This window comes from Micromonospora sp. NPDC005298 (assembly GCF_040607375.1).
Taxonomy (GTDB): Bacteria; Actinomycetota; Actinomycetes; order Mycobacteriales; family Micromonosporaceae; genus Micromonospora.
Genome location: NZ_JBEXGP010000012.1, coordinates 56,630 through 150,035, shown reverse-complemented (window position 1 = coordinate 150,035; position 93,406 = coordinate 56,630). Strand labels below are relative to the sequence as shown.

Annotated in this window: 84 protein-coding genes and 1 pseudogene (1 of these 85 only partly in view); 36 read left to right on the top strand and 49 right to left on the bottom strand. The window is 72.2% G+C overall.

Annotated elements, in window-relative coordinates; genetic code table 11:
• The first annotated feature begins 141 nt into the window (after nt 1–141).
• From ABZS77_RS18810 to ABZS77_RS18795, 4 genes are read left to right on the top strand one after another with little or no spacing between them, the layout of a single operon-like run.
• The gene (locus ABZS77_RS18810) at nt 142–1,080 is read left to right on the top strand and encodes an ABC transporter permease (RefSeq protein WP_354824094.1); all 939 of its coding nucleotides are present in this window, start codon (nt 142–144) and stop codon (nt 1,078–1,080) included.
• The gene (locus tag ABZS77_RS18805) at nt 1,073–2,029 is read left to right on the top strand and encodes an ABC transporter permease (RefSeq protein WP_354824092.1); all 957 of its coding nucleotides are present in this window, start codon (nt 1,073–1,075) and stop codon (nt 2,027–2,029) included. The genes ABZS77_RS18810 and ABZS77_RS18805 overlap by 8 nt, the downstream gene beginning before the upstream one ends.
• 7 nt (nt 2,030–2,036) lie before the next feature.
• Nucleotides 2,037–3,065 (top strand): ABC transporter ATP-binding protein, encoded by a 1,029-nt coding sequence (locus ABZS77_RS18800; RefSeq protein WP_354824090.1) that lies wholly within the window; start codon nt 2,037–2,039, stop codon nt 3,063–3,065.
• The gene (locus tag ABZS77_RS18795) at nt 3,049–4,083 is read left to right on the top strand and encodes a dipeptide ABC transporter ATP-binding protein (RefSeq protein WP_354824088.1); all 1,035 of its coding nucleotides are present in this window, start codon (nt 3,049–3,051) and stop codon (nt 4,081–4,083) included. Before ABZS77_RS18800 ends, ABZS77_RS18795 begins: the two co-directional genes overlap by 17 nt.
• Nucleotides 4,084–4,220: 137 nt before the next feature.
• Here ABZS77_RS18795 and purH read toward each other — a convergent pair whose 3' ends face one another.
• Nucleotides 4,221–5,792 carry a bifunctional phosphoribosylaminoimidazolecarboxamide formyltransferase/IMP cyclohydrolase gene (purH, locus tag ABZS77_RS18790; protein WP_354824086.1) on the bottom strand — a complete coding sequence of 524 codons (1,572 nt, stop codon included), beginning with the start codon at nt 5,790–5,792 and terminating at the stop codon, nt 4,221–4,223.
• Nucleotides 5,789–6,409: a phosphoribosylglycinamide formyltransferase gene (purN, locus tag ABZS77_RS18785; protein ID WP_354824084.1), complete on the bottom strand. Its 621-nt coding sequence runs from the start codon at nt 6,407–6,409 to the stop codon at nt 5,789–5,791. The genes purH and purN overlap by 4 nt, the downstream gene beginning before the upstream one ends.
• A 182-nt stretch (nt 6,410–6,591) precedes the next feature.
• On the opposite strand from purN, the gene ABZS77_RS18780 reads away from it, so the two are divergent.
• Both ABZS77_RS18780 and ABZS77_RS18775 read left to right on the top strand, forming a co-directional pair.
• Nucleotides 6,592–6,888: a CD225/dispanin family protein gene (locus ABZS77_RS18780; RefSeq protein WP_354824082.1), complete on the top strand. Its 297-nt coding sequence runs from the start codon at nt 6,592–6,594 to the stop codon at nt 6,886–6,888.
• A gap of 27 nt (nt 6,889–6,915) precedes the next feature.
• The gene (locus ABZS77_RS18775; protein ID WP_354824081.1) at nt 6,916–7,479 is read left to right on the top strand and encodes a hypothetical protein; all 564 of its coding nucleotides are present in this window, start codon (nt 6,916–6,918) and stop codon (nt 7,477–7,479) included.
• A 58-nt stretch (nt 7,480–7,537) separates the two neighbouring features.
• Here ABZS77_RS18775 and ABZS77_RS18770 read toward each other — a convergent pair whose 3' ends face one another.
• Entirely contained in the window at nt 7,538–8,827 is a 1,290-nt protein-coding gene (locus ABZS77_RS18770) for a DUF6350 family protein (protein WP_354824079.1), read from the bottom strand.
• A gap of 201 nt (nt 8,828–9,028) precedes the next feature.
• On the opposite strand from ABZS77_RS18770, the gene ABZS77_RS18765 reads away from it, so the two are divergent.
• The gene (locus ABZS77_RS18765) at nt 9,029–9,295 is read left to right on the top strand and encodes a DUF4190 domain-containing protein (protein WP_139584109.1); all 267 of its coding nucleotides are present in this window, start codon (nt 9,029–9,031) and stop codon (nt 9,293–9,295) included.
• A 63-nt stretch (nt 9,296–9,358) separates the two neighbouring features.
• Here ABZS77_RS18765 and sucD read toward each other — a convergent pair whose 3' ends face one another.
• The 3 genes from sucD to ABZS77_RS18750 form a co-directional block, all read right to left on the bottom strand.
• Nucleotides 9,359–10,246, bottom strand: a complete 888-nt coding sequence (gene sucD, locus ABZS77_RS18760) for a succinate--CoA ligase subunit alpha (protein ID WP_121654418.1) — start codon at nt 10,244–10,246, stop codon at nt 9,359–9,361.
• Nucleotides 10,247–10,248: 2 nt separating this feature from the next.
• Nucleotides 10,249–11,427: an ADP-forming succinate--CoA ligase subunit beta gene (sucC, locus tag ABZS77_RS18755; RefSeq protein ID WP_354824077.1), complete on the bottom strand. Its 1,179-nt coding sequence runs from the start codon at nt 11,425–11,427 to the stop codon at nt 10,249–10,251.
• Nucleotides 11,428–11,857: 430 nt separating this feature from the next.
• On the bottom strand, nt 11,858–12,262 hold the full coding sequence (locus ABZS77_RS18750; protein ID WP_139584684.1) for a cobalamin B12-binding domain-containing protein: 405 nt from the start codon (nt 12,260–12,262) through the stop codon (nt 11,858–11,860).
• Nucleotides 12,263–12,673: 411 nt separating this feature from the next.
• Between ABZS77_RS18750 and ABZS77_RS18745 the strand changes: the two genes are divergently transcribed.
• Together ABZS77_RS18745 and ABZS77_RS18740 are read left to right on the top strand one after the other, a co-directional pair.
• Nucleotides 12,674–13,381 carry a M23 family metallopeptidase gene (locus tag ABZS77_RS18745; protein WP_354824075.1) on the top strand — a complete coding sequence of 236 codons (708 nt, stop codon included), beginning with the start codon at nt 12,674–12,676 and terminating at the stop codon, nt 13,379–13,381.
• Between the two features lie 264 nt (nt 13,382–13,645).
• Nucleotides 13,646–14,416, top strand: a complete 771-nt coding sequence (locus ABZS77_RS18740) for a peptidoglycan DD-metalloendopeptidase family protein (RefSeq protein ID WP_354824073.1) — start codon at nt 13,646–13,648, stop codon at nt 14,414–14,416.
• Between the two features lie 109 nt (nt 14,417–14,525).
• Here ABZS77_RS18740 and pcrA read toward each other — a convergent pair whose 3' ends face one another.
• The gene (gene pcrA / locus ABZS77_RS18735; protein ID WP_354824071.1) at nt 14,526–16,931 is read right to left on the bottom strand and encodes a DNA helicase PcrA; all 2,406 of its coding nucleotides are present in this window, start codon (nt 16,929–16,931) and stop codon (nt 14,526–14,528) included.
• A gap of 279 nt (nt 16,932–17,210) precedes the next feature.
• Here pcrA and ABZS77_RS18730 point away from each other — a divergent pair, with 279 nt between their 5' ends.
• A complete protein-coding gene (locus ABZS77_RS18730) occupies nt 17,211–17,600 on the top strand; it encodes a chorismate mutase (RefSeq protein WP_354824069.1) in 390 nt (129 codons plus the stop codon).
• Nucleotides 17,601–17,731: 131 nt separating this feature from the next.
• Here the strand turns inward: ABZS77_RS18730 and ABZS77_RS18725 are convergent, their stop codons facing one another.
• From ABZS77_RS18725 to ABZS77_RS18690, 8 genes are all read right to left on the bottom strand, one after another.
• Nucleotides 17,732–18,745, bottom strand: a complete 1,014-nt coding sequence (locus ABZS77_RS18725; RefSeq protein ID WP_354824067.1) for a dipeptide ABC transporter ATP-binding protein — start codon at nt 18,743–18,745, stop codon at nt 17,732–17,734.
• Nucleotides 18,738–19,766 carry an ABC transporter ATP-binding protein gene (locus ABZS77_RS18720; protein ID WP_354824103.1) on the bottom strand — a complete coding sequence of 343 codons (1,029 nt, stop codon included), beginning with the start codon at nt 19,764–19,766 and terminating at the stop codon, nt 18,738–18,740. Before ABZS77_RS18720 ends, ABZS77_RS18725 begins: the two co-directional genes overlap by 8 nt.
• Nucleotides 19,767–19,792: 26 nt before the next feature.
• Entirely contained in the window at nt 19,793–20,758 is a 966-nt protein-coding gene (locus ABZS77_RS18715; protein ID WP_354824065.1) for an ABC transporter permease, read from the bottom strand.
• Nucleotides 20,751–21,677, bottom strand: a complete 927-nt coding sequence (locus ABZS77_RS18710) for an ABC transporter permease (RefSeq protein WP_354824063.1) — start codon at nt 21,675–21,677, stop codon at nt 20,751–20,753. The genes ABZS77_RS18715 and ABZS77_RS18710 overlap by 8 nt, the downstream gene beginning before the upstream one ends.
• Nucleotides 21,678–21,826: 149 nt before the next feature.
• The gene (locus tag ABZS77_RS18705) at nt 21,827–23,467 is read right to left on the bottom strand and encodes an ABC transporter substrate-binding protein (protein ID WP_354824061.1); all 1,641 of its coding nucleotides are present in this window, start codon (nt 23,465–23,467) and stop codon (nt 21,827–21,829) included.
• 668 nt (nt 23,468–24,135) lie between these two features.
• Nucleotides 24,136–25,290 (bottom strand): thioester domain-containing protein, encoded by a 1,155-nt coding sequence (locus ABZS77_RS18700; RefSeq protein ID WP_354824059.1) that lies wholly within the window; start codon nt 25,288–25,290, stop codon nt 24,136–24,138.
• Between the two features lie 191 nt (nt 25,291–25,481).
• The gene (locus tag ABZS77_RS18695) at nt 25,482–26,168 is read right to left on the bottom strand and encodes a response regulator transcription factor (RefSeq protein WP_354824101.1); all 687 of its coding nucleotides are present in this window, start codon (nt 26,166–26,168) and stop codon (nt 25,482–25,484) included.
• A gap of 2 nt (nt 26,169–26,170) precedes the next feature.
• The gene (locus ABZS77_RS18690; RefSeq protein WP_354824057.1) at nt 26,171–27,433 is read right to left on the bottom strand and encodes a PspC domain-containing protein; all 1,263 of its coding nucleotides are present in this window, start codon (nt 27,431–27,433) and stop codon (nt 26,171–26,173) included.
• A gap of 157 nt (nt 27,434–27,590) precedes the next feature.
• Between ABZS77_RS18690 and ABZS77_RS18685 the strand changes: the two genes are divergently transcribed.
• From ABZS77_RS18685 to ABZS77_RS18675, 3 genes and pseudogenes are all read left to right on the top strand, one after another.
• Complete coding sequence (locus ABZS77_RS18685; RefSeq protein ID WP_354824055.1) at nt 27,591–29,342, top strand: PspC domain-containing protein; 1,752 nt, start codon at nt 27,591–27,593, stop codon at nt 29,340–29,342.
• Nucleotides 29,339–29,521, top strand: a pseudogene (locus ABZS77_RS18680) (hypothetical protein); the annotation flags it as partial. The gene ABZS77_RS18685 and the pseudogene ABZS77_RS18680, both read left to right, overlap by 4 nt.
• 574 nt (nt 29,522–30,095) lie before the next feature.
• Nucleotides 30,096–31,349, top strand: coding sequence for a phosphatidylserine decarboxylase (locus tag ABZS77_RS18675; protein WP_354824053.1), 1,254 nt, complete (start codon nt 30,096–30,098; stop codon nt 31,347–31,349).
• 60 nt (nt 31,350–31,409) lie between these two features.
• Here the strand turns inward: ABZS77_RS18675 and ABZS77_RS18670 are convergent, their stop codons facing one another.
• The 3 genes from ABZS77_RS18670 to ABZS77_RS18660 all read right to left on the bottom strand — a co-directional run bounded on the left by ABZS77_RS18670 (nt 31,410) and on the right by ABZS77_RS18660 (nt 34,687).
• A complete protein-coding gene (locus tag ABZS77_RS18670; protein WP_354824051.1) occupies nt 31,410–32,345 on the bottom strand; it encodes a CDP-alcohol phosphatidyltransferase family protein in 936 nt (311 codons plus the stop codon).
• A gap of 345 nt (nt 32,346–32,690) precedes the next feature.
• A complete protein-coding gene (locus ABZS77_RS18665; protein ID WP_354824100.1) occupies nt 32,691–33,599 on the bottom strand; it encodes an NUDIX domain-containing protein in 909 nt (302 codons plus the stop codon).
• 137 nt (nt 33,600–33,736) lie between these two features.
• Nucleotides 33,737–34,687, bottom strand: coding sequence for an NUDIX hydrolase (locus ABZS77_RS18660; protein WP_354824049.1), 951 nt, complete (start codon nt 34,685–34,687; stop codon nt 33,737–33,739).
• Between the two features lie 143 nt (nt 34,688–34,830).
• Here ABZS77_RS18660 and ABZS77_RS18655 point away from each other — a divergent pair, with 143 nt between their 5' ends.
• Nucleotides 34,831–35,175, top strand: a complete 345-nt coding sequence (locus ABZS77_RS18655) for a PspC domain-containing protein (protein WP_354824047.1) — start codon at nt 34,831–34,833, stop codon at nt 35,173–35,175.
• Nucleotides 35,176–35,182: 7 nt separating this feature from the next.
• Here ABZS77_RS18655 and guaA read toward each other — a convergent pair whose 3' ends face one another.
• On the bottom strand, nt 35,183–36,739 hold the full coding sequence (gene guaA / locus ABZS77_RS18650; protein WP_354824045.1) for a glutamine-hydrolyzing GMP synthase: 1,557 nt from the start codon (nt 36,737–36,739) through the stop codon (nt 35,183–35,185).
• A gap of 161 nt (nt 36,740–36,900) precedes the next feature.
• Nucleotides 36,901–38,598 (bottom strand): GMC family oxidoreductase, encoded by a 1,698-nt coding sequence (locus tag ABZS77_RS18645; RefSeq protein WP_354824043.1) that lies wholly within the window; start codon nt 38,596–38,598, stop codon nt 36,901–36,903.
• Between the two features lie 144 nt (nt 38,599–38,742).
• Here ABZS77_RS18645 and ABZS77_RS18640 point away from each other — a divergent pair, with 144 nt between their 5' ends.
• Nucleotides 38,743–39,867 (top strand): LCP family protein, encoded by a 1,125-nt coding sequence (locus ABZS77_RS18640; protein ID WP_354824041.1) that lies wholly within the window; start codon nt 38,743–38,745, stop codon nt 39,865–39,867.
• Between the two features lie 5 nt (nt 39,868–39,872).
• On the opposite strand, the gene ABZS77_RS18635 is transcribed toward ABZS77_RS18640, so the two are convergent.
• Nucleotides 39,873–41,330 carry a M1 family metallopeptidase gene (locus ABZS77_RS18635; protein WP_354824040.1) on the bottom strand — a complete coding sequence of 486 codons (1,458 nt, stop codon included), beginning with the start codon at nt 41,328–41,330 and terminating at the stop codon, nt 39,873–39,875.
• A gap of 105 nt (nt 41,331–41,435) precedes the next feature.
• A complete protein-coding gene (locus ABZS77_RS18630) occupies nt 41,436–42,860 on the bottom strand; it encodes a M1 family metallopeptidase (protein WP_354824038.1) in 1,425 nt (474 codons plus the stop codon).
• Between the two features lie 285 nt (nt 42,861–43,145).
• On the opposite strand from ABZS77_RS18630, the gene ABZS77_RS18625 reads away from it, so the two are divergent.
• Nucleotides 43,146–44,267 (top strand): sugar phosphate isomerase/epimerase, encoded by a 1,122-nt coding sequence (locus ABZS77_RS18625; protein WP_354824036.1) that lies wholly within the window; start codon nt 43,146–43,148, stop codon nt 44,265–44,267.
• Nucleotides 44,268–44,324: 57 nt separating this feature from the next.
• Here the strand turns inward: ABZS77_RS18625 and ABZS77_RS18620 are convergent, their stop codons facing one another.
• Together ABZS77_RS18620 and guaB are read right to left on the bottom strand one after the other, a co-directional pair.
• Nucleotides 44,325–45,443, bottom strand: coding sequence for a GuaB3 family IMP dehydrogenase-related protein (locus ABZS77_RS18620; protein WP_354824034.1), 1,119 nt, complete (start codon nt 45,441–45,443; stop codon nt 44,325–44,327).
• A gap of 30 nt (nt 45,444–45,473) precedes the next feature.
• Nucleotides 45,474–47,036: an IMP dehydrogenase gene (gene guaB, locus ABZS77_RS18615; protein WP_354824032.1), complete on the bottom strand. Its 1,563-nt coding sequence runs from the start codon at nt 47,034–47,036 to the stop codon at nt 45,474–45,476.
• A gap of 185 nt (nt 47,037–47,221) precedes the next feature.
• Between guaB and ABZS77_RS18610 the strand changes: the two genes are divergently transcribed.
• Complete coding sequence (locus ABZS77_RS18610; protein ID WP_354824030.1) at nt 47,222–47,641, top strand: DUF5319 domain-containing protein; 420 nt, start codon at nt 47,222–47,224, stop codon at nt 47,639–47,641.
• 46 nt (nt 47,642–47,687) lie between these two features.
• On the opposite strand, the gene ABZS77_RS18605 is transcribed toward ABZS77_RS18610, so the two are convergent.
• Nucleotides 47,688–48,494, bottom strand: coding sequence for a response regulator transcription factor (locus ABZS77_RS18605; protein ID WP_354824028.1), 807 nt, complete (start codon nt 48,492–48,494; stop codon nt 47,688–47,690).
• A 250-nt stretch (nt 48,495–48,744) separates the two neighbouring features.
• Here ABZS77_RS18605 and ABZS77_RS18600 point away from each other — a divergent pair, with 250 nt between their 5' ends.
• Nucleotides 48,745–49,128: a WhiB family transcriptional regulator gene (locus tag ABZS77_RS18600; protein ID WP_139583648.1), complete on the top strand. Its 384-nt coding sequence runs from the start codon at nt 48,745–48,747 to the stop codon at nt 49,126–49,128.
• Nucleotides 49,129–49,193: 65 nt separating this feature from the next.
• Here ABZS77_RS18600 and ABZS77_RS18595 read toward each other — a convergent pair whose 3' ends face one another.
• The 3 genes from ABZS77_RS18595 to groES form a co-directional block, all read right to left on the bottom strand.
• Nucleotides 49,194–50,840, bottom strand: a complete 1,647-nt coding sequence (locus tag ABZS77_RS18595) for a molybdopterin-dependent oxidoreductase (RefSeq protein WP_354824026.1) — start codon at nt 50,838–50,840, stop codon at nt 49,194–49,196.
• Nucleotides 50,841–50,965: 125 nt separating this feature from the next.
• Nucleotides 50,966–52,606: a chaperonin GroEL gene (gene groL / locus ABZS77_RS18590; protein ID WP_354824024.1), complete on the bottom strand. Its 1,641-nt coding sequence runs from the start codon at nt 52,604–52,606 to the stop codon at nt 50,966–50,968.
• Nucleotides 52,607–52,676: 70 nt separating this feature from the next.
• A complete protein-coding gene (gene groES / locus ABZS77_RS18585) occupies nt 52,677–52,991 on the bottom strand; it encodes a co-chaperone GroES (protein WP_030330046.1) in 315 nt (104 codons plus the stop codon).
• Nucleotides 52,992–53,250: 259 nt separating this feature from the next.
• On the opposite strand from groES, the gene ABZS77_RS18580 reads away from it, so the two are divergent.
• From ABZS77_RS18580 to ABZS77_RS18545, 8 genes are all read left to right on the top strand, one after another.
• On the top strand, nt 53,251–54,447 hold the full coding sequence (locus ABZS77_RS18580; protein WP_354824022.1) for a methyltransferase domain-containing protein: 1,197 nt from the start codon (nt 53,251–53,253) through the stop codon (nt 54,445–54,447).
• 10 nt (nt 54,448–54,457) lie between these two features.
• Nucleotides 54,458–54,937, top strand: coding sequence for a Cys-tRNA(Pro) deacylase (gene ybaK / locus ABZS77_RS18575; RefSeq protein ID WP_354824020.1), 480 nt, complete (start codon nt 54,458–54,460; stop codon nt 54,935–54,937).
• 179 nt (nt 54,938–55,116) lie between these two features.
• The gene (locus ABZS77_RS18570; RefSeq protein WP_354824018.1) at nt 55,117–56,205 is read left to right on the top strand and encodes a substrate-binding domain-containing protein; all 1,089 of its coding nucleotides are present in this window, start codon (nt 55,117–55,119) and stop codon (nt 56,203–56,205) included.
• A 113-nt stretch (nt 56,206–56,318) separates the two neighbouring features.
• Entirely contained in the window at nt 56,319–57,137 is an 819-nt protein-coding gene (locus tag ABZS77_RS18565) for an ATP-binding cassette domain-containing protein (RefSeq protein ID WP_354824016.1), read from the top strand.
• Nucleotides 57,134–58,396, top strand: a complete 1,263-nt coding sequence (locus tag ABZS77_RS18560; RefSeq protein WP_354824014.1) for an ABC transporter permease — start codon at nt 57,134–57,136, stop codon at nt 58,394–58,396. The genes ABZS77_RS18565 and ABZS77_RS18560 overlap by 4 nt, the downstream gene beginning before the upstream one ends.
• 22 nt (nt 58,397–58,418) lie before the next feature.
• A complete protein-coding gene (locus tag ABZS77_RS18555; protein ID WP_354824012.1) occupies nt 58,419–59,600 on the top strand; it encodes an ROK family protein in 1,182 nt (393 codons plus the stop codon).
• 19 nt (nt 59,601–59,619) lie between these two features.
• On the top strand, nt 59,620–59,919 hold the full coding sequence (locus tag ABZS77_RS18550) for a DUF1707 domain-containing protein (protein ID WP_354824010.1): 300 nt from the start codon (nt 59,620–59,622) through the stop codon (nt 59,917–59,919).
• 123 nt (nt 59,920–60,042) lie between these two features.
• The gene (locus tag ABZS77_RS18545) at nt 60,043–60,780 is read left to right on the top strand and encodes a DUF4142 domain-containing protein (protein ID WP_354824008.1); all 738 of its coding nucleotides are present in this window, start codon (nt 60,043–60,045) and stop codon (nt 60,778–60,780) included.
• 25 nt (nt 60,781–60,805) lie between these two features.
• Here ABZS77_RS18545 and ABZS77_RS18540 read toward each other — a convergent pair whose 3' ends face one another.
• From ABZS77_RS18540 to tsaB, 4 genes are read right to left on the bottom strand one after another with little or no spacing between them, the layout of a single operon-like run.
• Nucleotides 60,806–61,060 carry a hypothetical protein gene (locus tag ABZS77_RS18540; RefSeq protein ID WP_030330028.1) on the bottom strand — a complete coding sequence of 85 codons (255 nt, stop codon included), beginning with the start codon at nt 61,058–61,060 and terminating at the stop codon, nt 60,806–60,808.
• Nucleotides 61,061–61,074: 14 nt separating this feature from the next.
• A complete protein-coding gene (tsaD, locus tag ABZS77_RS18535; RefSeq protein ID WP_354824006.1) occupies nt 61,075–62,121 on the bottom strand; it encodes a tRNA (adenosine(37)-N6)-threonylcarbamoyltransferase complex transferase subunit TsaD in 1,047 nt (348 codons plus the stop codon).
• Nucleotides 62,114–62,596, bottom strand: coding sequence for a ribosomal protein S18-alanine N-acetyltransferase (rimI, locus tag ABZS77_RS18530; protein ID WP_354824004.1), 483 nt, complete (start codon nt 62,594–62,596; stop codon nt 62,114–62,116). Before rimI ends, tsaD begins: the two co-directional genes overlap by 8 nt.
• Complete coding sequence (tsaB, locus tag ABZS77_RS18525) at nt 62,593–63,270, bottom strand: tRNA (adenosine(37)-N6)-threonylcarbamoyltransferase complex dimerization subunit type 1 TsaB (RefSeq protein WP_354824002.1); 678 nt, start codon at nt 63,268–63,270, stop codon at nt 62,593–62,595. Before tsaB ends, rimI begins: the two co-directional genes overlap by 4 nt.
• A 357-nt stretch (nt 63,271–63,627) precedes the next feature.
• Here tsaB and ABZS77_RS18520 point away from each other — a divergent pair, with 357 nt between their 5' ends.
• Nucleotides 63,628–64,143 carry a helix-turn-helix transcriptional regulator gene (locus ABZS77_RS18520; protein WP_354824000.1) on the top strand — a complete coding sequence of 172 codons (516 nt, stop codon included), beginning with the start codon at nt 63,628–63,630 and terminating at the stop codon, nt 64,141–64,143.
• A 96-nt stretch (nt 64,144–64,239) separates the two neighbouring features.
• On the opposite strand, the gene ung is transcribed toward ABZS77_RS18520, so the two are convergent.
• The 5 genes from ung to ABZS77_RS18495 form a co-directional block, all read right to left on the bottom strand.
• Entirely contained in the window at nt 64,240–64,941 is a 702-nt protein-coding gene (gene ung, locus ABZS77_RS18515) for a uracil-DNA glycosylase (protein WP_354823998.1), read from the bottom strand.
• Nucleotides 64,941–65,429 (bottom strand): tRNA (adenosine(37)-N6)-threonylcarbamoyltransferase complex ATPase subunit type 1 TsaE, encoded by a 489-nt coding sequence (gene tsaE, locus ABZS77_RS18510; protein ID WP_354823996.1) that lies wholly within the window; start codon nt 65,427–65,429, stop codon nt 64,941–64,943. Before tsaE ends, ung begins: the two co-directional genes overlap by 1 nt.
• On the bottom strand, nt 65,426–66,532 hold the full coding sequence (locus ABZS77_RS18505) for an alpha/beta hydrolase (protein ID WP_354823994.1): 1,107 nt from the start codon (nt 66,530–66,532) through the stop codon (nt 65,426–65,428). The genes tsaE and ABZS77_RS18505 overlap by 4 nt, the downstream gene beginning before the upstream one ends.
• Nucleotides 66,529–67,647 (bottom strand): alanine racemase, encoded by a 1,119-nt coding sequence (gene alr / locus ABZS77_RS18500; protein WP_354823992.1) that lies wholly within the window; start codon nt 67,645–67,647, stop codon nt 66,529–66,531. The genes ABZS77_RS18505 and alr overlap by 4 nt, the downstream gene beginning before the upstream one ends.
• Nucleotides 67,648–67,727: 80 nt before the next feature.
• Nucleotides 67,728–69,197: an NAD(P)H-hydrate dehydratase gene (locus ABZS77_RS18495; RefSeq protein WP_354823990.1), complete on the bottom strand. Its 1,470-nt coding sequence runs from the start codon at nt 69,195–69,197 to the stop codon at nt 67,728–67,730.
• A gap of 244 nt (nt 69,198–69,441) precedes the next feature.
• Here ABZS77_RS18495 and ABZS77_RS18490 point away from each other — a divergent pair, with 244 nt between their 5' ends.
• Together ABZS77_RS18490 and ABZS77_RS18485 are read left to right on the top strand one after the other, a co-directional pair.
• Nucleotides 69,442–69,738, top strand: coding sequence for a type VII secretion target (locus tag ABZS77_RS18490; protein WP_354823988.1), 297 nt, complete (start codon nt 69,442–69,444; stop codon nt 69,736–69,738).
• Nucleotides 69,735–71,312: an alpha/beta hydrolase gene (locus tag ABZS77_RS18485; RefSeq protein ID WP_354823986.1), complete on the top strand. Its 1,578-nt coding sequence runs from the start codon at nt 69,735–69,737 to the stop codon at nt 71,310–71,312. Before ABZS77_RS18490 ends, ABZS77_RS18485 begins: the two co-directional genes overlap by 4 nt.
• 58 nt (nt 71,313–71,370) lie before the next feature.
• Here the strand turns inward: ABZS77_RS18485 and glmS are convergent, their stop codons facing one another.
• Complete coding sequence (glmS, locus tag ABZS77_RS18480; protein ID WP_354823984.1) at nt 71,371–73,284, bottom strand: glutamine--fructose-6-phosphate transaminase (isomerizing); 1,914 nt, start codon at nt 73,282–73,284, stop codon at nt 71,371–71,373.
• A gap of 234 nt (nt 73,285–73,518) precedes the next feature.
• On the opposite strand from glmS, the gene ABZS77_RS18475 reads away from it, so the two are divergent.
• Nucleotides 73,519–74,715, top strand: a complete 1,197-nt coding sequence (locus ABZS77_RS18475; RefSeq protein ID WP_354823982.1) for a pyridoxal phosphate-dependent aminotransferase — start codon at nt 73,519–73,521, stop codon at nt 74,713–74,715.
• A gap of 124 nt (nt 74,716–74,839) precedes the next feature.
• Here the strand turns inward: ABZS77_RS18475 and glmM are convergent, their stop codons facing one another.
• The 7 genes from glmM to ABZS77_RS18440 all read right to left on the bottom strand — a co-directional run bounded on the left by glmM (nt 74,840) and on the right by ABZS77_RS18440 (nt 80,301).
• A complete protein-coding gene (gene glmM / locus ABZS77_RS18470) occupies nt 74,840–76,198 on the bottom strand; it encodes a phosphoglucosamine mutase (protein ID WP_354823980.1) in 1,359 nt (452 codons plus the stop codon).
• A 117-nt stretch (nt 76,199–76,315) separates the two neighbouring features.
• Nucleotides 76,316–76,789 (bottom strand): 30S ribosomal protein S9, encoded by a 474-nt coding sequence (gene rpsI / locus ABZS77_RS18465; protein WP_354823978.1) that lies wholly within the window; start codon nt 76,787–76,789, stop codon nt 76,316–76,318.
• A gap of 20 nt (nt 76,790–76,809) precedes the next feature.
• The gene (gene rplM / locus ABZS77_RS18460) at nt 76,810–77,253 is read right to left on the bottom strand and encodes a 50S ribosomal protein L13 (protein ID WP_053653864.1); all 444 of its coding nucleotides are present in this window, start codon (nt 77,251–77,253) and stop codon (nt 76,810–76,812) included.
• Between the two features lie 209 nt (nt 77,254–77,462).
• A complete protein-coding gene (locus ABZS77_RS18455; RefSeq protein ID WP_354823976.1) occupies nt 77,463–78,845 on the bottom strand; it encodes a nitrate/nitrite transporter in 1,383 nt (460 codons plus the stop codon).
• Nucleotides 78,846–78,974: 129 nt separating this feature from the next.
• Nucleotides 78,975–79,268, bottom strand: coding sequence for a hypothetical protein (locus ABZS77_RS18450; RefSeq protein WP_354823974.1), 294 nt, complete (start codon nt 79,266–79,268; stop codon nt 78,975–78,977).
• Nucleotides 79,258–79,515 (bottom strand): DUF6364 family protein, encoded by a 258-nt coding sequence (locus ABZS77_RS18445; RefSeq protein WP_141911149.1) that lies wholly within the window; start codon nt 79,513–79,515, stop codon nt 79,258–79,260. Before ABZS77_RS18445 ends, ABZS77_RS18450 begins: the two co-directional genes overlap by 11 nt.
• Before the next feature lie 90 nt (nt 79,516–79,605).
• A complete protein-coding gene (locus ABZS77_RS18440; RefSeq protein ID WP_354823972.1) occupies nt 79,606–80,301 on the bottom strand; it encodes a class I SAM-dependent methyltransferase in 696 nt (231 codons plus the stop codon).
• Nucleotides 80,302–80,540: 239 nt separating this feature from the next.
• Between ABZS77_RS18440 and ABZS77_RS18435 the strand changes: the two genes are divergently transcribed.
• Genes ABZS77_RS18435 through ABZS77_RS18415 form a run of 5 tightly spaced genes read left to right on the top strand, consistent with a single transcriptional unit; the run spans nt 80,541 to nt 88,045 of the window.
• Nucleotides 80,541–82,661 (top strand): molybdopterin oxidoreductase family protein, encoded by a 2,121-nt coding sequence (locus ABZS77_RS18435; protein ID WP_354823970.1) that lies wholly within the window; start codon nt 80,541–80,543, stop codon nt 82,659–82,661.
• Entirely contained in the window at nt 82,658–84,097 is a 1,440-nt protein-coding gene (locus ABZS77_RS18430; RefSeq protein WP_354823968.1) for an FAD-dependent oxidoreductase, read from the top strand. The genes ABZS77_RS18435 and ABZS77_RS18430 overlap by 4 nt, the downstream gene beginning before the upstream one ends.
• The gene (gene nirB, locus ABZS77_RS18425; protein WP_354823966.1) at nt 84,094–86,613 is read left to right on the top strand and encodes a nitrite reductase large subunit NirB; all 2,520 of its coding nucleotides are present in this window, start codon (nt 84,094–84,096) and stop codon (nt 86,611–86,613) included. The genes ABZS77_RS18430 and nirB overlap by 4 nt, the downstream gene beginning before the upstream one ends.
• Nucleotides 86,610–86,957, top strand: coding sequence for a nitrite reductase small subunit NirD (nirD, locus tag ABZS77_RS18420; protein WP_354823964.1), 348 nt, complete (start codon nt 86,610–86,612; stop codon nt 86,955–86,957). The genes nirB and nirD overlap by 4 nt, the downstream gene beginning before the upstream one ends.
• Nucleotides 86,957–88,045, top strand: a complete 1,089-nt coding sequence (locus ABZS77_RS18415) for a uroporphyrinogen-III synthase (protein WP_354823962.1) — start codon at nt 86,957–86,959, stop codon at nt 88,043–88,045. The genes nirD and ABZS77_RS18415 overlap by 1 nt, the downstream gene beginning before the upstream one ends.
• A gap of 44 nt (nt 88,046–88,089) precedes the next feature.
• Here ABZS77_RS18415 and ABZS77_RS18410 read toward each other — a convergent pair whose 3' ends face one another.
• The 4 genes from ABZS77_RS18410 to ABZS77_RS18395 form a co-directional block, all read right to left on the bottom strand.
• Nucleotides 88,090–88,713, bottom strand: a complete 624-nt coding sequence (locus ABZS77_RS18410) for an ATP/GTP-binding protein (RefSeq protein ID WP_354823960.1) — start codon at nt 88,711–88,713, stop codon at nt 88,090–88,092.
• Complete coding sequence (locus ABZS77_RS18405) at nt 88,694–89,059, bottom strand: DUF742 domain-containing protein (protein ID WP_088950207.1); 366 nt, start codon at nt 89,057–89,059, stop codon at nt 88,694–88,696. The genes ABZS77_RS18410 and ABZS77_RS18405 overlap by 20 nt, the downstream gene beginning before the upstream one ends.
• A gap of 89 nt (nt 89,060–89,148) precedes the next feature.
• Nucleotides 89,149–89,556: a roadblock/LC7 domain-containing protein gene (locus ABZS77_RS18400; protein WP_007465177.1), complete on the bottom strand. Its 408-nt coding sequence runs from the start codon at nt 89,554–89,556 to the stop codon at nt 89,149–89,151.
• Nucleotides 89,553–92,726, bottom strand: a complete 3,174-nt coding sequence (locus tag ABZS77_RS18395) for a sensor histidine kinase (RefSeq protein WP_354823958.1) — start codon at nt 92,724–92,726, stop codon at nt 89,553–89,555. Before ABZS77_RS18395 ends, ABZS77_RS18400 begins: the two co-directional genes overlap by 4 nt.
• Nucleotides 92,727–93,170: 444 nt before the next feature.
• Between ABZS77_RS18395 and ABZS77_RS18390 the strand changes: the two genes are divergently transcribed.
• A protein-coding gene (locus ABZS77_RS18390; protein WP_354823956.1) for an ABC transporter substrate-binding protein crosses the window boundary here: on the top strand, nt 93,171–93,406 show its 5' portion. The gene runs 946 nt beyond the window's last position; only the first 236 of its 1,182 coding nucleotides appear in the window; the start codon lies at nt 93,171–93,173; its stop codon lies off the right edge, out of view.

The window sequence follows — 93,406 nt, the reverse complement described above, 5'->3', positions numbered from 1 at the left end:
CGCCGCCGGGCTCCGCCAGCGCGGACCCGGCGGCGGTGGCGCCGGCTCCCCCGGGCCGGACGGCATGTCTCCGACATTTCGGGTACGACCAGAGATGCCGTCCTGCGACCCTTTCGCACATTTCCGGAGAGACTGCTAAGCATGTTCCGCTACATCTTGCGGCGCCTACTCCAGATGGTCCTGGCGTTCTTCGGGACCACCCTGATCGTCTACGCGCTGATGTTCGCCGGCCAGGGCGATCCCATCCAGGCCCTCGCGGGCGAACGACCGGTGACGGAGGCCCAGCGGGCCTACCTGACGGAGAAGTACCACCTCGACGCGACAGGCGTCGGTGGCTTCTTCTACCGCTACTTCGACTACGTCAGGAGCCTGCTCCAGGGCGACCTCGGCCAGTCCCTGACCGGCCGGCAGATCGGCGACATCCTCCAGGCCGCATGGCCGGTCACCCTCAAACTCGCGATCATCGCGCTCGCCGTGGCGATCATCTTCGGAGTCACCGCCGGCGTGGTCGCCGGCATCCGCCGGGCCAGCATCTTCGACAACTCGACGCTGGTACTGACCCTGCTGGTACTGGGCATCCCGACGATCGTGCTGGCGCCGCTCGCGCAGTACCTCCTGGGCGTCAAGTGGCAGCTCTTCCCACCCACCGCCGGCTCCCAGCCCACGTTCTACGCGCTCCTGCTGCCCGGCATCGTGCTCGGCTCGCTGTCGCTGGCCACCGCGCTGCGGCTGACCCGTACCTCGGTGGCGGAGAACCTGCGCGCCGACTACGTCCGGACCGCCCGGTCCAAGGGCCTGGTCAAGCGCCGCATCGTCACCGTCCACGTGCTGCGCAACTCGCTCATCCCGGTGGTCACCTTCCTCGGTGTGGAACTCGGCAACCTGATGAGCGGCGCGATCATCACCGAGGGCGTCTTCAACATCCCCGGCGTGGGCTTCAACCTCTTCCGCGGCATCCGCACCGAGGACGGCCCCCTGGTGGTGGGCATCGTCAGCGTGCTGGTCGTGGTCTACCTGGTCTCGAACCTGGTGGTGGACGTCCTGTACGCCGTACTCGACCCGAGGATCCGCTATGAGTGACTTCGAAACTGTGGCGGCCACCGAGAACCAGGCCGCGCGGCGCGGCCCCTCGGGCGAGCCGGGCACCCCGAACCAGATCGGCGCTCCGCAGAAGCCGCGCAGCCTGGCCGGAGACGCCTGGCGCGACCTGCGCCGCAACCCGATCTTCTGGATCTCGCTGACGCTCGTCGTCATCTTCACGCTGATGGCGCTGGCCCCCGGTGTCTTCACCGCCAACAGCCCGAACGACTGCCTGCTCTCCCGGCAGCACGCCGGGCCGTCCGGCGGGGCCATCTTCGGGTACGACTTCCAGGGCTGCGACACGTACTCCCGGGCGGTCTACGGCACGCGCGCGTCGCTGCTGGTCGGCGCGCTCGCGGCGCTGGGCACCGGCATCATCGCGCTTGTCGTCGGCATGCTCGCCGGGTACTTCGGCCGCTGGGTCGACGCCGTGCTCTCCCGGGTGATCGACGTGGTGCTCGGCATCCCGCTGCTGCTGGCCGCGATCGTGCTGCTCAAGCGGGTGTCGAGCGACAGCGAGAACGCCCGGATCGCCGCGGTGATCTTCGCGCTGGCCATCCTGGGCTGGACCACCGCCGCCCGGGTGGTGCGCTCCTCGGTGATCACCGCCAAGGAGCAGGACTACGTGGCGGCGGCCCGGATGCTCGGTGCCGGCAACGGCCGGATCATGTGGCGGCACATCCTGCCGAACTCGCTCGCCCCGGCAATCGTCGTGCTGACCATCGCGCTCGGCTCGTTCATCGCCGCCGAGGCGACGCTCTCCTTCCTGGGCATCGGCCTCAAGGCGCCGACCATCTCGTGGGGCCAGGACATCGACACCGGGCGCATCCACATGCGGGAGGCGGCGACACCGCTGATCGTCCCGTCGGCCTTCCTCGCGCTGACCGTGCTGGCGTTCATCATGCTCGGCGACGCGATCCGTGACGCCTTCGACCCGAAGCTGCGGTGATCAACTCATGACCGTCGAACCCACCCCCGCGTCCGCCACACCCGACGGCGGCCACCTGCTCGAGCTGCGGGACCTGCACGTCGAGTTCCGGACCAACGAGGGCGTCGCCCGGGTCATCAACGGGGTGTCGTACCACCTGGACGCCGGGGAGACCCTCGCGGTGCTCGGTGAATCCGGCTCGGGCAAGTCGGTCACCGCACAGGCGATCATGGGCATCCTGGACACGCCGCCCGCGTTCGTCCGCTCCGGCCAGATCCTCTACCGGGGTCAGGACCTGCTCACCAGCTCCGAGGAACAGCGCCGGCAGGTCCGCGGCAAGGAGATCGCCATGATCTTCCAGGATGCGCTCTCCGCGCTGAACCCGGTCTTCCCGGTGGGCTGGCAGATCGGCGAGACGCTGCGCCAACGCTCCGGCATGTCCCGGGGCGACGCCCGCCGCCGGGCGATCGAACTGATGGACCTCGTCAAGATCCCCGGTGCCGCGAAGCGGATCGGCGACTACCCGCACCAGTTCTCCGGTGGCATGCGGCAACGCGTCATGATCGCCATGGCGCTGGCGCTGGACCCGAACGTGCTGATCGCCGACGAGCCCACCACCGCGCTCGACGTCACCGTGCAGGCCCAGATCATGGACCTGCTCGCCGACCTGCGCCGCGACCTCAACATGGCGATGATCCTGATCACCCACGACCTGGGCGTGGTCGCCGGCGTCGCGGACCGGATCGCCGTCATGTACGCGGGCCGCATCGTCGAGCACGCCGACGTCCGCTCGCTGTACAAGGCGCCGGCCCACCCGTACACCAAGGGTCTGCTGGAGTCGATCCCGCGGATGGACGTGCGCGGCCAGGAACTGGCGACGATCAAGGGTCTGCCGCCGAACCTGATGCGCATCCCCTCCGGCTGCCCGTTCCACCCCCGGTGCCCGTACGTGCAGCAGGTCTGCGTCGACGTGGTGCCGCACGACCTGGTCCTCGGCGACGGCCGGACCAGCGCTTGCCACTTCGCGCAGGAGGTCCGTGATGACAGCGCCCGCTAGCCCCACCAAGGTCCGCGGCGAGACCATCCTCTCCGTCGACAACCTGGTGAAGCACTTCCCGATCAGTCAGGGCGTGCTGTTCCAGCGGCAGACCGGAGCGGTCAAGGCCGTCGACGGGGTGAGCTTCGAGCTGCGCCGGGGCGAGACGCTGGGCGTGGTCGGCGAGTCCGGCTGCGGCAAGTCCACCCTCGCCCGGCTGCTGATGCGCCTGGAGACGCCCACCTCCGGAAATGCCACCCTGGAGGGCAGGGACCTGTTCAAGGCCTCCGGCGGCGAACTGCGCCGGCTGCGCCGCAACATGCAGATGGTCATGCAGGACCCGTACACCTCGCTGAACCCGCGGATGACCGTCGGCGACATCATCGGCGAACCGTTCGAGATCCACCCCGACGCGGCGCCCAAGGGCAGCAAGCAGAAGCGGGTCCAGGAGTTGCTGGACGTGGTCGGGCTCAACCCGGAGCACATCAACAGGTACCCGCACCAGTTCTCCGGCGGTCAGCGCCAGCGCATCGGCATCGCCCGCGCCCTCGCGCTCCGCCCGGAGATCATCGTCTGCGACGAGCCGGTCTCGGCGCTCGACGTCTCCATCCAGGCCCAGGTGATCAACCTGCTGGAGCAGTTGCAGGACGAGTTCGGGCTGTCGTACATCTTCATCGCCCACGACCTGTCGGTGGTCCGGCACATCGCCGACCGGGTCGCCGTCATGTACCTCGGTCGGATCGTCGAGATCGGCACCGAGGACCAGATCTACGAGCGGCCCACGCACCCGTACACCCAGGCGCTGCTCTCGGCGGTCCCGGTGCCGGACCCGGAGGTACGCGACCAGCGCACCATGATCCGGCTGGTCGGCGACGTGCCGAGCCCGGCCGACCCGCCGTCCGGCTGCCACTTCCGCACCCGCTGCTGGAAGGCCCAGGACATCTGCGCCACACAGGATCCGCAGCTCGTCGAGCGGGCCGCCGACCCCCACCCGTCCGCCTGCCACTTCGCCGAACTCCGCCCCACAACCCCAGCCTGACCCCACCCCACCCCACCCACCCCCCGGTCGGCACCGGTGATCATGAGGTTGGCGAGGGACACAGCGGACAAAGCGCCTCGCCAACCTCATGATCACGCGGGTGCGGCAGGGGGTGGGGTGGGGTGGGGTGGGGTGGGTTAGTGGAAGAAGTGGCGGGTGGCGGTCAGGTACATCGTCACATTGGCCTTCTTTGCCGCTTCGATGACCTCTTCGTCGCGGATCGAGCCGCCAGGCTGCACGATGGCGCGGACACCGGCGTCGATGAGGATCTGCGGGCCGTCGGCGAACGGGAAGAACGCGTCCGAGGCCGCCACCGAACCCCGCGCCCGGTCGGCGCCGGCGCGGTCGACCGCCAGCCGCGCCGAGTCGACCCGGTTGACCTGACCCATGCCGACCCCGACGGTCGCGCCGCCCTTGGCGAGCAGGATCGCGTTGCTCTTCACCGCGCGGACCGCCCGCCACGCGAACGCGAGGTCACGCAGCAGGTCCTCGTCCGCGGCCTCGCCGGTCGCCAGCCGCCAGTTGGCCGGATCGTCACCGGGGGCGTCCACCCGGTCGGCGACCTGGGTCAGCACGCCACCGGTCACCTGCCGCCACTCGGCAGTCGCCGGGGTCCACACCGGGGCACGCAGCAGCCGGATGTTCTTCTTGCCCTGCAACACCTCCACCGCGCCCTCGTCGAAGCCGGGGGCGACCACCACCTCGGTGAAGATGTCGGCGACCTGCCGGGCCAGCTCGACCGAGACCGGCCGGTTGACCGCGATCACGCCGCCGAACGCCGACACCGGGTCACAGGCGTGCGCCAGACGGTGCGCCTCGGCCACGTCCGCGCCCACCGCGATGCCACACGGGTTGGCGTGCTTGATGATCGCCACGGCCGGCTGGTCGGCGAAGTCGTTCGCGGCCCGCCAGGCGGCGTCCGCGTCGACGTAGTTGTTGTACGACATCTCCTTGCCGTGCAACTGCTCGGCCTGCGCCAGCCCGGCGGGGGCGTCCGGGTCGACGTAGAGCGCGGCGGGCTGGTGCGGATTCTCCCCGTACCGCAGCACTGCCGACTTGCGCAGCGCCGTCCCGGTGAACGCCGGCCACGAGTCGTTGACCGGGGCCAGTTCCCTGGCGCACCACTGGGCGACAGCCACGTCGTACTCGGCGATGTCGGCGAACGCCCGCGCGGCCAACGCGCGACGCTGGGCCAGGGTGAAGCCACCTTCGCCGAGCGCGCCGAGCAACGCCGGGTAGCTGGACGGGTCGGTCAGCACGGCCACCGAGGCGTGGTTCTTGGCGGCGGCCCGCACCATGGCCGGACCGCCGATGTCGATCTGCTCCACGCACTCCTCGACGTCCGCGCCGGAGGCGACGGTCGCCTGGAACGGGTAGAGGTTGGACACCAGCAGGTCGAACGCGGCCACGCCCAGCTCGTCCAGCTGCGTGACGTGCGAGTCCTTACGCAGGTCGGCGAGGAGACCGGCGTGCACCTTGGGGTGCAGGGTCTTCACCCGGCCGTCGAGCACCTCGGGGAAGCCGGTCACCGTCTCCACGGGCGTCACCGGCACGCCGGCGGCGGCGATGGTGCCCGCCGTGCTGCCGGTGGAGACGATCTCCACGCCGGCCGCGTGCAGGGCCCGGGCCAGCTCGACCAGCCCGGTCTTGTCGTAGACGCTGACCAGCGCCCGCCTGATGGGGCGACGCCCGTCCTGAGTGGGACTCACGGAACCGTGACCTTCCTTCCGGTGATGGTCCAGCCTTCGCGGACCAGACGGCCGACCTGCTCGACGAGCTGGCGCCGCTCGGCTTCCTTGATGCGTTCGGTGAGCGTGTCCACGTCGTCGTCGTCGAGCACCGGCACCGCGACCTGCGCCACGATCGGCCCGGTGTCCATACCGGCGTCGACGAAGAAGAGCGTGGCCCCGGTGAGCTTCACGCCGTAGGCGAGTGCGTCGCGCGGGCCGTGGATGCCGGGAAACGCCGGCAGCAACGTGTTGTGGGTGTTCAGGTAGCGGTCGCCGAAGGCGGCGAGGAAGTGCGGGCCGACCAGCTTGAGGAACCCGGCGGAGATGACCAGGTCGGGCTGGTGCTTCGCGACGTGCGCGGTGAGCGCCCGGTCCCAGTCCTCCCGGGTGTCGTGGTCGCGGACCCGCTCGACGAACGTCGGCACGCCGGCCGCGGCTGCCCGGTCCAGGCCCGCGATGCCGTCACGGTCCGCGCCGACCGCGACGACCTGCGCGCCGTACGCGGGGTCGGCGGCGGCGTCCAGCAGAGCTTGCAGGTTGCTCCCGGAGCCGGAGACGAGGACGACGATGCGGGCGGCGGACGCGGGCTCGGTCACCGGGCCACCCTATCGGGCAGGTCAGGGACACGCTCCGGCCGGGCGGCGCGCCGATCTTTGACAGTACGGACGGGCATCGACCCGGTACGCTGCCGGTCGCTCGGGCCGGACGTCGCGCCGGCCCGCACCCCCCACCACAGATCCGGCACGCCAGCCGTGTCGTTCGAATGAGGAGCACCCCCATGCAGCCCGGTACCCACCCCCACCAGCAGCCGCCGGTCAACAACAACATGACGATGTCGATCGTCGCCATCTTCCTCTTCTGGCCGCTGGCCATCCCGGCGATCATCAACGCCTCGAAGGTCAACCCGCTTCTCCAGCAGGGCGACTACGCGGGCGCCCAGGCCGCCGCCGCGGAATCACGGAAGTGGTCGAAGTGGGCCCTCATCGTGGGCATCGCTTGGTATGTCGTCGCCCTCCTGTGCTGTGCGTTGGGCGGCCTGGGCGCGATCATGAGTGGGAACAGCAGCACCAACTGACGGAACCAGTCCCAAGGAGCTTCTCGAATGCAGCCCGGTAACCCCGGTCAGGACCCGTACGGCCAGCAGCCCAACCAGGACCCGACCGCCCCCCAGCCGCCGCACGACCCGTACGCCCCGCCGCCGGCCGCCCCGTACGGCCAGCAGCCCACCTCCGGCCAGCCGTACGGCCAGCAGCCGCACGACCCGTACGCCGCGCCGCAGGCCCCGTACGGGCAGCAGCAGCCGCAGTACGGGCAGCAGCCGCACGACCCGTACGGGCAGCAGCAGCCGCAGTACGGCGCACCGACGTACCCGAACGCCGGGTACCCGCAGCAGGCGCAGGGGCAGAACAACACCCTCGGCCTGGTGGCGCTGATCCTCGGTATCGCGTCGATCCCACTGGCCTGCTGCCCCCTGCTGGGCATCCCGGTCGGCATCGGTGGTGCGGTGACCGGCTACCTGGGCCGGCAGAAGGCGGCGCAGGGGCAGGCGAGCAACGCTGGTCAGGCCAAGGCCGGCCTGATCTGTGGCGCGGTCGGCGTCGCGCTCGGCATCATCTCGGTCATCCTGAGCGTCGCGCTGAACGTCGGACTGCCGACCCAGCCCTGACGGACCCGAGTGGCTACGGGGCGTTCCGGATCTCGTCCGGGGCGCCCCGCGCTCGTTCCTACTGCGCGGGCCCGCGGGTCAGCACCCGGGTGGCCGCGGCGCCGAGGAGCGCGCCGACCCCGATGACCCCGGCCGCCACCGCCCCGACCTGCCACCCCACCGGCCCGACCTGGGCCAGCCGGCCGGCGCCGAGCGGGCCGCCGGAGATCGCGGCGGCCGCACCGAGCACCACCCCGGCCACCGGCCCGGCCAGCACCGCCGGCGCCAACAGTTCGGCCCAGCGCCGCGCGGGCCGCTCCGGCCCGGCGAGTCGGGCCACCCGGCGGGCCAGCAGCCACCCGGCGACCATCCCGGCCAGCACCGGCACCGCGAGCAGCAGGGCACCGAGGCCGTCCACCGGGCCGCGCGGCAGGCCGGCGAGCAGTGGTACGGCCGGCAGCGCGCCGACCGACACCTCGCTGGTCCGGACCGCGGTGTCGGTGCCGACGGCGAAGCCCGGCCCGAGCAGGTAGCTCGCCGACCAGACCGCGGCGTTCGGCGCGTACGCCACGCTGACCAGGGTGACGCCGGCCTGCCCGGACACCCCGGTGCGGTACGCCCCGATCATGTCGGCGGCGTCCCCGCCGCCGGTGGCCACGGCCAGCCCGGCCGCGCCGGCCCCCGCGCCGAGCAGCAGCAGCCCGGCCACCAGGCCGGTGCGTACGCCGTCGCGCAGCCGGGCCGGCATCCGGTCGACGAGCAGCCGGGTGACGGCGGTGATCCGGGTCGCGCCGACCAGCGCGGCGAGTGTGCCGACCGCCGCGAAGGTGGCCGCCGCCCGGATCGGGGACGCGTCCGGGCCGCCGGCGCCGACAAGCAGCGCCGCGAGTGCGCCGAGCAGCGCGTACGCGATGCCGACCGCGCCCGCGGCGAGCAGCGCCCGGCGCGGTGAGCGGGTGTCGCGGGCACCGATCGCGCGGCTGACGTGCACACCGGCGCGGGTGAGCCGCCAGATCGCGAGCACGGTGAGCGCCAGTGGGGCGAGCCCGAACGGGCCGGCCTCGGTGTGCAGCGGAACCCCGTGCCCGACCAGCCAGCCGGCCAGCGCGGTGCGCAGGGCGCCGCCCAGGGTGGCGCCGTCGGCGCCGAGCTGGACCAGGGCGAGGACGATGGCGACCGGCAGGTACGACGTGAGGGCGGCCCAGCCGGCGGCGACCCCGGCGGCGACGGGCAGTGGCGCCCGCCCACGCGGCGACCCACCGGCGCGGGGCGCGGGCACCCGTCGGGCCGGCGTGGCGCGGTCGACCGGCCGGTCGTCGGCGCGCACACCGCCGGGACGGCTGGGTCGGTCAGGGGTGACGGGGGACATCCGCTCTACTCTGGCACGTCGCGCGGGCGGGAGCAGTCCGTTAACCCGCCCCGAAGGGCGGCGAGTTGACCGAACCTCGGCTTGCGACGGCCGGTCCGGTCTAGCCTCGGCCCAGAGGGGGCGTGCGTCGCCGGCACCCCGGGTCGGGTCCACCGGTCACGGTCCGGGACGGCTGCCGCCCACGACCGCCCGGAGGTAGTTGTGACGACCGCATATCCCCCGCCCCCGCCGCCACCGGCCCGGGGACGGGACCGGACGACGCTCTGGGGTGTGCTGGGCATCGTGCTGGGCCTGATCTGCTGCGGCATCCTCGGCATCGTCTTCGGCTATCTGTCCATCCGGGATGCCCGGCGCTACGGGCAGTCGCCGGTGCTCGGGTACCTCGCCATCGTGTTCGGCGTGATCAACATCATCGGCGGCTCGATCCTGCGTCTCACCGGCAACTACCCGTTCTGGAACAACGACTGAGCGGGCGGTACGAGGAAGGGGCCGACCGGAACCGGTCGACCCCTTCGCCGCTGCCCTGCCGGCTCAGTTGCCGGACATGATCTCCCGCATCAGCTTCGCGGTCTCGGTCGGCGTCTTGCCGACCTTGACGCCGACGGCTTCGAGCGCCGCCTGCTTCGCCTCGGCGGTGCCGGCCGAGCCGGAGATGATCGCCCCGGCGTGGCCCATGGTCTTGCCGGGGGGCGCGGTGAAGCCGGCGATGTAGCCGACCACCGGCTTGGTGACGTTGGCCTTGATGAACTCGGCGGCCCGCTCCTCGGCGTCGCCACCGATCTCACCGATCATGACGATGGCGTCGGTCTCCGGGTCCGCCTCGAACGCCTTGAGCGCGTCGATGTGGGTGGTGCCGATGATCGGGTCACCGCCGATGCCGACGCAGGTGGAGAAGCCGATGTCCCGCAGCTCGTACATCATCTGGTAGGTCAGCGTGCCGCTCTTGCTGACCAGGCCGATCCGGCCGGAGCCGGTGATGTCGGCCGGGATGATGCCGGCGTTGGACGCGCCCGGCGAGGCGATGCCCGGGCAGTTCGGCCCGATGATGCGGGTCCGCTCGCCCTGCGCCAGGTTGTACGCCCAGAACGCGGCGGTGTCGTGCACCGGCACGCCCTCGGTGATCACCACGGCCAGCGGGATCGCGGCGTCGATCGCCTCGACGACGGCGGCCTTGGTGAACTGCGGCGGCACGAAGATGACCGTGACGTCGGCCCCGGTCTCGGCCATGGCGTCCGCCACGGACGCGAAGACCGGCAGCTCGGTGCCGTCGAAGTCGACCTTCTGACCCGCCTTGCGCGGGTTGACGCCGCCCACCACGTTGGTGCCGGCGGCGAGCATCCGCCGGGTGTGCTTGGAACCCTCGGAACCGGTCATCCCCTGGACGATGACCTTCGAGTCCTTGGTCAGCCAGATAGCCATGATCAGACCCCCGCAGCTGCCAGCTCGGCGGCCCGCTCGGCCGCGCCGTCCATGGTGTCCACCCGCTGTACGAGCGGGTTGTTGGCGCCGTCCAGGATCGCCCGGCCGGCTTCGGCGTTGTTGCCGTCGAGGCGGACGACGAGCGGCTTGGTGACCTGCTCGCCGCGCTGCTCCAACAGGGCCAGCGCCTGGATGATGCCGTTGGCGACCTCGTCGCAGGCGGTGATGCCGCCGAAGACGTTGACGAAGACGCTCTTCACGGCCGGGTCGGAGAGCACGATCTCCAGCCCGTTCGCCATCACCGCGGCGCTCGCGCCGCCGCCGATGTCGAGGAAGTTGGCCGGCTTGACGTTGCCGTGCCGCTCACCGGCGTACGCGACCACGTCGAGGGTCGACATGACCAGACCCGCGCCGTTGCCGATGATGCCGACCTCGCCGTCGAGCTTGACGTAGTTGAGGTCCTTCTCCTTGGCGGCCTGCTCCAGCGGGTCCACGGCGGCCTGGTCGACCAGGGCCTCGTGGTCCGGGTGCCGGAACGCGGCGTTCTCGTCCAAGGTGATCTTGGCGTCGAGCAGCAGCATCCGCCCGTCGCCGTTCTTCGCGAGGGGGTTCACCTCGACCAGCGTGGCGTCCTCGGCGACGAACGCCTGCCACAGGCCGACGGCCACCTCGACGACCTGGTCGGCGACCTCGGCCGGGAAGCCGGCGGCGGAAACGATCTCCCGCGCCTTGGCCTCGTCGACGCCGGTGTTCGCGTCGATCGGCGCCTTGACCACGCGATCCGGGGTGTCGGCGGCGACCTGCTCGATGTCCATACCGCCGGCCACACTGGCGATGCAGAGGAAGGTGCGGTTCGCCCGGTCGAGCAGGTACGAGAAGTAATACTCCTCGGCCACGTCCGCCGTCACGGTGATCATTACCTTGTGGACGGTGTGACCCTTGATGTCCATGCCGAGGATGTCGGTGGCCCTGGCCACCGCCTCATCCGGGCCCTCGGCCAGCTTGACGCCGCCGGCCTTGCCTCGGCCGCCGACCTTCACCTGCGCCTTGACGACCACACGACCGCCGAGGCGTTCGGCGATCGCGCGGGCCTCCTGAGGGGTAGTGGCGACGCCGCCGGCCAGCACGGGCAAGCCGTGCCGCTCGAACAGGTCCCGCCCCTGGTACTCGTACAGGTCCACGATTGCGCGTCCCGTCCCGTCTCCGCGGCGCGCCGTCGCGCCGCCACCAGCGTTGAAAACAGTTTGACGCCTGTCATCACTTGACACAGGCCATTGGCCGCAGCCTAGCGAGGTGGGCACGGCCGGCAACCGAGCGGGTGCACGGTGTGCGGTAATGCACAACCAGGCGGCGCGCGGGGCAGGTTCCGGTCCCCGACACGCGGGGAGTCAGTCGTCCGGGCGATGTTGCCGGGGGTGCGTAACCCGCCCGACGGGGCGTCGTTGAGTCAGGTGTCGGAGCGCTGCACAGCGCGATGACGGGAGACGGCCGATGCCCTGTCGGTCGAGGGGTGGCGGCGGGGCATCGTGCATAGAGGGGCCGGACGTGTGAGGGGTGCGTCCGGCCCCTCCCCCGTGCCCGGACCCGCCCGACGACCCGCGCCGGTACGTGTCAGGCGACCGGCTGCGCCACGTTCTCCCGCACCCACTCGACGATCGCCTGGGTGGTGGCCCCCGGCGTGAAGATCTTCGCGACGCCCAGCTTCTCCAGCTCGGGAATGTCGCCGTTGGGGATGATGCCGCCGCCGAACACGACGATGTCCCGGGCGTCCCGCTCGCCGAGCAGTTCCAGGACGCGGCGGAAGAGCGTCATGTGCGCGCCGGACAGAACGGAGAGGCCGACCGCGTCGGCGTCCTCCTGGATGGCGGTCTCCACGATCTGCTCCGGCGTCTGGTGCAGGCCGGTGTAGACGACCTCCATCCCGGCGTCACGCAGGGCGCGCGCAACGACCTTGGCGCCCCGGTCGTGGCCGTCCAGGCCTGGCTTGGCGACGACGACCCGAATACGAGAGCTCATCAGCGCACACCTTTCACCGGCTCCACGGCCTTCACCTGAACGAACGGTAACCCGGCCGACCGGGGCCGGGAAATCGGGGCCGGGAAACCCGTCGGCCGCGGTCGAGCCCGAGCGGGGTCCGCCGGGCCGCGTCGTCAAGCCGGACGACTCCGCCGGACCGGTCACGCTCGGCGACGAACGGGCAGTAACGAGGGCACCGTTCGACGGGGCGATGCGTGACAATCATGGACGCAAACGGACAGATCGACACGCCAATTCTGCGCTCTGGCTTGTGACTCGCCTGGTGGTTGGCTAACGTGTCCACGGTTGTCATCAGGTCCATGGACGGGTGACGACGCGGTCAGCGGACGTTCAACGAAGCTTCACGAACGTCCACCGGCCGCTTCGGAACCCCGACAACGGAGGGTGTGCGTGCGCCAGCGCCTGTCGTCTGAGCCCGATCGATATCGCGGTCGCCGCCGCGTACCCACCCCACCCCGCAGCCGCTACGCGGCGGTCGTCACCACGGCGTTCGTCGGAGCCGGCATCGTCGCGCTCGGCGCGAGCGCCCTGCCGGACGCCAAGGACGTCAGCCCGTCGGTCCTCGACGAGCTCAAGCAGGCGTCGGTCACCAGTCAGGACGCCGCGGCCCGCGCCGACAACGCCGACCGCGCCTCCCGGGACAGCCGGGGCAAGGAGGCGGCCGAGCGCGAGGTCTGGCTGCTGCCGCTGCAGGGCTACGACTTCAACTCCCCCTACGGGCTGCGCTGGGGCAAGATGCACACCGGCGTCGACCTGGTCGTCCCGGAGGGCACGCCGTACGTGGCGGTGCACGACGGCCTGGTCACCAAGGCCGGCTGGTTCGGCGGGTACGGCAACGCGGTGATCGTCCAGCACGCCGACGGCACCGAAGCGATCTACGGCCACTCCTCGGCGGTCACCGTCAAGGAGGGGCAGCAGGTCAAGGCGGGCGACCAGCTCGGTCTGGTGGGTCAGACGGGCCACGCCTACGGCGTCCACCTGCACCTCGAGCTTCATGTCAAGGGCCAGCCGATCGACCCGGTGCCGTTCCTGCAGGAGCGCGGAGTGGACATCAAGCTGCAAGTCGAGGCAATCTACAGCGAGGTAGCCGCGTCCTGACGCTGCGTATCGACCGTTGACCGCCCGGATCTGTCGATCCGGGCGGTTTTTCGTGGGCCGATGTCTGCTGGGTCACAGCACCGACTGTGACCGACGGCACCCCACCCCATGATCACAAATACGGACGGACCGCAGCGATGCGGGACGTATCCGGGCAGTGCCCCGCCGACCCGTCGGGCGGCGGTCCGGTCCCGGCACCCGGCCCGACCCGGCCCGACACCAGTATTTCGAGGTCAAGTGCCCCCTCGACTGTGAAGGTCCGCCGTGCAGGAAGACAGCCCCGTCCAGAACGAGAACACCCCCGACACCACGGGCGAGCAGCCGCAGCGACGCCCCGCCCGGCGGAACCGCCTCGTCGTACTCGGTGCGGCAGCCCTGGTCGCGCTCGGCATCGGCGGAGTCGCCGTCGCCACCACCGGGCCGGAGCGCCCGGCGCCCACCGCTGTCTCCGCCGACGCGCAGTCCCGCGCCGAGGCCGCCGACCGGGCGGACCGCTCGGCCCGCGAGTCGAGCGCGCCGGCCACCCCGTCGGCCAGCCCCAGCGCGAGCCCGTCAACGGCCAGCGCCAGCCCGACCCCGACGAAGACGGTCACCGCCAAGCCGAAGCCGAAGCCGAAGAAGACCACCAAGCCGACGCCCGCGTGGGTCGACCCGATGCCGGGCGCGTCGGTCACGTCCTGCTACGGACAGCGCTGGGGCACCCTGCACGCCGGCATCGACCTGGCGCTGCCCTCCGGCACGCCGATCCGCGCCGCCGCCGCCGGCACGGTCACCCAGGCCGGCGACGCCTCCGACGGTTACGGCAACTCCGTCTTCGTCGACCACGGCAACGGCTACCTCACCCACTACGCCCACCAGAGCCGGATCGCGGTCACCGTCGGCCAGAAGGTCAAGGCCGGCCAGGTCATCGGCTACGAGGGCGCCACCGGCGACGCGACCGGCCCGCACCTGCACTTCGAGGTGCACCAGGGAATGTGGAACCAGATCGACCCGGCGCCCTTCATGCGCACCCGAGGCGTGAACCTGGGCTGCTGACCCGCTCCACTCCCCTGCGCGCCGATCTTGCACTTTCTGCCGCGACACAAAGGGCGTACCCGCCCCTATCGCTGACCGAAAGTGCGAGATCGGCGCGGTTCTGCGGGGGTTAGAGCTTGTCGATCGGCGCGTGGCGCAACACCAGCCACATGGTCTGGTCGCCGAAGTCGATCTGCGCGCGGGCACCCGGGCCATGGCCCTCGACGGCGAGCACGCGCCCCAACCCGTACCGCTGGTGGTTGACCCGGTCACCGGCGGACACCTTCGGGCCCTGCGGCAGCTCACTGGCCGTGGTCAGCCGGCTGGCGTCCACGCCGAGCCGCTGGGCCAGCTGCGCCGCCTTCGGCGTACCCCCGGTGAATGTGCCACGCACGCCGGGCGCGCGGTCCGCGCGCCCGCCGACGCCGCCGCCCCCGCCGGCCCACGAGGTGTACGACCCCTCGGTGCGCTCCCAGTGCACCAGCTCCGTCGGCAACTCCTCCAGGAACCGCGACGGCGGGTTGTACGACGGCTGCCCCCACGCCGAGCGGGTCACCGCCCGGGACAGGTAGAGCCGCTGCCGGGCGCGGGTGATGCCCACGTACGCCAGACGGCGCTCCTCCTCCAGCTCGCGGGTGTCGCCGAGCGAGCGCAGGTGCGGGAAGACGCCGTCCTCCAGCCCGGTCAGGAACACCACCGGGAACTCCAGGCCCTTGGCGGTGTGCAGCGTCATCAGGGTGACCACGCCCTGGTGGTCGGGGTCGTCCGACGGGATCTGGTCGGCGTCCGCGACCAACGCGACCTGCTCCAGGAAGCCGGCCAGGGTGGCCCGCTCACCGTCCTCGCCGGTCGCCTCGATGCGCTCGGTGTACTCCCGGGCGACGCTGACCAGCTCCTGGAGGTTGTCCACCCGACCGGCGTCCTGCGGGTCAAGGCTCTCCTCCAGCTCGGTGAGGTAGCCGGAGCGGGTCAGCAGCGCCTCCAGGACCTCCTCCGGGGTGCCGGTCTCGGCCAACTCGCGGGCGCCGTCGAGCAGCGCCACGAAGTCGGCGATGCCGTTGGCCGCCCGGCTGGAGATGCCCGGCGCCTCCCGGGCCCGGCGCAGCGCCGCGCCGAACGAGATCCGGTCGCGGCTGGAGAGCGCCTCCACGCACGCCTCGGCGCGGTCGCCGATGCCCCGGCGCGGGGTGTTGAGCACCCGCCGCAGGCTCACCGTGTCGTCGTCGTTGACCACCGACCGCAGGTACGCCAGGGCGTCGCGGACCTCCTTGCGCTCGTAGAAGCGCACCCCGCCGACCACCTTGTACGGCAGGCCGACGCGGATGAACACCTCCTCGAAGACGCGGGACTGGGCGTTGGTGCGGTAGAAGACCGCGACGTCGCCGGGGCGGGTCTCGTCGGCGTCGACCAGCCGGTCGATCTCGCGGGCCACCCAGTCGGCCTCGGCGTGCTCGGTGTCGGCCACGTACCCGACGATCCGCTCACCGGCGCCGGCCTCGCTCCACAGCCGCTTCGGCTTGCGGGAGGTGTTCCGGTCGATCACCGCGTTGGCGGCGTTGAGGATGGTCTGGGTGGAGCGGTAGTTCTGCTCCAGCAGGATCGTCCGCGCGTCGGTGAAGTCCCGTTCGAACTCCAGGATGTTGCGGATCGTCGCGCCCCGGAACGCGTAGATCGACTGGTCGGCGTCACCGACCACGCACAGCTCGGCCGGCTCCAGGCCGTCGGTGCCGGAGACCAGCTCCTTGATCAGGACGTACTGGGCGTGGTTGGTGTCCTGGTACTCGTCGACCAGCACGTGCCGGAACCGCCGCCGGTAGCTCTCCGCGACGTGCGGGTGGGACTGGAGCAGGTGCACCGTCGTCATGATCAGGTCGTCGAAGTCGAGGGCGTGGGCCTCGCGCAGTCGACGCTGGTACAGCGTGTACGCCTCGGCGAGCGCCCGCTCGTTGGGCCCGCTGGCCCGCGCGGCGAACTGCTCCGGGTCGACCAGCTCGTTCTTGAGGTTGGAGACCTGGGCGGCCAGCCCGCGTGCCGGGTAGCGCTTCGGGTCGAGATCCAGCTCGCGGGCGACCAGCTGCATGAGTCGGCGGGAGTCGTCCGCGTCGTAGATCGAGAAGGTCGACTTGAGGCCGGCGTGCTCGTGCTCGGCGCGCAGGATCCGGACGCAGGCGGAGTGGAACGTCGACACCCACATCAGGCGGGCCCGCGGGCCGACGAGCGCGGCGACACGCTCCTTCATCTCGCCGGCCGCCTTGTTGGTGAAGGTGATCGCGATGATCTCCCCGGGGTGGACGTCCCGGGCGGCGAGCAGGTAGGCGATCCGGTGGGCGAGCACCCGGGTCTTGCCGGACCCGGCACCCGCGACGATCAGCAGCGGCGAACCGGCGTGACTGACCGCGTCACGCTGCGGCCCGTTCAGCCCGGCGAGCAACTGCTGCGGGTCGAGGCGGACGGCGGACGGCCGGGGCCGGTCCGGGCGGGCCGGCGCGGACTCCGGCGCAGGCGGGGACGCGGGAATGTCGAAGAGAGGATGCATCGCGCGGCAAGTCTATGCCGCCAGTCGGACACTTCACGCCCGCCGGTCCCGCGCCCGATGACCCCTGTTGGCGCCGAATCCTTGCGCACCGACCACCGTCGTGGGCATACTCGACGGCGTGATCGCTGCGCGCTACTACTTTTACTACGGCACCGGGAGTCCGGCTGCCGTAGGTCGCGCCTGATCGATCAGACCTGCGAAAAGCCCCGGGCTCCTGGAGTCCGGGGCTTTTTCGTCCCGGGATCCGGGCACCGGGCACCACAGTGCGAGAGGTACCCGATGATGACAGACGTGGTGGAGCAGAGCGGCAACCCGAGCCGACCGGTGGCCGAGCAGCCCCCGGCGAGCGGGAACGAGCCGGCGGTGGCGCCTCCGAGCGGGGACGCCGGGCCGGGCGAGGCACGCACCGGCACCGCGGAACCCACGGCCGCCGCCCGGATCGTGCAGATCAGGGAACGGATCGACGAGATCGACCACGCGCTCATCTCGCTCTGGCAGGAGCGGGCGACGCTGTCCCAGGAGGTCGGGGTCACCCGGATGGCCTCCGGTGGGACGCGGCTCGTGCTCTCCCGGGAACGGGAGATCCTGGAACGCTTCCGGACCGCGCTCGGCGCGGACGGCACCCAACTGGCACTGCTACTGCTGCGGGCGGGTCGCGGCCCGCTGTGAGCGACCCGGGCGGCCCACGGGTGTGCGACCCGACCTCCGGGACCACCCCGGCGGCCCGGTCGCCCACGGCGCCATACAGACGGAACCGCCTGCCGTCGTCGTAGTGACGTCGGCAGGCGGTTCCGGGGACCTCACACCTGGTGCGTGGCGACGATCTCGCGCTTCTCGGCGAAGTGGCAGGCGCTCGGGTGGTCCGAGCCCTGCCGGACCTCAAGCAGCGGGACCTTCTCGGCGCAGACGTCCTGCGCCTTCCAGCAGCGGGTCCGGAACCGGCAGCCCGACGGCGGGCTGATCGGCGACGGCACGTCACCCGTGAGCCGGATGATCGTCTTGTTGTTCCGCTGCGTCGGGTCCGGCACCGGCACCGCGGAGAGCAGTGCCTGGGTGTACGGGTGGGTCGGCCGCTCGTAGATCTCGTCCTCGGTGCCGATCTCGACGATCTTGCCGAGATACATGACCGCGACCCGGTCCGACAGGTGCCGGACCACCGACAGGTCGTGGGCGATGAAGACGTAGGACAGCCCGAACTCGTTCTGCAACTGCTCCAGCAGGTTCATGACCTGCGCCTGGATGGAGACGTCGAGCGCCGAGACCGGCTCGTCGCAGACGATGATCTCCGGGCGGAGCGCGAGGGCGCGGGCGATGCCGATGCGCTGGCGCTGACCGCCGGAGAACTGGTGCGGGTACCTGTTGATGTGCTCCGGGTTGAGCCCCACCAGGTCGAGCAGTTCCTTGACCTTGCCGCGCCGGCTGCGCTTCGGTGCCACCTCCGGGTGGATCTCGAAGGGCTCACCGATCAGGTCGCCGACCGTCATCCGCGGGTTCAGCGAGGTGTACGGATCCTGCATGACCAGCTGGATCTGTCGACGCAGACGCCGCAGTGCGCCACCGGACAGCTTGGAGATGTCCTGGCCCTTGTAGACCACGCTGCCGGCGGTCGGCTTCTCCAGGTTCATCAGAACCCGGGCCAGCGTCGACTTGCCGCAACCGGACTCGCCGACCACGCCGAGCGTCTCACCGGCGCGCAGGCCGAACGAGACCCCGTCCACGGCCTTGACCTGACCGACGGTCTTCTTGAACACCACACCCTGGGTGACGGGGTAGTGCTTGACCAGGTCACGGACCTCGATGATGTTCTCAGTCACGGTTCACCAGCTCCTCGGCGAAGTGGCAGGCGCTGGCCCGGGCGTGACCCACCTGCAGCAGCGGCGGGATCTTCTCCCGACACACCGGCTGGGCCATGGGGCAGCGCGGGTTGAACGGGCAGCCCGGCGGGATGTTCATCAGGTTCGGCGGGAGGCCCTTGATCGTCCGGAGCTGCTGCCCCTTCTCGTCCATGCGCGGGATCGAGTCGATCAGACCCATCGTGTACGGGTGCGCCGGCTTGGCGTACAGGTCGTACACGTCGGCTTCCTCGACGATCCGGCCCGCGTACATGACCGCGATCCGGTCCGCGACGTCGGCGACCACGCCGAGGTCGTGGGTGATCAGGATCATGCCCATGTGCCGCTCACGCTGGACCTCGGCGAGCAGGTCCATGATCTGGGCCTGCACGGTCACGTCGAGCGCGGTGGTCGGCTCGTCCGCGATCAGCACCTCCGGGTCGAGCGCCAGCGACATCGCGATCATCGCGCGCTGCCGCATACCGCCGGAGAACTGGTGCGGGTAGTTGTTGAACCGGCCCTTGGCGTTCGGGATCTTGACCTGGTCGAGCATCTCGATCGCGCGCTTCTTGGCCTCGGCGCGGCCCAGGCCCCGCCGGACGCGGAACTGCTCGGCGATCTGGAACCCGACGGTGAAGACGGGGTTCAGCGCGGAGAGCGCGTCCTGGAAGATCATCGCGATGCCCTCGCCGCGGATGCGGCGGCGTTCCTCGCTGGACATGCGGAGCATGTCCTTGCCGTGGAAGCGGACCTGGCCGCCGGTGACGAACCCCGGGGGCGTGTCGAGGATGCCCATGATGGTCTGCGCCGTGACGCTCTTGCCGGAGCCGGACTCGCCGAGCACGGCGAGGGTCTCCCCCGCGTCGACGTGGTACGTGACCCCGTTGATGACCTTTGCGACGCCGTCCCGGGTGCGGAACTCCACCCGCAGGTCGTCGACCTCGAGCAGCCGGCCGGAGGGACGTCCGGACCCGCCGGGTCCCGGCGCGGACTGCTCGGACACGAGAATGTCGGACAACTGGATCTCCCCTAGCGGAGTTTCGGATCGAGGGCCTCGCGGACCGCCTCACCGAGCATCACGAAGCTCAGCACTGCGGTGACGAGGAACGCGGCGGGGAAGAACACCAGCCCCGGCGCGACCCGGATGAACTGCTGCCCGTCACTGATCATGATGCCCCAGGACACCACCGGCGACTTCAGGCCGACACCGAGGAACGACAGCGTCGCCTCCGCGCCGATGAACGAGCCGACCATGATCGTGCCGTAGACCAGCAGCGGAGCCAGGCAGTTCGGCAGCAGGTGCTTGAGGATGATCCGGCCGGTGCCGGCACCCAGCGCCCGAGCCGCGACGATGTAGTCGGCCTCCTTGGTGGCGAGCACCGAGGAGCGCATCAGCCGCATCACGACCGGCCAGCTCAGCACGATCAGGGAGACGATGACGAGGCCCATGATCTCGGCCTTGCTGTTGCTCGTGCCCGAACCGTTGAACGTGGTCAGGATGACGATCGCGCCGAGCACGAACGGCAGACCGAAGAACACGTCGGCGATCCGGCTGAGCAGGCCGTCCACCCAGCCACCGCGGTAGCCGGCGATGATGCCCATGGTGCCACCGACCAGCAGGGTGCCCAGCACGGAGAGCACGGCCACCACGATGGAGGCCCGCGCGCCGTAGATGACCCGGGCGTAGACGTCCCGGCCCTGCACGTCGTAGCCGAACCAGCCGTTGGCCGACGGCTTGTCGAGGCTGCGGGACAGAGCGCCGTTGACGGCGTCCCCGGGGGCGAACAGCGCCGGGAAGGCCGCCATCAGCAGGAAGACGACGATCAGCGTGGCCGAGATCCAGAACAGCGGCTTGCGCCGGAGGTCCCGCCAGGCGTCACCGAGCAGTCCGCGCGGCTTCTCGTTGCCCTGCTGACCCGCGGTGGCGGGGGCGGGGGTGTCGGTCGGTTGCGCGGCGGGCGTGCTGACGATCGATGCGGTACTCGGGTCACTCATAGCGGATCCTCGGGTCCAGGGCGGCGTAGAGCAGGTCAACCAGCAGGTTCATCACGAGATAGACCAGCACCAGGACGACCACGATCCCTACCACGGTAGCGCTCTCCTTGGTGACGATCGCACGGAAGACCTGGCGGCCAATTCCGTTGATCCCGAAGATGCCTTCGGTGACGATCGCGCCGCCCATCAGGGCACCGAGGTCGGTGCCGAGCAGGGTGACCACCGGGATGAGCGAGTTGCGCAGCAGGTGCACACCCACCACCCGGCGCATCGGGAGGCCCTTGGCGATGGCGGTACGCACGTAGTCGGCACGGCGGTTCTCCGCGATGCTCGTTCGTGCGACCCGGGCTATGTACGCCACTGACGCGCTACCGAGCACGAAGCCCGGCACGATCAGCTCGGACCACCGCATCTCCGAGGAGACGGTCGGCTTGATGATGCCCCACTGAACGCCCAGCAGCCACTGGAGCAGGAAGCCGACAACGAAGACCGGCAGCGCGATCAGGAAGAGGGTGGAGACCAGGACGAGGTTGTCCAGGAAGCCGTTGCGCCGAAGACCGGTCAGCACACCGGCGCCGAGGCCGATGACGGCCTCGATGGCGAGCGCCACCAGGGCCAGCTTCAGGGTGTTCGGGTACGACGTCAGGATGATGTCGCTGATCTCGCGCTGCGAGAACGTCTGACCGAAGTCGCCCTGGACCAGGTTCTTCATGTAGTTCGCGTACTGCACGAAGACGTTCTGGTCGAGGTGGTACTTCTCGGTCATGAACGCGATGTACTGGTCCGGGCAGCGACGCTCACCGCACTTGCCGGCGAACGGATCGCCCGGGACGGCCCAGACGAGGGCGTAGATCAGGAACGTCGTACCGATGAAGACCGGCACGAGTTGGAGCAGCCGTCTCAACAGATAACGGCCCATGGGGTGGTCCTCCAGACAGGGGGCGCGTCGGACGGCCGACACGGTGGTGACAGCGTGGCGAGTGGAGTGTTGTAACACCCACTCGCGGAACGGCCCCGGGTCGGGCTCACCGGATGTGGCGAGCCCGACCCGGGGTCAGACCGTTCGGATCAGAGCTCGACCGAGGTGATGTCGAGTTCGCCGACGTTGTTCAGCTCGAGCTTCTTGATCTTCTCCGAGTGGCCGGACTGCTGGCCGTAGAAGTAGATCGGGATGGTCGGAACGTCCTTGTCGACCAGCTCGACAGCCTTGGCGAACGCCTCGTGCGAGGCCTCCAGGCTCGGCGCGGCGCTGGCCTGCTTGGCGAGCGCGTCGACCTCCTTGTTGCTGTAGAGGCCGTCGTTCGAGGAACCACCGGTGACGAAGAGCGGGTTGACCCAGTTCTCCACGTCCGGGTAGTCCTGCTGCCAGGCAGCGCGGTACAGACCGGTCATCTTGTGGGCGTTGATGTTCTGGCGGAAGACCGCGAAGGTCGGCACGCCCTCGGCCCGAGCCTCGATACCGAGGTTGGTCTTGATCTGCTGAGCAACGGCGTCCATCCAGTCCTTGTGGCTGGAGTCGGCGTTGTAGTAGAGGACCATCTCGCCGGTGAAGCCGCCCGCCTCGGTGAGCAGCTGCTTGGCGGTCGTCGGGTCGAACTTGCAGGCGGTGCAGTTACCCGGCTTGGCGCCCGGGGTCAGCGGGTTCGCCCAGCTGTCGGCCGGCTTGCGGGTACCGAAGAAGATCTTGTCCGAGATCTCCTGCCGGTTGATCGACAGCGACACGGCGCGACGCAGCTTGGGGTCCTGGAAGCGCTTGTCGTAGATCGGGAACGCGATGAACGCGGTCGACGGCGTGGTGGTCGACAGGCCCCGGTCACCGAGGTCGGTCTTCCACTTGTCACCGGCGAGAGCCGAGGTCGGGATGGTCTCGAGGAAGTCGAGGTTGTTGGCGAGCACGTCGTTGTACGCGGCGTTCTCGTCCTGGTACAGCTTGACGTCGACGTCCTTGATCTTCATCTTGTCGCGCAGGTTGTAGTCATCGAAGCGCGTCAGCTTGATGAGGACGTTGTCCTCCCACGACACGAACTTGACCGGACCGTTGCCGATCGGCTTCTTGCCGAACTCCTCGGGCTTCATGGTGAAGAAGGCGTCCGGAAGCGGCATGAAGGCGCTGTAGCCGAGCTTGGTCGGGAAGACCGCGGTCGGGGCCGCCAGGGTGACCTCGAAGGTCTGGTCGTCGACGACCTTCAGGCCGGACATCGCCTTGGCCGACGGCTCCGGGGCCTTCTTCGGGCCGTCCGGGCCGTCCGGGTCCTCGGTGTAGGTCTGGTCGAAGCCCGCGATGTCCGAGAAGAAGGTGCCGTTCTGCGCACCGTTCGGCGAGTAGGCGGCCCAGTTCCAGGCGTCGACGAAGTTCTTCGCCTTCACCTCGGTACCGTCGTGGAACTTGGTACCCTTCTTGATCTTGATCGTGAAGACCTTGGAGTCCTTGGTGTCGATGGACTCGGCCAGCGCGTTGCGCGGGGCCCCACCGTCGTTCGGGTACTCGACCAGGCCGGTCCACAGCCAGTCAACGATCTTGCCGCCGCCGGTCTCCGTCGTGTTCGACGGAACCATCGGGTTCTCCGGCTGGACGCCGTGGATAACGATCGAGCCGTCCTTGCTGGCGGCGGCGTCGCCGTCGCCGTCACCGCTCGAGCAACCGCTCGCGACAAGCGCGGCAGCCGCGCTGAGCGCGATCGCGCTCGTCGCCCGCTTCGAGACTCTCATTCCGAGGGGCCTCCTCTTTCTAACCTGTTTCGTCGTGGGTTTCACGCACGTTTTGGGGGGTGACACCGCCCGACCACCCCGGGGGCGCGGGTCGTCGGGATCACAGGGAAGTTGGAGACACCCCTGATGTTCCGATCCGCCGGGCTGCCCACCGCCGACGCGTGACCTACGCAGGCGACACGGCCACGAACCGCCGTGAAAACAGCGAAGGTCGTGGTCGTGGGCCGTACGGGGTGCCACACACCGAGGGTGAGGTGCTGCCACTGTGACACCCACTGGCCTCTTCCGTGAAGGTGCCGTTATCAAGCCGTTAGTTGCTCGCCACGTTGCCGATACTTGAAAAATGATCATAAAGGGGTCGGGTCGGACGTCTCTGAGCAGGAAATACGTAGCCGAGGCGGCGCCGGCGCGGGTAAGGGTGCCCCGTCGTGTGAGGTTTCCCGCGCCCGGCAACGCCTGAGAAGCGTTCTCGTTATCTGTCCGTCCGGCTGACCTCGGCTTCGTCTGCACGGCCAAGATCGTCAGCTGGGTGGCCGAGGGCATCGCGGCCGGTCGTCTGATCCTCGGGGGCGGTGCGCGAGCAAGCCGTCGACCGGCACCGGGCACGAACGGCACCGGCCCCGGACACCGCGCGAAGCGGAGCCGGGGCCGGATGGAGCCGGGGTGGATCAGGCGGTGAAGCGGACCTTACGACGGCGGACCATCAGCACGGTCACCGCGCCCGCGGCGAGCAGCAGAACGCCCGCGCTGGCGGCCGCCGCGATCGGCGAACCGGTCAACGGCAGGGCGCCGCCGCCGCTCGCCGGCGAGGTGGACGGCGCCGGGCTGGCCGGCGACGGGGTGGTCGACGAGCTGGCGGTCGGGGTCGGGGTCGGCGACGCCGACACGCTCGGGGTGGGGGTCGGGGACGACGGGACGGCGGTGAACGACGCCGCCGCCTTGGCGGTGACCGTCGCACCGGTGCTGCCGCCGAGGATCAGCTTCTGCGCCTTCTTGGTGCCGGTGAACAGGAACACCCGGCCGAAGGACACCGAGTCCTGCGCGGTCAGCGTCACATTGACCGTTCCGGCGCCCTCGGCGGTCAGCCAGAACTGACCACCGTTGGTGATCGTGGTGACCGGCTTGCCCTCGGCGTCGACGGCAGCGCCGCCGGTCGCGGCGACGGTGATGGCGCCCGCCGGGCCCTTCACCGTGAACGGGCCGGCCTTGGCGCCGACCGTCGCGGTGGCGTTGGCCGGGTCGACGGACAGCTCGGCGCGCGGCTCCGGCTGGTCGGTGGCGTTCTTGACCAGGTAGTCACGGACCTTCGTGATCACCTCGTACTGGTCGCGGGCGAGCAGGCCCTTCTCCCAGGCGCCCAGCTCGATGCCGTCGCTGAAGTGCCAGACGGCGGTCTGGGTGCCGAAGTAGAGCAGCGTCTCCAGCCGCTTCTTGTTGATCTTCGTGTCGACGCCCGCGGCGGCGAGCAACTTGGTGGAGTCGGCGTTCGGGTAGCCGTGGGTGAGCACCCACTGCACCTTGCCGAGGTTCTTCACCTGGGACTCGTCCCAGGTGCCCTCCTCGTACTTGCCGTCCAGCTTCACCGCGGTGCGGTAGTCGATGCAGAACGCCGGCACCAGCTTGCCGTCGATCCTGAGCGCGAGCGCCGACGTGGTGCGCTGCTTACCGTCGAGCTTCAGGGTGACCTCGGAGCCCTCGACCGCCTTGGCCACACCGGTGGCCGGGGCCGCGGAGGCGGCACCCGCCACACCGAACGCCAGCGCGCCACCGGCCACGGCCGCCAACGCGACCCGAGCCCAACGTCGTCCTCGTTGTCCGAACATCAAGATTCGCGTACCTCTCCCCCAGGGGTGACCGCTCGCGCGGACACACGTGAGCCGCAGCCTCCGCGGGATGCTGAGCACCCGCGCGCGGAGACGGGACCGGGGCAGTATGGAGTCACGCCTGATCGTTTGTCAGCCCCGGGCAGCGGTATCCGTGGCATCTGCCCTAAATGTCGAGGAAGAGGAATGGGTCACACGAGCCGACGGTCCGCCGCCCAGCGGGAAAGTTCGTAGCGGTTGGACATCTGAAGCTTGCGCAGCACGTTCGACACGTGCGTCTCCACCGTCTTGATCGAGATGAAGAGCTCCTTCGCGATCTCCTTGTACGCGTACCCCCGGGCGAGCAGCCGCAGCACCTCCCGCTCACGGTTGGTGAGCTGGTCCAGCTCCGGATCGGCGACCGGGGCGTCCGGTCGGGCCGCGAAGGCGTCCAGCACGAACCCGGCCAGCCGCGGACTGAACACCGCGTCACCGTCGGCGACCCGGCGGATCGCCGCCGCCAGCTCGTCCGGCGAGATCGTCTTGGTCACGTACCCCCGCGCGCCGGCCCGGATCAACCCGATCACGTCCTCCGCCGCGTCGGAGACGCTCAACGCCAGGAACTTGACCTGCGGGTGACCGCGACGCATCGCCTCCAGCACCGCACGGCCACCGCCGTCGGGCATGTGCACGTCGAGCAGCACCACGTCCGGGACGGTGGCGGCGATCCGGGTGACCGCCTCGGCCACCGTGCTCGCCTCACCCACCACCTCGACGTGGGCGCCCAACTCCGCGCGTACTCCGGCTCGGAACATGGCGTGGTCGTCCACCAGGAACACCCGCAGCCGCTCGGGGCGGGCCTCCGCCGGGTCGAGGTGCTCGGTCGGCTGCTCGGCCATGGTCATCTGTTCCTCTCCGCTGCGGACGAGTCCCGGGAGATCGGCAGGATCAACCGGACCTCGGTCCCCTCCCCCGGTCCGGACCGGATCTCGGCCCGTCCGCCGTGCCGCTTCATCCGCCCGATGATCGAGCCGCGCACGCCGTGCCGGTGGTCCTCAACGGTATCCGGATCGAAGCCCTTCCCCCGGTCCCGGACGAAGACACTGACCTGATCCGGCTCCACCTCGGCGTAGAGCGACACGGTCTGCACCCCGGCGTGCCGGGCCGCGTTGACCAGGGCCTCGCGCGCGGCCGCGACCAGCGCCCCGACCTTCTCCTCGGTCTCCCGGTCCCCCACCACCACCGCCTCCACGGTGATCGCGAACGTGTCCTCCACCTCGGCGGCGGCCTGCTCCAGGGCGGCGGCGAACCGCTCGTGCGGCGACGCGGTGGGCTTGTAGAGCCAGTTGCGCAGCGACCGTTCCTGGCCCCGCGCCAACCGTTGGACGGTCTTGACGTCCCCGGCGTTGCGCTGGATCAGGGCCAACGTGTGCAGCACCTGGTCGTGCACCATCGCGGCCAGTTCGGCGCGCTCCTGCTCGCGGATCCGCCCCTCCCGCTCCGAGCGGAGCTGGCTGTACGTCCGCCAGAGCACCGGCGCGGCGACCACGCCGACCCCGGCCAGCCCCACCAGCGCGAAGATCACGCCGTTGATCACCGCGTCGAAGTTCTGTGCCGGCGAGTAGACGGCCGCCACACCGATGATGCCGACCGCGACGAGGATCCCCCCGCCGATGAACCGGAGCACGAAGGCCCGCCGGTCGCTCTCCTCGACGACCGCGCCGAGCCAGGGCACCGGCGTGTCGCCCCACCGCCGGCGCCGCTCGGGCGCGGACTGGTGCCAGATGACGCCGGCGCCGACCGCGATGATCGCCACCAGCCAGCCGGCGGTGCCCGCCGCCCCGACCGAGTCGAACACCATCACCTGGATCAGCAGGACGCCGAGCCCGATCCCCACGAACGGCAGGAGCTGGGCGACGTCCCGCCGGGGCGGGACGGCGGTGTCTCCGGGACGCAGCGGCACCACCGCCCAGAAGGCCGCGTACAGCAGCAGGCCCAGCCCACTCAGGCCGAGCAGCACCATGAACGCGACCCGGACGCGCAGCACCGAGATACCGAGGTGGTCGGCGATGCCGGCGGCGACACCGGCGGCCATCCGATGCTCGGGGGCGCGGTAGAGGCGCGGGGGCGGGATGACGGTGCTGATCGCGGGCTCCCTGGTCACGGTGGTGGGTCGGTCGGGATCGGTGATTCCGATCGTCACACGCTGCGGCGCCCGGGACCACGGGGACGTCCCCGACATTCCGGCCGCCCATATCTCAGGGTGGGGTCAGGGTCGGCTCCTGAGGTCGTTCGGGCGGGCCGGGCAGCAGGATCGAGGCATGACCGAGGAAGCTGCCCAGCCGGCCCGCCCGGGGTCGGCACAGCCGGGTGGTTCATCACCGCCCCCACCAGCCGCCACACCGCCCGGCTGGGCCGAGCCCACCACGTTCGGCCCGTCCGGCACCGACCCGACGGCGGCCTTCGCCGGCAGCGGGGGCACGGGCTACCCGCCCGGCACCGGCTACGGGCCGGACGCCAGCTACGGCGCGGCCGGGGGCACTCCGCCCGGTCCGGGTGGTCCCGGTGCGTCCGCGCCACCGCCGCCGCTCGGCGGCGCCGGCTTCACCTCGCGGTACGGGCTGGTCCGGCCGCGTGAGGGGCGCTACCTGGCCGGGGTCTGCGCGGCGATCGGCCGGGCCACCAACACCGATCCGGTGCTCTGGCGGGTGCTGCTCGCCGTGCTCGGGTTCTTCGGCGGCATCGGCATCCTGGTGTACGTCGCCGCGTGGCTGATCATCCCGAACGAGGGCGACACGGCATCCCCGGTCGAGTCCATGCTCGGTCGCGGCCGGTCCAGCATGTCGCCGGTGACCGTGATCATCCTGGGCATCCTGGTCGCGGCCAGCTTCGGCTACATCGTCACCGACGCCTTCCGCGCGGTGCTGCTCGGCGCGGCGATCCTGATCGGCGGCGCGCTGCTGCTCAACCGGGACAGCCGGGGGCCGCAGCCCGGCGCGCCGGTCGGACCGTCACCTGTCGGTACGCCGACCGGCCCGGTCCCGCCGGTCACCTGGCCGGCGCCGGCGTACAGCGCGGTACCGCCCACCGGCCCGGCGGCGACGTCCCCCCTGGCCGGCGGCGACCCGGCGTACGCGACGCCACCCACCGCCCCGATCCCCCCGTACGCCCCGCCGGTGGCCGACCCGCGCCCGGTCTCCGGAGTCGGAGCGGTCGCCGGGCAGCCGGCCGTCGCGACGCCCCCGGCGCAGGCGGGCTGGCCGGCACCCGCGCCCAGCTGGCCGACCAGCGGGGCGCCCAGCGCCGGCTGGCCGGCGGCACCGGTGACCGGGGCACCCGCCCCCGGCACCCCGACGGCTCCGGGCGGCTACCGGCCCCCGTTCGCCCCGCACGGCCCGTACGCGTCACCGGCGCCGGCCGCGTACCCCCCGCCCAAGCCACCGAAGCCGCCGAAGCGGCCCAAGGAGCGCTCGCCGCTCGGCGCGGTGACCTTCTCCCTGATCTTCCTGGCCCTCGGCCTGGTCGCCCTGCTCGACCTGCTCGACGTCTTCGACATCGGCGCCTCGGCGTACTTCGCGGCCGCGCTCGCCACCATCGGGCTGGGTCTGCTGGTCGGCACCTGGTTCGGTCGAGCCCGCTGGCTGATCGCGCTCGGCCTGGTGACGGCCGCCGCGCTGGGTACGGCGACGGTCGCCGAGTCCTACGACCGGATCCGAGGGGTCGACGGCGCGGTCACCTGGGCACCCACCGACTACCGCGACCTCGCCGACCGGTACGAGAACAGCTTCGGGGACGCCGTACTCGACCTGCGGGGCATCGACTTCGCGAAACGGGACACCCAGGTGACCGTGGCGATCAACTTCGGCAAGGCCACGGTGGTCGTCCCGCCGAACGTGGACGTCACCACGGTCGCCGACGTCAACGCGGGCGACGCCACCGTCTTCGGCAACCACTCCGGCGGGCTGGACGGCCGGCTGCGGGAGTCCACCGACCTCGGCGCGGACGGCCCCGGCGGCGGGACGCTGCGTCTGTACATCCACGTCAATGCCGGAAACCTGGAGGTGACCCGATGAAGGCTCACCGCACCGACCTGGTGTCGTTCGCCTTCGGGCTGGTGTTCCTGGCGCTGTCCGCCTGGTGGCTGCTCGCCCAGCTGCTCGGGCTCGCGCTCCCGCCGGTGGGCTGGTTCCTGGCCGGCGCGCTGATCCTGATCGGAGTCTTCGGTCTGGTGGGCGCGCTGCGCTCCGGCCGGCCCGCGCAGCCGGAGCCGGCCGTCGAGACGGCCCCCACCGCGCCGGTCTCCGGAGCGGCCGAACCGGTCTCCGGTGCGGCCGCGCCGCTCGCCGCGGTCAGCGTTCCGACCTCCGGAGCGGCCCTGCCGACCTGGGAGGCCGAACGCTCCACCTGGGACGCCCCGCCGGCACCGGAGACGCCGACCGCGGAGTTCGGCGGACCGGAGACACCGACGGCGGAGTTCCGGGCACCCGGGGCGCCGACCAGCGAGGTGATCCACCCGGCGTGGCTGGCCCATTCACCGCCGGAGCCGGACACCGCACCGGTCCCCGATCAGGCAGGTGGTGACGAGCCGACCCGGGTGGAGCAACCGGTCGCCGACGACCGGCCGGTGGACGAGCGGGAGGGACGGCGTACCGAGCCGTGACCCGGCGGCACCGCCCGCGTCGGCCACCGCACCGCCACGGCGGTGCGGCCGGCGCGGGCGGGCGCATATGCTGGCCAATGGAGATCTCGCCTCCGCCGGCCGGCCCGACCCGCCATGGCGGTCCCGCCGCGATTCCCGTCGCTACCCCGTCAGGAGCCCGTCCGACATGACCCAGTCCCCCGCCGTGCGTACCACCGGTCGGTCCGGTCCGGTCCGTATCGGCGAGCGAGCCGCCCGAACGCTCGTCACCGAGCTGGCCCGGATCAACGATCCCAAGGCTGCCCTGCTGGTCGGGGTGAGCCCGGAGTCCGCGGTGCTGGCCGCGGCGATCGAGGCGCTGCTCCCCGGCGACCGGCTCACCGTGGTGCCCTCCGAGTCGTCCGACGCCGACCAGCTCCGCGAGCACGTCACCGCGCAGGGTCGCTGGGTGTCCGAGCGGGTGCGGGTGGTCGACTCGCTCGCCGAGGCGGAGGCCGCTGCCGTGGTCATCGCCGGCGAGGTGTTCGCCGGCACCGTCGAGGAGACCCGCAGCGGCGTCGAAGGGCTGGTCAAGTACCTCGCCGACGGTGCGGTGCTGAGCGTGGCGACGACCGCCACTCCCGGCCGGACGGCCGGCGCCGCCGCCGAGCTGGCCCGGCAGGACGCCCTGCACGGCGTCGGCGCCGACCTGGTGCTGCGCAACTCACCGCCGCTGCGGGTCTACCGGCTGCGGTTCACCCCGGCCGACCCGGCCACGGCGGACCGGCTGGCCCCGGCGTACCGACCGTCGAGTGTGCCGCTGACCCGTGGCATGCACATCGACTCGAACGGCGTGGCGGCTGCGGGCATCACGTTGGGCCTGGCCGCGCTGGCCCGGGTGGCACGTCCGTCGTCGAAGCTGTGGCTGCTGCCCGCGCTGGCCGCCGGCCCGGTCGCCGCGTTCTTCCGGGACCCGGAGCGGGACGTGCCGGAGGACCCGAGTGCGGTGGTCGCCAGCGCCGACGGGCAGGTCCTGTCGGTGCAGCGGCTGCACGACGAGCGCTTCGGCGACGGCGAGTGGCTGCGGATCGCGGTCTTCCTGTCGGTGCTCGACGTGCACGTCAACCGGGCGCCGGTCGCCGGCAAGGTGGTGGACTACTTCGTCGCCGACGGCGGCTTCGTCAACGCCATGAAGCCCGATGCCGAGCACAACGTGGCGGCGTACACGGTGCTGGACACCGCCCGCGGCACGGTGGTGGTCGCACAGCGGACCGGGCTGATCGCCCGCCGGATCGTGCAGCGCGCGCCGATCGGCGCGTTGCTGGCGAAGGGCGAGCGTTTCGGCCTGATCCGGTTCGGCTCGCGCACCGACGTGTACCTGCCGGCCGACACCGCCGACCCGCTGGTCGGGCCGGGCGACAAGGTCGTCGGGGGCGCCACGGTCATCGCCCGCTGGCGCTGACCCACAGCAACGAGAAAGGGGGCGCCGCTGGTCGCGGCGCCCCCTTTCTGCGTGGCTCTGTCAGGCGGTGTGACGCTGGCGCAACCAGAGCACCGGGCCGCTGACCAGGTAGCCCACCACGATCAGGGCGAACGTGAGCCGGACGTCGACAAGTGCGCCGATCACCGGGGCCAGCCACAGCCACGGCGGCATCTTGACCAGGCGGGCGAGCTTGGCGTACGGGAAGCTGGAGACCATCGCGAAGGCGAGGAGCGCCACCCCGGCGACCAGCACCGGACCCGGCACCGGCAGGCCGATCGCCACGGTCAACGCGAGCACCGCGGCGGCCATGGTGGTGGGCACGCCGCAGAAGAAGCGGCCGTCCTTCGGCGAGACGTTGAAGCGGGCCAGTCGGATCGCGGCGCAGGCCGCGACGAGGGCACACGCCACCGCTGCGGCGGCCGTCGAGACGGAACCGGCGAGCGAGGCGTACACCACGACGGGCGCGGCGAGGCCGAACGAGCACATGTCGGCGAGCGAGTCCATCTGTGCGCCGAACGGGCTGGCCACGCCGAGCCGCCGGGCCAGAGCGCCGTCGAGCCCGTCGAAGATGACGCAGGCGATCAGGCACAGGGCGGCGATGCGCACCTCACCCTGCATGGCCAGGAAGATGGCCAGCATGCCGAGCATGAGGCTCGCCAGCGTGCAGGCGTTGACCAGGCCGAACTTCATCCGGCGGGCCATCGTGCGCTCACCGGGGAGCAGGGGGATCGACCCGGCCGTGGCCTCGTCGGTGTGCATCATCGGCAACGCCGGGCTGACCGGCATGAGCGCCTCGATCTCCGCCCGGTTGCCGCCGATCGGCGGCCGGCTGAGCCGGTCCAGACCGTAGCGGCGGCGCTGCCGGTCGACGTACCGGTGCTCGGGCAGCGCCAGGTCGGTGGTCCGCAGGTCGTCGTCACGGCGACCCACTCGGACCAGGAGCACCTGGCGGGCGAACGTGCTGCTGCGGCGCAACGGGCCCGCCCAGCGACGCCCTGCGGGGCGCGGACTGTCAGTCGTACGACGCCGGCGCCATGGGGCTCTCGGCACGTTTCCTCCATCACCGGATCGGCTGGCCCGCCGGGGGCGGGTGTCCGGCTGTCTCGTGCCGGACCTTCGATGGCCCGGCAGCCGTTTTGCGGAGTACACCATCGCATAGGGGAACAGGACTTGGCGATAGCTGCCGGCGGTACTTCCATCTGGCTTAAACCGCGCGAACCGCTCTCTTATTCCCATCCCGGGCATCAACGCCCGTTTCCTCCGTCAATCCCTTCACCGACTGTACCGGAGGGTCACCATCCCGGCTCGGTGAGCGGGGTGCTATCGGGCCGCTTGTCGGATTGCCGAGGCAGCGATGCCGGTCAACGGCAGGTCAGCGGTCTCGGCCCGGGTGAACCAGCCGGCACGGGCCGTCGAACCGCCCGCGGACTCGGTGACCACCGCCTCCGTGGGTACGTCCACCAGCACCCGGTAGAACACCCGTACGCCGTGCCAGTCCAGCGGACGACCCTCCGGGCCGAGCGCGGCCGGGTTGTGCAGGTTGTCCACGCCGAGCAGCTCCACCACCCGGCCCAGTTGCCCGCCCTCCTCGACCAGCTCCCGCAGCAGCCCGGTGGTGGGCTGTTCGCCGTGGTCGGTGCCGCCGCCCGGCAGGTGCCACCTGCCGGCGCCGGGGTAGCCGTCGGCGATCTGGGTGAGCAGGATCCGCCCGGCCGGATCGGTGACCAGCCCGTACGCCCCGAAGCGGAGGCGACGGTCGGGGTGCGGGGCCGGCTCGGGTGGCAGCGCCCGGGGCAGGTCGGCCGGCAGGGGCGACACGGGCAGCCCGAGCAGCTCGGCGGTGAACGGCATCAGCAGCACGGACGCCGCCTCGTCCGGGCTGAACCAGCCCAGCTCGTCGGTGCCGCCGGCGGGCTCCGGCCGGAGGTCACCCCCGGTCGCCTCGACCTCGAAGACCAACCGGTCGGTGTGCACCGCGACATCGGCGTCGGGGAAGGTGGCCACGTCGGCGACCGCCGCCCGGATCGCGCCCACCGCCACGGTCAGCCCGGTCCGGTCGGCGAACCCGCGCTCGACGGCCCGGGCGGGGTGCTCGGCGTGCGCGAGCCCGCCACCGGGAAGCTGCCACACCCCCGGGTACGGGCCGGTCTCCGACCCGCGGGCCAGCAGCACCCTCCCATGCCCGTCCGTCAGCAACCCGTACGCCCCGACCCGTCGCCGCTCCCGCACCGCACCCACCCGGTCCCCCAACCCCCGACGCGACCCGTCGATCATGAAGTTATCGCCGACAGTCTCGGCGTGTCCTGACGATAACTTCATGATCGCCCCGGCGGCGGCGGGTGGGCCGAGGGATGGGGCCGGGGGGGTCAGGTGAGTTGGGCTGCTTGGACCGCTTCGGCGGTCACCTCGGTCAGACGGTCGGTGGGGAGGGCGCCCAGCTCCTCGCGGGCGAACCAGCGGGCCTCGCAGGTGGAGCCACCGACGTCGGCCACGGTCAACGGGTTGGGCTGGTCGACCACCACCCGGTAGAAGGCGCGTACGCCGTGCCAGTCGATCGGGTAGCCCTCCGGGCCCAGCGAGGCGGCGTCGCGGTGGCTCGCCACGCCCAGCAGCTCGACGAGGCGGCCGGCCTGGCCGGTCTCCTCGACCAGCTCCCGGATCAGCGCCGCGCCGGGCTGCTCGCCGTAGTCGGTGCCGCCACCGGGCAGGTGCCAGCAGCCGGCGCCCGGGTAGCCGTCGGAGATCCGGGTGAGCAGCACCCGACCGGCCGGGTCGGTGCACACCGCGTACGCGGCGAAGCGCTGCGCCCGGTGCAGCCCGTCCGGGCCGGGCACCGCGTAGAAGGAGGGGAACTCGGGCACCTCGTCGGGCACCACGTCGGCCGAGGAGGCGGGCAGGCCGAGGGCACGGGCGGTGAACGAGCGCAGCGGCAACTGGCGCGCCTCGTCGAGCGTGTACCACCGGGCCAGGTCGGTGGGGCGCTCGCCAACCCGGTCGGCGAGGGTGCCGCCACGCACCGCGACCCGGTAGATCAGCCGGTCGGTGTGGATGGTGATGCCACGTTCGGGAAGGGCCCGCATGTCGGCGAGCACGTCGTCCAGCCCCGAGACGGCGACCGAGAGGCCCGTCTCGGCGGCGGTCTCCCGCACCACCGTGTGGTTCGGGTCCTCGCCGTGGTCGACCGCCCCGCCGGGCAGCGACCAGGTGCCGGGGGTGCCGGAGCGCTCCGATGCGCGGACCAGCAACACTCGGCCGTCTGAATCAGCACAAACTGCGTATGCCGCGATCCTGCGGAGCGGCTCCAGCATGGTGGTCACGGGACCAAATTCTCCCCGGGCCGGGTTACCGGAACGGAAAAGAGTCGGATTCCTGACTGTCTGACCCTGATCAGGGATCGGTCAGGGTAAGGATCCGGGCGGTCACCGAGGGCGGGCCGGGCCAGAGCGCGGACCGTGGAGGCATGACATCGACCGCCGCTCCCCACGCCCCGTACAAGCAGCTCCGACGCCCCACCACCGACCGCATGGTGGCCGGGGTCGCCAGCGGCCTCGGCCGCTACTTCGACGTCGACCCCACGCTGGTCCGGGTGGTCTTCGCGGTCACCGGCCTGCTCACCGGCGGGCTGGCGCTGTTCGCGTACCCGATCATGTGGTTCCTGATGCCCGAGGAGCCCACCGGCGCGCCCGCCTGGCCGCACCCGGCGGGCGCCGCGCCGCAGCCCCCCGCCGGGCCCGCGCCCGGCCAACCAGTGCCGGGGTACGCCCCGACGCCGCCCTACCCGCCGACGACCCCGCCGGCGGCCTGAGCGGCGCTCACTCCCACTCGATGGTGCCCGGCGGCTTGCTGGTGACGTCGAGCACCACCCGGTTGACCTCGGCGACCTCGTTGGTGATCCGGGTGGAGATCCGGGCCACCACCTCGTAGGGCAGCCGCGACCAGTCGGCGGTCATCGCGTCCTCGCTGGAGACCGGGCGCAGCACCACGGGATGCCCGTAGCTGCGCCCGTCACCCTGCACGCCGACGCTGCGCACGTCGGCCAGCAGCACCACCGGGAACTGCCAGACACCCCGGTCCAGGCCGGCGGCGGTCAGCTCCTCGCGGGCGATCAGGTCGGCCCGGCGCAGCAGGTCGAGCCGTTCCCGGTCGACCGCGCCGATGATCCGGATGGCCAGGCCGGGGCCGGGGAACGGGTGCCGCCAGACCATCGCCTCGGGCAGGCCCAGCTCCAGACCCAGCGCCCGGACTTCGTCCTTGAACAGCGTGCGCAGCGGCTCGACCAGCGCGAACTTCAGGTCCTCCGGCAGGCCGCCGACGTTGTGGTGGCTCTTGATGTTGGCGGTGCCGGTGCCGCCGCCGGACTCCACCACGTCCGGGTAGAGGGTGCCCTGGACCAGGTACTCCACGTCGCCGTGCGAGGCGATCTCACGCGCGGCGGCCTCGAAGACCCTGATGAACTCCCGGCCGATGATCTTGCGCTTCTGCTCCGGGTCGGTCACCCCGGCCAACGCGCCGAGGAACCGCTCCTCCGCGTCGACGACCTTGAGCTTGATGCCGGTGGCCGCCACGTAGTCCTTCTCGACCTGCTCGGCCTCACCGGCGCGCAGCAGCCCGTGGTCGACGAAGACACAGGTGAGCTGGTCACCGACGGCCTTGTGCACCAGCGCGGCGGCGACCGCCGAGTCAACCCCGCCGGACAGGCCGCAGATGACCTCCTTGTCGCCGACCTGGGCGCGGATCCGGGCCACCTGCTCGTCGATGATGTTCGCCGGCGTCCAGGTCGGCTCGATACCGGCGATGTCGTACAGGAAGCGCTTGAGCATCTCCTGACCGTGCGCGGTGTGCCCGACCTCCGGGTGGAACTGCACGCCCGCACGACGCCCGGCCACGTCCTCGAACGCCGCCACCGGCGCGCCCGCCGACTCGGCGGTGACCGTGAAGCCCTCCGGGGCCTCGGTGACGCAGTCGCCGTGGCTCATCCAGACCGGCAGGTCGGCTGGCAGGTCACGCAGCAGCACGCCCGGCTCGGTCAGGCGGGGGCGCAGCGGCGTGCCGCCGTACTCGCGGTTGCCGGTCTTCGCGACGGTGCCGCCGAGCGCCTGGGCCATCGCCTGGAAGCCGTAGCAGATGCCGAAGACCGGTACGTCCGACGTGAACACGTCGGCGTCGATCCGCGGGGCGTCCGGCGCGTACACGCTGGCCGGGCCACCGGAGAGGATGATCGCGGCCGGGTTCTTCGCCAACATCTCGGCGACCGGCATCGAGTGCGGCACGATCTCGGAGTAGACCTTCGCCTCGCGGACCCGGCGCGCGATGAGCTGGGCGTACTGGGCTCCGAAGTCCACGACGAGGACTGGGCGAGGCAGGCTCATGTGCACAAAGCCTACCGACAGTCACGACAACCCCCACCCCCGCCCCGCCCCCCACCCCCTTTCCGGCGATCTTGCACTTCCCGCCGCGACAAGAGTTCGCGAATGCCGCGCACCGGCGACCGAAACCGCGAGATCGACGCGCCGAGGCGCGGGGGCGCGGGTCAGGGGCGTAGGGCGCCGGGGGCGTCTGGCGCTACCGCGGGGGCCTTCGGGGGTACGGCTGGCACGCGGCGGTACGGGGTGCCCAGGGGCGGGCGGGGGTCCTCGTCGCCCCGGTTGGGCCAGAAGGACATCGCCCGTTCCGCCTGCGCGGTGATCGTCAGCGACGGGTTGACCCCGAGGTTGGCCGAGACCGCCGCGCCGTCCACCACGTGCAGCCCCGGGTGGCCGTACACCCGGTGCCAGGGGTCGATCACCCCGTCGGCCGGGGTGGCGCCGATCACCGCCCCGCCCAGGATGTGCGCGGTCACCGGGATGTCGAACGGCTCGGTGACCGAGCCGCCCGGGGTGCCACCGATCTCCTCGGCGAGCAGCCGGGCCGCGGTGTTGCCGGCCGGGATCCAGGTCGGGCTCGGGGTGCCGTGCCCCGGGCCGGTCACCAGTCGACGACCGAACAGCCCGCGCCGCCACCGGGTGGTCAACGAGTTGTCCACCGACTGCATCACCAGGGCGATGACCGTCCGCTCCGACCAGCCCCGGACCGAGAGCATCCGGGCCGCCAGCCCCGGCTGCCGCACGATGCTGCCCAGCCAGCGCCGCACCCGGCGCGGGCCGCCGTCGACGAGCAGCGACTGGAGCAGCCCCATCGCGTTGGATCCGCGCCCGTAGCGGACCGGCTCGATGTGGGTCTGCGCGTCGGGGTGGAACGAACTGGTGATGGCCACCCCCTCGCTGAAGTCCATCGCCTCGGCCCGGGCCCGCTGGCGGTCCACCGACGCGCCGAGGATGGCCTCGGAGTTGGTCCGGGTCAGCTCGCCGAGGCGGGGCGAGAGCGCCGGCAGTGCCCCGTCCGCCCGCATCGCGTGCAGCAGTCGTTGGGTGCCGAGCGCACCGGCGGCGAACACCACCTGGTCGGCGTGGATCACCTGTCGCCGCCCCCGCACCCACGAGCCGGTGCGCACGGTGTGCACGTCGTACCCACCGCCGGACGCGGGCCGCACGGCGGTCACCGTGGTCAACGGGTGCACGACCGCGCCCTGCCGCTCGGCGAGCCAGAGGTAGTTCTTGACAAGCGTGTTCTTGGCCCCGTGCCGGCAGCCGGTCATGCACGAGCCGCAGTGCAGACAGCCGGTGCGCTCCGGGCCGGCGCCGCCGAAGTACGGGTCGGCGACGCGCTGACCGGGGCGGCCGATGTGCACGCCCACCGGGGTGGCGTGGAAGGTATGGCCCACCCCCATCCGGTCGGCCACCGCCCGCATCGCGCGGTCCGCGCCGGTGTCCATCGGGTACGTGGTGACGCCGAGCATCCGCTTCGCCTGGTCGTAGTGGCGGGCCAGCTCGTCGCGCCAGTCGGTGATGTCCCGCCACTGCGGGTCGGTGTAGAAGGCCGGCAGCGGTTCGTAGAGGGTGTTCGCGTAGACGAGCGAGCCGCCGCCCACCCCCGCCCCGGACAGCACCAGCACCCCACTGCCGGACCTCCGGTCGGCGGGGCGGAGCAGGGTGAGCCGCTGGATGCCGTAGCACCCGAGTTTCGGCGCCCACAGGAACCGCCGCGCCCGCCACGACGTCTGCGGGAACTCGTCGTCGGCGAACCGCCGGCCGGCCTCCAGGACGCCCACCGACCAGCCCTTCTCCGCCAGTCGCAGCGCGGTGACACTGCCGCCGAAGCCGGACCCGATGACGAGCACGTCATACCGCATGAAGGCATCATTACTCGTGAGTAGCGCTCGCGCCAGCGCCAGTTTTCGCGCAATCATGCACCGGCCGACCGACCCGGCGGCGCCCCGGCCGCAACCCGGGGCACCCGTCGGAGCGTTGTTCAGCAGAGGGTGGAAGGAATCAACATGCTCCTCGGGTCGATGGCACCACGCCGACGGTGGCTACTGCTGGGCCTGGCGGCCTTCGTCGCAGTCGCGCTGATCGTCGCCGGGGCGGCGGTGGTCACCCGGCTCACCGGCGACAGCGGGCCCGACGGCACCCCGGTCGCCGGCGCGCCGAGCCCGTCGCCCATCGGCACGCCCACCCCCAGCCCCAGCCCCAGCGGGCCGCCGCCGGGCGCGAACATCACCGGCCCGCTGACCCTGCTGCTGGTCGGCGTGGACACCCGGGTGAGCGTCCCCGGCTGGGAGCCGCACTCCGACGCCGTGCTGGTGCTGCACGTGCCCAAGGGGCTCGGTCGGGCGTACCTCTTCTCGCTCCCCCGCGACCTGCTGGTGGACATCCCCGCGTTCCCCAAGGCCGGCTACAAGGGCGGCAGGACCAAGCTCACCCACGCGATGAGCTACGGCAGCCGGGTGCCGGGCAAACCCAAACAGCCGAGCACCGCCCAGGGGTACGAGCTGCTGCGCAGCACGGTCAGCGGCTACACCGGGCTGCGCATCGACGCGGGCGCGGTGCTCACCTTCAACGGTTTCGACCGGCTCGTGGACGCCCTCGGCGGTGTGGACATCTACGTCGACCAGCGGGTCGCCTCACTGCACCGCCGGCCGGACGGCAGGTACCGGGAGAGCGCGCCCGGCGGGTACACCGGGCCGCAGCAGGTCTACGAGAAGGGCGAGCGGCACCTCAACGGCTGGCAGGCGCTGGACTACGCGCGGCAGCGCTACATCACCGGCGGCGACTACGCCCGGCAGCGCCACCAGCAGCAGCTCATCCGCGCACTGACCCGCAAGATCCTCGACGAGGGCCTGGCCCGGCAACCCGAGCGGGTCGACCAGGTGGTCGCCGCGCTCGGCGACACCCTCGTGTACGTGGGCGGCAACCGGATCGTCGACCTGGCGTACGCGCTGAGCGGGGTCCCGCAGGACCGCTTCGTGCTGGTCGGGCTGCCCGGCGCCGGGGTCGGAAAGGGCAGCGCCTACCGTGGCGAACAGCTCACCACCGAGGGCCGCACGTTCATCACCGAGCTGCGTGCCGGCCATGCCGACCAGTACCTGGCCGCCCACCCCAAGCTGGTGGTCAGAAACTGACCCGGTCAGAGTCGCTTGGGCTGGGCGGGCTTTTTGGTGCCGTAGAGCCACGCGTCGAAGAGCGCGTCGAGCTGCTTTCCGGAGACGCGTTCGGCCAGGGCCACGAACTCGGCGGTCGTGGCGGTGCCGTCGCGCTTGTCCGCGGCCCAGGTCCTGACGATCTCGAAGAACGCCTTGTCGCCGACGGCCACCCGCAGCGCGTGCAGGGTCATCCCGCCACGCTGGTAGACCGACTCGCTGAACAGGTCCTTCACCCCCGGCCGGCCCGGCGGCGTCCTCCACACCGAGGCGGACATCCGGGCGTACCGGTCGTCGAACGCCTCCTTGGCGGTGTCCTTGCCGGTGTGCTCGGCCCACAGCCACTCCGCGTACGTCGCGAAGCCCTCGTTGAGCCAGATGTCCTCCCACTTCGCCAGCGCCACGCTGTCGCCGAACCACTGGTGGGCCAGCTCGTGGGCGACCACCTCGGTGTTCTCGCCCTGCCGGAAGAACCCGCCGGAGTAGACGGGACGGCTCTGCGTCTCGAGGGCGTACCCGATGCGGCTGTCGGAGACGACCACACCGCCGTACGCGTCGAACGGGTACGGCCCGAAGACGCTCTCCAGGTAGTCGGCGACCGTGACGGTCTGCGCGATCGACGCGTCCGCGGCCCCCTTGGCGAGTTTGGTGGTGACCGCGCTGTACACCGGCCGGCCCTTGTGCTCACCCGTGGTGACCCGGAACTTCCCGATCACCAGCGTGCTCAGGTAGCTGGCCATCGGCGACTTCTCCGACCACTTCCAGGTGGTCCACCCGTCCTTGCTGCTCCGGCCGCCGGGTACGCCGTTACTGACCGCGGTGAGGCCGTCCGGGACGGTGATCTCGACGTCGTAGGCGGCCTTGTCGGACGGGTGGTCGTTGACCGGGAACCAGGTGCTCGCCGACTCGGGCTGGCCCAGCGCGATGGCGCCGTCGGTGGTGTGCAGGAACCCGCCGTCGCCGAGCACCTCGTTGCGCAGCGGCTTCGGCACCCCCGAGTAGGTGACCTCCGCGAGGAACCCGTTGCCGTTGATCAGGCCGGTCGCGGGCTTGACCACCAGCTCGTTCCTGTCCCTGCTGTGGGTGGCCGGGACGCCGTCCACGGTGACCCGCTCGACGGTCAGGCCGGCGAGGTCGAGGTTGAACGACGACAGGTCGGCCGTCGCGGTGGCCTGCACCGTGGCGGTGCCGGTCAGCCGGTCCTTCGCCGGGTCGTAGCGCACCTTGACGGTGTACCGGCCGACGTCGTACCCGCCGTTGCCGTAGCTCGGGAAGTAGGCGTCGCCGACCCCGGCGGCGCCGGGGGTGAACGTCCGCGCCTGGGTGGGGGACGCGCTGGCCGAGGGCGCCGCCGCCGGTGCGGTCGAGTCACATCCGGACAGTGCGAGCGCCGCGGTCACCATCAGGCCCGCGCCCACCCGCAGCCCGCGCCGCGTCACAGTCATCACGAGCCCTCCCGTACCGGTGCGGTGGCGGCCGGGCCGCCCCGCGCGGCGGGCGTGTCCCACCGGTCGCAGCCGGCAGCCTAGCGACCGGCGATCACGACCCCGTCACGGCAGGGTGGGCGCCGAGCCGCCCACCAACCAGGCGTCGAGAAGCGGCCGTAGCTGCCGGTTCGACACCCGCTCGGCGAGCGCGACGAAGTCCGACGTGGTGGCGTTGCCGGCCGCCCGCTCGGTGGTCCAGGTACGCAGGATGCGGAAGAACACGTCGTCGCCGACGGTGCGCCGCAGCGCGTGCACGGTGAGTGCGCCCCGCTTGTAGACGGCGGTGCCAAACATGCGCTCGCGGCCCGGCTCGACCGACGGCTGCGTCCAGTCGGTGGCGGCGTACTGGAGTTCGAAGTTGCGCTGCGCGGTACGCCCGCCGTCGTGCTCCTCCCACAGCCACTCCGCGTAGCTGGCGAAGCCCTCGTTCAGCCAGATGTCACCCCAGCGGGCCAGCGACACGCTGTCGCCGAACCACTGGTGGGCCAGTTCGTGCGCCACGACCCCCGGATCGGGTCGGTCGTCGGTGAAGAAGGCCGGCCCGTAGACCGGCCGGGACTGGGTCTCCAGGGCGTAGCCGATCCGGTCGTCGGCGACGACGATCCCGCCGTACGAGTCGAAGGGGTACGGGCCGAAGCGACTGGCCAGAAAGTCGACGATCTCCCCGGTGCGGGCCACCGAGCGGGCCGCGCCGCCGGTCGTCGGCAGGCTCGCCGCGACGGCGGTGACCATCGGCCGGCCGTCGTGGGTGCCGGTCGTCACCCGGTAGTTCCCGATCACCAGGGTGCTCAGGTAACTGGCCATCGGGGCGCGCTCGGCCCAGCGCCAGGTGGTCCAGCCGTCGGCGCTGCTCCTCGGGCCTGGCACTCCGTTACTCAGCGCCGACAGTCCGTCCGGGACGGTCACCGCGATGTCGTAGCTGGCCTTGTCCGACGGGTGGTCGTTGACGGGGAACCAGGTGGCGGCGGAGTCGGGTTGGCCGAGCGCTACCCCGCCGTCGGCGGTGTGCAGGAAGCCACCGCTGCCGAGTTCGCCGTCGGTGACGGCGTCGGGCACTCCGGCGTAGTCGACGGTCACCGTGAACGGCCGGCCCCGGGGCAGGCCGTCGCGCGGGGTCACCACCAGTTCGTCGTCGTCCCGGCGGTGGTCGGCCCGGGCGCCACCGACGCGGACCGCGTCGACGGTCAGGCCGTGCAGGTCCAGGTTGAACCGGGACAGGTTCTGGGTGGCGGTGGCCGTGATGGCGGCGCGGCCGGTGAGCCGGTCGCTCGCCGGGTCGTAGCGGACGTCGAGACCGTAGTGCGTGACGTCGTAGCCGCCGTTGCCGCGTCCGGGCACGTACGGGTCGCCGGCGTCGGCTGCTCCGGGCCGGAACCCGTCGGTGTCGGCGCCGGTGCAGCCGGACGCGGTCAGCGCGAGCGCGCAGGCCGACGCGGTGACGATGGCGGCCAGGCGGCCGCCGTTCGGTGTCCGTCCGGTGCGGACCATGCACACTCCTCCAGCGACGAACCACGGTCAGGACGAGCGTAGTCAGCGCCGAGCGGCGCGCGGCCCGTATCGACGATCATCAGTTACTTTCGTCGAATCAAACAAAAGTTGGCCTTGATCGATCCTTTCTTTTGGCTTCGACCGTCGTTAGTGTCTGACTCCAAGATGTAACGCGTTCGGAACAATCGGACGCGTACGGGCGCTCGGCGGCGCCCCGCGACCGGACCCTCGTCGCACCTCTGCTGATCGTCATCGACGGCAACCACCGTCGCGAAAGGTGGAACGATGCCAGACCAGACCGCACCCGACGCCTCCCCCGCCGGCCGGCTCAGCCGCCGGTCCCTGCTCGCCGCCTCCGCCGGCGCCGCCGCCGCACTCGGCGCGGCCGGCCTGCCCGTCCTCGCCACCGGCACCCCCGCGCTCGCCCACCCCAAGGACAAGGGCCGGAGCAGGCTGCGGGTCGAGCCGCTGATCCCGTCGAAGAACCGCGGCATCATCCTCTACAGCGTCCGGGACCGGATCACCGCCGCGCCCGACGACAGCGGCGTGCCGTACGGCTTCGAGCGCGTCCTCGCCCGACTCGCCGAGATCGGCTACAAGGAGATCGAGTTCGCCGGCTACACCCAGAGCACCGAGATCCTGGGCCGGCAGATCACCCCGCGCGAGATCCGCAAGATCCTCGACGACAACGGTCTGGTCGCCAACGGCACCCACGCCTCAATCCAGGCGGCCACCTTCCAACAGCAGCTCGACATCGCCGAGGAACTCGGCATGAAGAACATCGGCACCGGCAGCGACCCGACCAACAGCGCGTACAAGGCCGACTGGGACGCCGCCGCCGACACCTGGAACGAGCTGGGCCGGCAGGCCCGGGCCCGGGGCATGCGGCTCTACACGCACAACCACGACGTCGCGTACAGCTTCCTGCTCGACTCCGGGCCCCTCGACGAGCAGGGCCGCCCCACCCGCTCGTCCGGCATCCGGCGGCTGGAGTACTTCTTCGGCCGGACCGACCCCCGGTACGTCTTCTTCGAGTTCGACATCTACTGGGGTTACGTCGCGCGCTACAAGCACCAGAAGTACGTCGACCCGGCCGGCCGCGAACAGACCGACCTGTTCGACCCGATCCTCAACGTGGCGGACCGGACCACCCGGTTCCCGCTCTTCCACGCCAAGGACGGCGACCGGGACACCAGCGTGCCCAACGGCCACCAGATGACCCCGCTCGGCGAGGGCGACATCAACTTCCAGCAGTTCTTCCAGACCATCGGCGAGCGGGACTTCCACCACGCCAACTGGGAGATGGACACCGCCCCCGGCGGCACCGCCAACCGCGCGCAGTCGCTTGACTTCGCGGCGCTGAGCTACCGCAACATGTCCGACCTGACCATCTACCTCAAGAAGTAGCGGAGAAGGCCGGCCCCGCCATGCGGGGCCGGCCTCCTCGGCGTCTGCTGGGGCAGGTCAGCGGTCCAGGACCAGGCCGACCTTCTGGAACTCCTTGAGGTCCCGGTAGCCGCACTTGGCCATCGCCCGACGCAGCCCACCGAACAGGTTGAGCTGACCGTCGGCCTCGTCGGCCGGGCCGAAGAGCAACTCCTCCATCGACCCGAGCGGCTCGCCGGCCGTCTCGAACGCCCCACGGGGCAGCGACGGGTGGCTCGCCGCCGAATGCCACCAGGCACCACCGGCGGGCGCCTCGTCGCAGAGCGACAGCGGCTCGCCGAGCATCACCGCGTCCGCGCCGCAGCCGAGCGCCTTGGCGATGTCGCCGGACGTCTGGATGTCACCGTCGGCGATCAGGTGCACGTACCGGCCGCCGGTCTCGTCGAGGTAGTCCCGACGGGCAGCCGCCGCGTCGGCGATCGCGGTCGCCATCGGCACCCGGATCCCCAGCACCGACTCGGTCGTCGACCACTCGTCGCCGCCGATGCCCACGATCACACCGGCCGCGCCGGTACGCATCAGGTGCAGCGCCGTCTTGTAGTCGGTGCAGCCGCCCACGATCACCGGCAGGTCCAGGTCGGCGATGAACTCCTTGAGGTTCAGCGGCTCGTCGGTCGTCGACACGTGCTCGGCCGACACGATGGTGCCCTGGATGACCAGGATGTCCACCCCGGCGTCCAGGATCACCGGCGCCAACGCGAGGGTGTGCTGCGGGGAGACCCGCACCGCCACCGTGCTGCCACCGGCGCGCAGCTCACGCACCCGCTCCGCGATCAGGTCGGGGCGGATCGGCTCCGCGTACACCTCCTGGAGCCGCTTGGTGGCGCGGGCGTCCTCGTCGAGGCCGGCCAGCTCCTCCAGCACCTTCGTCGGGTTCTCGTAGCGGGTCCACAGCCCCTCGACGTTGAGCACGCCGAGGCCGCCGAGCTGGCCGAGCCGCACCGCCGACGACGGGCTCATCGTGGCGTCCGAGGGGTGCCCGACACAGGGGATGCCGAAGGGGTACGCGTCGAGCTGCCAGGCGGTGGAGACGTCGTCGACGTCCCGGGTCCGGCGGCTCGGCACGATGGCGATGTCGTCCAGGTGGTAACCGCGCTGCGCGGTCTTGCCCAGCCCGATCTCGACCACGTCACGCATGGGGGACTCCAGGTGGTTGGGGGTGGTGGGTCAGCGGGTGTGGTAATTGGGCGCCTCGACGGTCATCTGGATGTCGTGCGGGTGGCTCTCCTTGAGGCCGGCCGCGGTGATCCGGATGAGCTGGCCCCGGTCGTGCAGATCGGGGATGTTCTCCGCACCGGCGTACCCCATCGCCAGCCGCAGCCCGCCGACCAGCTGGTGGGCCACCCGGGAGAGCGGCCCCCGGTAGGGCACCTGACCCTCGACGCCCTCGGGGACCAGCTTGTCGTCGCTGAGCACGTCCTGCTGGAAGTAGCGGTCCTTCGAGTACGACTTGGCCTGGCCCCGGGACTGCATCGCGCCCAGCGAGCCCATCCCCCGGTACGCCTTGAACTGCTTGCCGTTGACGAAGATCAGCTCGCCAGGGCTCTCCTCGCAGCCGGCCAGCAGGCTGCCGAGCATCACCGTGTCGGCGCCGGCGACGAGCGCCTTGGCGATGTCGCCCGAATACTGGATGCCGCCGTCACCGATCACCGGCACGCCGGCCGGACGGGCGGCGCGGGCCGCCTCCATGATCGCGGTGATCTGCGGGACGCCGACCCCGGCGACGATGCGGGTGGTGCAGATCGCACCCGGGCCGACGCCCACCTTGACCCCGTCGGCGCCAGCGTCGACGAGCGCCTTCGCGCCCGCGTACGTGGCCACGTTGCCGCCGACGATGTCGATGCCCACGTCCTTCTTGAGCCGGCGGACCATGTCCAGCACGGCCCGCTGGTGGCCGTGCGCGGTGTCCACGATCAGCACGTCCACGCCCGCGTCGACAAGGGTGCGCGCCCGCTTGTACGAGTCCTCGCCGACGCCGATCGCGGCGGCCACCCGGAGCCGGCCCGCCCCGTCCTTGGTGGCCTCCGGGTACTGCTCGCTCTTGGTGAAGTCCTTGACGGTGATCAGCCCGCGCAGCCGACCCGAGTCGTCGACGATCGGCAGCTTCTCGACCTTGTGCTGGCGCAGCAGCGCCAGCGCGTCGTCCTTGCTCACCCCGACCTGGGCGGTGATCAGCGGGGTCCGGGTCATGATCTCGCGGACCGGAGTGTCCGGCTCGGAGACGAACCGCATGTCCCGGTTGGTGACGATGCCGACCAGCTGCCCGTCGCCGTCCACCACCGGCACACCGGAGATCCGGTACCTGCCGCACAGCTCGTCGACCTCGCGCAGCGTGTCGTCGGGGCTGGCCGTCACCGGGTTGGTGATCATGCCGGACTCGGACCGCTTCACCAGGTCGACCTGGAGCGCCTGGTCGTCCACCGAGAGGTTGCGGTGCAGCACGCCGATGCCGCCCTGGCGGGCCATGGCGATCGCCATCCGCGCCTCGGTGACGGTGTCCATCGCGCTGGACAGCAGCGGGATGGTCAGCTCGATGCTGCGGGTGAGCTTCGTACGGGTGTTGACCCGGCTGGGCACCACGTCCGACTCGCCCGGCTGCAACAGCACGTCGTCGAAGGTGAGCCCGAGCGGAACGACCCGGGCCGAACCGGCCGGCAGCTCGGGCAGGTGGCCGCCCAGGTCGGCGCGCTCGGCGCCGGCCGGAAGATCGGTGCTGGGCGAATTTTCCACGATTGCTCCCCTGAGCTGCTCGGATGGGCTTCAGCGAGGTGGCGCGGGCGGGCACCGGAGCGGGCCACGATGCCGGCACGTCGTCCCATCGTACCCAGTGAGCTGGGCGACTCCTGCGGTGGCGGGCCGGCCCGTCGCGCGCCCGGGGGCGGACGTCCCCGTCGCGTTGGGTCTACGGTGAGGGGGTGCACGACGAGCCCATCGACCCGTTCAACGGTGACCCGGCCGACCCGACAGCGGGGCTGGACGACCCCGGCGACGACGCGACGCCGGATCCGCTGACCGACGTCGAGCGGCAGGACGTGTTGGAGGACCTCGCCGACCTGGAGATCTACCAGGCCCTGCTGGCGCCGATCGGGGTGCGCGGGCTGGTGATCGAATGCGAAGACTGCCGGGAGCCGCACTACTTCGACTGGGACCTGCTGCGGGGCAACCTGCGGCACCTGCTCAACTCGGGGCGCCCCCGCGTGCACGAGCCCGCGTACGACCCGGACCCGGACCACTACGTGACCTGGGACTACGCCCGCGGGTACGCCGACGGGGTGCACGACACCCTGACCGAGGGCACCGAGGACGAGCCGGGCACCGCCACCGCGACCGACTGAGCCCGCCTCCTGCCCGCGCGCCAGGGGTCCGGCGTGCGGATCCGGGTCAGGCGACCAGGCCGGCGCGGAACCCGGCGGCCACCGCGTGCGCGCGGTCTCGGGCGCCGAGCTTGCGAAACAGCCTGCGGGCGTGGGTCTTGACCGTGTCCTCCGACACGAACAGCTCCCGGCCGATCTCGGCGTTGCTCTTGCCCTCGGCCATTCCCAGCAGCACCTGAAGCTCCCGCTCGGTGAGCCCGATCGATGATCGTGCGGGGCGGGCGCTCGGGGCGGGGCGGGCCTGCTCGTCAGGCGTCTCACCGCCCGCCGGCTCGACCTCGTCGTCGCCCCGCTGCACGGGCACCGACGGCAGACCCGCCGGGCCGTCGCCGGTGGCGGGTCGGCCGGGCTCGCCGGATCCGCGCAGCGACGGCGTCGAACGGCCGGAGCCGCCGACGGCCGCGGTGTCCCGGGCCGGGTCGGTGATCCGTTGCCGGTTCGCCCGTCCGGGGGCGGTGAGCAGCAGCAGGGCCTTGGCCACCGCGCTGGTCAGGTCGTGGTCGGCGTTCTGGATCAGGCCCCGGGCGCCGGCGCTGATGGTGGCCGCCGCGGCCTCCGACTCCTCGGTGCCGAGCAGCACCACCGCGGCCTGCGGCGCGCGGGCCAGCACCCGGCGGACGAAGCCCGCGCTGTCCGGCCGGGTGAGGGCCGTGTCGGCAAGCACGACGTCGGCCGGTCGCTCGGCGAGCCGCAGCATCACCTCGGGATCGGAGACGGCGGTACGAACGATCGCGGACAACCCCAGTCGCGCGGCAGCAGAAGTCAGATGCTGGGCCGCGAGTGGTGTCCGAACGCACACAAGAACGGTACGCACTGTGGTCTCCTCTCCGCCCACGAGCAGACCATGACGGGGTCGCCTGGGGAGGGGGTTCCGGGCAATCCTTCGAACTTTTCCGACAGATAGGGCAAAAGCCGCAATTTTCGGGGCGTTCTCGATCACACACGTGTGAGTCGTCGGCGACCCGGGTACCGGAGATCCAGGCCGGGAACGGTGCGCCTGCGCGGCCCGCCGCCCGGAAGCCGGCCACAAGATCTCGCGGTGCCGCGCGGGAGGAGGGGTGCTGATGTCGAACGTACGTAGACTGCCCGGACCCATCGTCGATCTCTGGGACTGGCAGCGGCTCGGTGCCTGTCGAGGGCGCGACAGCGCCCAGTTCTTCCACCCCGACGGCGAGCGGGGCTCCTCCCGGCTCCGTCGCGAATCCTCCGCCAAGGCCGTCTGCCGCGCCTGCCCCGTCCGGGCCGAGTGCGCCGCGCACGCGCTGTCGGTGCGCGAGCCGTACGGCGTGTGGGGTGGCTTCAGCGAGTCCGAACGGCTGCGGCTGCTCGCCGTCGGCTGGGAGGACCTCGCCGACCGCCGGCACGCCCGGGTGGACGTCGCCCGGCTGGAGGCCCGACTGGGCCGCCCGCACAAGTCCACCGTCCCGGCCCAGCGCAACGTCGCCTGACCGGCACACCCTCTCGAACAACCCGCGAACCGCGCCTCCCGAAGAAGGGAGGCGCGGTTTCGTGCTCAGCGCACGGTGACCGTGACCGTGTGCCAGCCGGTGGCGCCGTCCGGGACGACGTCCTGCCGACGCTCGGTCTGCGTCTCACCTGTCGCGTCGGTCGCCCGGACCTGGAGACGGTGCTCACCCGGCGTGGCGTCCCAGCGCCACGACCACTGCACCCAGGTGTCCACCGACACCGTCGGAGCCAGGTCGGCCTCCTGCCAGGGCCCGCCGTCGACGCGTACCTCGACCCGACTGATGCCCCGCTGCTGCGCCCACGCCACCCCGGCCACGGTCACCGGGCCGGCGGTCAGCCGGTTGCGCCCCCGGGGCGCGTCGATCCGGGACTGGGTCTTGATCGGCCCCTCGACGGACCAGCCCCGCGGCACCCAGTACGCGTCGAAGTCCGCGAACCGGGTCAGCTCCAGCTCGCTCACCCATTTGCAGGCCGACACGTAGCCGTAGAGGCCGGGCACCACCACCCGCACCGGGAAGCCGTGCTCGACCGGCAGCGGCTCACCGTTCATGCCGATCGCCAGCAGGGCGTCCCGCCCGTCGCGCAGCGCGGCCGTGGGGGTGCCGCAGGTCCAGCCGTCGACGGACCGGCCGACGACCTGGTCGGCGCCCTCCTCCGGCTCGACCTCGTCAAGCAGTTCCCGCAGGGGTACGCCGAGCCAGCGGGCGTTGCCGATCAGGTCCCCGCCCACCTCGTTGGAGACGCAGGCCAGCGTGATGTACCGCTCGACCAGCGGCCGGGCCAGCAGATCGGCGTAGCTGTAGGTGCGTTCGGTACGGACCCGGCCGTGGATCCGCAGCCGCCAGGTGTCCGGGTCCACCTGGGGCACCACCAGCGCGGTGTCGATCCGGTAGAACCCGAAGTTCGGGGTGACGTACGGCGCGAGCTGGGTCAGCGACAGGTCCGCCCCGGCCGGCACGGCCGGTGCGGGGGCGACCGGAGGGGGCAGCCGGATCGCGTCCCGGGCGGCGGACACGCCCCGTCGACCGGCCAGCCAACGACCGCCGAGACCGGCCACCGTGGCCGTGCCGAGCAGCACGCCGGCGCTGGTGAGGAACCGTCGACGCGACTCCGGGTCGACCTCCTTCCCGGGCGCGTCCGACTCCGGCGGAGCGGCGGGGGTGACCGGCACCGGCAGCTCGTCCGACGTCGTCGGGCCGGCCGGTGACACGGGCGCCGGCGGGGTGGTCGGCGCCGGCGGGGACCAGGGCCAGGGGTTCAGCTCCAGGGGGCCGGCGACGAACAGCCAGAGCACCAGGGCACCGAGGCCACCGCCGACCAGCGACGGCAGCGCGTCGAGGACGTCCGCCCCGGGACGGGTCAACGCGGCGGCCACCCCGACGGCGGCGAACGCCGCGATCCCGGCCAGCCCGAACGCCAAGCGGCGTACCGCCAGCATCCCGAACAGCGCGGCGAACGCGCCGAGCAGCACCGCCGTACCGACCAGCAGGGCGATCTTGTCGGCGGTGCCGAAGAGGTCGATGGCGAACTGCTTCACCGACTCGGGAACGGCGTCGACGACCACCCCGCCGACCGCGACCAGTGGCGCGGACCGGGGACCGGTCAGCACCGCGACCGGCTCGGCGGTTCCGATCGCGACGGCGGCAGCGGTCACTCCGGCGAGCGCGGCGTACCGCCGTGACGTGGTGCTCATCGGCCCAGTGTGCGCGATCATTCCGCCGCGTCGCCAACCACGTCAGCGCTCGGTAATGACCTCGCACGACGAACCGGGGCACACCGCCGTACGACGGTGTGCCCCGGAACGGGTGTGCTACCGGGTCAGAAGCCCGGGCCGTGCTGGTGGCTGTGCCCGTGGCCGTGCCCGCCGGCGGCGGCCGGCTCGGCCTGCTCCGGCTTCTCGACCACGAGGCTCTCCGTGGTGAGCAGCAGACCGGCGATCGAGGCGGCGTTGGTGACCGCGTTGCGGGTCACCTTCACCGGGTCGATGATGCCGGCCTTGACCAGGTCGCCGTACTCGCCGGTGGCGGCGTCGAGGCCGTGACCCCACTTCATGTCGGTGACCTTCTGGGTCACGACGTAGCCGTCGTGACCGGCGTTCTGCGCGATCCAGCGCAGCGGCTCGACGAGCGACTTGCGCACGACCGAGACGCCGACCTTCTCGTCACCGGTGAAACCCAGGTCGTCGTCGAGCACCGGGAGGATCTGCACCAGGGCGGCGCCGCCGCCGGGCACGGTGCCCTCCTCGACCGCGGCCTTGGTCGCCGCGATGGCGTCCTCGATGCGGTGCTTGCGCTCCTTCATCTCGACCTCGGTCGCCGCACCCACCTTGATCACGGCGATGCCGCCGGAGAGCTTCGCCAGCCGCTCGGCCAGCTTCTCCCGGTCCCAGTCGGAGTCGGAGGCCTCGATCTCCTTGCGGATCTGGGAGACCCGGTCCTCGACGTCGGCCTTCTGGCCGCCACCGTCGACGATCGTGGTGTTCTCCTTGTCGACCACGACGCGCCGGGCGGTGCCGAGCACCTCCAGGCCGACCTGGTCGATCTTGTAGCCCAGCTCCGGGGCGACCAACTCGGCGCCCGTGGAGATGGCGATGTCCTGGAGCATCGCCTTGCGCCGGTCGCCGAAGCCGGGCGCCTTCACCGCGCAGACCTTGAGCGTCTTGCGCAGCGAGTTGACCACGAGGGTCGAGAGCGCCTGGCCCTCCACGTCCTCGGCGATGATCAGCAGCGGCTTGCTGTTCTGCAGGACCTTCTCCAGCAGCGGCAGCAGCTCCTCGATCGCCGAGATCTTCTGGGTGGTGACCAGGATGTACGCGTCCTCGAGGACGGACTCCTGACCCTCCAGGTCGGTGACGAAGTTCGGCGAGATGAAGCCCTTGTCGAACTGGAGACCCTCGGTCACCTCCAGCTCGGTGGTGAGCATCGAGCCCTCCTCGACGGTGATGACACCGTCGCGTCCGACCCGCTCCATCGCCTCGGCGATCAGCTCGCCGATCGTGGCGTCCTGCGCGGAGATCGTCGCCACGTTCGCGATCGACTTCTTGTCGGCGACCTCGACGGCCCGGCCGAGCAGCGCCTCGGAGACCTTGGCGGCAGCCGCGTCGATGCCCCGCTTGATGCCGGCCGGGTTGGTCCCGGCGGTGACGTTGCGCAGGCCCTCACGGACCATCGCCTGCGCCAGCACGGTCGCGGTGGTGGTCCCGTCGCCGGCGACGTCGTTGGTCTTGGTCGCCACCTCCTTGACCAGCTGCGCGCCGAGGTTCTCGTAGGGATTGGTGAGCTCGATCTCCTTGGCGATGGTCACACCATCGTTGGTGATCGTCGGCGCACCGAACTTCTTGTCCAGGACGACGTTGCGCCCGCGCGGGCCGAGGGTGACCTTGACCGCGTCAGCAAGGGCGTTGACACCATGCTCCAGCAGGTGCCGGGCGTCGTCCGAGAAGCTGAGGATCTTCGCCATGTATGTCCCTTCGAAGCGACGTCGCCCCGGCCCGGCGAGCCGGACCGGGGCGACGACACTGATCGGTTGCTTACTTCTCGATGACCGCGAGGACGTCGCGGGCGGAGAGCACCAGGTACTCCTCGCCGGCGTACTTGACCTCGGTGCCGCCGTACTTCGAGTAGAGGACGGTGTCGCCGACCTGCACGTCAACCGGAACCCGGTTGCCGTTGTCGTCGACGCGCCCCGGGCCCACAGCGAGGACGGTGCCCTCCTGCGGCTTCTCCTTGGCGGTGTCGGGGATCACGATGCCCGACGCCGTGGTGGTCTCAGCCTCGTTCGCCTGGACCACGATGCGGTCCTCGAGCGGCTTGATCGCAACCTTGGTCGCGGTAGTCACGGGCATACCCTCCTGGGGTACTGGTTTCGTTGCTGACCAGCGGGGCTGACCAGCGTCAATCTGCCTCATGCCACCGGGCGGGGCCGTCGTCGCGGGTGCCGGTCCGCCTGGCGTGCGCGCCCGGGTCGCGAGACCCGGAAGCTGGCACCCTCAGGGTGAGAGTGCTAATCGCAGGTTATTCCGTGGCTAGCACTCCGTCAAGGAGAGTGCCAGCGAGTCGCGCCCCGGCAGGCCGGATTTCCGCGTCGACCGGGAGAATGTCGGGGTGGATCTCGACCAGCTGGCGGCGCTGCGTACCCCCGAGGGGTCGGCCGCGCTCACGGCGGCGGCCGGACTGGCCGGCGGCGACCCGCTGACCGCGGCGTCGGCGCTGCGCGCGGCCGGGGTGCCTCCGGCGCTGGCCTCGGCGGCGCTCACCCAGGCCGAGCTGCGCCACCGGGCGGTCGGCAAGTTCGGGCCGGTCGCCGCCGGGATGTTCCTCACCCGCGCCGGACTGGAGCAGGCCACCCGCCGGGTGGTCGCCGACCGCCGGGCCGCCCGGCTCGCCGCGGGCGGCGTCCGCACCCTGGCCGACCTCGGCTGCGGTCTCGGCGCGGACGCGCTGGCCGCCGCCCGCGCCGGCATCCGGGTGTACGGGGTGGAAGCCGACCCGGTGACCGCCGCGATGGCCGCCGCCAACGCCGAGGCTGCCGGGCTGGCGGACCTGTTCACGGTCGAGTGCGGTGACGCCACCTCGTTCGACGTCTCCCGGGTCGACGGCGTGTTCTGCGACCCGGCCCGGCGCACCACAGGCACCGGTCGACGGATCTTCGACCCGCGCGCCTACTCGCCACCGTGGGACTTCGTCACCGGACTGGCCGAGCGGGTGCCACGCACCGTGGTGAAGGTGGCGCCGGGCCTGGACCACGCGCTCATCCCGGCCGGCGCGGAGGCCGAGTGGGTCGGCGTGGACGGCGACCTGGTCGAGGCCGCCCTCTGGTGCGGCGACCTGGCCGAGGTGCCCCGTCGCGCCACCCTGTACCGCCGGGAGGACGGCGGTACCCGCCGCCACCAGCTCACCGGCTCGGGCGCCAGCGAGGCGCCGGTCGGGCCGCCGCGCCGCTACCTGTACGACCCGGACCCGGCGGTGGTCCGCGCGCACCTCGTCGCCGAACTGGCCGGTGAGCTGGACGCCACCCTCGGCGACCCGAGCATCGCCTACCTCTACGCCGACCAGCCGACCCGCACCCCGTACGCGCGCTGCCTGGAGATCACCGACGTGCTGCCGTTCTCGCTCAAGCGACTGCGCGCACTGCTGCGGGACCGCCGGGTGGGCCGGGTGGAGATCCTCAAGCGGGGTTCCGCGCTCACCCCCGAGCAGCTACGGCGGGACCTGCGGCTGGCCGGCGACCAGGCGGCGAGTCTGGTGCTCACCCGGATCGCCGGCGCACCGACAGTGCTGGTCGGTCGACCGGTCGACTAGCGTCGCCGGTGTGGCAGGACAGGGCACTCCGGCGACGGCACTGGTGGTCAAGCATGGGGTGGCGCATCGCACCCATCCGTACCGGGTGGCACCGGACGCCCCGAACTACGGCGCCCTGGTGGCGGCGGCGCTCGGCGTGCCACCGGAGCGCGTGTTCAAGTCGCTGGTGACCGAGGTCGACGGTGCACTGACCGTGGCGGTCGTTCCGGTCACCGGCGAGCTGGATCTGAAGGCGCTCGCGTCGGCCGTGGGTGGCAAGCGGGCGGTGCTGGCCGACCGGGCGGTCGCCGAGCGGGCAACCGGCTACGTACGCGGCGGGATCAGCCCGCTCGGGCAGCGCAAGCGGCTGCCCACCGTGCTGGACGACTCCGCGCTGGCATTCCCGACGATCTACGTCTCGGCTGGTCGGCGCGGTCTGCAACTCGAACTGGCCGCGGCGGATCTGGTGGCGCTGACCGACGCCCGCACCGCGCCGTTGCAGACCCACTGACGGTCTTCGTTACGTCTACTCCCCCGTGGGATACCCGGGGAGTAACAGTCGCGTTGCTGAATTGTTATCGCTCCCAACAAACTATGCACCTGCGCGGTCTTGTGGAGCCGGTGTGACGCGAAATACGTTGCCGGGCACAACAAAACAACACCTCCCCCACCTCCGAAAGGACCCTGCACATGCGTAAGGGGATCCTCACCATCGCCGCCGTGGGCCTGCTCGCGACCGGCGGCTTGACCGCCTGTAGCGACGACTCCGGCACCGGCTCGACCGACTCCAAAAAGACCCCCAAGATCGGCGTGATCCTTCCGGACAGCAAGTCCTCCCCCCGCTGGGAGACGGCGGACCGCCGCTTCCTGGAGGAGGCGTTCAAGGCCGCCGGCGTCCAGTCCGACATTCAGAACGCCCAGAACGACAAGGCCGCCTTCCAGACCATCGCCGACCAGATGATCACCGGCGGCGTCACCGCCCTGATGATCGTCAACCTGGACTCCGGCACCGGCAAGGCCGTGCTCGACAAGGCCAAGTCGCAGGGCATCGCCACCATCGACTACGACCGGCTCACCCTCGGCGGCTCCGCCCAGTACTACGTCAGCTTCGACAACGAGACCGTCGGCAAGCTCCAGGGCGAGGGTCTGGCGAAGTGCCTGACCGAGAAGAACGCCAAGAACCCGGTCGTGGCGTACCTGAACGGCTCCCCCACCGACAACAACGCCACCCTGTTCAAGAACGGCTACGACTCGGTGCTCAAGCCGAAGTTCGACAGCAAGGAATACACCAAGGGCCCGGACGACGCCGTGCCGGGCTGGGACGGCCCCACCGCCGCGACCATCTTCGAGCAGCAGCTCACCGCGACCAAGGGCAAGATCGACGGCGTGCTGGCCGCCAACGACACTCTCGGCAACGCCGCCATCTCGATCCTGAAGAAGAACAAGATCAACGGCAAGGTGCCGGTGACCGGGCAGGACGCCAGCGTGGAGGGCCTGCAGAACATCCTCGCCGGTGACCAGTGCATGACCGTCTACAAGGCAGTCCGGGAAGAGGCCAAGGCCGCCGCGGACCTGGCCATCGCGCTGGCCAAGGGCGAGAAGAAGGACACCGGCCAGTCGGTGAAGGACGGTGACCGCGACGTCCCCTCGGTGCTGCTCACCCCGAAGGCCATCTACAAGGACAACGTCAAGGACGTCATCGCCGACGGCTACGCGACCAAGGAACAGGTCTGCACCGCGGCGTACGCCAAGTTCTGCGCCGAAGCCGGCATCAGCTGACCGACGCCGCAGTACCCGCCGGAACGACCACCGCCGCCCGGCACGGGAGCACCCTCCCGTGCCGGGCGGCGCCCGCCGGACGGGCCCCGACCCTCCCTTAAGAAGGAGACCCCGTGTCCGCGACCCCCCTGCTGGAACTCCGCGGGATCGACAAGAGCTTCGGTCCCGTCCAGGTGCTCCGCGACGTCGCCCTGACCGTCCACCCAGGCGAGGTGACCGCACTGGTCGGCGACAACGGCGCCGGAAAGTCGACCCTGGTGAAGTGCATCAGCGGCATCCACCCCACCGACGCCGGAGAGTTCCTGTTCAACGGTGAACCTGTGCACATCGGCAGCCCCCGCGACGCCGCCACGCTCGGCATCGAGGTCGTCTACCAGGACCTCGCGCTCTGCGACAACCTGGACATCGTGCAGAACATGTTCCTCGGTCGGGAGAGGCGCAGCGGCATCGTCCTGGACGAGCCGACCATGGAACAGCTCGCCGCCGAGACGCTGGCAGGGCTCTCCATCCGCACCGTCACCTCGCTGCGTCAGCATGTGTCCAGCCTCTCCGGCGGCCAGCGCCAGACCGTGGCCATCGCCAAGGCGGTGCTGTGGAACAGCAAGCTGGTCATCCTGGACGAGCCCACCGCGGCCCTCGGCGTGGCACAGACCGCGCAGGTGCTCGAGCTGGTCCGCCGACTCGCCGACAACGGCCTGGCCGTGGTGCTCATCTCACACAACATGAACGACGTCTTCGCCGTCTCCGACCGGATCGCCGCGCTGTACCTCGGCCAGATGGTCGCCCAGGTGAAGACCACCGACATCACCCACGCCCAGGTGGTCGAGCTGATCACCGCCGGGCGCTCGGGCGGGCTCGGCCTCGCCACCGACCCGGGCAGCAACGGCGACGGCGCGCAGCCGGCCGACTCGACCTCAGGAGGTCTCCGATGACCACCACCGCCGTGCGCAAGGACGGCCCGGCGGCCGTCACACCGACGCCGACCGTCGGGGGCCACGTCCGCAACTACCTGAGTCGGGTACGCGGTGGCGACGTCGGCGCGTTGCCGGCCGTGCTCGGCCTGATCGTGCTCTGCACCGTCTTCGCGATCATGCGGCCGTCGTCGTTCCTGTCGGCCGGCAACTTTGCCAACCTCTTCACCCAGGGCGCGGCGGTCACGCTGATCGCGATGGGCCTGGTCTTCGTGCTGCTGCTCGGCGAGATCGACCTCTCCGCCGGCTTCGCCAGCGGCGTCTGCGCGGCGGTGCTGGCCAATGTGGTCACAGTGCTCGGCTACCCCTGGTGGGTCGCGGTGCTCGCCGCGGTCGCCACCGGTGTGGTCATCGGCACCACGCTCGGCCTGCTCGTCGCGAAGATCGGTGTTCCGTCCTTCGTGGTCACCCTCGCCGGCTTCCTCGCCTTCCAGGGCGTCGTGTTGCTGCTCGTGCAGGAGGGCACCAACATCTCCGTCCGCGACGAGGTGCTGGTCGCCATCGCCAACCGCAACCTCGCCCCCGCGCTGGGCTGGGCGCTGACCGCCGTCGCCGTCGTGGGCTACGCGGCGGTGCAACTGCTACGCCACCGCAACCGGGCGGCACGTGGTCTGATCACCGACCCGATCGCGGTGGTGGCGCTGCGGATCGCCGGGCTCGCCGTCATCCTCGGCACCGCAGTGTACGTGCTCAACCTGGAGCGCAGCCGCAACGTCCTCATCGTCTCGCTCAAGGGTGTGCCGATCGTGGTGCCGATCATCGCGGTGCTGCTGGTCATCTGGACCTTCGTGCTGCAGCGCACCAGCTACGGCCGGCACATCTACGCCGTGGGCGGCAACCGGGAAGCGGCCCGCCGGGCCGGCATCGGAGTCGACCGGATCCGGATCTCCGTCTTCGTGATCTGCTCGTCCATGGCCGCCATTGGTGGCATCGTGGCGGCCAGCCGGGCCAACTCGGTCGACCCGAACACCGGGGGCAGTAACGTACTGCTCTATGCGGTCGGCGCAGCGGTGATCGGCGGCACCAGCCTGTTCGGTGGCAAGGGCCGCGTCTTCGACGCCGTGCTCGGCGGCGCGGTGGTCGCGGTCATCGAGAACGGAATGGGCCTGATGGGATACACCGCGGGAGTCAAGTACGTGGTCACCGGTGTCGTACTGTTGCTCGCCGCGAGCGTCGACGCGCTCTCCCGCCGCCGCGCGGCAGCCACCGGTACCCGTTGACCGCGCAGGAGGTAGCACCGCCATGCGCGCAGGACCGAGCCAGGACGATGTCCGACGGCAGAACCTCGGTGCCCTGCTACGGCACGTACACGTCCACGGTGCGACCACGCGTGCCGAACTGACCACCACGCTGGGCCTCAACCGCAGCACCATCGGCGCGCTCACCGCCGACCTGTCCTCGGTGGGACTGGTCAGCGAGGGGGCACCGAAGGAGACCGGGCGGGCCGGACGACCGTCACTCGTCGTCCGGCCCGAGTCCGCGCGGGTCTACGCGTACGCGTACTCCGTCGAGGTGGACCGGCTGCGCGCCGCCCGGATCGGGCTGGGTGGCGCGGTCCTGGACCGGCGGGATCTGGACCGGCCACGTGGCCTGCTGGCCGCCGAGGCGGCGCCGCTGCTGGCCGGTGCGGTCAAGGAGATGCAGCAGGTGGTGCCGCCCGACGCGATCTGTGTCGGGACCGGCGTGGCGGTCTGCGGCATGGTCCGCCGCGAGGACGGCCTGGTGCGGCTCGGCCCGACCACCGGCTGGGTGGACGAGCCGATCGGCGCGGCTCTCGGCGCCGAACTGGGCCTCGACGTACCGATCACGGTCGGCAACGTGGCAGACGTTGCCGCGTTCGCCGAACACGCCCGGGGAGTGGCCGCCGGCTGCGACAACGTCATCTACCTGTACGGCGATGTCGGTGTCGGCGCCGGCATCATCGCCGGTGGTCGCCGGCTCACCGGGCACGGCGGGTACGGCGGCGAGGTCGGCCACATGAAGGTGGTCCGCGACGGGATGCCCTGCGAGTGCGGCGCCCGGGGTTGCTGGGAGACCGAGATCGGCGAGCACGGGCTGCTCCGGGCGGCGGGACGCTCCGACGCGCGGGGACGCGACGCGCTGCTGGCCGTCTTCGACGCCGCCGACCGGGGCGACGCCCGCGCCCAGACGGCGGTCCGGCAGGCGGGTGACTGGCTCGGCTTCGGGGTCGCCAACCTGGTGAACGTCTTCAACCCGGAGATGGTCATCTTCGGCGGCACCATGCGTGACCTCTATCTGGCCGCCGCCGCCCAGATCCGCAGCCGGCTCAACTCCAACGCGCTCGGCGCCTGCCTGGAACACGTCCGGCTGCGCACCCCCAAACTGGGCGAGGACGCGCCCCTGATCGGCGCCGCCGAACTGGCCTTCGAACGGCTCCTCGCCGACCCCCTCGACGTGGGCTGATCCGCGTACCCTGTCCGGCGTGGATGTCGAGCTGCGTGCCTCCGACGACGACCGCAACCGGGTGGTCGCCGAGCTGCACCGGCACACCACGGCCGGCCGGCTCACCCTTGACGAGTTCTCCGACCGGGTCGGTGCGGTGTGGACGGCCCGTACCCTCGGTGACCTGGCCGCGCTGACCCGCGACCTGCCGGCCCTGCCCGACGACGCGGCCACCGGGGCCGCCGCCGTCGGGCACGGCCGCCGCGAGCTGCTGGTGCTCTTCGCCGTCGCCGCGCTCACCCTGCTGCTGCTCGGTGGTTTCCTCGCCGTCACCCGCTGATCCGCGTCGCCGACGGTGAACTGATCACACGATCAGTCCGTACCAGTGGGCGGGCGGGCAGCCGGCGGGTACGGCTGCCCGGTCCCGACGCGTTTCGGTCCGGACCGAGGAGGCACCGCAGACATGGCACCGCTCAGATCCGCCCGTCGCTGGCTGGGCAACCGGACCCACCGGACGGCGATGCTGCTCATCGCGATCATCGCCGGGGTCGGCGTCCTGCCCGGCGTGGCGGTCGCCGCGCCCGGCGGGCAGCAGCTCAACGCCGCCGACATGACCCTGCTCAACGGTGTGCGGCTGGCCGGGCTCTGGGAGATGCCGGCTGGTCAGATGGCCGCCGAGAAGGGGCAGTCGGCGAAGGTCCGGGAGATCGGCGCCGGCATCGCCAACGAGCACCAGAAGCTCGACGAACTCGTCGTGACGGCGGCCAACAGGCTCGGCGCGACAATCCCCTCCGAGCCGACGGCCGAGCAGAAGGGCTGGCTGGCGGAGATGCAGAACGCCTCCGGCGCCCGGTTCGACCAGATCTTCGTGACCCGGCTGCGGGTTGCCCACGGCAAGATCTTCCCGGTGATCGGCGCGGTGCGGGCCAGCACCCGGGACGCGACAGTCCGCAAGCTCTGCGACGACGCCAACGGCTTCGTGATGCACCACATGCAGATGCTGGAGAGCACCGGGCTGGTCCGCTGGCCGGAGCTGCCGCCGGCCGCGCTTCCCGCCCCGGGCAAGGACGGCCTGTTGGCCGCCGCCGGTGCGAACTCCGGTCCTCAGGTCGGGGTCAGCAGCACGGTCGTGTGGCTGGTCTTCCTCGCCGCGCTCGGCACCGGCGGGATCGCCACCTACCGGATGCTGCGCCGCAACTGAGCATCGGCGTCGTCGGTGGCCCGGGTCAGCGGTCCACCTGGGTGAAGTCCCAGGAGTGCGGGGCGCGGGCCACCAGCAGCGCGGGCGGATCGGGCAGTGGGCGCGGGTTGCTGCGCCACTTGGAGATGACCACGACCCGATGGTCGGTGGAGGAGAAGACCTCGCTGGACACGTGCAGCGGGTCGTGTTCCACCTCGGGCAGGGCGGTGTCACACACCCAGGTGATCAGGTCGGCCACCCCGTACGCCTCGGCCCGCGCCTCCCACATCCGCACGATCATGTCCGTCGCCCCCGTCACACGCTGACCGTGGTCAGCGGCAGCGCCGAGTCGGCCGGCAGGTCCAGTCGGCTCGGGGCGACGCCGGCGGCGACCAGGTGCGAACCGAGCGCGGCCACCATCGCCCCGTTGTCGGTGCACAGCTTCGGCCGGGGCACCCGGACCCGGATGCCGTACTTCTCGGCCCGCTGCTCGGCCAGCGCCCGCAGCCGCGAGTTCGCGGCCACTCCCCCGCCGATCACCAGGGTATCGATGCCCTGTGCGCGGCAGGCGGCGAGCGCCTTGCTGGTCAGCACGTCGCAGACCGCCTCCTGGAAGGACGCGGCCACGTCGGCCACCGGCACCGGCTCGCCGGCACGTTGACGGGCCTCGACCCAGCGGGCCACTGCGGTCTTCAGGCCGGAGAACGAGAAGTCGTACCGGTGCGCCGCGAGGTCCTTGGCGGCGGTCAGGCCGCGCGGGAAGGCAATCGAGGCGGCGTCGCCGGCGCGGGCTTCCCGGTCGATGGGCGGGCCGCCGGGGAACGGCAGGCCGAGCAGCCGGGCGACCTTGTCGAACGCCTCGCCGGCCGCGTCGTCGATGGTGGCGCCGAGCGGGGTGACGCCCCGCGCCAGGTCGTCGACGAGCAGGAGCGACGAGTGCCCGCCGGAGACCAGCAGCGCGATTGCGGGTTCCGGCAGCGGGCCGTGCTCCAGGGTGTCCACGGCGACGTGCGCGGCCAGGTGGTTGACGCCGTACACGGGTTTCTCGGCGGCGAGCGCGTACCCCTTGGCGGCGGCGACACCGACCAGCAGCGCGCCGGCCAGTCCGGGTCCGGAGGTGACCGCTATCGCGTCGATGTCGGCGAGCGTGACGCCGGCCTCGGTCAGCGCCCGCTGCATGGTCGGCACGATGGCTTCCAGGTGGGCACGGCTGGCCACCTCGGGCACCACGCCTCCGAACCGGGCGTGCTCCTCGACGCTTGAGGCGAGCGCGTCGGCCAGCAGGGTGTGCCCCCGGACGATGCCGACTCCGGTCTCGTCGCAGGAGGTCTCGATACCCAGGATCAGCGGTTCGTCAGCCATGGTCGTGTGGTCCGTCCCCGGTCGGTTCGGCGTCGCGCTGCATGACCAGCGCGTCGGTGTTCGTCGCTTGGTAGTAGCCGCGTCGCACCCCGATCGGCTCGAACCCGTAGGTCGCGTAGAGCCGTTGGGCGGGGGCGTTGTCCACGGCCACCTCCAGCAGGGTGCTGCGGGCGTGGCGTCGGTCCGCCTCGGCGAGCAGGTCCTCCAGCAGGAGGCGGCCGATGCCGCGCCGCTGCACGTCCCGCCGGACGGCGATGACCTGTACCCACACCTCGTCGGGTGGTGCTCCGGCCAGCCCGGCGTAACCGAGCACCGTGCCGCCGTCGTCGGTGGCGACCCGGTAGTGGTGTCGGTTGGCCAGCTCGTTCCAGAACATGGCCGCCGACCACTTTCCGGCGCCGAACAGGTCCGCCTCGGTCGGCAGCACCTCGTCGATGTGCCACCAGCGGAACGGTTCGATCCGTACCGCCGTCACGGGAGGACCGGTTTGCGGCCGGTGGCCGCCACGGCGTCCGGGCGGCGCAGGTAGAGCGGGGTGAGCCGCTCGCTGGGGGCCCCGGCCCGGATCCGCTCGCCGGCGAGCAGCGCCAGCACCGTCGCGTCCGGGTAGCGCGGCTCCACCCGGACCGGAAGATCCAGGACCTCGGCGTACCGGTGCGCCCCGTCGCCGACCGCGACCAACGCGCCCAGCTCGCGGGCGCGGGCTGCCGCCACCGCGGGCGTGGAGACCTCGGGCCCGACTAGGCGCTGGCCGGCACCGTCGTAGACGGCCCAGTAGAGCTCCTTGCGGCGGGCGTCGCTGGCGGCCAGCACCGGTTCGCCGGCCGCCGCCGGGTGGCCGATGGCGTCGAGCGAACAGACGCCGTACGTGGGGATGCCGAGCACCTGGCCCATCGTGGCGGCGGTGACCAGGCCGACCCGCAGCCCGGTGAACGGCCCCGGGCCGAGCCCGGCGACGATGGCGGCCAGGTCGCGTGGACGCGCGTCGACGTCGGCGAGCACCGCGTCGACCTGGGGCGCCAGCAGTTCGCCGTGCGCGCGGGCATCGACGGTGCACCGGTGCGCCCGGGACGCGACGCCGTCCGCCGAGACCTCCACCAGCGCCGCGGTCACCGCAGGGGTCGAGCTGTCCACCACGAGTACGAGCACGGTAAGCCAGCCTAGCGGCCCCGCCTCGACCTCCGGGCCACGCCCCGCCCCGATGCCTCGTCACGCCCGCGTACCCGACCCGTTCGTTCCGCGCCTGCCCGCCGCGCCCGGTCGCGGCACCTCGCGGGCCGCAGCGGCCGCCCCGCCCCCGCAGCCTGTGGGACGTCGGGTACGCCACCGCGGTCGCGCAGGCCCACGCCCTGGTCCCGCATCCGCCGATGAGCGATATACCTGTGAGTCATAGATATGACTCACAGGTATATCGCGTAAAAGTCGGGGCCCAGCCGGCTGTGCCCGGCAGTCGCGAATCCGGCTCAGCGGTATCCGCTGCGGCCTGGCGTGGTCCACCATGCCGGGATGTCGCCCACACGCCTTGTCACCGCTCTCGGCAACACCGTCCGCCAGCAACGACACCTGCGCGAGCTGACCCAGTGCGAGCTGGCCGAGGCGGCCGGGATCAGCCAGGCGGCGGTGGCCCGCATCGAGAGCGGCAGCCGCGCGCCCAGCCTGGCCGTCCTCGAGACGCTGCTCGCCGCGATGGACGTGCAGTTGGTGGTCGGGGTGGAACCGCTCGACGCGCACCTCGACGCCCGGATCGACGAGCTGGCCGCCCGGCCGATCGCCGAGCGGATCGACGAGCTGGGCCTGGACCGGCTGCTGGACCGGCTCACCGACATCCCCCAGGTGCTCACCGGTTGCACCGCGGCGCTGCTACAGGGCGCGCCGGTGCCGGTCGACGCGCTCGAGATCGCCCTGCGCTGGCAGGACTCGAAACAGTTCACCCGCTGGCTGGAGACGAGCTGCCCGACACCATCGAGGTCCGCCACGGCGGGCGCGGCTACCGGGTGGTGCCGCTGGTCGAGCTGGAACTGACCGAACCACGCGCGGCCGAGCTGCTGCGCCGCTACCGGGCCCGGCAGCCGGCCGGCAGGGGTTGACCCACCGGTCGGCAGCCCGGTGGACCGGCGGTCAGCCTGCGGTGCGCTCCCAGTCGACGGTGGGCAGACCGGCGTCGGCGAGAGCCTTGTTGGCGGCGCTGAACGGGCGGCTGCCCAGGAAGCCGCGCGGATTCATCGGGCTGGGGTGCCCCGCCTCCAGCACCACGTGCTGCGGGTTGGTGACCAGGGCTGCCTTCTTCCGCGCGTACCCGCCCCAGAGCAGGAAGACCACCCGCTGCGGCGACGCGTCCAACGCCCGGATGGTGGCGTCGGTGAACTCTTCCCACCCGGCGTTCGCGTGCGAGCCCGGCGTGGCCTGACGGACCGTCAGCACCGCGTTGAGCAGCAACACGCCCTGCGCGGCCCAGCCGTCGAGGTTGCCACTGCGCGGCTTGGGCACGCCCACGTCCTCGCCCAGCTCCTTGAAGACGTTGCGCAGCGACGGCGGCACGGCCACCCCGTCGCGGACGCTGAAACTCAGCCCGTGCGCCTGGCCGGCCCGGTGGTAGGGATCCTGCCCGAGGATCAGCACCCGGGTGCCCTGCGGCGGGCAGAGGCGGTACGCCGAGAACAGGTCGTCGAGCGGCGGGAAGACGGTCTGTGTGGCGTACTCCCGGGCGACGAACTCGCCAAGCGCGGCGGTGCGCGCCGGGTCGAGGTGCGGGGTGAGCACGGCACGCCACGGCTCCGGCAGCAGGGCCAGCAGATCCAGGGTGGGGGCGTCGTCGGGCATCAGAAACCTCTCAGGTCGGCCAATCGCCGCGCCCAGTCTCCCCCCACCGGATCCAGCTCGACGACCCGGGTGTCGTCGTCGCGGCGGTCGATACGGACCCGCAGGTGCGCGTCGACCAACTGCTCCACCAGGCCCTCGCCCCACTCCACAACGGTCACCGAATCGTCCACCGAGGCGTCCAGGTCCAGGTCGTCGATCTCGGCGCGCGGGTCGGTGGCGTCACCCAGCCGGTACGCGTCGGCGTGCACCAACGCCACCCGTCCGCCTCTGGCCGGATCGGGCCGGTGCACCCGGGCGATCACGAACGTCGGCGAGGTGATGTCCCCGAGGACACCGAGCCCGGCGCCGACGCCCTGCGTGAGCGCGGTCTTGCCGGCGCCCAGCGGACCCGTCAGCAGCACGAGGTCACCGGCGCGCAGCAGCCCGGCCAGCCGCCGCCCGAAGTCCCGGGTGTCCTCGACGGTCGGCAGCTTGACGACGTGACTCACCGTTCCTCCACGCTCTGCAATGACTCCAGGAACCGCGACAGCGCGGCGTTGACCTCGTCGGCGTGCTCCAACATCACCACGTGCCCGCTGTCCTCGATCGTCACGAACTCGGCGTGCGGCAACCGCCGGACGATCTCCTCGGAGTGGGTCACCGGAGTGATCATGTCCTTGTCGCCGACCACCACCAGCACCGGAGTCGCGGCCAGCGCCGCGAGCGCCGGGAAACGCGAATGGGTGGCCAGGGTCCGCAGGTAGCGGGTCACCGTGTCGGCCGACGTCCGGGAGTTCATCGTCTCCACGTAGGACACCAGCGCCGGGCTCGGCTTGCGGGTGCCGAAGCCGTACTTGCGGGTCAACAGCCAGGCCACGTTCGACGTCGACTTGCGGGCCTTGTCGATCACCGGGCCGCCGTACCGGGTGGCGTTGCTGACCATGTACAGCACCGGGCCGCCGACCCGGCCGAGCAGCGCCGGCGCGACCAGCTTGGTCTCCGCGATCAGACCGCCCGACGTGGCCATCAGGACGGTGCCCACCACCCGGTCACCGAACAGCTCCGGGAACAGCTCGGCGAACGCCATGATCGTCATGCCGCCCATCGAGTGCCCGACAAGCACCAACGGCCCCTCCGGGGCGGTCCGGTCGATGACGCGACGCAACGTCCGCCCGAGCACCGCGAGGTCGTACTCCCCGGTCTCCAACCGGCCCGAGCGGCCGTGACCGGGCTGGTCGTACGCCACGACCCGGTAGTCACCCCGGGCGGCCAGCATCTGGCGCTGGAAGTGGAACGTGCCCATGTCCAGGCAGAAGCCGTGCACCAGCACCACCGTCGGGTGCCCCGGCACCGGCCGGGTCGGCTCGACCACCTCGACGTGGATGTCCGTGCCGTCCGGCAACTCCAGCCGGAACGCCTCGTCGTACCGCTGCTCGCCGAACCTCTCGTGCGCGTAGCGGTCGGACGGGTCGGCCTTGAGCCGGCGGACCAGGGTGCGCTCGGTCGCGACACCGGCGGCCAGGCCGGCCGCCGCCACCCCGACCGCCGCGCCGACGATCCCGGCGACCCGGCCGACCGCCGTACGCGGGCGCGGAACGCGGAACGAAGTCACGGCGTCTCGCCGTCGTAGACGCGCGGCACCCGGGTCCCCCCGAACCGGGTGACGATCTCGTAGTTGATCGTGCCGACCGCCTCGGCCCAGTCGTCGGCCGTCGGCTCCCCCTCGGCGCCGCTGCCGAAGAGCGTCGCCACGTCCCCGTCGGCCACCGGGTCGTCGCCGCAGTCGAGCACGAACTGGTCCATGCAGACCCGCCCGGAGATGGTGCGCCGCTTGCCGGCGAGCTGCACCGGGCCGCTGTTGGAGGCGTGCCGGGGCACCCCGTCGGCGTACCCGAGCGGCACCACGGCCAGGTTCGCGTCCGCCGGCGTCGTGTAGGTGTGGCCGTACGACACCCCGGTCCCGGCGGGCACCCGCTTGGTGAGCATCACCCGGGCGCGCGCGGTCATCGCCGGCTTCAGCCCGTACGTCTCGCCGGCCACCGGGGACAGGCCGTAGATGGCCAGCCCGGGGCGGACCAGGTCGAAGTGGGTGTCCGGGCGGGTCAGGGTGGCCGCCGAGTTCGCCAGGTGCCGCCAGCGGGGGCGCAACCCGGCCCGCTCGACCATCGCCAGCCCCTCGTGGAAGACGGCCAGCTGGCGGTCGGTCGTCGGGTGACCCGGCATGTCCGCGTACACGAAGTGGCTCCACACGCCGACCACCTCGACCAGGCCGTCGGCCTGCGCCTTCGCGGCGGCGTCCAGCAGGGCCGGCCAGTCGGCGACCGTCGCACCACCCCGGGAGAGCCCAGTGTCGATCTTCAGGTGCAGCCGGGCGGGACGCCCGGCGAGCCGACTCGCCTCGATCATCTCGTCCAGCTGCGGAAGGCTCGCCGCCGCGAGGTCCACCCCGGCGGCGACACCCTCGTGCAGCGGCAGCCCCGGAGCGAGCAGCCAGGCGAGCACCGGCACTGTCACACCGGCCCGGCGCAGCGTGAGCGCCTCGTCGAGGGTGCAGACCCCGAGCCAGTCCGCCCCGGCGTCGAGCGCGGCCCGGGCGGCCGGGAGCATGCCGTGGCCGTACCCGTCGGCCTTCACCACCGCCATCAGCTCGGCGGTGGTGCCGGAGCGGAGTCGGCTCACGTTCGCACGGATCGCATCAAGATCGACGCGTACCTCGGCCTGCCACATGCGCCCAGCCTACTTTCCGCCGTGATCACCGTGGGCGGCGACGCACGCCCCGACACACCGAACCGGTCGGGACGGGACAATCAGCCCAGCCGGGCGAGGACCGGACGCAGTGCCGTCGCCACGTCGGGGGCGGTCACCGGCCCACCCCGGGCCGCCTCCCGCCCGGCGAGCCCGTGCAGGTACGCGGCCGAGGCCGCCGCCTGATCGGCGGGCAACCCGGACGCCAGCAGCGAGCCGAGCAGCCCGGCCAGCACGTCACCGGTGCCGCCGGTGGCCAGCGCCGGGGTGCCGGTCGGGTTGACGTACGCCCGGCCGTCCGGCGTGCCGATCACCGTGCGGTCGCCCTTGAGCAGCACCACCGCGTTCATCCAGGCGGCCAGTCGCAACGCCGAGCCGACCCGGTCGGCGCCCGGCTCCTCGCCGCAGAGCCTGGTGAACTCGCGGTCGTGCGGTGTGACCACGATCGGGGCGTCCCGGCCGCGCAGCCGGTCGGCGAGCGACCCGTCCACCAGCAGGGTCAGCGCGTCGGCGTCGAGCACCACCGGCACCGGGGCGGCCAGGACGGCCCGCAACTCGGCAGCCGCGTCGTCGCCGGTGCCCAGCCCGGAGCCGCACACCCAGGCCTGCACCCGGCCCGCGTCGGCGACCCGGCCGGTGGCGATCACCGACGGGTGCTGGTGCAGCACCTCGGCCCGGGCGCCGCCGGCGTACCGGACCAGGCCGGTCGGCCCGGCGAGGGCTCCACCGACGGAGAGCACGGCCGCGCCCGGGTACGTCGCCGAGCCGGTCGCGACACCGACCACGCCCCGGGTGTACTTCTCCGACGAGGCACCCAGCCGGGGCCACCAGTCGACCAGGTCGGACCACTCCGTGACCCGCAGCGCGGGGGTGCCCCGCAGCCACGGCCGCAGCCCGATGTCGACAAGCTCCACCTGCCCGGCCAGGGCAGCGGCCGGCCCCACCACGTGTGCGGGCTTCAACGCGCCGAAGGCCACCGTCACGTCGGCGCGGACGGCCGTGGGTCGGCCGGACGCGGACAGCGGCACGTGCCCGGTGTCCACCGCGACGCCGCTGGGGACGTCGACCGCCAGCACGGTCGCCCGACCGCCGTCGCGCCCGCGCAGGTCACCGAGGCGCCGGACCAGGTCGTCGGCGTTCGCCCGCAGCCCGCCGGTGCCGCCGATCCCCACGATGCCGTCGACGACCAGGTCGACCGGGCCGTCCGGGTGGTCCACCAGCCGGCCACCGGCGGCGCGCAGAGCCGCCAGCCCCGCCGCGTGCGCCCGCCCGGGGGTGAGCAGCAGGGCGGACACCCGTACGCCCCGCCGAGCCAGCCGCTCCCCCGCGTAGAGCGCGTCGCCGCCGTTGTCGCCGGAACCCACCAGCAGCAGCACCCGGCCGCCGTACACCCCGCCCCGCTCGGCGAGCAGCAGCGCCGCCCTGCGGGCCAGCCCGGCTGCGGCCCGCTGCATCAGCGTGCCCTCGGGCAGCGTGCCCATCAGTCCCGCCTCGGCCGCCCGTACGTCGGCCACCCGCCACACCGGTCTCATGTCACCGTGCCCCGTTCCGCTCGCGGGTGTGCGGGTCGGCCAGGACGACGTCGACTGCCGACCGCGACGATCACCAGTTCACCCTACCGGCGGGGACGGCGGCAGATTAGCCGTCGGGTCCGCCGTGGGCAACGCCTGTGGACAGCCCCGGCGTACGACCGTCGACGCCGTCCACAGGGCACGACCGGGCGCCCGGCTCCCACCTAGCGTCGGGGCGTCGATGCCGATCTGTGGGGGTGGGGTCATGACCGAGGAACCGTTGACGGTCCAGCCGGAGGCGCTGCGGGTGGTGGCCGCCGCGCTCGACAACGCGGCGTACGGGTTGGCGTCGGGTCTGGCCGGGGTGCCCGGCCTGCTGGTGCCGGCCCCGGGTTGGCGGGCCGCCGCGTCCCTGGTGGAGCTGGAGGCCGCCGGGCACGCCTGGTTCGGCCGGCTGGGCGCGCTGGTGGCGGCCACGGCCGGCGGGGTACGGGCGGCGGCGGAGGCGTACGAGTCGGTGGACGACCGCGCCGCCGGTCGGTTCGCCTCCCTGCCGCGGTGACCGCCGTCGGCTACCGGCAGCTCTGGGCCGCCGACCCGGGTGGCTGGCGGGTGGCCGGGGCGGCCTGGGCGGGGTTGACCGGGCCGGTCGACCGGCGCGCCGGTGAGCTGTCCGGGGCGGCCGGACGGCTGCGGGGCGACTGGTCCGGTGTGGCTGCCACCGCGGCGGACGTACGGCTGGGTGGTCTGCGGGGCGAGCTGACGTCGATCGCGCCCGCGCTGATCGAGGCGGACCAGGTGCTGTCCGAGCTGGCCGGACGCCTCGTGGTGGCGAAGGCGCGGCTCACCGAGGCGGTGGTCCGGGCCGAGCGGGCCGGTGTGGTGGTGGACCGGTCCGGCGGTGTGCGGGTCGCCGAGGCGCGGCCCGGTGCGGCGGAGGCGGTGGCCGGGGTGACGGAGGCGCTGCGCGTGGCGCTCGACGGCGCCGACGCGGCGGACCGGGCTGCCGCCGACCGGTTGGACGAGCTGGCCGGGGTCGCCCGCTCCGGCTGGGCGTCGCCGCCACCGCCCGGTCGGCCGGCACCCGGCGCCGCACCGGGGCTGGTCCACGCCTGGTGGGCCGGGTTGACCCCGGCGCAGCGACGGTGGCTGGTGGGGCACGAGCCGGCCCTGGTCGGTGTCCTGGACGGGGTGCCGGTGGCCGCCCGTGACCAGGCCAACCGCCTGCTGCTCGGCGCCCGGCGCGGGGAGCTGCTGGCCGAGCGCCAACGGTTGCTTGCCCGGGTGCCACCGGGGCCGGTCGCGTCGCTGCGGCTGCGGGCGGTCGCCGCGAAGCTGGCCGGCCTGGACGCGCTCACCGATCGGCTGGCGGCCGGGGAGCCACGGGCGTACCTGCTGGGGTTGGATCCGGCCGGTGAGGGCCGGGTGGTGGTGGCGCTCGGCGACCCGGACCACGCCGACCGGGTGCTGACCTACGTGCCGGGGATGACCGCCGGCCTGGACGACGCCGCCGGCGAGCTGGGGCGGGCGGCCCGGGTGCTGGAGCGCTGCGCGGCCCTCGCGCCGTCGGAGCGCGGCGCGGCGGTGCTGTGGTTGGACTACGACGCACCGGACTTCCTGACCGAGGCCGCCTCGACGGGTCAGGCCCGGGACGCGGGCGGGGCGCTGCACCGGTTCCAGGAGGGACTGCGGGCCAGCCATGAGGGTCCGGCCGCCCGGCAGACAGTGCTCGGGCACAGCTACGGGTCGCTGGTGGTGGGCATGGCGGCGCGGGAGCACGGTCTGGCCGCCGACGCGCTGATGTTCGTCGGCTCACCCGGGGTCGGTGCCGCGCACGCCGCCGAGCTGGGTGTGCCGCCCGGGCAGGTCTGGGCGAGCAGCGCACCCGACGACGTGATCCGGCTGGCGCGACCCGTCGACGAGGTGGGCAGGCGTGTCCTGCTCGGTGCGGCCCCGCTCGCGGCGGTGCTGGGCTGGCCCGATCGGACGGGGCACGAGCTGTGGTTCGGCCACGATCCGGCCGACCCCGGCTTCGGCGGGCGGGTGTTCCCCAGCGGTCGCGGTGGGCACGCCGGTTACTGGGATCCGGGCAACCCGGCGCTGGACGGGATGGCCCGTGTCGTGTTGGGCCGCTGACGGCCGAGCCCCGGCCACCGCTGGTGCGGTGACCGGGGCTCCGGACGTGAACGGCGGTTTATTCGACGGTTACCGACTTGGCCAGGTTGCGGGGCTGGTCCACGTCGTGCCCCCGGGCGGCGGCGATCTCGGCGGCGAGCACCTGCAACGGCACAGTGGTGACCAGCGGGGCCAGCAGGGTGGGCGTACGCGGCACGTAGATCAGGTGGTCGGCGTACCGGACGACGGCCTCGTCGCCCTCCTCCGCGATCACGATGGTGCGGGCGCCGCGCGCCCGTACCTCCTGGATGTTGGAGACGACCTTGTCGTGCAGCATCCCCCGACCCACCGGCGAGGGCACCACGCAGATCACCGGGGTGCCCTTGTCGATCAGGGCGATCGGGCCGTGCTTCAGCTCGCCGGCGGCGAAGCCCTCGGCGTGCATGTACGCCAACTCCTTGAGCTTCAGCGCGCCCTCCAGGGCCACCGGGTAGCCGACGTGCCGGCCGATGAACAACACGGTGGGCTCGGACTTCAGCTCCCGGGCCAGCTCACGGACGGGCTCGATGCGGTCCAGCAGCTCACGCAGCTTGCCCGGCATCTCCTGGAGCTGGGCGACGACCGCGCCGACCTCGTCGGCGAACTTGATGCCGCGCACCTGGGCCAGGTGCAGGCCGATCAGGTAGCAGGCGACGAGCTGGGTGAGGAACGCCTTGGTGGAGGCGACGGCGATCTCCGGCCCGCCGTGGGTGTAGAGCACGGCGTCGGACTCGCGGGGGATCGTCGAGCCGTTGGTGTTGCAGATGGCCAGCACGCGGGCCTTCTGCTCCTTGGCGTGGCGCAGCGCCATCAGGGTGTCCATCGTCTCGCCGGACTGCGAGATCACCACGATCAGGGTGGACCGGTCGAGGACCGGGTCGCGGTAGCGGAACTCGCTCGCCAGTTCGACCTCGCAGGGGATCCGGGTCCAGTGCTCGATGGCGTACTTGGCGACCATGCCGGAGTGGTACGCCGTGCCGCAGGCCACGATGAAGATTTTGTCGACGTCGCGCAGGTCCTGGTCGCTGAGGCGGACCTCGTCGAGGGCGATCTCACCGGTGTCGGTGAGCCGGCCGAGCAGTGTGTCGGCGATGGCCTGCGGCTGCTCCTCGATCTCCTTGAGCATGAACCAGTCGTAGCCGCCCTTCTCCGCAGCCGAGGAGTCCCAGTCGATGTGGAAGTCCTTGCCGGTGGCGGGCTGGCCGTCGAAGTCGGTGATCTCGATGCTCTCGCCGGTGATCAGCACGATCTGGTCCTGGCCCAGCTCGACCGCGTCGCGGGTGTGCTCGATGAACGCGGCCACGTCGCTGGCCAGGTAGTTCTCCCCGTCGCCACGACCGACCACGAGCGGCGAGTTGCGCCGGGCGCCGACGACCGCGCCGGGCACGGCGGCGTCCACGGCGAGGAGCGTGAACGCGCCCTCCAGCCGCTGGCAGACCACCCGCATGCCGGCGGCGAGCAGCTGCGGGCCGTCCGGCTGGCCGGCGGCGCGCAGGTCGGCAAGTGCGGCGGAGAGCAGGTGGGCGGCGCACTCGGTGTCGGTGTCGCTGGTGAACTGGACGCCGTCGGCCTCCAGCTCGGCGCGCAGCTTGGCGAAGTTTTCGATGATGCCGTTGTGGATGACCGCGACCCGGCCGTCGGGGGCGACGTGCGGGTGGGCGTTGCGGTCGGTGGGCCCGCCGTGGGTGGCCCAGCGGGTGTGCCCGATGCCCGTGGTGCCGTCGCCGATGCCGAGCGGGCTGGCGGCGCAGTCGTCGGGGTCGTTGGCGGCCCGCTCGGAGAGCACCTTCTCCAGGTTGGCCAGCTTGCCGGCCTTCTTCTCGGTCAGCAGCCGGTCTTCGCAGACGATCGCCACGCCCGCCGAGTCGTAGCCGCGATACTCCAGTCGCCGCAGCCCGTCGAGCACGATGCCGAGTGCGGGGCGCGCGCCCGCGTATCCCACGATTCCACACATGGCCCGCAGCCTAACCCAGATTCGCTCACCGTGGATGCTCGAAAGTCGGCTAATCAATCACCGAATCTGAGCGATCAGTCCATTACAGGAGCCCCGTCCACCACCTTCCCCCGTGATCTTGCGGTCCTGGTGGGTCGATTCGACCTGTACGCGATTTTTGTCGGGGCAGCTACCGCAAGATCGGCGCGCCTGGGGAGGGGGCCGCGCGGGTGCCGGGGTCGTAGGCTGGCGCAGGTGACGACGAGCACCGATGTCGACCCGCTGGTGGCCCGGATGCGGCCGTTCGGTACGACGATCTTCGCCGAGATGTCCGCCCTCGCCGTGCGCACCGGGGCGGTCAACCTCGGCCAGGGCTTCCCGGACACCGACGGCCCGCCGGAGATGCTGGCCGCCGCCGCCGAGGCGCTGCGCGGCGGGCAGAACCAGTACCCGCCCGGTCCGGGGATCCCCGCCCTGCGCGCGGCCGTCGCGGCCCACCAGCGGCGGTTCCACGATCTGGAGTACGACCCCGACGGCGAGATCGTGATCACGGCGGGCGCGACGGAGGCGGTGGCGGCGAGCATCCTCGCTCTCTGCGAGCCGGGCGACGAGGTGGTCTGCTTCGAGCCGTACTACGACTCGTACGCCGCCTCGATCGCCCTGGCCGGAGCGGTCCGGCGGCCGGTCACGCTGCGTCCCGCCGACGGCGGCCGGTACGCCTTCGACCCGGCGGCGCTGCGCGCGGCGTTCGGCCCGCGTACCCGTCTGGTGCTGCTCAACTCGCCACACAACCCGACCGGCAAGGTGTTCACGCGGGCCGAGCTGACGCTCGTCGCGGAGCTGTGCCAGGAGTTCGGCGCGTACGCGGTCACCGACGAGGTGTACGAGCACCTGGTGTTCAGCGACGCGTCGAGCCCGCACGTGCCGCTGGCCGGCCTGCCCGGGATGCGGGAGCGGACGTTGCGCATCTCCTCGGCCGGCAAGACGTTCTCCTGCACGGGCTGGAAGGTCGGCTGGGTGAGCGGCCCGGCGGCGCTGGTGTCGGCGGTGCTGCGGGTGAAGCAGTTCCTGACCTTCACCAACGCCGCGCCGCTGCAACCGGCGGTCGCGGTGGCGCTGGCTCTGCCCGACGACTACTACACCGGTTTCCGGGACGGTCTCCAGCGGCGCCGCGACCAGCTCGTCGGCGGTCTCACCGACGCCGGTTTCGACGTACTCGCCCCGGAGGGGACGTACTTCGTGACCGCCGACATCACGCCCCTCGGCGGCCGGGACGGCATGGAGTTCTGCCGCGGGCTGCCGGAGCGTTGCGGCGTGGTGGCGGTGCCCACGCAGGTCTTCTACGACGACGTCGACGCGGGCCGGCGGCTGGTCCGGTTCGCCTTCTGCAAGCGCCCGGAGGTGCTGACCGAGGCGGTCACCCGGCTGCGCGCCCTGACTCCGAACGGCTGAACGGGCTCCGAACGGCGAAACGGCCCCGAACGGCCGACCGGGCCGGGCCGGCCGGGTCGCCGGGTCGTCGGGCTGGCGCTGTGGAGCCGATGTCGTAGACGGTTCAGCTCCACAGCGCGACCCACTAGGACGTCGCGGGGCTCGCGGTCCGGACCAGCGCGGCGATGCGCTCGGCGACCTCGCGGGCCGTCGTCTCGGTGGCCGCCTCGACCATCACCCGGACCAGCGGTTCGGTGCCGGACGGGCGCAGCAGCACCCGACCGGTCTCGCCCAGCTCCGCCTCGGCCCGCTCGACCTCGGCACGGACGGCCGGTGCGGCGGCACCCACGGTACGGTCGCCGACCGGCACGTTGATCAGCACCTGGGGCAGCTTGGTGACCACCGAGGCCAGCTCGGCGAGGGTCCGGCCGGTGGCCGCCATCCGGGCCATCAGGTGCAGGCCGGTGAGCACGCCGTCGCCGGTGGTGGCGTGGGCGGGCATGACGATGTGACCGCTCTGCTCGCCGCCGAGCGCCAGCCCGGAGGCACGCAGCTCCTCAAGCACGTACCGGTCGCCGACCTTCGTCTCGATCAGCCGGATGCCCTGCGCGGACATGGCCAGCCGGAGGCCGAGGTTGCTCATCACGGTGGCGACCAGGGTGTCCTGGGTGAGCGTGCCGGCGTCGCGCATGGCGAGCGCGAGGATCGCCATGACCTGGTCGCCGTCGACCTCGTCGCCGTCGGCGCTGACCGCCACGATCCGGTCGGCGTCGCCGTCGTGGGCGATGCCCAGGTGGGCGCCGTGCTGCACCACGGCCTCACGCAGGGCCTCGATGTGGTTGGAGCCGCAGTCGTCGTTGATGTTCAGCCCGTCGGGCTCGGCGTGGATCGCCACGACCTCCGCGCCGGCCTCCCGGTAGGCGACCGGGGCCACCTCGCTGGCCGCGCCGTTGGCGCAGTCGACGACGACCTTGATCCCGTCCAGCCGGTGCGGCAGCGCGCCGACCAGGTGCTGCACGTAGTGGTCCGCGCCGTCGAGAAGGTCGTGCACCCGGCCGACGCCGGCGCCGATCGGACGGTCCCAGGCGGTGGTGGCGTTCGCCTCCACGGCGGCCTCGATCTTCATCTCGATCTCGTCGGGCAGCTTGTGACCGCCTGCGGCGAAGAGCTTGATGCCGTTGTCCGGCATCGGGTTGTGCGACGCGGAGAGCACCACCCCGAGGTCGGCCTTCGCCTCCGCGGTGAGGAACGCCACCGCCGGGGTGGGCAGCACGCCGACCCGCACCACGTTCGCGCCGGCGCTGGTCAGGCCGGCCACCACGGCCGCCTCCAGCATCTCGCCGCTGGCGCGGGTGTCCCGGCCGACGACCGCGAGCGGCGGATGGCTGCGATCCGTCTCGGCGAGCGTGTGCGCGGCGGCCACGGCGAGCGCGAGCGCCAATTCGGGTGTGAGATCCGCGTTCGCGCGCCCGCGTACGCCGTCCGTGCCGAACAACCGACCCATACCCGCCAACCTCCGATGAGCACTGCCGATGAGGAGAAAGCGGAACGGCCGGCCCACCTCCCCGGTCGAGGGGAGGCGGACCGGCCGTCCGTCAGAAGTACAACGCGCTGGGAAAGATCAGCGCTTCGAGTACTGGGGAGCCTTACGGGCCTTCTTGAGGCCGTACTTCTTGCTCTCCTTGACCCGGGCGTCCCGGGTGAGGAAGCCGGCCTTCTTGAGGGCCGGGCGGTCGTCCGGCTCGCTGACGATCAGCGCGCGGGCGATGCCGAGACGGAGCGCACCGGCCTGGCCGGTGGTGCCGCCGCCACGCAGGTTGGCGATGACGTCGAACTGGTCGAGCTTCTCGGCGGTGACCAGCGGGTCCTTGATGAGCTGCTGGTGCACCTTGCTCGGGAAGTAGGCCTCGAGGTCCTGGCCGTTGCAGGTGATCTTGCCGGTGCCCGGGACGATACGGACCCGGACGATGGCCTCCTTGCGCCGACCCACGGTCTGGATCGGCCGGTCACCACGGGGCGCGCGGGCGACGGGCGCCGGCGCCTCGGTGGCCTCGGGGGCTTCCGGGGCAACCTCGGTCTCGGTGATGTCGGTCATGCTGCTTCCTTCGCCCGCGCTCACTGCGCGATCTGCTTGATCTCGAACGGCACCGGCTGCTGCGCGAGGTGCGGGTGCTCGGCACCGGCGTAGACCTTCAGCTTCTTGATCAGCTGACGGCCGAGCTTGTTGTGCGGGAGCATCCCCTTCACAGCCAGCTCGATGGCCCGCTCGGGGCGCTTGGTCAGCAGCTCGTCGTAGCCGATCTGCTTCAGGCCACCCGGGTAGCCGGAGTGGCGGTAAGCGACCTTGGTCTGGCGCTTGTTGCCGGTCAGCGCAACCTTGCCCGCGTTCACGATGACGACGAAGTCGCCCGTGTCGACGTGCGGCGCGAAAGTCGGCTTGTGCTTACCACGCAGCAACGTGGCGGCGTGGGTGGCCAGGCGGCCCAGCACGACATCAGAGGCGTCGATGACGTGCCACTGACGCTCGATCTCACCCGGCTTCGGGCTGTACGTACGCACAGGTCTACCTTGTCTCGTCGTCGGTCTGGGGTCGCGCGCCGAGGTGACCAGATCTTGCAGGCCGGACCAGCGCGCACGAACGACCAAGCGTACCTGATGGGGCACGCCTCTGGATGTCGTACAACAGCAGGCAACGATACCCGGCGCCCCATCGGCAGGTCAAAACGGGGGTGCGGCCCCGCGCGGCGGCACGCCGGGAATGGCCCAGCTCACACGCCGACGAGCCGTCCGGCCCTCGGACGACGGTAGACGACCCAGGTCACCACGAAGCACAGCGCGTACCAGCCGATGAACGCCAGGTAGGCGGCGTCGGCGTTGCCCGAGCCGAGGAACGACTGCCGGAAGGCGATGTTGACCAGCACCCCGCCGGACGCGCCCACCGCGCCGGCGATGCCGATCAACGCGCCGGTCATCCGTCGCGCCCACCGCTCGGCGGCCTCCGGGGCGTGCCGGCCGGTCGTCACCGCGTCCGCCGACCGGGCCCGGAAGATCGCCGGGATCATCTTGTACGTCGAGCCGTTGCCGACGCCGGAGAAGACGAACAGGGCGAGGAAACCGGTCAGGTAGAGCCCGAACGAGCGTTCCCGGGCGGCGTACAGCACGACTGTGGCGCCGGCGGCCATCGCCACGAAGTTCCAGAAGGTCACCCGGGCTCCGCCGAGCCGGTCGGCGAGGTGCCCGCCCAGCGGCCGGACCAGCGAGCCGGTCAGCGGACCGAGGAAGGTCAGCCAGGCGGCGTCGACGGGGGTGGGGAACCGGTCGGCGAACTGGAGCTGGAGCACCTGGCCGAACGCGAACCCGAAGCCGATGAACGAGCCGAAGGTGCCGATGTAGAGCAGCGACATGATCCAGGTGTGCGGGTCACGGGCGGCCTCGCGCAGCGCTCCCGGCTCGTTGCGCGCGCCGGGCACGGTGTCCAGCCAGCGGGCCGCCGCGAGCGCGGCCACCACGATCAGCGGCAGGTAGACAGCCGGGACCAGCCGGGGGTACGCGGCGCCGGCGGTGGCCAGCACCGCCAGCCCGACCAGCTGCACCGCCGGTACGCCCAGGTTGCCGCCACCGGCGTTGAGGCCCAGGGCGCGCCCCTTGAGCCGCTGCGGGTAGAAGAGGTTGATGTTCGCCATCGAGGAGGCGAAGTTGCCGCCGCCGACCCCGGTGAGGCAGGCGAGCACCATCAGCGTGGAGTAGGACACCCCTGGTTCCAGCAGCACCGTCATCGGCACCGCTGGCACCAGCAGCAGCAGCGCGCTCACGATCGTCCAGCGGCGGCCACCGAAGCGGGCCACGGCGAGCGTGTACGGCAGTCGCAGCACCGCGCCCAGGGCGGCCGGCACGGCGGTGAGCAGGAACTTCCCGGCCGGGTCGATGCCGTACGCGGGGCCGAGGAAGAGCACGGTCACCGACCAGAGGCTCCACACCGAGAAGCCGACGTGCTCGGCGAAGATCGACACCCAGAGGTTGCGCCGGGCGATGGGCGCACCGGTCGTCCGCCAGAAGTCGGGGTCCTCGGGACGCCAGTCGTCGAGCGTGTGCCGGCGGCCGGTGACGGTCGGGGGTCCGGCGGTGACTGCGGTGCTGGTGAGCGTGCTCACGGCGGCTCCTCCTCGTCGGTGTGACGAGGTGAGACGCTAGGAACGCCCGGTTACCCGGCGGTGCCCGTCGCGGGTCGGGCCGGAAACGGGCAGCGCACCGGGGCCCGGCGGCGATGGTGAGGTCGACGGTCAGAGTTGCTGGAGGATGCGCAGGGCGCGGCCGACCCGGAGCATGGTGTCGGTGTCGGCGACGTCCACGCAGTCGGTGAACCACTTCTTCATCGGTGAGGAGATCCGGTCGGGCATCACCACGTACCGGCCCATCGCGACGGCGAGCGGGGAGTCGCGCAGCAGCGATTCCTCGACGACCTCGACCACGATCACGATGGGTACGTCGGTGGAGTTGTAGACATCCGAGCTGATCACGAGGCCGAGGCGTTCGCGGGCGCCCTCGATGCGCCAGACCTCGCCTCTACGCAGCACGCGGCCGTCCGCCGGAGAGCAGGTCGTTGACCATGCCCGCCTCGCGGGCGTCGGCGAGGGCGGCGGACTCCAGGTCGAGGCCGGCGCGGCCCACGGCGGCGGCGTGCGCGGTGAAGACCTCGCGCAGCGCCTTCTCCCGGGCGGCCTGGTCCATCCATGCGGAGAGCGACAGCCCTTCGCGCTTGGCGAACCGCCGCGCCTCCTCGATCGTCTCGTCGGTGAACGACAGAGTCACCTTGGCAGTCATGTCGAGCAGACTACCCAGCGGTATGACCAACAGTCATCCCCCTGCTCACCGGCTCGCGGCCGGACGGCGAAACGCACATTCCGCCGACCGTCACCGGACGCGACCGCCGAACACCGCGAAGCGCCACTCCTTGAAGTAGCAGTCGACGTCGACCAGACCGGCCTCGGCGAGCCACCGGCACTGGTCGTCGACGGTCGCCGGCCGGTCGTGGCGCATCCGCGCCTGGGAGGCCCCGATCTCGGCGGGGGACGCGCCCAGCTCGGCGATCCGCTCCAGCCACACCTCGTCGTAGCGCCGGTCCAGCTCCGGGGTCGGACCGGCGACCTGCTCGGCGTTGACGAACACCCCGCCCGGCGCCAGCGCGTCGGCGGCCCGCCGGTAGAGCGCGCGCTTGCCGGCGTCGTCCAGGTGGTGGATCGCGAGCGCGCTGACCACCGCGTCGTACGGGCCCGGCGGCAGTTCGTCGGCCAGGTCGGCCTGGACCGTCCGGTGTGGCACGGACCGCGCGGCCAACTGGTCGGTGGCCCGGGCGAGCATCGCGGGCGCTCCGTCCACCAGGGTCAGCCGTACCCCGGGCACCGCGGCGGACAGCAGCAGCGAGAGCAGCCCGGTGCCCGCGCCCAGGTCCAACACCTCGGGGGTACGCCCGGCGGCGAGCGCGGCGCGCAGCGGCGGCGCGGCCACCTGGACGGCGGTGCCGTAGAAGGCGTCGAAGCACGGCACCAGCCGCCTGCGCGACTCGTCGTAGGTGCCGGCCACCGCGTCGAAGACGTCCGTCACACTCATCGCGATCTCCCATTTAATGAGACAGATTTCCCACATGATAGACGCCGCACCGGACGTGGGCACGTCCTCGACCAGTGACTGGGACGGAGGCGGCGACGATGCCGTCGACGATTCGGCTCCACAGCGTCCACCCGACCCTCCATCGCGCCCGCTGCCCCGGTGCGGTGTGAGCCCCACTTGACAGGACCGAAACAGAGGAGACCCGGACCGGAAACCGCCCGCCGGCACGCTTTCCCGACATGACAGACGGTGCACGGTCGGCGACTCGACCGGGGCGGGCGCCCCGGGAGGTGGCGACGCACTGCCCGTACTGCGCCCTCCAGTGCGGCATGACCCTGCGCGCCGACGACGGCGGGGTGACCGTGCTCCCGCGCCAGTTCCCCACCAACCGCGGCGGACTCTGCCAGAAGGGCTGGACCGCCGCCGACCTGCTCGACCACCCGGACCGGCTGACCACTCCCCTCCTGCGCGACGCGGCCACCGGCGAGCTGCGTCCGGCCAGTTGGGACGCCGCGCTGGACCGGATCGCCGCCGGCATCCGCGCCGTCCAGGACAGCGCCGGCCGGGACGCCGTCGCCGTGTTCGGCGGCGGCGGCCTGACCAACGAGAAGGCGTACGCCCTCGGGAAGTTCGCCCGGATCGGGCTGCGCACCCGGCACATCGACTACAACGGACGGTTCTGCATGTCCTCGGCGGCGGCAGCCGGGATGCGCGCCTTCGGCATCGACCGAGGGCTGCCGTTCCCGCTCGCCGACCTGGGTCGCGCCGACACCCTGCTGCTGGTCGGCGCCAACCCGGCGGAGACCATGCCGCCGCTGGTGCGCTGGCTCACCGAGCAACGCCAGGCCGGCGGTCGGCTGATCGTCGTCGACCCCCGGGTCACCGCCACCGCCCGGCAGGCCGACCTGCACCTGCAACCGCTGCCCGGCACCGACCTCGCGGTGGCCAACGCGCTGCTGCACATCGCGCTCACCGAGGGTTGGGTCGACGAGGCGTACGTGGCCGGGCGGACCACCGGCTTCGAGGCGGTCCGCCGCAGCGTCGCCGCCTGGTGGCCGGCCCGCGCCGAACAGCTCTCCGGGGTGCCGGTGGCCGACCTGGAGGCGACCGCCCGGGCGTTGGGCACCGACGGTCGGGTGATCATCCTGACCGCGCGCGGTGCCGAGCAGCACGCCAAGGGCGTGGACACCGTCACCGCGTACGTCAATCTGGCCCTGGCCCTCGGGCTGCCCGGCCGGGACGGTTCGGGGTACGGCTGTCTCACCGGCCAGGGCAACGGCCAGGGCGGACGGGAGCACGGGCAGAAGGCCGACCAGCTCCCCGGCTACCGGCGGATCGACGACCCGGCGGCCCGGGAACACGTCGCCGGGGTCTGGGGCGTGCCTGCGGACGAGCTGCCCGGCCCGGGGGTTCCGGCGTACCAACTGCTCGACTCGCTCGGCACCCCGCACGGCCCGCACGCACTGCTGGTGTTCGGCTCGAACCCGGTGGTCTCGGCGCCCCGGGCGGCCCGGATCGAACGCCGGCTGCGCGATCTCGACCTGCTGGTCGTCGCCGACCTGCTGCTCTCCGAGACGGCCGCGCTGGCGGACGTGGTGCTGCCCACCGCCCAGTGGGCCGAGGAGGACGGCACGATGACCAACCTGGAGGGTCGGGTGCTGCGTCGCCGCGCGCTGCGCCCACCCCCACCCGGGGTCCGGACCGACCTGGCCATCATCGCCGACCTGGCGGAACGGCTGGACGGCGCCGAGACGGCCGCCGCGCGATTCCCCACCGACCCGGCCGCCGTCTTCACCGAGCTGCGCCGCGCGTCCGCCGGTGGGCTGGCCGACTACGCCGGCATCAGCTGGGACCGGATCGACGCCGCCGACGGCGTCCACTGGCCCTGCCCCAACGAGGACGGGCCGGACACACCACGGCTCTTCGCCGACCGCTTCGCCACCCCGGACGGCCGGGCCCGCTTCCACCCCGTCGACCACCGGCCGGCCGCCGAGGAGGTGTGCGCCACGTACCCGCTGCACTTCACCACCGGCCGGGTGCTGGCCCAGTACCAGTCCGGCACGCAGACCCGCCGGGTGGCCGCGCTGCGCCGCGCCGCGCCCGACGCGTTCGTCGAGCTGCACCCCGACCTGGCGGCCCGGCTCGGCATCGACGACGGCGACCCGGTGCTGGTCACGTCCCGCCGGGGTGAACTGCGCGCTCCGGCACGACTGAGCACGGGCATCCGACCGGACACCGTCTTCGCGCCGTTCCACTGGGCCGGGGCCGCCCGGGCCAACTCGGTGACCAACGACGCGGTGGACCCGATCTCCGGGATGCCCGAGTTCAAGATCTGCGCGGTCCGGGTGGAGAAGGCATGAGCACCCGGATCGTGATCGTCGGCAACGGGATGGCGGGCGCCCGCCTCGCGGGCGAGCTGCACGCCCGCGAGGGGGACCGGAAGGTCACGGTCCTCGGGGCCGAGCCGCACCGCGCGTACAACCGGATCCTGCTGTCCACCCTGCTGGCCGGCCGGATCGGCGAGCCGGACGTGGAGTTGACCGAGGCCGCCGGGCACGGCATCGACACGCGCACCGGCGTACCCGTGACCACGGTGGACCGGTCCGCCCGGGAGGTCCGCACCGCCGACGGCGAACGCATCGCCTACGACCACCTCGTCCTCGCCACCGGCGCCCGGGCCGTGGTGCCGTCCCTGCCCGGCCTCGACCCGACCGACCTGCCGCCGAGGGTCGTCCCGTTCCGGACCCTGGACGACTGCCGGCGGATCATCGCGGCGGCGGACGGCGCCCGCAGCGCCCTCGTGCTCGGCGGCGGGCTGCTCGGCCTGGAGGCCGCCCGAGGGCTGGCCACCCGAGGGCTGACCACGACCGTGGTGCACCACACCGGGCACCTGATGGAACGCCAGCTCGACCCGGCGGCCAGCGCCGTGCTCGCCGGCACGCTCGCCGGCCTCGGCGTCACCAGCCAACTCGCCGTACCGGCCACCGGCGTGGTCGCGGACGACACCGGCGTACGCCTCGACCTGGCCGACGGCCGGTCGTTGCGCGCCGACCTGCTGGTGCTCTCCTGCGGGGTACGCCCGGACACCGCCCTCGCGCGGGCCGCCGGGTTGACCGTGCGGCGCGGTGTGGTGGTGGACGACCGGCTGCGCACCGACGACAGGTCCATCTCGGCAATCGGCGACTGCGCCGAGCACGACGGCACGCTCACCGGCCTGGTGGCACCCGCCTGGGCGCAGGCCCGGGTGCTCGCCGACGTGCTGACCGGCACCGACCCGCTGGCCCGCTACCGGCCCCGGCCGGTGGTGACCCGGCTGAAGGCGGCCGGGATCGACCTGGCCGCCATGGGTGACGCGGTGGGCGGCGAACCGGGCGAGGAGCTGACGTTCACCGACCCGGCACGGGGAACGTACGCCCGGTTGCGGATCCGCGACGAGCGTCTGGTCGGCGCGATCCTGCTCGGCGACAACCCGGCGGTCGGCACGGTGATCCAACTGTTCGACCGTGGCCATCCGGTGCCGGCCGACCGGCGGGCGCTGCTGCTGGGCCGGGCGCTGGGCGGGACCGCCGCCGCACCGGCCGCCTCGCCGGCGCTGATGCCGGACGCGGCCACCGTCTGCCAGTGCAACACGGTGACCAAGGGCGCGCTGGTGCGGTGTTGGCGCTCCGGCGCCCGGACTGTCGACGCGGTGGTGGCGGCGACCCGCGCCGGCACCGGATGCGGCGGCTGCCGCGACGCGGTGGGCGGCATCGTCGACTGGCTGTCCGAAGCGGAATCGGTGGAGGTGACGCGATGAGCGGCGACCTGGTGGTCATCGGCAACGGCATGGTCGGGCAACGTTTCGTCGACGCGCTGCGCGCCCGGGACCCGCTGGGGACCTGGCGGGTGACCGTGCTGGGCGAGGAGCGGCGAGCGGCGTACGACCGGGTGCGGCTCTCGGCGTTCTTCGACGGGGTGAGCGAGGACGACCTCAACCTGCACACCCCGCACGACGGTGTCCGGGTGCGCCTGGGCGAGCCGGCCACCGCCATCGACCGGGACCGGCGGGTGGTGACCACCGCCGGCGGCGAGTACCCCTACGACGCGCTGGTGCTGGCCACCGGCTCGTACGCGTTCGTGCCGCCGGTGCCCGGCACGGAACTGCCAGGCGTCTTCGTCTACCGGACCCTCGACGACCTGACGGCGATCCGGGCGTACGCGCGGGGCCGGCGGGTCGGCGCGGTGATCGGCGGCGGGCTGCTCGGGTTGGAGGCGGCGAACGCCCTGCGCCTGCTGGGCCTGAGCACCGACGTGGTCGAGTTCGCGCCCCGCCTGATGCCGGTGCAGGTGGACCAGGCCGGCGGGGCGATGCTGCGGCGCTACGTCGAGGAGTTGGGCGTGCGTACCCACCTGGGGGTGGCCACCACCGCGATCCGGTCCGGTCCGGACGGCGCCGTCTCCGCCCTGGAACTCTCCGACGGCAGCACCGTCGACGCCGACCTGGTGGTGGTGGCCGCCGGCATCCGCCCGCGCGACGAGCTGGCCCGTACCGCCGGACTGCCGGTGGGGCCGCGCGGCGGGGTGCTTGTCGACGAGGCGTGCCGCAGCGCCGACGAGCGGATCTGGGCGGTCGGCGAGTGCGCGGCCGTCGACGGCACCTGCCACGGCCTGGTCGCGCCCGGGTACGCGACGGCCGAGGTGGTCGCCGACCGGCTGGTCGGCGGCGCGGCGACCTTCCCGGGCGCGGACACCGCCACCAAACTCAAGCTGCTCGGCGTCGACGTGGCCTCGTTCGGCGACGCGCACGGCACGACCCCGGGCTGCCTGGACGTCACGTTCACCGATCCGGCGACCCGGGTGTACGCGAAGCTGGTCCTCTCCGACGACGCGCACACCCTGCTCGGCGGGGTGCTGGTCGGCGACGCCAGCGCGTACCCGACGTTGCGGGCCAGTGTCGGCGGTCCCCTGCCGGCCGCGCCGCTGGCGCTGCTCGCCCCCGACGGTGGCGGCGCGGACGCCGGCGCGCTGCCCGCCACCGCGCAGGTCTGCTCCTGCAACGCGGTGACCCGGGGCGACGTGGACGCCGCCATCGCCGACGGCTGCGCGGACGTGCCGGCGTTGAAGGCGTGCACCCGGGCGGGCACGAGCTGCGGTTCCTGTGTGCCGATGCTGAAGCAGCTGCTGGACGCGGCCGGGGTGGCCCAGTCCAGCGCGCTGTGCGAGCACTTCGACGTCAGCCGGCGGGAGCTGTTCGAGATCGTCCGGGTACGCGGCATCCGCACCTTCTCCCGGCTGGTCGCCGAGCACGGCCGGGGGCGCGGCTGCGACATCTGCAAGCCGGTGGTGGCATCCATCCTCGCGTCGCTGGGCAGCGGACACGTGCTCGACGGCGAGCAGGCGTCGTTGCAGGACACCAACGACCACTTCCTCGCCAACCTGCAACGCGACGGCAGCTACTCGGTGGTGCCCCGGATCCCCGGCGGCGAGATCACCCCGGAGAAGCTCATCGTCATCGGTGAGGTCGCCCGGGACTTCCAGCTCTACACGAAGATCACCGGTGGGCAGCGGATCGACCTGTTCGGCGCGCGGGTGGAGCAGCTGCCGCAGATCTGGCGGCGACTCGTGGACGCCGGCTTCGAGTCCGGTCACGCGTACGGCAAGGCACTGCGCACGGTGAAGTCCTGCGTCGGCGAGACCTGGTGCCGGTACGGCGTACAGGACTCGGTGGGGTTGGCCGTGGCGCTGGAGCTGCGCTACCGGGGGCTGCGCGCACCGCACAAGCTCAAGTCGGCGGTCTCCGGCTGCGCCCGCGAGTGCGCCGAGGCCCGCAGCAAGGACTTCGGCATCATCGCCACCGAGACCGGCTGGAACCTGTACGTCGGCGGCAACGGCGGTTTCCGGCCCCGGCACGCCGACCTGTTCGCCACCGACCTGTCCACCGAGGCGCTGATCACCCTCATCGACAGGTTCCTGATCTACTACATCCGCACCGCCGACCGGCTGCAACGCACCGCTGGCTGGATCGAGGCGCTCGACGGCGGCCTGGACCACCTGCGCGCCGTGATCGTGGACGACTCCCTGGGCCTCTGCGCCGACCTCGACGCGGCGATGGCCCGACACGTGGAGTCGTACTCCGACGAGTGGCGTGACGTGCTGGAGGACCCGGACCGGCTGCGCCGCTACACCTCGTTCGTCAACGCTCCCGACGTGCCCGACCCGTCGATCACCTTCGCGCTCGAGCGCGGGCAACCGGTGCCCGCGCGCGGTGACACCCCGGCCGAAGGTCGCCGTCGGCAACCGGTCGCGCTGGGCCTACCGGAGGTACGGCGATGAACCCCACCATCACCCTGGACTGGACCGCGATCTGCCCCGTCGACCGGCTCGAACCCGATCGGGGCGTCGCCGCCCTGGTCGACGGCGTACAGGTCGCCCTCTTCCGGACCGCCGACGGGCTGTTCGCCATCGACAACCGCGATCCCGTCTCCGGGGCGTACGTCCTGTCCCGGGGCATCGTCGGCAGCCGGGGCGGGGTCCCCACGGTCGCCTCACCGCTGCACAAGCAGGTGTACGACCTGCGCACCGGGCACTGCCTCGACCTGCCCGGCGTCGCCGTGGCCCGACACGACGCGCGGTGCCGCGACGGGCTGGTCGAAGTGCGGCTGCGACAGGAGGGTTGATGCGGGACGAACTGGCCGGCTTCACCATCGGGGTGACCGCCGACCGGCGGCGCGACGAGCTGGCCGCGCTGCTGGAACGCCGGGGCGCGCGGGTGGTGCTCGCCCCGGCCCTGCGGATCGTGCCGCTGTCCGACGACACCGAACTGCGCGAGGCGACCCGCGCCTGCCTGGACCAACCGCCGGACATCCTGATGGCCAACACGGGCATCGGCATGCGCGGGTGGCTGGAGGCGGCCGAGGGGTGGGGGCTCGCCGAGCCGCTGCGCTCGGTGCTGGCCGGGTCGTACGTGGTGGCCCGGGGTCCCAAGGCGCGTGGCGCGATCCGGGCGGCAGGGCTGCACGACCAGTGGTCGCCGGCCTCGGAGAGCTGCGACGAGGTGGTCGACCATCTGCGGCGGCGGGGCGTGGCCGGGCAGGTGATCGCCATGCAGCTGCACGGCGAGCGGCAACCGGAGTGCACGCTCGCGCTGGAGGCCGCCGGCGCCACGGTGATCGAGGTGCCGGTCTACCGGTGGGCGCCACCCACCGACCCGGCGCCGCTGCACCGACTGATCGACCTGATCGCCGGACGGCTGGTGGACGCGGTCACGTTCACCTCGGCGCCGGCGGCCGAGGCCCTGCTGCGCGCGGCCGGGGACCGCAGCGAGGCCGTGCTGTCCGCGTTCCGCGCCGACGTGCTGGCCAGCTGCGTGGGCGCGGTCACCGCCGAGCCACTGCTCCGGCACGGGATACCGGTGAGCGCACCCGGCCGGGCCCGGCTCGGCGCGCTCGTGCGCACAATCGTCGACGAGCTGCCCCGCCGGACCGTGACGTTGAAGGCCGCCGGGCACCTGCTCACCCTGCGCGGGCACGCCGCCGTGATCGACGGCGAACTGCGCCCGCTCGCACCCGCCCCGATGGCGGTGCTGCGGGCGTTGGCCCAGTCGCCCGGCCGGGTGCTGTCGCGTACCGCCCTGCTGCGGACGCTGCCCCGGGGCGCGGACGAACACGCCGTGGAGATGGCCGTCGCCCGCCTCCGGGCCGGCCTGCGCGCCCCGCGCGTGGTGCAGACCGTGGTCAAGCGGGGCTACCGGCTCCGGGTGGACTGACGCGTCGCGGCCGGCCGGTACGGGACCGGCCGACCGCGACGGGCTCAGCCGACAGGCGTGGGGAAACCCCGACCGTGCTCGGCCTGGAGCCGCAGCATGGCGTGCTCGACCACCGTCACCAGCACCTGCTTGACCGAGTCCCGGTGCCGGGCGTCGGTCATCACCAGCGGCACCTGCGGCGAGATGGCCAGGGCCTCACGGACCTCGTCCGCCTCGTACTGCGGGGCGCCGTCGAACCGGTTCAGCGCCACCACGTACGGCAGGTTGCGGTTCTCGAAGTAGTCCAGCGGTGCGAACGCGTCGGTGATCCGGCGGGTGTCCACCAGCACTGCGGCACCCACCGCACCCCTGATGATCTCGTCCCACATGAACCAGAACCGGGTCTGACCGGGTGTACCGAAGAGGTACAGGATCAGGTCCTGGGCCATCGTGATCCGGCCGAAGTCCATGGCGACCGTGGTGGTCTCCTTGCCCGGCACCTTGGACGGATCGTCGATGCCGACACCGGCCGCGGTCATCACCGCCTCGGTGGTCAACGGCGTGATCTCGGAGATCGAGCCGACCAGCGTCGTCTTACCGACGCCGAAACCGCCCGCGACGACGATCTTCGCGGAGACGATTCCCCGGCTCTGCCGCCCCCCAGCGGGGTCATAGCCTGCGAAGTCCACTTAGCACCCTTCCAAGCAGTTCCATCCGCTCCTCGAACCCCTCGGCGGGAGCAGCAGTGTGTAACGTCAGCAGGCTCTCGGCCACCATGTCGGCGACCAACACCCGGGCGACGCCCAGCGGCATCCGGGTGTACGCGGCGATCTCCGCCAGCGACTGTGCCCGGCCTTCACAGACCGTGGCGATTCGGTGCTTGTCGTGCCCGGCGAAGCGGGACTCGGCGACCTGGGTGAGCGAAGCCGTGAGGACCGCCTCGAGAGCGATGTCCTGCCGGGGTTCCGTCCGACCACGGGTGACCGCGTACGGACGCACCAGAGCACCACGCGGGTCAACGCGTCGTTGGTCCATCCTCGGTCACCTCCTCGTCCCCGTCCGGAGGCGGCGTACGCCGCCTCCCGTTCCCTGCCCGGAGCGCGGTCCACGCGCCGGGCCCGGTGCTACGAACGCACCGCGTCCCGCGGCAGCGGCACCAACGCGGCACCGACCCGCTCGACCAGCAACGCCATCTCGTAACCGACCTGGCCCACGTCACAGCTGCGGGCGGCCAGCACGGCCATCGACGAGCCGTCGCTGATCGACATGAGGAAGAGGTATCCGCTGTCCATCTCGATGACTGTCTGCAACACCCCGCCCGCGCTGAACATCCGGGCCGCGCCCTCGGTCAGGCTCACCACGCCGGAGGTGATCGCGGCGAGCTGGTCCGCCCGGTCCCCCGGCAGGTCCCGGGAGGACGCGAGCAGCAGCCCGTCGGCGGACACCGCCACCACGTGGGCGATACCCGCCACGCTGTCGGCGAAGTTGGTGAGCAGCCAACCCATGTCCTGCATGGCAGCTGGCCTGTTCATCGGCTCTCCTTGGTCGAGGTGCTGTTCTGGTCCGTCCCGGCCGTCCGGCCGCGCTGCACGCCGCGGTGGTAGGCCGACAACAGGCCGCGTACTTCATCGGGCGTGCGCCGGCTGCGGTCCCGGCCGCTCTTCGGCTCGATGCCGCCGGGCACGAGCTGCGCCTGCGGCACCCGCTTGGGCAGGCCCGAGCGGGTCGTGCCGGCGGCGGCCGGTTCTGCGGCCCGACTGGCCCGCGACCAGCCTTCGTCAGCCGCGGTCCGCCAGGCGCTCGGGTCCACGGGCGGCGCGGTGGGCGCGCTCGGAGCCGTGGGCGTTGCCGGAGCCGTGCTACGCGGCACCGGCGGGGGCGTGTACGACGGTGGCGGCGTGGGCGCCGAGGCACCCCTGCTGCTGCCGCCTCCGTTGCTGAATCCGTCCATGCTCCCCGTGCTCTGTCCTCCGGTGCCGTCGCCCGAGCTGCCCGGCGTACGGGTCGGCAGCGGCGGCCGGGCCGGCGCGGCGGCCGGCGCGGACGTCGCGGTCGGCTGGCTGCCGACGCCCGTGCGCAGACCGGCGTCGGCCGTGGCGGTAGCCGCCGGTGGTGTGTCGAACTGCGGCCGGGTGAAGATCGCGGTGGCGTCGTCGCCGTGCGACCGGAACCAGACCGCCTCCATCTCCCGGAAGATCGGCGCCTCGGCGGGGAAGTCGGGGCGGGTGCTGACCGGGGCGGGCACCGACGGCGCCGGCGGCGGGGCCACCGATGGCGCGGGCGGCGGTGCGACAGCCCCGGGGCCGGCGACCGGTCCGACCGGCAGCACCGGCGCGGTACGCCCGTCGGCGCCGTCCGCCCCCGAGCCGCGCCGGGGCAGCGGGGCGACGGTCGGGTACGCCACGGTCGGGCTGCCCACCGAGGCGCCCACGCCGTTGCTGTAGGCGGGTCGGGCCGGCGGGACCGGGGCGGCCGGGGACGGCACGGGTGGCGACGCCGGCTGCGCTCCGGTGAAGCCGCCCGCCTGCACGGCCGGGGTGGTGTCCCGCGAATCCAACGGCGACTGCCACTGCGTCGGCGCGGGCGGGCTGCTGCGCCACTGGTCGGGCAGCGTCGCCGCGGCGGTGCCGGCACCGGCGTACGACTCGGCGTGACCGGCCGGGGTGAGCGGCGCCTGCTCGACAGCCATCGGCTGGCGCGGCCGGGTCAGCACCTGCTCGCGACCACGGTTGCTGGGCAGCACCACGGTGGTGGCGGGGAGCGTCACCTGGGCGACGGTGCCGCCCTCCACGTTGCGGCGCAACTCCACCCGGATGCCGTAGCGGGAGGCGAGCCGGCTCACCACGGCCAGACCCATCAGCCGGAACGCGGCGACGTCCACGCTCGGCGGCGCGGCGAGGCGCCGGTTGAGCGAGTCGAGCTGGTCGTCGGTGAGGCCCAGGCCGCGGTCCTCGATCTGGATCAGCACGTAGTCGCGGATCCGGCGGCCGTCGGCGACCACCGTCGTGTTCGGCGGCGAGAACCGGGTCGCGTTGTCGAGCAGCTCGGCGACGAGGCGTACCACGTCGTTGACCGCGTGCGCGGCCACCGAGATGTCGGTGTCCACGGTGCCGAACTCGATGCGGTTGTACAGCTCCACCTCGGACTGCGCGGCGCGCAGCACGTCCACCACGAGCGCGTCGTCGCGACGCGGTACGGCGGAGTCGGCGCCGGCCAGGACCAGCAGGTTCTCGTCGTTGCGCCGCATTCGGGTGGCCAGGTGGTCCAGCTCGAAGAGCTGCGCGAGCCGCTTCGGGTCCTCCTCGCCGCGCTCGATCGCGTCCAGTTCGCCGATCATCCGGTCGACGAGGGTCTGACTGCGGCGGGCCAGGTTGAGGAACATCGCGGAGACGCTGGTACGCAGTGCGGCCTGCTCGGCCGCGACGCGTACCGCCTCGCGGTGTACGACGTTGAAGGCCAGGGCCACCTGACCGACCTCGTCGCGGGTGTTGAGCTGGATCGGATCCCGGACCTGCCGGACGATCTCGTCCACCCCGCCGTCGCCCACGCTGCCCATGTTCTGCAGCCGCTGCACGGCGTCGGGCAGGTCGTGGTTGGCCACCGACAGGGCACCCTCGCGCAGTCGGCGCAGCGAATGGTTCAGCGAACGGGCCAGCACCACGGCCAGCGTCACGGCGATGATCAGGGTGAGCAGCACCAGCACCGACTCGACCACGGCCTGCTGGATGACGTCCGATCGCGCCTGGTCGGCCTGGTCGAGCAGGCGGTTCTGGAGTTGGACCTCGGCCCAGCGCATCAGGTCGTTGACGGCGCCGATGGCGGCTGTGGCGTCCTGCGCGCTGACCAGCGGACGCTGCCCGACGGAGCGGACGAGGTCGGTGGCGACCCGGTCGGAGAGGCCGACGGCGTCACCGGAGACGGTGCTGTCGACGAGCGCCCGCTGCACCGGGTCGGCGGCGAGCGAGAAGGCGACCAGGGCCTCCTGCTGGCTGGTCAGGGTGGCCACGAAGGAGGAGAACTGTTCCTCGTCGAGCTGGCCGGCGGTCAGCGCGGTGAAGGCCACCGCCTGCTCCTCGGCCACCGAAGCCTTCGCCCGGGCGAACGCGGCGACGGCGCGGCGGCTGTCCGACAGGCTCTCGTCGCCGGGCAGTTGGGCAAGCCCGTCCCCGTACGCGACCAGGTCGGTGAGGATGACGCCGTACCGCAGTACCGCCTCGGCGACCGCCATCTGACGGCGGTCGAGCACCTCCTGCCGGGTGCCGTCCAGGGTGGACAGGTGCTCGTCGATCGCCGCCAGCCGGTCCCGCAGTGCCGCCGGCACCTCGCCGATCCGGCCCCGCTCGGCGCGGTACTCGTCGATCCGCTGCTGGGTCTGCCGGACCCGCAGGTTGAACGCGTCGGCCGGCTGCTGCGGGGTGGCCAGGTAGGCGGCGGCGGCCATCCGCTCGGACTGGAGGTCCTGCGTGAGCGCGCTGACGTCGATGGAGAGCGCGGTGAGTGACCGTGCCCGGGTGGCGTCGAAGGCGCCCTCGCCGACCGAGATCAGCCGGACCGTGGCAAGGGCGATCACCGCCGCCACGGGGACGACCAGGATCAGCGCCAGCTTGGACCGGATCCGGGCGTCACGCAGCCTCGGCAGCCCCCGGCGTGGACGTCGCGTGGCGTCCCCGAGTGCGGGCAGGGTCGTCGGTCCGGTGCTCACGACATCGCCTCCGTCGTTTCTTCCCCGCCTGACCCGCCGAACCGTGCCGTAAGCGGAGGGGACCACGCGCGGCACGGCCGCGATTTCATCAGAGAAGATCCTGTTTGGGAAGCCGCAGCGAGGTAGGAAAGGGTCGGACGGCGCGGAACCCGTGATCCGGTCAACTGATACCTTCATTTCCGCAAGCCCCTGAACAGGGCATGTAACTCCAGAGTGGTCACGCGTGTATGCAAAGTGAGCTTTTGCAAACATTGCGTTACCCCAGCATGTGGGATGGCCGTCCCGAAAATGCAACCGGGGTCCGCGCTTGACCACAGCGCCGGCCATTGGCAAGGTTTTGCAGGCTTCGCGCACACCGTACGGCAGAGGAGATACCGTCCTCCACTGAGGACGGATTAGCGGCGGTGACCGGGCAGCGCCCGCGCCCGCACCTGGAGGACTGAGTTGAGCCCCATCCGCTCCGCGACCATCGCGGCGCTCGCATCGGCCGTAGTTGCCACCACGCTCACCGGCTGCCAGTTCGGCGGGGACGACAAGGACACGAGTCCGATCGTGATCGCCGCGGACCTCGAACTCTCCGGCGCCGCCGCCCCCGTCGGGCGGGCATACCAGCGCGCGCTGGAACTCAAGCGGGACCAGTTGAACTCGTCCGGAGCACTGAACGGCCGGAAGGTCGAGCT

Excerpts from the sequence above, each read along its gene's own strand:
- ABZS77_RS18810 (WP_354824094.1), top strand. The coding sequence starts at position 142 with ATGTTCCGCTACATCTTGCGGCGCCTACTCCAGATGGTCCTGGCGTTC.
- ABZS77_RS18805 (WP_354824092.1), top strand. The coding sequence starts at position 1,073 with ATGAGTGACTTCGAAACTGTGGCGGCCACCGAGAACCAGGCCGCGCGG.
- ABZS77_RS18800 (WP_354824090.1), top strand. The coding sequence starts at position 2,037 with ATGACCGTCGAACCCACCCCCGCGTCCGCCACACCCGACGGCGGCCAC.
- ABZS77_RS18795 (WP_354824088.1), top strand. The coding sequence starts at position 3,049 with ATGACAGCGCCCGCTAGCCCCACCAAGGTCCGCGGCGAGACCATCCTC.
- ABZS77_RS18780 (WP_354824082.1), top strand. The coding sequence starts at position 6,592 with ATGCAGCCCGGTACCCACCCCCACCAGCAGCCGCCGGTCAACAACAAC.
- ABZS77_RS18775 (WP_354824081.1), top strand. The coding sequence starts at position 6,916 with ATGCAGCCCGGTAACCCCGGTCAGGACCCGTACGGCCAGCAGCCCAAC.
- ABZS77_RS18770 (WP_354824079.1), bottom strand. The coding sequence starts at position 8,827 with ATGTCCCCCGTCACCCCTGACCGACCCAGCCGTCCCGGCGGTGTGCGC.
- sucD (WP_121654418.1), bottom strand. The coding sequence starts at position 10,246 with ATGGCTATCTGGCTGACCAAGGACTCGAAGGTCATCGTCCAGGGGATG.
- ABZS77_RS18750 (WP_139584684.1), bottom strand. The coding sequence starts at position 12,262 with ATGAGCTCTCGTATTCGGGTCGTCGTCGCCAAGCCAGGCCTGGACGGC.
- pcrA (WP_354824071.1), bottom strand. The coding sequence starts at position 16,931 with ATGCATCCTCTCTTCGACATTCCCGCGTCCCCGCCTGCGCCGGAGTCC.
- ABZS77_RS18730 (WP_354824069.1), top strand. The coding sequence starts at position 17,211 with ATGATGACAGACGTGGTGGAGCAGAGCGGCAACCCGAGCCGACCGGTG.
- ABZS77_RS18715 (WP_354824065.1), bottom strand. The coding sequence starts at position 20,758 with ATGAGTGACCCGAGTACCGCATCGATCGTCAGCACGCCCGCCGCGCAA.
- ABZS77_RS18710 (WP_354824063.1), bottom strand. The coding sequence starts at position 21,677 with ATGGGCCGTTATCTGTTGAGACGGCTGCTCCAACTCGTGCCGGTCTTC.
- ABZS77_RS18705 (WP_354824061.1), bottom strand. The coding sequence starts at position 23,467 with ATGAGAGTCTCGAAGCGGGCGACGAGCGCGATCGCGCTCAGCGCGGCT.
- ABZS77_RS18700 (WP_354824059.1), bottom strand. The coding sequence starts at position 25,290 with ATGTTCGGACAACGAGGACGACGTTGGGCTCGGGTCGCGTTGGCGGCC.
- ABZS77_RS18695 (WP_354824101.1), bottom strand. The coding sequence starts at position 26,168 with ATGGCCGAGCAGCCGACCGAGCACCTCGACCCGGCGGAGGCCCGCCCC.
- ABZS77_RS18685 (WP_354824055.1), top strand. The coding sequence starts at position 27,591 with ATGACCGAGGAAGCTGCCCAGCCGGCCCGCCCGGGGTCGGCACAGCCG.
- ABZS77_RS18675 (WP_354824053.1), top strand. The coding sequence starts at position 30,096 with ATGACCCAGTCCCCCGCCGTGCGTACCACCGGTCGGTCCGGTCCGGTC.
- ABZS77_RS18655 (WP_354824047.1), top strand. The coding sequence starts at position 34,831 with ATGACATCGACCGCCGCTCCCCACGCCCCGTACAAGCAGCTCCGACGC.
- guaA (WP_354824045.1), bottom strand. The coding sequence starts at position 36,739 with ATGAGCCTGCCTCGCCCAGTCCTCGTCGTGGACTTCGGAGCCCAGTAC.
- ABZS77_RS18645 (WP_354824043.1), bottom strand. The coding sequence starts at position 38,598 with ATGCGGTATGACGTGCTCGTCATCGGGTCCGGCTTCGGCGGCAGTGTC.
- ABZS77_RS18640 (WP_354824041.1), top strand. The coding sequence starts at position 38,743 with ATGCTCCTCGGGTCGATGGCACCACGCCGACGGTGGCTACTGCTGGGC.
- ABZS77_RS18635 (WP_354824040.1), bottom strand. The coding sequence starts at position 41,330 with ATGACTGTGACGCGGCGCGGGCTGCGGGTGGGCGCGGGCCTGATGGTG.
- ABZS77_RS18630 (WP_354824038.1), bottom strand. The coding sequence starts at position 42,860 with ATGGTCCGCACCGGACGGACACCGAACGGCGGCCGCCTGGCCGCCATC.
- ABZS77_RS18625 (WP_354824036.1), top strand. The coding sequence starts at position 43,146 with ATGCCAGACCAGACCGCACCCGACGCCTCCCCCGCCGGCCGGCTCAGC.
- ABZS77_RS18620 (WP_354824034.1), bottom strand. The coding sequence starts at position 45,443 with ATGCGTGACGTGGTCGAGATCGGGCTGGGCAAGACCGCGCAGCGCGGT.
- ABZS77_RS18600 (WP_139583648.1), top strand. The coding sequence starts at position 48,745 with ATGTCGAACGTACGTAGACTGCCCGGACCCATCGTCGATCTCTGGGAC.
- ABZS77_RS18595 (WP_354824026.1), bottom strand. The coding sequence starts at position 50,840 with ATGAGCACCACGTCACGGCGGTACGCCGCGCTCGCCGGAGTGACCGCT.
- groL (WP_354824024.1), bottom strand. The coding sequence starts at position 52,606 with ATGGCGAAGATCCTCAGCTTCTCGGACGACGCCCGGCACCTGCTGGAG.
- groES (WP_030330046.1), bottom strand. The coding sequence starts at position 52,991 with ATGCCCGTGACTACCGCGACCAAGGTTGCGATCAAGCCGCTCGAGGAC.
- ABZS77_RS18570 (WP_354824018.1), top strand. The coding sequence starts at position 55,117 with ATGCGTAAGGGGATCCTCACCATCGCCGCCGTGGGCCTGCTCGCGACC.
- ABZS77_RS18560 (WP_354824014.1), top strand. The coding sequence starts at position 57,134 with ATGACCACCACCGCCGTGCGCAAGGACGGCCCGGCGGCCGTCACACCG.
- ABZS77_RS18555 (WP_354824012.1), top strand. The coding sequence starts at position 58,419 with ATGCGCGCAGGACCGAGCCAGGACGATGTCCGACGGCAGAACCTCGGT.
- ABZS77_RS18545 (WP_354824008.1), top strand. The coding sequence starts at position 60,043 with ATGGCACCGCTCAGATCCGCCCGTCGCTGGCTGGGCAACCGGACCCAC.
- ABZS77_RS18540 (WP_030330028.1), bottom strand. The coding sequence starts at position 61,060 with ATGATCGTGCGGATGTGGGAGGCGCGGGCCGAGGCGTACGGGGTGGCC.
- tsaD (WP_354824006.1), bottom strand. The coding sequence starts at position 62,121 with ATGGCTGACGAACCGCTGATCCTGGGTATCGAGACCTCCTGCGACGAG.
- ABZS77_RS18520 (WP_354824000.1), top strand. The coding sequence starts at position 63,628 with ATGTCGCCCACACGCCTTGTCACCGCTCTCGGCAACACCGTCCGCCAG.
- ung (WP_354823998.1), bottom strand. The coding sequence starts at position 64,941 with ATGCCCGACGACGCCCCCACCCTGGATCTGCTGGCCCTGCTGCCGGAG.
- alr (WP_354823992.1), bottom strand. The coding sequence starts at position 67,647 with ATGTGGCAGGCCGAGGTACGCGTCGATCTTGATGCGATCCGTGCGAAC.
- ABZS77_RS18495 (WP_354823990.1), bottom strand. The coding sequence starts at position 69,197 with ATGAGACCGGTGTGGCGGGTGGCCGACGTACGGGCGGCCGAGGCGGGA.
- ABZS77_RS18490 (WP_354823988.1), top strand. The coding sequence starts at position 69,442 with ATGACCGAGGAACCGTTGACGGTCCAGCCGGAGGCGCTGCGGGTGGTG.
- glmS (WP_354823984.1), bottom strand. The coding sequence starts at position 73,284 with ATGTGTGGAATCGTGGGATACGCGGGCGCGCGCCCCGCACTCGGCATC.
- glmM (WP_354823980.1), bottom strand. The coding sequence starts at position 76,198 with ATGGGTCGGTTGTTCGGCACGGACGGCGTACGCGGGCGCGCGAACGCG.
- rpsI (WP_354823978.1), bottom strand. The coding sequence starts at position 76,789 with ATGACCGACATCACCGAGACCGAGGTTGCCCCGGAAGCCCCCGAGGCC.
- ABZS77_RS18445 (WP_141911149.1), bottom strand. The coding sequence starts at position 79,515 with ATGACTGCCAAGGTGACTCTGTCGTTCACCGACGAGACGATCGAGGAG.
- ABZS77_RS18440 (WP_354823972.1), bottom strand. The coding sequence starts at position 80,301 with ATGAGTGTGACGGACGTCTTCGACGCGGTGGCCGGCACCTACGACGAG.
- ABZS77_RS18435 (WP_354823970.1), top strand. The coding sequence starts at position 80,541 with ATGACAGACGGTGCACGGTCGGCGACTCGACCGGGGCGGGCGCCCCGG.
- ABZS77_RS18430 (WP_354823968.1), top strand. The coding sequence starts at position 82,658 with ATGAGCACCCGGATCGTGATCGTCGGCAACGGGATGGCGGGCGCCCGC.
- nirB (WP_354823966.1), top strand. The coding sequence starts at position 84,094 with ATGAGCGGCGACCTGGTGGTCATCGGCAACGGCATGGTCGGGCAACGT.
- nirD (WP_354823964.1), top strand. The coding sequence starts at position 86,610 with ATGAACCCCACCATCACCCTGGACTGGACCGCGATCTGCCCCGTCGAC.
- ABZS77_RS18415 (WP_354823962.1), top strand. The coding sequence starts at position 86,957 with ATGCGGGACGAACTGGCCGGCTTCACCATCGGGGTGACCGCCGACCGG.
- ABZS77_RS18405 (WP_088950207.1), bottom strand. The coding sequence starts at position 89,059 with ATGGACCAACGACGCGTTGACCCGCGTGGTGCTCTGGTGCGTCCGTAC.
- ABZS77_RS18400 (WP_007465177.1), bottom strand. The coding sequence starts at position 89,556 with ATGAACAGGCCAGCTGCCATGCAGGACATGGGTTGGCTGCTCACCAAC.